This window comes from Blautia sp. Marseille-P2398 (genome assembly GCF_964240315.1).
Classification (GTDB): Bacteria; Bacillota; Clostridia; order Lachnospirales; family Lachnospiraceae; genus Blautia_A; species Blautia_A wexlerae.
The window spans coordinates 1-104,501 of the sequence record NZ_CAXSTD010000014.1 but is presented as its reverse complement, the minus strand read 5'-3'; the positions used below and the strand labels follow the sequence as shown (position 1 = coordinate 104,501).

Here is a 104,501-nt window from a genome sequence, read left to right as displayed (position 1 = left end):
GAAAGGGCAGTTAATGAAAAGTCTCCATACTGCTTTTTCGTTTGCACCACCTTCGATTCTTTCCTTAACGATTTGTTACTCACATGATATCATATTTTTTCTTCAATTACATCCACCTAATTTTAATACACTGCCATTCGGCTTTATTCATCATTTTTTCCTTTTGGTTTCCCCGCAGGGGACTTACCTGATTCGCTTAAAGTGTATTTAAAAGAGCCAACCACCAGCATAGAAAAATAATTTATTTCATGTGCATTTGCAGGATATTTAGATATTCTTAGCTGGTCAAAATCTGCGTTATGAGAAAAATGACACACTGTCTGAGCGAAGCGAGTTTGTGGCATTTTTCTCATGCCTTTAGCAGATTTTTAGCAGCTTAGAATATCTTAATGTCCGAAACCGCACATAAAATAAATTATTTTTCTATGCGTCCCTCCTTCAAATCTCTTCCTCAGATTCTTCCCACTATATCCTCCAAAAAACCATATCACAAGCAAAAAAAGACCGACAGTCTCCTCTCCCGGATCTCCTGTCAGTCTTTATCTTTAACACAATATCTTAATAACTCTTATTTTCTCAGCTCTTCACACTCAAACGCACCAACGCCCTCTGCAGTTTAGCCTCCACAATCTTATAATCATGATCACTCAAACCACCTTTGGCGATCATCTCCTCAGCTCTTTTCTTAGCTTCCTGCGCACGCTGCTCATCAATATCCTCTTTCCACTCCCAGGTAGTTGCAAGGACACGGCACTTTCCGTTCATAACAGAAAGCATTCCGCCAATACAGGCTGCGGTTCGTCTGCTACCGTCTTCCATTACCACACTGGCTTCACCCATTCCCAGGGCAGTACAGTAATTACAGTGTCTGGCAAGAATAGCCAGATCACCGCTGACAGTTCTGCAGATCACACGCTCCACATTGCCTTCAAAGAGCAGTCCGTCCGGTGTTCCGATTCTCAATGGGAAAGTACTCATAGGACATTTCCCCCTTTACTGATTCTTGGCTTTTTCAAACACTTCATCGATGGTTCCCACAAACAGGAAATAACTCTCAGGAATGTCATCACACTCACCGTTCAGGATCATCCTGAATCCTCTCAACGTTTCCTTCAGCGGAACATATTTACCAGGCATACCTGTGAACTGTTCTGCTACAGAGAAGCTCTGTGACAGGAATCTCTGAACCTTACGGGCACGACTTACAGTACGTTTGTCTTCCTCTGACAACTCATCCATACCCATGATGGCAATAATGTCCTGAAGCTCTTTGTAACGCTGAAGAACTCTCTGTACTGATCTGGCAATCTCATAATGCTCTGTTCCTACTATTTCAGGAGAAAGGATACGGCTTGTGGAATCCAGAGGATCAACAGCCGGATAAATACCCTGGCTGGAAATCTCACGGGAAAGTACAGTTGTTGCATCCAGATGTGAGAATGTAGTTGCAGGAGCCGGGTCAGTCAGGTCATCGGCAGGCACATATACAGCCTGTACAGATGTGATAGAGCCCTTTCTTGTAGAAGTAATTCGTTCCTGCAGGTTACCCATTTCAGTTGCCAGTGTAGGCTGATAACCTACAGCTGAAGGCATACGTCCCAGAAGAGCAGACACCTCGGAACCTGCCTGTGTAAAACGGAAAATATTGTCAATAAAGAGGAGCACATCCTGGTTCTTCTCATCACGGAAGTATTCCGCCATGGTAAGTCCGGAAAGTCCAACTCTCATACGTGCTCCGGGCGGCTCGTTCATCTGACCGTAAACCAGAGCAGTCTTGTCAATAACTCCACTTTCTTTCATTTCATTGTAAAGGTCATTTCCCTCACGTGTACGCTCTCCTACACCTGTAAATACGGAAAGTCCGCCGTGTGCAGTTGCTACGTTGTGAATCAGCTCCATGATAAGAACTGTTTTTCCTACACCTGCACCACCGAAAAGACCGATCTTACCACCCTTTGCATAAGGACAGATCAGGTCAACGACCTTGATTCCTGTCTCCAGGATCTCTGTTGCAGGCATCTGTTCTTCATAAGAAGGAGCCTGACGATGGATAGACCAGCGTTCCTTTGCCTTCGGTGCCGGAAGATTGTCTACCGGGTCACCCAGAAGGTTAAATACTCGTCCCAGGCATTCCTCACCTACAGGAACGGAAATTGGACCGCCTGTATCCAGAGCTTTGGCACCGCGCACCAGACCGTCAGTAGAATTCATGGCAATACATCTTACCACATCATCACCAACCTGCTGTGCAACCTCGGCAACCAGCTTTGCGCCATCATTATCAATCTCTATGGCATTGAGAAGAGGCGGCAGTGCATCGTGCGCAAAGCGGATATCCAGTACCGGACCGATAACCTGCACTACCTCGCCAATGTGTTTTTCACTCATGTTTATAATCTCCTATTTCTAAAGACCTTCCGCACCTGCAACAATCTCCGTGATCTCCTGCGTGATGCTGGCCTGACGTGCCCTGTTGTAATACAGATTGAGCTGATCGATCATCTCTTCCGCATTACTTGTGGCTGCATCCATAGCCATACGTCTGGCTGCCAGTTCACTTGCAGTACTTTCGCAGATACCGCCATAAACCAGGCCTGCCAGATATTCCGGAACAATGGCATCAAATACTGTCTCTCCGTCCGGTTCATAGAGGATCAGATTCTTCGTCTCTATCTTACCTCCGCTTTCCTCTCTGATATCAGTCATAGGAAGCATTGAAAATACCTCCGGCTGCTGGGAAAGCATGGAATTAAAGACAGTATAACATAATTCAATATGGCCAAAGGTTCCTTTGCGAAATTCTGTACAGAGCATATTTGCCATCTCAAAACAATCCGCTACAGAAATACTTCCTGCCTCTGCAAACTGTTCTGTCAGAGCTTCAATCTCTCTCTGGCGGAAATATTCTACTGCTTTCTTTCCAACCGGCAGAACCATGTAGTCCTTACCTTCAGCAGAAGCCTCCAGACATTTAAAAAGATTGGTGTTATATCCGCCTGCCAGTCCTCTGTCACCCGCGATCACTACATAGCAGGTTTTATTGTTGGAAGACTCTTTCGCATAAACGGATGAGAAATCTGTATTCTCCCTTGCAATCTCTTTCAATGTCTCATGAAGTTCTGTAAAGTACGGACGGCATACCTCTGCACGTTCCTTTGCCTTACGCAGTTTGGAGGATGCTACAAGCTCCATGGCCTTGGTAATCTGCATGGTACTCTGTACACTCTTGATACGCAGCTTTACCGCTTTCATATTCGAAGCCATACGATACCCTCCTAATCACTTTATTTCTCAGGTCTTGTATTCAGGAAGTTCTCTGTATACGCATCCAGTACGCTGCGAAGCTTCTGCTCTGTTTCCTGCTCCAGCTTACCTGTTGAGCGGATCTCCTGCATAACCTCTACGCCTGCTGCATCTGTATCCAGATAGGTATATAATCCTGATTCATATACATTTACGTCTTCAACTTTTACTGATTCCAGAACACCCTTTGTAACTGCATAAAGGATTGCAACCTGTTTCTCTACAGGAACCGGTGCATTCTGGTTCTGTTTCAGAACTTCCACAATACGTGCTCCCTGTTCCAGACGTGCCTTTGTATCAGCATCCAGATCAGAACCAAACTGTGCGAAGCTCTGCAGCTCACGGTACTGGGAATAAATCAGTTTCAGTGTTCCTGCTACCTTCTTCATTGCCTTGATCTGCGCATCACCACCAACTCGTGATACAGAGATACCCGGGTTTACAGCAGGCATGATTCCTGAATGGAATAACTCTGTCTCCAAGAAAATCTGTCCATCTGTAATAGAAATAACGTTAGTAGGAATATAGGCAGATACGTCACCTGCCTGTGTTTCAATGATCGGCAGTGCTGTCATGGAACCGCCGCCATGTTCATCGTCCAGCTTCGCTGCACGTTCCAGAAGTCTGGAATGCAGATAGAAAACATCACCCGGATATGCCTCACGTCCAGGCGGACGACGGATCAGCAGGGAAAGTGCACGGTATGCAACTGCATGCTTACTTAAATCATCATAGATGATCAGCACATCTTTTCCCTTATTCATAAAGTATTCACCCATTGCACATCCGGAATACGGTGCGATATACTGCAGCGGGCTTGACTCAGATGCTGTAGCTGCCACAACGATAGTATAATCCATTGCGCCGTTTCTGGTCAGGTTCTCTACTAATGTAGCTACTGTGGAACGCTTCTGTCCAATGGCTACATAGATACAGATCACATCTTTTCCCTTCTGGTTAATAATGGTATCTGTAGCAATTGTAGTTTTACCGGTCTGACGGTCACCAATGATCAGTTCTCGCTGTCCACGTCCGATAGGGATCATAGAGTCGATGGCTTTGATACCGGTCTGAAGAGGCTGATATACAGATCTTCTCTCACAGATTCCTGGTGCCTTGCTCTCGATTGGCCGGAATTCTTTTGTATCAATCGGGCCTGCTCCGTCAATTGGCTGTCCCAGTGCATTTACAACACGTCCAACCATGGCGTCGCCTACAGGTACAGACACGACCTTGCCTGTACGCTTTACGGTCTGACCCTCACCAATGTTCTCATCTGAACCAAAGATTACGATGGAGACACTGTTCTCCTCCAGGTTCTGTGCCATACCAAAGCTTCCGTCCTCAAATTCCAGAAGCTCTCCTGACATACAGTTTACCAGTCCGCTAGCTCTGGCAATACCGTCACCAACCATAAGGATCGTACCTGTCTCGTTCTGTTGAATGGCATTTTCGTAATATTTTATCTGGCTTCGGATGACCTTGGATATTTCCTCAGGTTTTAATTGCATGTTTCCATTCCATCCTTTTATATTCTATTATTTTGCGCTGTCTGAATTCAGAAATTTAAAGATTTTTCATATCCATATGTCAAATACCCATACAGTACGATTCTCAAATCCGGAATCCAGTTCCTTATACTACCAATTCATTCAGTTTCTTCGAAATACCGGAAATACGGCTCTGTACTGTACCGTCGAGCTGTACGCCCTCCAGTTCCACGCGAAGTCCGCCAAGAACGGATGCATCTGTTTTCTGAACCAGATACACTTTCTTTCCACTTAGCTTCTCAAGCTTCGCTTTCAGAGCTTCCATCTGAGTATCACTGAGCTTCACTGCACTGGTAACCACGGCTTCTGCAATTCCATGTGCACTGTTGTAGCGTCTGATAAACTCTTCGCAGCATCCGGCAAACTCTCTCAGAATCTTGCGTTCACACAATAATTTCAGGAAATTCACCAGATATCTCTCTGCCTGCCCTCCGAAAGCCTCTTCAATCATCTTAAGTCTCTCGTCTTCAGGAATCGCCGGTTCTCCCAGCAATTTCAAATATCCGGGATTTTCTCGAAAAATCTGTCTGACTGCGATCATCTGCTCCATAATCTGTCCATCGAGCTTTTCTTCAGCGGCAAGGTCATACAGACTTCCGCCGTAAACTCTGGCAGTTTTTGTCATGATGCCTCACCTACATTCTCAATAAACTCATCAATCAGTTTTGCATGATCCTCTTCACTAATTTCGCGCTCGATCACTTTTCCGGCAATCTCAACAGCCATACCGCCGATTTCTCCCTTGATCTCGTTGACTGCCTTACGTTTCTCCTGGGCAATGTCTTTCTCTGCCTTCTCTTTCATGGCAGTTACCTGACTGGAAGCCTCCTTAAGCATCTCTTCGCTCTGGATAGCAGCTGTTTTCTGAGCTGTCATCACAATGTCATTTGCCCTATTCTTGGCTTCCTGCATATTCTTTTCATATTCTGCCTTCATTGCCTGAGCTTCTTCCTTTGCCTTCACTGCATCCTGGATCTGGGCATCCGCTTTCGCTTTGCGCTTTTCCAGCATCTCATTGATGGGCTTGAAGAGGAAACGTTTGATCAGATATACCTGAATAAAAAGGTTGCAAATCGTCGCTATAAAATTCCACGGCACAATTCCAACTAATTCCTGTACCTGCATGTTTGTAACCTCCTGTCTGTATTTATGCGGATCATTCTCCGGCTGCTGCCGGAATTATCCACAGGTTCCATATCAGATGCCTCTTAATCTGTGATATTCGACATCTCAGCTGTTTTTATCAGCTCAGGAAGTTCATGAACATACCAGGTGCAACGAAGATAAGCAACAGACCGGTTACGAAACCGTAGATACCTGTTGTCTCTGCAATGGCACATCCAAGAAGCATGGTAGAAGTAACATCACCCTTGCACTCAGGCTGACGTCCGATTGCTTCCAATGCCTTTGCTACTGCGTTACCTTCACCAATACCAGGTCCGATACCTGCGATCAGCGCACATCCTGCTCCAATTGCACATCCTGCTAATGCGATACCTTTTGCCAATAACTGAAAATCCATATTAAAACCCTCCTGTTAAATAATAATCTGCAGCTTTTCCCCTTTGCTGCGGTATTAATTTTTCTGCTGTATTTCAGCATTCTTTGCGGTTACCACCGCTGCCGTTTTGCTCCGGCAAATCATGTTTCTGCTACTCTTCTGCTGCATTTGCAATATACATTACAGTCAGCATACAGAAGATAAACGCCTGCATAACTCCTGAGAACCAGTCAAAATAGACCGACGTTATCGCAGGTACACCGACATCAAGAATCGGTATCTTTGACAGTACATCTCCCAGTGCACCCGGGATCAGGCCCAGAAGCGCGGAACTTGCGACTGCCAGTGCCCCATAGATCAGGCCATTGATTACCACACCGGAAAGGATATTTCCGAAATGACGACACGCCATACTGACAGGTGTAGCCAGCTCGGAAAGAATATTAAACGGTGTCATAACTGCGATCGGAGTTGTAAATCCTTTCAGATAACCGCCAAATCCACTGGTCTTTATCTTCTGTGCTGTGATCATAATGAAAACCACAACTGCCCAGGCAGCCTCAGTAGAAAGGTCTGCTGTAGGGCTTCGAAGTCCGATCAGACTGATCAGGTTGGAAACCACACTGGTTGCAAAAAGTGCTGCAACAAACGGTATCAGGTATCTGAATTTCTCACCCATATTTCCGATTACAAAGCTGTTGGCCTTCTCTACAATGAGCTCTGCCACAGCCTGACGTTTGGAAATGTTCTCTTCTTTCAGATCATGTGTCAGCCAGATACACAAACCTGTTATGAGTATCATAACAATCCAGCTTACCACCATTGTCTCACTGATTCTTAATGGTCCGAGAACAGGCACATCAATGGGTAATGTAAAGAATATCCTTGCCCCGCTGATATCCAATTCCATACTCTTTATTCACCTCCTGTCTCTCCCGGTACTGTTCCGGTTTGATATAGAAATACCTATTTGTTAGTATGAAAAATTCCTGCAATTTTAATTCCTGTTCCGGGAAATAAAAGAGGAACGATTCCTGCCACAAAATGAAAACAGGGTGCCACGATTGCCAAGATCACCCACAACATCTGGATCAGCATTCTCTGGGAGTAACTTGCTTTGATCCTCATTCTCGCTGTGTCCTCATCTGTTGCTGCAGCTGCTTTCTGCACTGCAAGTCCCATAAAAAAGAAATTAAGGACTGCCACACATCCTCCCACTGCCCCTCCAAGAAACACCGTATAATCAAACGGTACCTTCTGTGGCATGAAAGCATGCAGCACTCCAAACACGATCCACATCAAAATCAGCCCGATTCCGGTGATGGCAGCTACCTTCCCGGTTTCCTTCTTTACGGCAGGCTGAACATTATCCATAATACTCATATAAATCTCCCTTTCGTTTCTGTATCATTACAGGTGTCTGTTAAACGATACTTTATTTTTCTTCTTTTTGTTCTCTTTCTTCTGCTGTCTGTTAATAGAAAGATAAAATTTATATGCCACTGTCCCGGAACCTCCAAGACCAAAGAAAAAACCGGGGATATATACCCATCCGCCAGCTCCGGTCTTAGAAACAATCAGCCAGCATACTGCCAGACATATCAGGACAGGGGTTATGAGAGACAGTCCAAGCTGCGACAACATGGTGACATTTCTGATGATCTCTGACCATTGTTTCATCCTCTTCTCCTTTTTGCCTAATTTTTTTATATATTTTCAAGAATTTATAGTCAAATTTTATCATATATTCTTTAAAATTACAATCTCATTAAATAATTTTATCAAATATTTTTCATCTATCCAATATTTTTTTGTTATTTTTATATCGTGTATGTGATTATATCATCAATATAAATCTTTTTATACAGTCAAAGCTTCTGATTTGTTTATATTTTTATTTCAAAGAAGAAGAGATATAAATAAAGAGCCTGCCCGGAGAGTTTTTTTGTGTCATAGAACATTACGGAGTAATATTCTATAACACAAAAAAAGCACGAAAACAACTCATCACTGTTTTCATGCTTCTTCTTTCGTATATAATCCTGCTTTATATATAAGTTCTGTATTACCGGTCTGTCCCAGCAGACACATTCCTCTTATAGAAAATCCTCTTAATTAATACATTTGAGACCCTGTACATCCTCCCGGAGCGTTTATCTTTAATTCTTATTCTGTATATAAATATCCACTGTAGTCCGGATCATCCAGACAGTCTGCATCGATCCATGCCGGATTGCTCAGTACATTTTTCTCGATCACAACAGATTTCTTCGGTGCCGTTGTTTCAACTGCTGCCCAGATTGTCTGGTATCCCATAGCATAAGGCTGCTGGGAAACACAGCCAATCTCTTCTCCATTACGGATTGCTTCCTGCTGCTTAGTAGTTGCATCAACCCCTACCAGAGCCGGTGCATCATGCTCATCACTCTTCTCCAGATTGAGATACATCTCTGTAATATCTGCATTGGTGCAGAATACACCATCCAGTGTGGGATATTTTTCCAGAACTTCCTTCATGGAAGCCTCCATATCATCTACCTGATCAGAATAAATGGTTTCCACAACTTCAATGTCTCCGTACTTCCCGATATTATTCATGAATCCTTCTACACGATCCTGAACACTCTTTGTCTTCTGCTGTGCGGAAAAAACCGCAACCTTTCCCATCTTTCCGAGTGCACTGCCAAGCTGATAAGCAGCCATCTTTCCTACCTGCACATTATCGGTTCCCCGATATGCCTTCACCAGTTTTTTCTCGGCTACATTAGAATCAAATGCTATAACTGGAATCCCATTCTCCTTTGCAGCTTCAAGCTGTGCCTCACAGGAATCCATATCACTTGCCGAAATACAAAGAACATCCGGATTCTCTGCAATAACAGCATCTATTGTATTAATCTGAGTCTCTACGTCCTCTTCATTATCAGGGCCTTCAAAAGTCATGGTAATCTGGTCATCTTTTTTATAACCATATGCTTTATTAATTTCCTTTACCGCATCTTCCATGCCTTTCTTAACCATCTTCCAGTATTCGCCCTTGACACATTTGCTTACCACTGCGATCCTTGAACCGGCATGGATTTTTATATCTGTATCAATCTCCGGAATCAGCGGACTCTCATCCTCTTCCTTCACTGCTTCTGCCTCTGAATCGGATTCTTCGATAGCGTCTGCCACCAACGGCTGGATTGTCTCTTCCACCTCCGCTCTGCTGCATCCTGTCAGCATTGCCAGTCCTGTCATTAAACTTATCGCTGCTGCCGCCGCTCTTTTCATTTTAATTTCCTCTTCCTTTCAGTACTATACTGCACATTACAGCAATTTCATAAAATAATGTATAATTTCTGTCAACTAAAAAATCGATATCTGCTCAGTACTCTCACAGAATAATTAACATCGAACAATTACCTGTAGCGATCCTCTTAAATGCATTATTTACGAGAATTGCTATAAACCTTATAACTGCATATTACTTTCTACATTATACACACTTTACGAAATTCGTCCAGAGATTTTACACATTTTTCACTTTTATACATCAAAAATTGCGCTATGTCAATGTCTTTTGAATGCCATACCTGCAGGCTGCACCTGAAACTCCAACTGTTTCTTTGTCACCGGATGCTGAAATCCCAGTTTTGCAGAACAGAGAGCCAGCGGTTCCTGACTATTCTGACCGGGATTATACTTTCTGTCACCAACCAAAGGCATTCCGGCATGCGCCATCTGCACACGAATCTGATGATGCCTGCCTGTATCCAGATCAATCCGAATCAGATTTCTTTCGCCACAATCCTGTGCATCTTCCTTATTTTTCCAGGTTTCCAGAACTTCATAAGACAAGATCGCCTTTTTTGCTCCGGAAGTTCCTCCCTCAACCACTGCAGAGCTGTTGGTCCTGCCATCCTTCTTCAGCCAGTCCACCAGTTTTGCACTCTTCACTTTCACTGTTCCTTCTGTAACTGCAAGATAAGTCTTCTTTATTTTTCCCGCTGTCATCTGTCTGCTGAGATCTGCTGCTGCCTTCGGATTCAGGGCAAACACAAGAACCCCCTCCACCGGCTGATCAAGGCGATGGATAATACCCAGATACGGCATCTTACCCGGCACCTTCTGAGCAATATAATTCTTCAAGAGGCTCTCCATATCCATACTGCCAACCCGCGCATTCTGAACTGCAAGCCCTGCCGGTTTGTGACAGACCAGAATATCTTTATCTTCATATAAAATATAATCTCTGATATCTTTTATCCACATAAAAAAACTCTCCTTTTCATGGAGAGTATATCCTAAAATTCCATTTCACGCAATAAACGAATATATATGAATACAATTTGAAAACGGTCATCACTTTTTACTTTTCCTGATTTCAAAAATGATGACCGCTTCAATGTTCTTCGTTATTCAATTTATTTTCCTCTTAGTATTCTTTCTATAATAAAATAATATGTTATTTACAAACTACTTTATAAGTTCACTATTAAATTTTTCTATGTTTATTTAAAATTCCTATTCTGTTTCCTGCTCATAATCCATATGTACTGTTTATAATCTGATTCATTCCTGCTTTTATGCTTTTATGATATCAGTTATTCAGTTCATCGGAACTTACTTAGAAAGTTTTATAGATTTTAAATTATAATTTCACGTATTATAATTTGTTTTCATTTATGAAATATCGGATACACTTTTTCATTATTTTTCGTGCTAAGCAATCATAAACCTAACTTCTTAAATTCACAACTGTTTAATTTCCTTATGTGCTTTTCATATTTATCGAACATTAATGGCAGATGTTCTGAATTATGTAAAGTATCACTGAAAAAGTACCTTAATATTTCTCTCAATATCCTGTAATTTTATATACCGGATATTCTTCTGATGCAGGATTTCAAACCATATACTTAAACTTCTATATGCCTCTCAAAACATCGTTCTTACCTTCAGTTTATCTGTTACCTGAACCTCTGCTTTCAGGCTAACTACTGAGATAAGGGTTATGCTCTTCCGGTAAATATTTCTTTACACATTTACCAAAATCCCTGTATCAGGTCTGCAACAGATATTCAATATAAGTTATCGCTTCTATAATACCTTTGATACATTCCTTCCTTATTAATCAGACTGTGCGTATGCTCTTATATTATATAAGGAAAATACTTTTTTATAATCTCCGTATCAGGTCTTTCTTGCAGGAAATGCGATACCCGTCACTCTTATATTGATGAAGTTATAAATTCTTTCCCAATGGAATCACCCGAACCTTTCTTTTATTTTCATCCTTTTCATTGGAACATTTATATATGCTATGAATTGAATGAATTTCTTTGATTGTTTAATTCGTTTCCTTGTTTCTTTTGATGGTGTTATAATAACACTCTTGTTATTATTTGTCAATACATTTTCGCATTTTATTTCAATATTTTCTATTTATCTTTGTCTTATTTGCACTAATTTTACAATATTTTTATTTATTTGATAATTTTCAGACTATTTCGCTTTCTTCGATGCAGTACGTTGCTGCCCGGGGCTCTATTATATCCACGAATCGCTCCGCTGCAAAGCAGTTCCCGCAATTCTCATAATTTCATAAACAATAAAGATGCAGCTACTCCCAACCTAAAGAGAGGATAGCTGCATCTTCATCACTTCCTATTTTCGATTATAATTAATCAGGCATCCCTTAAGGATAATCTCACGCTCATCATCCGTAAGCTCCCCAAGAGCCACTTCAAACTCCTTCAGTCCCTCAGCACCGACAACATATCCCCGGATCACATCATCCTTTTCTTCCACTGCCTTACGAATCTGTGGGAAGAACAGATAATCTCCGTTTGCAAACGGAAGCTCCCCTTCTTTAATCAGGAATGGAAGCATACCCCAGTTGATCAGATTGGAACGGTACCTCTTTGTCGCATACTCATTGGCGATATTTGCCCATCCGCCAAGCACTTTCTGACAGGAAGCAGCCTGCTCACGCGCAGAACCATCACCTGGTTTCACTGCAAAGATCGTACTTCCCACACCAAGATTTTCCTTGCTTACATTCGGATAATCCTTTTTGATCACATCCATTACAGGTTTCATCTCCGGTAATGCCTCAACCGGACATTTTCCTTCCTGAATAGCCTTCTGAGCTTTCTGAACTTCTTTCGCACGTCCTACATAAGCAGGATCTTTTCTGGAAAGTGTAAACTCAGCCAGTCCAAGTGGATTGGAACGATAAGAAGATGTCTCACCGGACGGGATCAGTTCATCTGTTGTAGTAACCGGATCATGGATCTCAGAAACAACCTTCACGATCAGATTCTCCGGAAGTGCAGCCATCTCCGGCCAGTCCTTAATATTCGGACCAAACTGGATCTCTACACCCGGATCAGCTATACCCTTGCTGTCAAATACACGATTGTCATAAATTGTCTTATCAAAGAAATATTTCTGCCCTGTATAACCACCCGTATAATCCTCTGCTGAAGTCAGAAAACCTTTGTTTGCTGCAGTTGCCGCAATAGAACGTGCGTCCATAAGTGCAACAGAAGAAATCTGGCCATTCTGGATTTTGGAACCTTCGCGGTTCGGGAAGTTTCTGGTCGTATGACGGATACTGAATGCATTATTTGCAGGAGTATCCCCTGCACCAAAGCAAGGTCCGCAAAAAGCAGTCTTCACAACAGCTCCCGTTTCAAGAAGTCCTGCCAGAACGCCATTCTTAGCCAGTTCCATATAAATCGGAGTACTTGCCGGATATACACTCAATGTGAAGGCATCTGCACCAATGCTCTTGCCTTTAAGGATATCAGCTGCTGCACAGATATTTTCAAATCCACCACCTGCACACCCTGCGATGATTCCCTGTTCTACATAAAGTTTACCATCAATTACTTTGTCTCTTAATGTATATGGAACTTTTCCATCAAGGCTGATCTGTGCTTTTTTCTCAACATCTGCCAGAATATCATCCAGATTTGCTTTCAGTTCATCAATTGTATATGTATTGCTTGGATGGAACGGCATGGCGATCATTGGTCTGATCTCACTCAGATCAATCTCTACACAGCCATCATAGTATGCTGTTTCACCTGGTTTCAGTTCTTTGTAATCTTCACTTCTGCCATGGATCTCATAGAATTCCTGAATCTTCTCATCTGTCTGCCAGATAGAGGAAAGGCAGGTGGTCTCTGTTGTCATTACATCTACGCCAATTCGGAAATCAGCACTTAAATTTGCAACACCGGGTCCTACAAATTCCATAACTTTATTCTTCACATATCCGTTTGCAAAAACCTTGCCGATAATCGCAAGCGCAACGTCCTGAGGACCTACGCCCGGACGAGGAGAACCGGTAAGATAAATGGCAACGACGCCTGGCATATTGATATCATAAGTCTGGGAAAGAAGCTGCTTTACAAGCTCCGGTCCGCCCTCACCCATTGCCATGGTTCCCAGTGCGCCATATCGTGTATGGCTGTCTGAACCGAGGATCATTTTACCGCCTGCTGCAAGCATTTCTCTTGCAAACTGATGGATAACCGCCTGATGGGGCGGTACATATACGCCGCCATATTTCTTGGCACAGGTAAGTCCAAACATATGATCATCTTCATTAATAGTTCCGCCTACTGCACAGAGTGAATTATGGCAGTTTGTCAGTACATATGGCACCGGAAATTTCTCAAGGCCTGAAGCACGTGCAGTCTGGATAATTCCGACAAAAGTGATATCATGAGAAGTCAGTTTATCAAATTTAATCTGAAGTTTCTCCATATTTCCGGAAGTATTGTGTGCTCTCAGAATTGAATAGGCAATTGTACTCTTTGCAGCTTCCTCTTTGGAAACAGGAAAATCTGCCTGATTCTCCGGAACAATCTTCTGACCATTCAGCAAATACACACCGGTATCGTATAATTTCATAATGTCTCCTCCATTCTGTTTTTTTGCATATCACAAATGCAGTTATGGAACTCACCTTATCCACACCAGTCTTCAAATTTCCAGATGAAAACTGATTTTCTCCTGAACCGGCACTTTGACACGCTAATTTATGGAAATTTAGGTTTTATTATAGAATATTCCACCGGAATAATCAAGCCTAAGACTATAAGTATTTTAGTGTTACTGTTCACACACCACTATTCCGCGAGGTGTTTTGGCATGAATATGCCAAAATCCCGAGACATACAAGCCAAAATTCCATTGCCGCAGGCAATCTGGAATGAATTTTGGCTATGTTACTGAGAACGGAGTGAACAGTAACATTTTAGTTACTACAAGCAGTAGCATTTTTTTACTTTCTTTACTTTCCCGCAAAAATCCGCTATACTGGGAATCACTTAGAAAATGAGATTTCTGCCGCCTGTGGCAGTTCTGACAGGGAGGTATTACCGATATGTTCCGTTTATGGGGAAAAATATGGAAAGATAATCATTTACTGAAAGACACTGTAATCTGCGACGACTCCGAAGATACGCGGACCCACAAGATTTTTCGTGGTCTGGAAAGTATCTGTTATGAAATGGATCTGGGAAACCCAATCTGGCTGGAATCTACAGTCAGACATTTTAAGAAACATGGAAAAGCCAGATTTTATCAGGATAATTTTATAGAGCAGATTGATTTTGATTATCTGGAGATCCAGGTAATTGAAGAGGATGACGAATAATAAATTATTCTGTCTTAAAATGTGTACAGGATCAGAAACTTTACATTGCCATATTGTTTCTGATCCTGTGTATCTCATTTGCAGTGAATTTTCATGTCTTTATTTCATAAATTCTCTTATGATTTCTCTCATAATCTCATCTTCCTCGGGTGTAAGCATTCCGCTGAAATGGCTTCCTGCTGCTGCAGTCTGGCGGATACTGTCCGCAATATGTTCAACGATTTCCTCTTTTACAGCTTCGTCAGCCTTCTCCGGCACCGGCACTTCTTCTACCCATGTGCGGGCATGTTCCACATAATCAGAAAAAGAATTCATCAGAAGTTCTTCTCTGTATGTAAAATCCAGCGCCTGTCTCAGCAAAAGCAATGCTGTCGGAATGATCGCAGCCACATAAAGATATGCCAGCGGCATTCCGTCCCATCGTGCATCTTTGGAATACAGAAAAAAAGCCAGTCCAAGAAAAGCGATACAGAAAAGTGACGGATACCAGACAAACCGGTTCATACGGTTCAACAGCCTGTCTCTTGTTTTCCAAAGATTTGTCCATTTCTCTTTGAGATTTGATTTAACCTCTGTATTTTTTCTGATCATTCTTCGGTAGGTAAGATGTGTGGTCAGCATCCCCAGTGCTCCCAGTCCGCCCATTAACATCATGGCATACAGCAGGAAATGCAGTTCCATAACTTTCTCCAGCATAACATCCTCCTCACTTGAACAGATAAGACTATCTGCTTCGCTGCCTGCTCATAAACTGACAGGATTATTATACTGCTGTTTCCGGTATCATGGAACTAAAATCGCTCATCAAATTCTCTCATAAAAAGACAAAAATGTCTCGAAGTGTTTACATATTTTCCAGTTTCGTAACTACCTCTTCAAACTTCATAAAATGGGAAGCTTTCACAAGAATAGTGTCACCATCCTGTACATAACCTTCCAGATGCTCCAGCAGACTTTCTCTGTCCGGCTCATAGATTACTTTCAGGTCCGGATTTGTCCGCTGTGCTCTCTCTGCCATATTTCTGCACAGTTTACCTGTACAGATAAGAACATCAATATCACATTTTCCGGCATGCTCTCCTACCTCCTCATGAAGCTGAACTTCATTCTCGCCAAGTTCACCCATATCGCCAAGGACTGCTATTCTGCGTCCTGCACCATCCTGCAGAACATCCAGAGAGGCTTTCATGGACATGGGATTTGCATTATAGCAGTCATCTACGATCAGAAATTTATCTGTTTCGATCATTCTGAAACGACCGCTGATCGGCTCCAGGCTCTCGATTCCGGCTTTGATCTGCTCAGTTGTAAGTCCATAAATATTTCCAACTGCAGCTGCTGCCAGCGCATTATATACCATATGGCGCCCCGGCATCGGGATATCAACTGTAAATGCAGTATCCCCCAGATGAATGGTGCAGGTCATTCCCTTTAAACCTCTGCTTACAATCTTATCACCGTAAACCTGACATTCATTACTCATTCCGAAAAATACAGGTTTTATCTTTTCATATTCTTTTACTGTGATAAGCTTGTCATCATCGCCATTTAATACAATATGTCCCTCCGGTCTGAGGAATTTAAAAATCTCTGTCTTTGCTTTCAGAACACCATTTCTGTCTCCCAGATTCTCCAGATGGCAGGTACCGATATTCGTGATCACGCAGGTGTCCGGTCTTGCAATCTGCGCAAGTCTGGTCATCTCACCGAAATCACTGATTCCCATTTCCAGAACTGCAATTTCATCTTCATCACGCAGACGAAAAACTGTGAGAGGCAGACCAAGTTCATTGTTAAAGTTGCCCTGTGTTTTCATAGTATGGTATTTCTGGTTCAGAACAGATGCGATCACTTCTTTTGTACTTGTCTTACCAACGCTTCCTGTAATTCCCACAACCGGGATCTGAAGCTGCTTTAAATAAAACTCTGCAATATCTTTCACTGCCTGAAGAGAAGATTCTACTGCGATATAAGGAAAATCAGCGTTATCAAGCACCCGTTCCGACAAGGTTGCCAGTGCCCCTGCTTCCATTACCTGTGGGATAAATTTATGGGCATCTACACGTTCCCCCACAATAGGTACAAACAGACATCCTTCTTCTGCTTTTCTGCTGTCTGTGATAACAGACATTACTTCTTCCTGTAATTTATCAGCCGGACCATAATAAGTACCGCCGCATACGCGGGCGATATTTTCAAGAGTTAAGTTTTTCATAATATTTTTTATATCTTCTTTCCTGTTATAGCAATTCTCTTAATAATGCATCTATAACAATTCTATAAATTACTGCAGACACGCTCTATAGTGTGAAATCCTGCGTCGGATATTTTTTCATGGAAACTTCAATCAGTTTCTCACATAAAGTCGGATAGTCGATTCCCAGAACTTTTGCCTCCTGCGGAATCAGACTGGTTGGTGTCATTCCGGGAAGAGTATTTGCTTCCAGACAATACATATCTCCATTCTCCTTCATCATGAAATCAAGACGGCAGTATCCTTCCATAAACAGAGCTTTGGCTCCTGCTTCCGCATAATGCTGCATTTTCTCTGTGAGTTCCGGTGAAATTTCGGCAGGACAGGTCTCAATCGTAGAGCCGGCCTGATATTTATTCTTATAATCATAGAATCCCTGAAGCGGAGCAATTTCGATGATCGGATAAGCTTTTCCGTCCACAACCGCTACTGAAAATTCACGTCCTTTTATATATTCTTCGACCACGACTTCATTTTCATAAGAATAAGCGTCTTTGAGAGCCTGCTCATATTCGGCCTGATCATTCACAATATAAACACCTACACTGGAACCGCCACAGCAGGTTTTTACAACTACAGGAAATTCCATTCCAAGTGCTTTCAGATCTGTGGTCATTTCTTCTTTTACCATAGACACTCCCCGCGGTGTTGGTACATTATTCATCAGGAACATCTGCTTGGTGATTCCCTTATCCATTGCCAGGGCACTGCTTAAATATCCGGTTCCTGTATATTTGATTCCCATCAGGTCAAATGTTGCCTGTACTTTTCCATCTTCTCCGTTCGCACCATGAAGTCCCAGGAAAACAATGTCAGCCGCCTCGCAGAGTTTCAGCACGTTTGGTCCGAAGAAGCTTCTTCTCTCTTTTTTCATCTGTTCAATCCTGTCGTTAAATGCTGACATATATTCTGATGCTGCGTCCACATCATACTCTGACGGAAACGGATTCTCCCGGTCCACATTCTCAATGCCGCAAAAAATATCCACAAGAATCGCCTGATGTCCTTTCTGTCGTAATGCCTTACATATTCCTGTTCCTGATGTAATGGAGACAGTACGTTCTGTACTTGTTCCCCCCGCTAATACTACAATCTTCATCATTTTTCTCCTTTATTCATAAATAACAATCGGTGTGTTCTTCTCAACATTGCTGAAAATGATCTGCACCTGATCGGATGGTGCACAGATGCTTCCATGTGTGCCTTCAAATTCATAAAGCTGTCCTCCGAAATCCATTCTCCATGGAGCATCACTGATCCCCAGATTTCCATCGAATGGGATCCAGTAATTTACAGCAGAAGGATAGTCCTCTCCGTTCACTGTACATCCGCTCTTCATTTCACCTGTTGTATAACATCCCACAGGAGTTGCACAGTTGGGCACGAATGGATTTCCGGATACGATCTGCGCATCCGCAGTCGGCGTTCCATCTTTATAGAATACCATTCTCTGGGCCGTCAGGTCAATCTCTATATACGTATATCCGATATCATTTGTTTTCCTGACCAGACCTTCATGGGAATAAACAGGTTCTCTGACCTGGGTTTCTCCGTTTTTTATCAGTTCTGTAAGTTCTTTCAGCTCCGCTTTCTGATCGATCTGCCAGCCATAATTCCCTCCGCTGACAGTAATCTCACGACCATCATATGTATTAAATGTTCTCTCTGTTCCAACCGTATCATATTTAGCCGCCAGTTCACTGATATATGCTTCTATCTGTTTTTTGTCAAGTGTATAAAGACCGTTTTCATCTGTTGTGAGCCAGTTTTTGATCATATCTCTGTCTACTGTCTCTGTGCAATCGTCAAAATCATAAGTTATCACTACATCCGTAAGTTTGTTTATCAGTTCACAATTCTTCGTCAGAGTTTCATCACTCTGATAAACTTTCGGTTCTTTGTAGCATCCATCTGCTTCCAGATCAACCGGCGTTCGTCCTGTGACAAGAGCATCTATAATATCCTGACTTGTTTTTTCTGGTTTCAATGCAGTTCCCTCCTGCTCAGGAACAATTACAAACTTATCGTCTTTCTCTTCTATATGAGCATCCGAAGGCTCTGTCATATTCTCCTGCTGCATACATTTCAGTTCGGAAATGGCGGCCTCTGTCTTCTGCTCATTATATTTAATGGAGGAGGACACCTCATAATTCCTGTGCTGGTTAAAAGCAAGAAACCATGTAAAACGATCCTGATTTCTGATCAGTTTATCAACACTTCCATCTGAGTCATAGGAAAGTCCCGCCTGTTTTGCTGTGATACTTTCCTGTCCGTTATTTCTGGTGTCAATAGTAAGAACATATGCTCCCACCTTCTGCGTAAGCAATTCTTCTGACTGGGATACTGTCATATAGGAACAGTTGAATCCGTTTACCATTGATCCCGGTAAGAAATGCTCTGTGAAATAGTATACACCATATCCATATACTCCGGCAGTCAGCAGGAGCAAGATTATGATCAGGGTGATCATGATTTTCTTTCTGCTGCTCACGACATCCTCTCCTTTCTTTTTTATAAACAGCAACCGCCCGGCAAGAAATTATGCCGGGCAGTTTTATTATCACATTATTTATCCAGAAAGTAAATACGATTATTCTCTTTTATGCGTTTTCCAGTAGTGTTACTGTTCACTCCGTTCACAGTAACACGCTTCGCGATGCACAGAATTTATGCTAATTGCATAAATTCGCGCGGTATGTCTCGGGTTTTCTGTGATCTTCGCTCACAAAAAACACCTCGCGGGATATTATCAGCGAACAGTAGCCAGTAGTTTCTCTACACTTGTAAGTTTAACACAGAGTACGAACACTTCTGCTGCTTTTCCAAGATCCTCAGGAGTCGGGAAGCTTGGCGCAATACGGATATTGGAGTCTTTCGGATCTTTTCCATATGGATAAGTTGCGCCTGCTCCTGTAAGTACAACACCTGCTTCTTTTGCCTTGGCAACAATAGCTTTTGCACATCCTTCCATTGAATCAAAGGAAATGAAGTATCCACCATGTGGTTTTGTCCACTCGCCGATTCCAAGACCGCCAAGTTCTCTGTCCAGTGTGTTAAGGACCATTTCAAATTTCGGACGGAGAATTGCCGCATGTTTTCTCATGTGTTCATGAAGACCGTCGATATTTTTGAAGAATTTTACATGACGTAACTGGTTTAATTTGTCATGTCCGATTGTCTGGATCTGCATGTAGCTGCGGAAATCTTCCAGGTTTGCTTTGGAAGCTGCAACTGCTGCAATACCGGAACCCGGGAAGCTGACTTTTGATGTTGATGTAAATTTATATACAAGATCAGGATTTCCTGCTTTTGCACATGCTTCAAGGATTTCTACAAGGAAGTCCTGATTGTCATCATAGAGATGATGAATGCTGTATGCGTTATCCCAGTAGATACGGAAATCAGGTGCTGCCGGTTTCAGATGCGCAAAGCGCTCTACTGTTTCTGCTGAATAAGTATATCCCTGTGGGTTGGAGTATTTCGGCACACACCAGATTCCTTTGATGGATGCGTCTTCACTGACAAGCTTCTCTACCATATCCATGTCCGGTCCCTGTGGTGTCATTGGCACGTTGATCATTTCGATTCCGAAAAATTCTGTGATCTTGAAATGGCGGTCATATCCCGGTACAGGACAGAGGAATTTTACCTTATCAAGTTTGCACCATGGGGTATTTCCCATTACACCCTGTGTCATAGAACGTGCAATGCTGTCAAACATAACGTTTAAGCTTGAGTTTCCATAGATGATGATGTGATCCGGATCTACTTCGGACATTTCTCCAAGGAGGCGTTTAGCTTCCGGGATTCCGTCGATAACACCGTAGTTACGGCAGTCTACTCCTGTTTCGCACTTGAGGTCTGAATCGCTGCTTAATACGTTCATTAATCCCATTGAGAGATCGAGCTGGTCTGCTGACGGTTTTCCACGTGACATATCGAGAGCTAAGCCCTTTGCTTTGATATCTGCGTATTCTTTATCCAGCTGTGCTTTGAGTGTAAGCAGTTCTTCTTTGCTCATGTCGCTGTATTTTTTCATAATATTCCTCCTTGTTCTGCCATGGAAGGATGTCCCTTTTTCCGTATAGGGCAATCATTTGTTTTTCCTACGGCAACAGTTTTTTTGCTTTTTACATTTTAGTATGGTAAAGTAGGGTTGTCAAGTGTTTTTATGGAATTGTTAATATTTTACCAAAACAATCGTTACTGTTCCCTCTGTTCTCAGTAACGTAACCCAAATTCATTCCGGATTGCCGTAACATCTTTCTCTGATACTTATAACAAGCCTCGTAAATAATTAGCCAAAAAGCAAGTCGAAATCCCTCGAAAGTTTCGGCTTGCTTTTTTGAGTGTGACAGCGTATATTTAAATCAGTTAACAGATCTTTTAACTGTCTTAATTGTTCTTGTCAGGTCATCCTGATATCTTTTTATTACTCCTTATACAACATCCATTTTTATCCAAGTCAGTGAATGAGACAAGTCAGGCGGATAAAATCATCTGCTTCGCTGCTCAGTTCATAACCGAATGACTGTGAAAGGAGGTCATCCATGTCTATGTTTATCCACGCAATTATCGTAATCCTGCTTGCTGTGCTGGCTATGGGGATCGGGCTGCTGATTCTTGTGTGCTGGGCTTTGGCAGCATGTGCAAGCAGACGGGATTCTTATCTGGAAAAGGATTATCGGGTGAAATAAAGGAAGTCTGCGCATGGACGCTGAGTATTGCCGATAAGTTTATTCATTACTTTTCCATTAAAGTACAGGGTTGCAGAACCGCCTCCATCCAGGTTGTAAGCATAAGTACAGCCGTAGGATTTGAAAATATTCACCATATCCCAGTGATTAAGACCATTATAGCTGCCGGTATCTGTTACAAGGAGTACATAATCGTTGGGCTTTACCATTCCTACCGCTGTACGTGGATAATATTTTTCTGTTTCAGCCCATGGAAGCTGGGCTTCGCCATCTTTAATAAGAACCGGACCAAAATTATATGTATCTTTTACACCGGCTGCAAGAAGATTTTTTCCCATAAGTCCCTGTGCCGGAGTATAGATGGTTCCGTCTTTCTTTACTGCCATGACTGAATAACTGGTCATGTAATCACCATAGATAATCCCGTTTTTGATGCACATGCCAAGGGGGGATGGTTTTCCTGTACCATAGTCGAAAGCACTGCCGTTTACTCCGATAATGCCTCCATTTGAGGATACTGCATCAGAGGTTGTCTGTCGGGATCCGCCATAAGTTCCGTTGGAGAGGGCGGATTTCAGCTGTTTGGCATTGGATGTCTTTATATGCGCTACCCAGTAGGAAATTCCATGGACTGATTTGCGTTCAAGTTTAATATTAAGAGTACTGCTTTTGTATTCGTAAGTATTGCCGCTTTGAGTAACTGTTGGTTTAGTATTTGTCGGTTTAGTATCTGAAGATTTTACACGCTGCCCTTTGCTGTTTACATAATATTTACCTATCCAGGTATTTTTTGCCATCACTCCTGTTTTCTTGCTGAAATAGTAATAATATTTTCCTATCTTCTTCCAGCCCTTTGCCATGGTGGAATTGCTGAGGAAATAGTATTTTTTTCCATCCTGAGTAAGCCACTGCCTGGCAATTGCCACGCCGGATTTATTAAAGTAATAGGTATATTTATCTCCTGTAGCCCAGCGATTGCGGAACATGGCACCATTTTTACGATTGTAATAGTATTTATTACCGGAACGCTTCATCCACCCGGTGAAACGTTTGCCGTTGGCAATACTGTAGTAATAATAACCTTTATACTTAAAAGAACCGCAGATCAGACGCCCCTTTGAATTATAAAAATAGTAATCTCCGTTTATTTTCTGCCATCCCGTTTTCTTCGATGTGATGCTGACGGAGGTTCTGTCCTGTTTCACATATGTAGCTGCATTTACGGTAACTGCACGCATACTGATGCCTGCTGTCAGAAATAATGCCAGTATCAGAAATACCGCCACTTTTCTGAATGGTAATTTTCTTTTCATGTCTTTCATCTGCCTTTCCATGATGTCTGATATGCCCATATAAGGGAATTGCTATAAATATATTACCGATATGTCCCATGCGATTTCTTTACCCGACAATTCGACAGACCGAGCGTTGTCAGATAATATTCCATGTCTCTCTCTGACATCAGACACTTTGGCCCTATAACGAGTTCTTTTATCAGCTGGTCAAGGCAATCTGAAAAATCAAAATCCACATAAGATATCAGCTGACTTTCTTTTACATAGTAGGAATAGTTATATAAACGTGCACCGAGAGAAAGTTCAACTTCTCTTCCCATCAGAAACTGTTTCGGCGAAAACTCGCACAATCGGATTTCGCTTTCCTCTCTGAAAAACGGATTTTTCATGTAAACAGATTCCTGAAATAATTTCAAAAACTTTTTCTCAAAACAGTTCATGACTTTATCCAGTACTTCTATTTCATAATCTTGCTTTTCCTCAATGCTTTCCCGACATTGTTCTTCTTTCTGTAATATCTTCTCGATTTCATCAACCAATTCATGCACTATCTGATGTACAACTTCTCTCTGCTCTGTTTCAGAATAACTGATCTTATGTAATGACACAATTGACGGCTTTGAAATCTCCGGAGAAACCGTTACAACTTCTTTTAATACATCCAGGTCAAATCCGATGGCAGCTCCGCGCCCGTCATCCGCATATCCCCGCCACTGACTAAGCAGATCATTCTGATACGAAAAACAGGTTACATAATATCTGAAGTCTGCATGATTTTCATTGAAAAATTCATCTGTAAACAGTTTCACATATCCCATCAATCTCTCTGATGAAATCTTTGATCTGAATAAATCTGAAGCATTTTCATAAGCTCTTTTAAATTCCGCGTCATAATACCTGCAGATCCAGCTGATCTCCATGGAATCATTGGATTTCAGAATATTTGTCAAACGGAGGGAACGATTTTTCAAAATAGAATTCAATGATTCTAAACTGCAATAGTGATATACGATCATATTTTTTTCTTCTCCTGTAAATAATTGTTCTTTTGTAACCATTCAAAATTCTGCCATCCCCCAAAAAATTCTATAGCAAAGTTCATCAGCAAAAGAACTTACGGAAAGTTTATATCAGTAAGTAACAGAATTATTATATCAGATACATCTTATGAATCTGTAAACTTATAGCAACCCTCGTAAATAATGCATATTGATTAAGAGGCTTGCTATAGAAAAACATTGCTTATACTTATAATATAATAACTGTTTTTTATAAAGAAATCCCCATCCACTGTTTATTATTTTGCAGCAGATAGGGATATGTTGAGGTTAATAGTTATATGCCCCCTCGTAAGCATTGCACCTGTCTAATTTCCGTGACTGATTCTGACAGGAACTGCATCTGTCGCAGAACTCCTGCTCATAACAGGTGGAACAGGCGCATGTCCTGCAGGCTTTGCGGTCATAGCCTGAGGTATTGCTGTGAGGAAGTGTGCTTTCTGCTGTATTACCCATATAAATCACCCTCCTTGTGTGCCGGTTACTGTTCATCCAATCTTAAGTAAAGTCCCGTGAACGAACAGAATTCCCTGTACCTTGTATTATACGCTCACAGAAAGGGAATACAAGTAATTAATAATCTGTTTTCTGGTAAAATCTTCCGTTTATGTAATCGGTTTTGATAATATTTACAAAAGCCTTCGGATCGATCTCATGTACCTTCTTTACCAGATATTTTGCTTCTTCTGTAGAGACTACAGAATAGATCATACTGGTCTTCTCGTCTGTGTAACATCCGGTACCTTCAAAACGTGTCGCCGTATGATTGGTAAGTTTGAAAATCTCCTCATAAATCTGATACGGCTCCTTCGTGATAATGAACAGCGTATGCTTCTTATATCTCTGATGCAGCATCTGAATCACCTGAGTAGAAGTAAACTGGAAGATAATAGAGTAAAGCGCTCTGTCCCATCCAAAGAGCAAACCTGCCACTGTCAGGATCACTGCATTTCCACACAGGATATAATTCCAGATATCCCTGCCATTTTTCTCGGAAAAATAAATCGCAATAAAGTCCGTTCCACCTGTACTGGTATTACCGATCAGACAGAGACTGATACAGAAGCCATTGATCAGACCGCCAAAGATACTGATCAGCAATGTATCATAAGTGATCGGCTGACTGGGAATAATATCTGTAAGCAGACCGGAAAGCACGATCACACAGACAGAACTTATCGTAAATTTCTTTCCGATAAATTTCAGACCAATAAATACAGGAATAGAGTTCAGCAGTACATTAATCAGCGTATACGGAACTGCAATCCCCATAAATGTCTGAAAAATGTTCTGGAGCAGCAGAGTAAGTCCTGTAAATCCTCCCGGAAAAAGACCGCCTGCACGAACAAATGTCTTAATATTCAACGCCATGATCGTTGCAGCCAGAACCGCACAGCCGTAACGCTTGGCTTCATGTTTTAAATTAAGTTCCTTCATAATCACGTTTCCTCCCATCTCGCCAAACAGTTCAAATTGAACTCATGTGAAATTGCTTTTCACAATCTCTGCAGGAGACTTAACTGATTCGGCTAAAAAGCAGTTTTCCGTCAATGACAAACAAAAGGAAACCTTTCTACGCCTCCCATCTTCCAGAAGCACCACATGGAAGAACCAGTCCGTTAGAGCTTACCGGAAGCCCGATCTCCTGAGAGTCCACATGCCCGCCGAACTTTTTCAATTCAGTAGACAACATATAAGTAAGAACTGCCGGTGCCAGACCTGTTGTATAAGAATTTATCAGGAAAAACAAAGGCTCATCGCTGAGAATCTTTGTACACAGCTTAATCAGGTCATGGATACAATCCTCAATCTTCCAGATCTCCCCCTTCGGTCCACGTCCATAAGAAGGCGGATCCATAATGATCGCATCATAATGATTCCCTCTGCGGATCTCACGCTCAACAAACTTCACACAGTCATCCACCAGCCAGCGGATCGGAGCATCTCCCAGACCGGAAGCAACCGCATTCTCCTTTGCCCAGGTAACCATACCCTTAGAAGCATCCACATGAGTAACAGAAGCTCCCGCTGCCGCTGCCGCCAGAGTCGCACCACCTGTATATGCAAAAAGATTCAACACCTTCACCGGACGTCCCGCATTGCGGATCTTATTGCCAAACCAGTCCCAATTCACCGCCTGCTCCGGAAAAAGCCCGGTATGCTTAAAACTAAAAGGTTTCAAATTAAAGGTAAGTCCCTTATAATGAATATCCCACTGCTCGGGCAGATCAAAAAACTCCCATTCACCGCCGCCCTTCTTACTTCTGTGATAATGCCCGTTCATATGCTTCCAGCCCTTATTCACCTTCGGCGTATCCCATATAACCTGCGGATCCGGCCTCACCAGAAGATAATCCCCCCAACGCTCCAGCTTCTCCCCACAGGAAGTATCGATAACCTCATAATCTTTCCATCCATCTGCAATCCACATTGTATCATAATCCTCCTAAAATAAACGCATAATAAGTTACGATTGTACTACACATTCAACCATTAGTAAAGCCACATTTCTCACATAATTTCAATAATATCAAGATCAAAATCCCCTTTAACCTTAACATCATTCATTGCTTAAAGTATAAAATAAAACTCCCCCCATGGCAAGCAAACCATCATAATTCACAGTTATAAACAAATAAAGCATTACTGTTCACTCCGTTCTCAATAACACGCTTCGCAGGATATTACTAGCGAACAATAATAATAAAGTATCGATACTCACGTTCAAGTTAATAACATCATCCTCTTCGCAACCTGCCCATACCCCAATATCTTCTCCACAGTTTATCAGAAATTTACTTGCTTCGCTCTAAATCGTTGCCAGTACCCAGCGCGAAACAGCATCTCTCTGTGGGTGAATCTGGAGGGGGCTTAGTAACTCTTAGGCGGAGAAAATCCGCGTTATGAAGAAAAACAGCAACCTGTCTGAGCGAAGTCGGAGGCGGAGCGAGTTTTGCGTTTTTCTTCATGCTTTTAGCGGATTTCCTCCACCTTAGAGTTACTTAGCCCCCGGAACTAAACCCACAGAGAGATGCTGTTTCGCGCGTTCCTCTACAAAAAAAACAAGCCAAGACTCCCAAAAGTCCCAGCTTGTCTCATAATACAACCATTTATTTCGCTTTCTTCTTCATAGAAGCCACAACAGACTGAATAACAATAAAGAAACAAAGCAACGCAGAAAGAATAATTCTTGTCCACCAGCTTGACAAAGTACCCTGAGTAGTAATCAAACTGGAAATCGTACCCTTAATCAACACACCAAACAAAGTACCAATCGGAGTACCAACACCACCTGAAAGAAGCGTACCACCAATAACCGCTGATGAAATTGCATCCATCTCAAGACCCTTTGCCTGCTCAACGAAACCTGCACAACTGTTCAAACAGAACAGGAAGCCACCAAGGCCTGCAAGAAAACCATCCAGAACATAAGCATTAAAAATAGTTTTCTTAACATTCAGACCCATCATTAATGCACTCTGACGGCTACCGCCGATCGCATAAAGCTTACGTCCAAACTTACGATATTTCAGAAGAACCGCGATCAGAATTACAACAATCAGAGCAATCACAACTGTCGGCGGAATATAAGCCGGAATAAATTTACCCTTCTTACTGGTTGAACCAAAAGGCATATAGAAACGGTAATTTGCCCATTTCAGGAATAACTCATTCTTGATAGAAATCATATCAGTACTGATGATAGCTGTCAGACCACGTCCGAAGAACATACCTGCCAGAGTAACGATGAATGGCTGGATATCCAGATAAGCTACCAGGAAGCCCTGAACAATACCAAAAGCAACACCAATAAGCAGTGCAACTAAAACTGCTGCATATGCGTTCACACCTTTGTTCTCCATAAGGTCTGCAAGAACCATACATACAAGTGCAGTAACAGAACCTACGGAAATATCAATACCACCGGTGATCATAACGATTGTAAGACCACACGCAATAACCAGAAGACCCGCATTAGATACAAACAGGTTCAGAAACATCTGAGGTTTTGCAAAACCTTTATCAGCAAAAACAATCATACCTGCAACATACATTACTACAAATAATGCGATTGTGATCAGAAGCAGGAAGCCATTTCCCGTTATTTTCTTTTTCTGTACATTTGCTTTCATTACTTCTGACCTCCTTCTGCTGCCACACTTCTTTTAGCCTTTAAGTTGGCAATATATTTCTTAAATACATCACTCTGCAGTGTAACGATGATAACAACTACGATTGCCTTATAAACAGGAAGCTGGTCTGCTTTTACGTTCATCGCATAGAGTGTTGTGGTCAGAGCCTGAATAGTGTAGGCACCGATTACGGAACCGATCAGGCTGAATTTACCACCACCAAGGAAGTTTCCGCCAAGCGCAACTGCAAGGATGGCATCCATTTCCAGGTTAAGACCAATGTTGTTTGCATCTGCAGAGTAGATACGGCTGGATGCCACAATACCGGCAATACCAGCCAGTACACCACAGATAACATAGGTAAGGAATTTAATCATCGTAGAATTTAATCCCACAAGACGAGCTGCCTTTCCATTGATACCAACACTTTCAATGTAAAGCCCAAGAGCAGTCTTCTTCAAAATCAGGTACACAATAACAACTGTAATGATCGCAAAGAAAATAGGTGTAGGAATCGGGCATTTTCCAATATATCCACCAGCCATCTTAAAGGAATCCACACGAATATAAGTAATCTGTCCGTTTGTGATCAGCTGAGCAATACCACGACCGGCTGTGTAAAGGATCAGAGTTGCAACCATTGGCTGAATATTCAGCTTGGAAACCAGAAATCCATTAAATGCACCACATAATGCAGATGCAAGAAGTGCTGCGATAACAGCCAGGATCACAGGATTCTGGTAATCATTTACAGAAACCTGTCCGCCGGAAAGAATCTGACAGCAGACAGCCGCTGCAACTGCCATGATCGCACCAACACTGATATCCTGTCCACCGGAAGCTGCTGTTACCAGTGTCATACCGATTGCAAGGATAACCAGCTCTGAAGCACGGTTAATAACATCAACAATGTAACCATAGAGTACACCGTTTCGGATTGATACATTAAAGAAATCCGGTGTTCTGATCACATTCAGCAAAAGTACTGCGATCAGACACACAATAGGAAGAAACAGACGTGCACTTGTTATTTTCTTTAATTTACTCTTATTCATTATTTATCGTCACCTCCGGCAATAGCTTTCATAACTCCGCTCTGGGAAAGTTCATCCTCTTCCAGCTCCCCTACCTTCTGGCCATCACGAAGAACTGCCATACGGGAGCAGGTGCGGAGCATTTCCTCAACCTCTGAGGAGATAAATGTAACTGCCATTCCCTGATCCGCAAGATCAAGAACCAGTTTCTGAATCTCTGTCTTAGTACCGATATCAATACCTCTGGTCGGCTCATCCAGAATCAGATAATCCGGATTAGTCAGAAGCCATCTTCCAAGGATAACCTTCTGCTGGTTACCACCGGACAGACTCTTAATCGGGGTTTCACGACTTGCTGTCTTAATCTGCAGTAATTTAATATACTTATCAGCAGCATCCTCCATTTCTTTCTTACTTAATGGATGGAACATACCGCGTTTAGCCTGGAGCGCTATAATAATATTTTCTCTTACAGAAAGATCTGCAATAATACCTTCTGCCTTTCTGTCTTCCGGAAGATATGCCATACCAAGTTTCATGGCATCCAGCGGAGTATTGATCTTTACTTCTTTTCCCTTTACTTTTAAAGTTCCTGTATCAGCTTTATCCGCCCCATAAATTGCACGAACCAATTCAGAACGTCCGGAACCCAGAAGTCCGGTAAGACCAATAACCTCACCTTTATTGATGGTAATATCAAACGGTTTGATCGTTCCCTTATGAGATAATCCTTTTGCCTCGATTACAGGTTCTGCATCTGTGATTCTCTTGTCTTTATGATCGCCTTTAATATCTGCAAGATCATCAAAATCCTTACCCATCATCTTGGCAACCAGCATTACTCTCGGAAGATCTTTCGTCTCATATTCCCCAACAAGTTCACCATTACGAAGAACTGTAATCCTGTCGCAGACTGCATATACCTGCTCAAGGAAATGCGTAACAAAGATAATACCTACACCTTCGTCACGAAGTCTTCTCATAAGTACAAACAGCTTTTCAACTTCATCATCATCCAGTGAAGATGTCGGTTCATCGAGAATCAGTACCTGGCACTTCATGTCCACTGCACGGGCAATTGCGATCATCTGCTGAATCGCAATGGAACATTCATCCAGCATCTGTGTTGGCGGCACATGAATGTCCAGGCTCTCAAGAAGTTTTCCTGAGCGCTCATTCATCTGCTTCCAATCAATCATTCCCATCTTTCTCGGTTCTCTGCCAATAAAAAGGTTCTCAGCTACAGTCAGGTTGGGACAAAGGTTTACCTCCTGATATACTGTACTGATACCATTTGCCTGCGCTTCCTGAGGCGAGTGGTTAATAATGGCATTACTGTTTCCAGCCATATGAATTGTTCCACTTTCAAATTCATGTACACCGGTCAGCACCTTAATCAGTGTTGATTTACCTGCACCATTCTCCCCCATCAGTGCGTGGATTTCGCCCTTTCGAAGGGTAAAGTCCACATGGGAAAGGGCACGGACTCCTGTAAAGTTTTTGCTGATATCACGCATTTCCAATACTACATTTTGTTCCATATTCTTTCCACCTGCTTTCTATACTGGTTTACCCCTCATTTACTGAAAAGCTTCAGCAAAGCGGGTATCTGTAAATCATTTCGGCATAAAGAGAGCGTGATTCATAAATCCGGGTTTCTCCGAATTATGAACCACGCTCCGGATTATTTATATTCCTTCTATTACACTTCTATTATTTGTTGTCAAAAATTAGTATGCACGTCCGTCAATAATTTCCTGTGTGATAGGTGTTACGTCATATTCGCCCTCTTCATCAAGACTGTTTACAGCTTTAACTTTATCAACTGTATCATCTGTAGCAAAGATTTCTTCATCTACATAGTTCAGTTTTTCAACTTCTTCACCAGCTTCAAGAGCTTTGATCAGTTCTTCTGCACGTGGTCCGTGTAATGGGTTACACTCAACATCGCATGCGATCTTGCCGGCTAATGTATCTGTTAAACCAGCATTTGTTGTATCAAAAGACATAACCATGATTTCACCGTTTGCGATATCAGATCCTACTGTTTTACCAGCTGCTTCGATAGCATCGATAGCACCGAATGCTTCGTTATCGTTCTCGCAGTATACAACATTAATATTGTCATACTGTTTCAGCATGGACTCCATAACTTCCTGTCCTTTAGCCTGTGTGAATTCACCGGACTGCTGAGCAAGTAAGTTCCATCCATAGTTGTCAACACCTTCTTCAAGGCCTTTAGAACGTCCAATCTGAGCTGTAGATCCGATTGTACCCTGGATATCAACGATGTTAACATCTTTTGCATCGATTCCCTTAGCTGTTGTGTATGCATTCAGCCATTCAGCTGCTTTTCTTCCTTCGAGTAAGGAGTCAGTTCCGATCCATGTTGTATATAAGCTGTCATCAGATACATCAACCATACGGTCTACGATGATTACAGGAATATCAGCATCTTTAGCTTCCTGGAGAACTGTATCCCAACCTGTCTCTGTTACAGGAGCTAAAAGAATGTAATCAACTTCCTGCTGGATGAAGTTACGGATTGCTGTTAACTGATTTTCCTGTTTCTGCTGTGCATCGTCAAAGATTAATTCATATCCGTTCTCTTCGCTGAATGTGGATTTCATGGATTCTGTATTAGCTGTACGCCAGTCAGATTCAGCACCTACCTGTGAGAAACCAACTGTGATTGTGTCGTCCGCTGCTGCTACACCCACTGCCGGAACAACGCTCATACCGCATACCATTGTTGCTGTTAATAAAGCTGACACTATTTTTTTCTTCATTTTGTAAATCCTCCCGATTCATTTAAGATGTCTTTATTATAGTAAAAATCCAGGAAAATTCCATAGAATATTTTCCGCAAAAAGTTTATTCTTCTATCATATTTTGTTCACAATTTATACAAGGTTTGTTTTTTTATTGTGGAAGTTGGATTTTTTATTGTGCATTATAAATATAGAAACAAATTATCATCTGTCTTTTATATTCACTTTGCACAATTCAGCATTAGTCGACATAATTCATACATTCCATTATTTGGCAGACCTTCGTAAGTCTCTATCAGCAGGCCATAAAACTGTTATTGGATATGAATAAACAATAAAATAATTGACTTTATCCACCTGAATACATAACAAAAGCTGCATATCTGTTAAGATTCTTAACTTCATGCAGCTTTTTCTTTGTTTATCTTGAATTGTTATCCCGGTTAATTTTTTTCGCCATATACACTTCCATAACCGTACCTTCTCCCTCTGTAGAAGAAATCTTCAGTCCATAACCCGGACCATAATAAAGTACAATTCTCTCTGACACCGCAGCAAGTCCGAACCCGGCACGTTCACCGGTGCGGATGGCTTCCTGTACTTCATAAAGACGTTCCGGTGTCATTCCCTGACCATTGTCAGTCACTCTCAGCATCATATCATCTCCCAGATTGAATCCTTCAATAAGAATCTTACCTTTTCCACGCTTATTCTTAATTCCATGATAAAGAGCATTCTCCGCTAACGGCTGCAAAGTAAGCTTCGGCACCATCACTTCATCCAGTTCCGGCGGAATATTAATCTCAAATTCCATAATATCCCTGTATCTTGACTGCTGAATCTCCAGATAACTCAATGTGTGGCGTTTCTCTTCCGACAGCGGAATGATATCCTTCCCCTTCGAAAGCGAAGTGCGGAAAAAAACAGACAGACTTGTGATCATATCCACTGCATCCTGCTGCATACCACCCTCCACCAGCCACACAATAGTGTCCAGTGTATTATACAGAAAATGCGGATTTACCTGTGCCTGGATCAGCTGCAGCTCCGTCATATGCTGTACCTCCTGCTCCTTACGCACATTCTCAAGAAGCCCTTCAATCCTTCCTGCCATCTTTCTGGTACCGGCATCAAGCTCCTGGATTTCAACACTGTCGGCAGATACTGCATTAATAGTTTTGTACTCTCCTTTTCCAACCTTCTTAATATTATGGAGAATTTCAGAAATCGGTTTGGTAATGCTGTATGTCAGACGGAAAGAACGCCGCAGCAGAATAGCCGTAGCAACCAAAATCGCCGCACACATAGTGATGATCGTCAGACGTACATTTCCAGCCAGCTGAGACTCTATCTGCACCAGTTCCGTCGCCTCCTGATAAATATAATTCTGCATTTCTTTCTCAAAGAGCGTGGTCAGGATTTCTGTATTATTTGCCACAAATTCCTGTCGTTCCTGATAATTCTTTATCTCAAGAAGCTGATTCATCCGTTTCTTAAGATTCTCCAGATAGTTAGTCAGATATTTCAGAGAACGCAGGCTTTCCTTCTTTGATGTGGTTTTCTTCAGACTCTCCACAGTACTGATTGCCTTGTCTACCTGCTCTGTCGGCAGCCCGTCCTTACCTTTTCGCCCGATAGTCACATAATAGATATCCATATCCACTTCATCTTTAAAGCTCATATCATTATTGGAATTTCTATAGTTTGCATTATATTCCGAACTCACCGCCAGATTATTAGACAACTGATTATATTCATTTGTATAATGCCAGAAAAAAACAAGAAGCACTATGATCAGAATTGTCATAGGGATCATAGTGCTCAGAAGCATCCACTTCATCTTTGTTTCCAGCTTCTCCTGTTTCTGCTTCATGAATCAGACTTCTCCTCTCGTCTTACGATACTCACTCGGAGTTATTCCCTGAGTTTTCTTAAAAAGATAGCTGAAGTAATGCGCATCCTTATATCCCACTTCCCCTGCAATCTCACTGGAACGTTTGGAAGTACAGCGAAGCAGCTCCTTTGCCTTGTCCATGCGAAGCGAAGTCAGATACTCAATAAATGTCTGTCCCATATTCTGACTGAAAAGCGCGCTGAAATGATTGGCACTCACATTCGCCGTATGCGCCACTCTATTCAGAGAAATCTCTTCATCCATATAATGTCCATCTATAAAATCTGTTGCCTGCTTCAACACACTTCTGTTCTGACTGCCTGCATTTTCATCACGGATTGCAATGGCCCGTTTCAGGACTTCCTCTGCATATGCAACAGAAGCTTCTGTAGACTGGCTTGTCTTCTTCACAACATCATCTGTCTCTTCTCTGGACAATTCCGTATCATCATATCCAATTTTCTTAAGAAATGACAGTACAGAAAAACGCACATTCAAAACCACATAATTACGGAACACCAGTGATTTCATCGGTTCCCTGCCAATAGCATGGAAATAATCATGGACAAAACTGTCTACTTCATCTTCCAGACCACTGCTTAAAAATTTCTGAAGGATTTCCGGATTCAGGGCATTGATATTCACATTCTTAAGCTGAACAGCTTCTGTTTTTGAAGTATCTGCTGAATTCTCCTTTACCTGCTCAAGCATATTGTAATAAAGAATATGCCCGTCATACAGATAACGGAATGCATAAGTTCTTGCCGCCGTGTGATAACTCTGCTTAATTTTGCTCAGACGGTCTGCCTCCTCGCCGACTGCCACAAACCAGTCCACATTTGCTCTGGTTTCTTCCATGATCTTCTGAATTGTTTCCACACATTCGCATGTATTCTTCTTTATCGTGTCTCGCTGCCCCTTGACCAGAATCGCATAACTGAACACCTGATGTCTGAAAAGCATCGCAACCGGATGACTGAGGAAATAATTCTCAATCTTCTTATGTACTTCTGCCTCCCAGTCTGAATATCCTTCCGACGAATTATAACTGCTGTCTGAAGCATCCGGTGTAAAAATCAGAATATTATAAGCCTCTGCCACAATATCAAGATTCAAACGATCTGCTCTCCGATAAATCTCTTCCAGATCAAAGTCCGCCCTCACCAGAGATTCAAAGAAATCACGGCTCGCATTCCTCTCATACTCCTGCATCTCCAGTTTGAATTTCTCATAATATTCCTTCTGCGTCTTCTCATGTTCATAACGATTATGAATCTCCTCCAGACGCTCAATAAATGCATTCTTAGTAATTGGTTTCAGCAGATAATCCTCCACACCAATATTGATCGCCTGCTTCGCATAGTTAAAGTCATCATAGCCACTAAGAATCACAATCTTAATGTCCGGCAACTCCTTCTTCACCAATTTACATAATGTCAGACCATCCATAAACGGCATCTTAATATCAGTGATCAGAAGATCCGGTTTGCTCTTTAATATCAACGGCAGTGCCATCTCCCCATCAGATGCTTCTCCTGCCAGTTCAAACCCATACTGCTCCCAGGGAATCATCTTCTTAATCATCTCTCTGATCACAACTTCATCCTCTACCAAAAAAGTTTTTAACATCCCTACTCACTCTCTCATACTAAAAAATCTACAGCAATCCTCTTAAATACATTATTTACGAGAACTTCTACATATCCATCATACAGGTTAACACCATAACTTTAATACATGTCGCACACTCAGGCAAGTTATTTTTTAAATGCTTCGCGCGTCCCCTTTCAAAGACGAGAAAGTTCCCCATCCGGACAGGGGATGACCGGACAGGGAACTTTCTCTGATAACTTTGGCTAAATTTTGAGTTAATATTTTTTCTTATTATTAAGTTACTTATTTTTTACAGGAAATAATTCCTCAGCTTTCGGTGCCCAATGCTCTGCATAAGCATCACACTTCGCACAGAGATGCTCCACAGACTCCGGAGATTGCAAATCTGTAGACTTCGCACCGGATTCTTCAACCATCTTACGAAGCTTCTGCGGATTCTCAAGCATCGGGCATGGACGAAGCATATTTTCATTAAACGGCTGACCGTCATGATATGCCATGAAGATCGGACTCTTCAATGCTTCCAGCAGAGTATTTTCATAAATATTTGCATTAGAATAATGGATAAATACACATGGGTCTACATCACCATTCGCATTGATATGAAGGTAACGTCTTCCTCCTGCAATACATCCTCCTACATACTGCGCATCATTCTGGAAATCCATTCCAAAAATAGCTTTTGTAGAACGGTACTCTCTGATCTTGTGATACATCTTCTCACGCTGCTGTGGATTCGGCATTAATTCTACTACAGCGTCATTACCTGTCGGCATATAATGGAAAAACCATACAAATAATGCACCACAGTCAATAATGTGATCAAAAAATTCCTCGCTGCTTACACTGTCCACATTTGCAGAAGTATAACAGGTAGATACACCAAACGGAAGTTTATGAGCTTTCAGAAGTTCCATTGCATGCATAACTTTCTGATATACACCTTCTCCACGACGTCCGTCGTTTGCTTCCTCAGAACCTTCCAGGCTGATTGCCGGAACAAAGTTCTTAACACGAAGCATTTCCTGGCAGAATTCTTCGTCGATCAGTGTACCATTTGTAAAGGAAAGGAACTCGCAGTCCGGATATTTCTCGCAGATACGCATCAGGTCTTTCTTACGTACCAGCGGTTCACCACCTGTATATATGTACATATAAGTTCCCATTTTTCTGCCCTGCTCTACAATAGAACAGATGGTGTCAAAATCAAGATTCAGTTTGTGACCATACTCTGCTGCCCAGCATCCTGTACAGTGCAGATTACAGGCACTTGTAGGATCAAGAAGGATTGCCCATGGAACATTACAGTTGTTCTCTTCTGCTGTTTCTTCCTGAAGTGCACTTCCCTTTAAGCTGGCATTGATAATAAAGTTTGTAAAGAATGCTTCACGTACTCCCGGATCCAGCTCATAAATCCTCAGGATCAGTTTATACCAGTTGCTGTCCTTATCCTGAATCGCATTACGGATTGCATTTCTCTGTGACTCATACCAGCCATCCGGTACAAATTTATCTACAAGTTCCATCAGTTTCGGTATATTTACTTCCGGGTCCTTCTCCAGATAACTCAGACCTGTTTTAACTGCTGCTGCAAGTGCAGCCTGTTTTGCTTTGTCCATTAACTTCATGTTATTGCTCCTCCTTGTTGTAATGTGATATATATAAACACCTGTGTATCAGGTATATTTTTATTATTTTATCAATATTCATCCATATCTATGATATCCTGTTTCTGGTTTTTAATAATTTTTACAGTGTAAATCGCCACACAAAGATTCAGAATTCCCTCAAACAGAACCGAAACACCAACCAGGATCATCATGATCTCTGCTGCCTCAAACGGCCTTATCAAAAGTAAAAATCCCAGAACACCTGTCAGAATCGCTACCAGGAGAATCCTCCACCAGAGATTCAGCCCGAATTTCTTTGCATCTATCGACATCTGAATTTTAAATAATGCATCCGCAAGGATCAGAAGTCCAAAGATTCCAAAGATCAGATTCACCACTACATTCCTGCGTACTATAATAATAATTCCTACTGCTGCCAGCAGCACTCCAAAGGCAAGATCAAACTGAAATGCCAGACAATAGATATCTCTGGAAAAATATCCCAGAATCTTTATCAATCCGTATACAATAAGCATAATCCCTACTGCTGTACAGAAAACTGCCATCGAACAATCCGGCCAGATAATCAGACAGGCACCCAGAACCATAAATAATACAGACATAATAATATAACCATTCTTGGCTAATTTTAACTGCTTCAGTGCATCCATCCTATTGCTCCTCCCTTCTGAAATATACCCGAACCTGTGACTGTCAGGCTCTTGTTTTCATCTCTTTATGGCTGCTATTATAGCTGTGATTTTTTTAACAATAAATAGACAAAAAAAAGCCCATGTCCAAAAAACAGACATAAGCTTAATTTTGTATAATATGAAAATTAAAGGAATTACCTATAACGCTTCTCTCAGATAATACATTTAAGAGAATTGCTATAATAAATATCAGGAACAACAGGTATTTTCACTCTATTCTGATCTGTTCAATACCGCATGTAGCTCCGGGTGCTTTTCAAAAAGCCGGGAAGCCTGACGCATTTCTTCTCCAAAATCAGATTTCAGATTATTATCCAGCCACTCCATCAGAAATCCCATAAACAGACACTTATAATATTGAATCAGAATCCGGATTTCTCCCTCATCAAGATCAAACTGATCTGCATTTTTCCGAAAATATTCCATAATAATATAGTTGGAAATCTCATTCATATAAAAAAGGAACGTATCTTTTTTCACTGATCTGTAAACATTAAACATAACCTTTCTGTTATTTCTCACCAGATCTGCCATTTCTTCCATACATTCCAGAATAGAGGCTCTGTCCTGTGGGTGTTCCAGAATCTCATCCCACTTCTTTTTCAAAATAAACTCCACTACATCCGGAATATCCTTAAAATGATAATAAAAAGTATTTCTGTTTACACCACATCGTTCCACGATATCCTTCACCGTAATCTTAGACATGGGCTTTTCATCCAGCAATTCTGTAAAAGTCTTTGCAATAATTTCCTTTGTAAAACCTGACATATTATCTTTTCCTCATCACTCTTAACACTGTTCTAATCATCAGTAACACTTTTCCTCTGAACAGCCCGCTCCGCATTAAAAAAGTCCACAGATAACCACTTTTATAAAGCAATTATCACTCATCTTTCGCAGGTTCTGAGTATTTTCATAATTATGCCATAAAGGATATAGTTTTGCAAGCGTTTCTAAAATTGGTCTTACCTATTCGGAGTCAGCACAATTTCTTTAATTTCAAGATTATCCGCACCATAATAAAATTTGATATAGTGATTATGACCAAATCCCATATTCAGGATGCGGCTTTCTTCTACCCATTTTCCATTGGTTCCCTGTACTGAAACAGTCATCTTATGAATATTATCCAAAAATACAGAAACCGGAAGCTGAGCCAGCTCACTAAGATCAGATTTCAAAGTAAACTTCATTGTGAAATCACCCATGAACTCGTTAGTCACAGCAATCACATCTGCCTTTCCCTTTGCAGGATGTAATAATGCACCGTCAATTACAATTTTCTGTGTCACCGAATCACTTTCAATACTTACCAGACTTCCGGCATCCACATCGTCCTCTTCCTTTGTATTTATAGCCTCCAGCTCTTCTTTACATATTCTGTCTGTCAACAATAAAACAGAAGGACTTTTTAACAGAAATCCCAGGATATTGGCTGCATTCCTCTGCAATTCTCCCACAGTAATTTTTCCTGCATGAAGCATTTCCTCCACATCGTCATTCTCCGGATTGGACTTCGCATCACTCACTACCATATAAATATCATTCTGGGCAGCTACCATAGGAGCTTTCGCAGTTACCTCTGCCTGATGACCCTCATAATTGGACTTCGCCCACCAGTCAGTCATGACAATACCCTGAAATCCCCACTCTTTTCTCAGAATGGTTGTACACAGATCATAGCTACCTGCAGTCCAGAGCCCATTTACACTTCCATAAGTAGTCATTACAGAACGTGCACCCCCCTCCTTTACTGCAATCTCAAATCCCTTCAGATAGATTTCTCTCAGACATCTCTCAGACATAACAGAATCAGAAGTACTTCGTCCCACTTCCTGATTATTTCCACAGAAATGCTTAATCGTACTTCCAATTCCGGATTTAGCCATTGCCTTCACCTGAGCCGCACAAATTCTTCCTGTGAGAAGCGGATCCTCAGAAATATATTCAAAATTTCGACCATTCAGTGGATTCCTGTGAATATTCATACCTGGTCCCAGCAGGGAATCAATCTTATTCAGTCGAAGTTCCCTCCCTGTCATTTCATACAGCTCACCCACAAGCTCCGTATTAAAAGTACAGCCCAGCAAAGTTCCATTTGGCAGAGAAAACGCTTTCGTACCGCAATCCATACGAATCCCTGACGGCCCATCCGCGCAGCATCCCACCGGGATTCCAAGAGCCTTCAAAGACTCTGTCACACCGCCAAATGCAGCTGCAGTTCCAGCAGTGACCTTTGGACTGCACATTCCTTCACCGCGGAACATGGCAATCAGATCCGCCTCACTGATCTGTGCCACAAACTCATCCATAGAAACTTTTTTATCCAGTACATCTGCCAGCTTATAGCCTTTATCTCCCGTATACTCCAGAGTCTTCGGCATTCTTTCCTCTCTGCGTTTATGTGGATCTGCTGTGCGGACAGGAACCTCTTCTGTTACTGCCTGATAAGTTCCATCCGCTCTCAGAACGGCTTTCATTCTCCGGAATTTCTCAATCGGTGCATATGCCTCCTGTAACTGTTCTATTACACGTAATTCTTCTTCGTAAATTCCTGCTGATTTCGCACTTCTTACATCACTGCCTGCAAAAATTTCATAAGTTCCCTCTTCCAGAACATAACAGGATTTGTGTCCTGTCACTCCACTGTCATCATAAGAGGCCATATCATATTTGGGAATGATGATAACAAGTTCTTCTTTTTCACCCGGTGCCAGTTCCCGGGTTTTTGCAAATCCGATCAGCTTTCTTGCCGGATTTCCAAGTTTACCCTGCGGTGCTTTTACATAAACCTGTACAATCTCTTTGCCCCTCACATCACCGATATTGGTAACCGTCGCAGCCACTGTGAGTTCATCCTCAGTATTCTTAAAAATCTCCGCCTTTGTCTCAAAATTCGTATAGGACAAACCATATCCAAACGGATACAGCACCTTATCCTTCGCAAATGTCTCAAAATAACGATAACCCACATAAATATCTTCCTTATAATAATTCTTATATGGATCACCAAAATTCTCCGTAGACGGATAATACTCAATCCTCTCAGCAATGGTATCTGTCAGCTTCCCACATGCACACACTTTACCGGTCAGCACATCAGCCACACCATTGCCACCTTCCTGACCACCCTGCCATGCATACAGCACAGCCTGAGGATGATATTTCTCCACCCAACTCATATCAATAATATTTCCAACATTCAGCACCACAACTGTGCACTTACTCACCTCACAGACCCGGCAGATCAAATCCTCCTCCGTCTCCGTCAGACAATAGCTTCCCAGATTCGTATTATTATCCTGATCTTCACCTGCAGTTCTTCCTATAATAACAAGCGAAACATCGTTGCTACGTGCGCAGTCCAGCATTTCCTCTGTAACTTCCATCTCTTTCTGAGACCACGGAACACGACCCCATCCCTGACCTTCATCATAAGGATTCTCTTTAATCCAGTTTGCATAAATACCCAGCAGTTTCTCATCCAGTTGAATCTCTTTACACTCCTTCAGCGCATCCAGAATTCCCACTACATATCTCGTATTCACCAGACCGCCGGAACCAAGTCCGCTTTTATAATAATGAAATGCCATGCGGCCAAAAACAGCCACACTCTCTCCCTCTCTCAAAGGAAGTGCCTGCTTCTCATTCTCCAGAAGTACACATCCCTCTGCGGCTGCCTGTCTCGCCAGTGTTGCATATTTCTCTAAATCCAATTTATAATCGTTCATGTTTTATCCTTTCTTTCTGAGAACAACATCTCTCAAGCGATGCAATGATCGTTCCGACCGTTTTTCCCCAATACTTTCTATTCCCCATCTTATCAGAAAAAATCTTTGCTGAAAACACTAAATATTTACAGGAAAATAATCCACCTTTCCTTCAAAACATCTTCAGCCTTTTACGGCACCAAGCGCGATACCTTTGGTAAAATATCTCTGTAAAAACGGATACAGGCATAAAATCGGTAGCATTGCAACAAACGCTATTGCCATTCTGACAGATGCAGATGGAATATCTGCAATTGCAACAGTTGACGCACCAGAAGCATTCTGTGTCAGTGCTGTCAAATCTGAAATCATCTTATTCAGAAGGTTCTGAATGCCATATAACTTCGTATCTCTAATATAGTACAGACCATTTGTCCAGTCATTCCAGTATCCTAATCCGGAAAGCAGACCCATGGCAATAAGAATGGGTTTACCCAGTGGCAATACAATTTTGAAAAAAATCTGGAATTGACTTGCACCGTCAATCTGAGCTGCTTCAAAAAGTGCATCCGGAATACTGGTTGCAAAGAATGTACGAATCAGCATAACATTCATAGCACTCATCAGAAGTCCCGGCACAATATATGCAAGCAGTGTGTTATTGATATGGAAAATTCCTGTATACATGAGATATGTAGGAACCAGTCCACCATTAAATAACATGGTAAAAAATATGTAGAAATTCAGGATTCTTTTTCCTGGAAGATTTTTCAGGGAAAGCGGATACGCCAACAATGCAGACATTGCCACATTAATACTGGTTCCTATTACAGTGACCAGTATTGTAATTCCATATGCCCTGAATACATTTGCAGCATTATCCCAGATAAACTTATAGGCATGAATACTGAACTCTTTTGGAAAAAAGGAATATCCATCTCTAACCAGAGCACTTTCAGAGGTAATAGATGACATAAATAACAAGATAAACGGCAATACAATACAGATTGTAACCAGTATCATGACCGTATGTGCCAATCGTTCAAATCTTTTTGCACTTTTGCTTCTAACCATTTTTTACCTCCTAGAACATTGCATTTTCAGGGCTTAATTTGCGCACAACCACATTTGCCAGCAGTACACAGGCAAATCCGACAATGGACTGATAAAAGCCTGCCGCTGAAGCCATTCCGATATTTCCGGACTGAAGCAGTGCCCTGTATACATAAGTATCGATTACATTGGTGGTATCATAAAGCTGACCGGAATTTTGTGTAACCTGATAGAATAATCCAAAATCAGAATAGAAAATTCTTCCAATGTTTAACAGTGTCAAAGTGATTACAGACGGCATGATCGATGGAAGTGTAATGTATCGGATCTGTTTCCACTTTGAAGCTCCATCCAGTTCTGCAGCCTCATAAAAAGAAGGATCAATTCCGGAAATACTGGAAATATAAATCAGGCATCCATATCCTACACCTTTCCATGTATTTACGATAACCAGGATCACAGGCCAATATTTGGATTCTGAATACCAATTAATTGCTTCTTTCCCGAAAAACGGAAGAATTGTCTTATTCAGCATTCCATTATCCCCACTGAAAAAGGCAAAAGTGATATAACTTACAATTACAATAGACATAAGAAACGGCAGTAAAATTGCACTTTGATAAATTGTTTTGCATGCCTTGCTCCGAATATCACAGATAAAGATGGCAAATGCAATTCCCAGAATCAGGTTGATGATAATAAATACAATATTATAAAGCAACGTATTTCTTGTAATCGTCCACGCATCATTAAACAGATAAGTAAAATTGCTGAGACCGGCCCATGGGCTGCCAAAGATTCCATCTACCACGTTGTAATTTTTGAAAGCAACCACAAGTCCTGCCATCGGCATATAATTATTGATAAAAAGATAAATCAGCCCCGGTGCCATCATCAGATAAAGCGGTACCCATCTTTTAAATTTTGCTTTTTTCATAAATTTTTCCTTTCAATTATCTGGAATATAACAGGGGATGCATAGCGGCATCCCCTGTCTGTGTTATTTATTCTCTTCCAGCCACTTGTCCAGCTGTTCCTGTTTGGTGCTGATCACTTTCTCAATTCCTGCTTTCTTCAGTTCCTCAATAAATTTCGGAAGTGTTTCTTCAGGATCTACTGTACCAGAACCAAGAGCAGCTGCATATTTTGCTTTTACATTACTCAGTGCAGCCAGTTCGTTTGCAACACTTGTAGAATCATAGGTAAATCCGAATGCTTTTGATTTGATTGCACTCTCATTCAGTGCCTTTGTTTCATCCCAGATATCTGGTGAATCACCCTCCCAGATATGCATTTTAAACTGGTCAAATAACTGCCATCCTTCTGCCAGATGATACGTGTTGCTGTCATCTTTTCCATCCGGATAGTTAATGATATTATTTTCAGCATCTACAACTTCGTAATCAACACCTTCTTCCCCCCAGTTCAACAGGTTCAGAATATCTGCATTTCCATATAAATAATCCAGACACTGCATTGTTTTATCTTTATCAGCAGAACTTGAACTGATGCCATAAGTCAGGTAAGAAATTTGTGCAGTACCAGCCCATGGTTCGGAAATCGGAGCAATCTCCATCTCTGTTCCGCAAAGTAAAGCGGCACGGGTATCATATCCTGGTTTGTTTGGTGCAAGGTAAGAAAAAGCGGCACCTGCTTTTACCTGATTCTCCGCACTCTCTGTTGTGGTTGCAGCATCTTTGGACAAATAACCTTTTTGCTGCCAGTCATACATTGTTTCTACAAACTCTTTATATTCATCTGTCTCATAATAATCTACAACTGTCGTATCCTGACCATGATCCATCAATACACCAAATCCATCAGTAAGTGTATCATTCATTTCATATTTGGTATCCGGTGTTGCACTGTTATTGCTTGCCATCATGACCATATCTGGATATTTTTCTTTCACAGTTGCATAAACGTCAGTCAAATCTTTATAATCTGTGATAGAAGATACATCAATTCCACACTCATCCAGAATATCTTTTCGCATAATAACAGATGACTGGCAGAACCATTCGCGTCCTGTTGTCACACCGTATACATAATTTCCGATATTTGCTGCTTTCGCAGTATCACCAAGCAGTTCTTTAATATTATTGCCATATTTGTCGATATATTCAGACATGTCAATAACCTGCTTCGCATTCACCATGGAATTAACCTGTTCCACCAGGATTGGTACAATGTCCATCTTTTCTCCACCGGATAGAATCAGCTTCATTGTTTCCGCATAGGCACCCCAGCTGATCGGTTCGATATCGAGTTCCATATTGATATCTTTCTTCATAATCTCATTGATTTTCTTCTCGATGCGATCTGTATCTTCCTCCTTATCTCCAATATAAGCCATTGTAACTGTATAAGTCTCATCAGAAGAATCTTTAGCCTCTTTTGAACCGGAATCGCCACAGGCAGTCAGCCCCATAGAAGCCAGTACCATAGCCATTCCCGCTGCAATCACTTTCTTATTCATCCTTTTACCTCAATTCTTTTCCTTTTTAATTTTTTTTGATGTATACATCTCTCTGTCTGATGTTTCTCATTATACAGATTTTCCAGTATTTTAATAGTAAAATAACGACCTCACACTTTCCGAAATCCGATTTCTTTTTTCATAGCTTGTCTCTTTTGTTGTATCAAAAGGTCGGAATATTATTATCTTTTTATCGGATTTTTGTTATAATTGTTTTCATCATAATGATTTTATAATATTTCAGGAGGTATTTATATGTATTCCAGACATCGTGTTGCCGGATACTCCATTGATCATGTCATAAAATTTTTGTTTTTTCTGCTGGTTCCGGTTGTAATCCTGGATATCATGATCAGCTGTTTTGTCATTTTTTCCATGCGTTCCCAAAGTATTCAGTCCCTGCAAGATACAACATCCCTTTATGCTTCGCAAATCGACACCGTACATATTTCCATCAATCGCTATTTAATCCGGCTCCTGACTGAAAATGACGATGCAGATACTCTGTTGGAAACACAGGACAAACTGGAATTCATTTCATCCGCAGAACGAGTTCATAATAATATTGATATTTTTCTGGAATCTTTTGAAAAAGGATATCAGATTTTTCTATATAATTCAGAGAATGAACGGATGTATCGTCCTACAGAAATTTTTCAGACACTTACTCAGAATCAGCTCGTACTGCTGAACAAGCATCTGATCCAAAAAATAACTGCGCCCAAAACAAGTTTCTACACGGATGCCTGGGAAGTACTAATGTTCGGAAAGAACGTATATTTTTACAAATCCTTTCATACAGGCTCCCACTACGCCTGCTGTTTTATTCCTGCTGACAATATCATTCAGCCACTAAAAAACATAATTAAAGAAAAAGACGGTTTCATTTCTCTTACCTCGCAAAACGGAACCGTACTTACTAATAAAGAACTGCTGAAGCAACACCATATTGAATTTTCAAGAAAAAGCAATTCCGATTCTTACGAGACTTATAATAAGGGAAATAATCTGATTATCAGCGGTGCTCTGATTATGGGTGCTTTTTATCCTCAGATTATTCTCAGCAAATTCAGGGCTTATGAAAAAATAATCCTGCTTCAGTTTATTCTTGTACTGGCAGTCCTTCTGGTCGCAGTTATCCTGTTTACTTCCATTTTCTATATGAAGAAACACGTTCTGACTCCGATCAAGCTCTTTTTAGAAAATCTGGCACATCTGGATGATTCTGCAGAAACCATCAGTTTAAAAGACACCAATCTTCTCGAACTTGAGCAGGCGAACTCCCAGTTCAAAAATCTGATGCGCCAGATCAAAAAACTGAAAATTGACATTTACGAAAAAGAACTGGAAAAACAAAAAACAATGATGAATTATCTTCAGCTACAGATCCGTCCTCACTTTTTTCTGAACTGTCTGAATACCATTTACAGTATGGCACAGACGCAGCTTTACGAAGAGATCATGAAAATGTCTATGATTACTTCCAACTATTTTCGATATATTTTCCAGAACACCCAGGATCTTGTTCCTGTAAAAAATGAACTGGAACATATAAAAAATTATATGGAAATCCAAAAGATGCGTTACGGAGATACGTTCTCCTATGAAATTCACGCAGAAGAAGGTACAGAAAACATACGAATCCCACCAATTCTGATCCAGACCTTTATAGAAAACGCCATCAAACACTCCAATACTTTTGATGACCCCATAATCATACGCACAGACATCGCCTGGATGACTGCCGGCGGAAATTCACATGAAAATATTCAGATTCAGGTCATGGACACTGGATGCGGATTCTCGGAAGACATCCTGCAATCCCTAAATTCTGCTATTCCTCTGGAACCTCAAAATGGTCACCGTATTGGAATTACCAATGCCATCCAACGTCTGAATCTGCTGTACGGTCAGGGAGAAGCGGTCATTACTTTCTCAAACCTCCCGTCTGGGGGTGCCTGCGTAACCATCCTTCTCCCTGCAATCTGATCCAATTCTCTGCCTAATTTATGAAAGGAAAGTTTTATGAACGCATTATTAGTTGATGATGACCGCTTTGTTGTAGCGGCCCTTGAGAAAAAAATAAACTGGGAGCAACTAACAATCACAGAAGTACTCACTGCTTTCAATATCCGTCAAGCTCAGAAAATCATAGAAAAAAACTCCATCGATATCTGTGTTTGCGATATCGAAATGCCCGGCGGTTCTGGTCTTGATCTTCTTTCCTGGGTCCGGGAATCAGGAAAAGAAATACAATTTATTTTCCTGACCAGCTATGCGGATTTTGATTACGCAAAAAAAGCTATCGAACTGTCCTCCCTCGATTACCAGCTAAAACCTATAGACTTTGATACTTTATTCCATATTCTGGAAAAAGCAGTTTCTAAAGTCAGAAAGAATGCTGCGCTCACCCAGACAAAAGCAGACAGTCAGAAATGGAAAGATAATTACCGCTATATTGTAGATTTATTCTGGAAAGAACTTTTTGCCACCACTCTGTTTCGTGAACCTTCTCTTCTTGAAACAGAATTAAGAAAAAAAGATCTTTCCTATACAGCAGATGACCTCTTCATTCCTGTTTTGTTCCGGCTTTATCCACTCTCCGGCCAGATAATGCCCATGGAGTCTTCCATGGTAGATTTTTCTTTCCAGAATATTACAGCCGAAACCTTTCAGAAATCCTGCATTCTCTATGAGTCTATAGTGATACTGAACACCTTTGAATACGTTGTCATACTTTCTGGATTGCAACTGGAACAAATCCGTCAGCCATTTACAGAAAATCTACTGACACTGTTCAAAAATCTTCAGAGTTTTCTGCACTGTGAAATTGCATGCGGCATTGCACCAGAGGTTTCCCTGACAGAACTGCCTGAAACTCTTACCAGACTACGTGAAATGAGAGAATCCAACCTTAACTCCGTAAATAAACCACTTTTTCTGCAAGATTTTGTTCCCAGCACAACTTCCTACATCCCTCCATCACTGGAAGTAATCAATACTTTTCTGGAACAAAAACAGGCAGACGCAGCTTTACAGAATATCGAAAATTACCTGTCCAAATACATTCAGGCCAGTGGTATCACCAAAAATTTTCTTCTGCATCTGAGACTTGATATCGAACAAATTGTTTTTTCCTATCTACATAAAAACGGAATCGAAGCACACACTCTATTTTCTTCAGAAGAAAGAGACGAACTGATCACAAAATCTCTGGACGCTGTACCATATATGTTTAATTATCTGCGCTATCTGATACAACGCGCCGTAGAATACAATAGCTTCATCAACGAAAAAGACTCCGTCGTTGATATTGTACTCAACTATATCCATCAGCACTACTCCGAAGATATCTCACGTACCATGCTGGCTGATATGGTTTATCTCAATCCAGATTATCTGGCACGACTTTTCAAAAAACAAACGCAGACCTCTATCATCAATTACATCACCACCTATCGGTTAGAAAAAGCAAAAGAGCTTCTGCTCAACCCTGACATCCCGGTTGGAACAGTTGCTTTGAAAGTCGGCTATGGAAATTATTCCTACTTTTCCAAACTGTTTAAAGATGTGGTCGGCTGCACCCCCAATGAATATCGAAAAAAATAAAAAGGTTCTTTCTACGGTATAATTTAGAGGGGCTGTCAAACTGACATCCCCTCTGTATCTATTCTATTTTATTCCTTATGCACTTTCAGAAATTTCATAGTAATTTCCGTTCCACTTCCTTCTTCACTTCTCAGCACAATACTTCCATTCAAAGTGCTGACCGCATGCTTCACAATAGAAAGTCCCAGTCCGGTACCTCCAATCTCTTTGGAATGACTTTTATCCACTCTGTAAAATCTCTCAAAAACTCTATCCTGATCTTCCTTTGGAATTCCCACACCTGTATCCTTGACTACAATCTGTATCTCATGTGCAGTCTGAGTCAGAAAAATGCTTACACTTCCATCATTTCGGTTATACTTAATGGCATTATCGCAGACATTATAAACTGCCTCTTCCAGAAGTGTCCGAACTGCTTCCATCTTCATACTGTCCCCACAGATATAAAGATGCACATTCATGCTCTGTGCTTTCTCCTTCAGACTTTCAAAGGCATTCTTACAAACCTGATAAACATCCACCAGTTCCCAGGTGTAGGATGTTTTTTCCTCGTCAAGCTGGGAAATCTGGATCACATCCTCAACCAGCTGAAGCAGTCTCTGGGATTCCTTATAAATACGCCCTGCAAACTTGGGAATATCCTCACATTTCACCAGACCGCCCTGCATGATCTCCGCAAATCCTGAAATAGAAGTCAGAGGAGTCTTCAGCTCATGAGAGACATTTGCCGAAAACTCTCTCCGCAGATTCTCCCTCTCAAGCTTCTCTGTCACATTCACAAGCAGGATCACAGCACCTTCTGTTTTTTGTCCACGTACCACAGGATTGGCAATCAACTGGATATCGCTTCCATTTAATTTCAATATCAGTTCCGCATGTTCTCCGCTGAGAACCTGCTCGATCGCATGTCTGAAATCTTCCGCACGATCCAGACAGTAAACACTTTCTCCCTGACATACTTTATCTACCCGGAACAGATTCCATGCACTGGAATTGGCAGAAAGAATCATGGTATACCTATCAATCACGATCAGACCTTCCTGCATATTTTCTGTAATAAGAGAGAATTCTTCCTGCTGCTGTTTTGCCAGTTCCAGCTGCTTCTGGATTTGCCGGTTCTGTTTATGGATTTTACCTAAAAGCGGAGAAAGCTCCTCGTAAATCTTATTCTCCTCCGGATGCTCCAGATCCAGCTCATTCACAGGTTTTACGATCCTTTTTGATATCACAGATGCCATGATTCCTGATAGAATCAGCATCAGAAATAAGAGTCCACATAAGGGAAGAAGAAGATTTTCAACCAGTGCCAGCACAGAATCCTGAGTGCCTGAAACTCTCAGCACAGTTCCATCCTTCAGACGCAGTGCATAATAAATTGTTTTCTCAGAAAGTGTATCCGAATACCTGGAACATTCTCCTGCACCATATTTCTCTGCTTTCTGAAATTCAGTTCTGTTCTTATGATTTTGCATTTCATCTGCATCAGCCTTATTATCAAAAAGCACAGTTCCATCCTTATTAATATAAGTAATCCTTGAGCTCTTATCCTTTACATTCTTCAGATAATCTGTTCCCTGTTGCTCCACACCATATGCCAGATAAGCAGCTTCCTTAGACAGCTCTTTGCGCATCTGTCCGTCAAAATTGCTGTAAAGGATTCCCATTACAGCAGCCAGTCCCACAGTCAGAACCAATGCACATACAAACATTATAGATTTAAAGATTTTTTTTGTCACTTCTCTTCACTTCCCCTTTTTATTTAATACCTCAGGCAGATATCGGTCTCCGATTGAGATATATAATAACTCAAATATCCGCAAACGGTTCCCGCCTGCGGATATAAAAAGCCCTGCTTCCAAATAATTATATTCAAAATCAGAGACTTTCTCTATTCAATTAATTATTCAGATAATCCTGATGCTCATTATTTCTGTGCTGTCCGGTAATAGAATATTCCACCCATTCAGCAATATTCACTGCGTGATCACCGATACGTTCAAAGTACTTTGCAGTCATAAGAAGATCCAGCCCTGTCTTGGCATCCAGATTTCCTCCGTAAATCATATCTGCAAGCTTCTCTTTGATCTCGTTAAACGCATCATCCACCACATCATCTCTGTCAATGACATTTCTGCACAGCTCCAGATCACTCTTTACAAAAGCATCCACGCTCTCAGTTACCATACGCACAGTATCTTCCGCCATCTGTGTGATAGTCTCCGGGATCGCAGTGGTATTCTTTGCAACATATAAAGACAGATCTGCAATATCTGCTGCCTGGTCACCGATACGTTCCATATCAGAAACCATCTTCAATGCTGCAGATATCTCTCTTAAATCTCTTGCAACCGGGTGCTGATGAAGCAGAAGACTCAGGCACAGATTCTCAATCTCTCTTTCTTTGGCATCAATATCTCTGTCCGTCTCAAAAACCTGGCGGGCAATCTCTTCATTCTGCACCTTCTGGATTGCTTTTGCAGAGAATGAAATTGCTTTCTCACAATAGCTTCCCAGTGTGATAAGCTGAACGTGCAGTTCCTCCAGCTGTCTTTCGAAATACTTTGACATAATCAACCAAACCTTCCTGTAATGTAATCCTCTGTACGCTTGTCAGAAGGCATAGAGAACAGTTTATCAGTATCATCAAATTCAACTACTTCTCCCAGAAGGAAGAAAGCTGTTTTATCAGAAATACGTGTAGCCTGCTGCATATTATGAGTTACCATAACAATGGTATAATCCTTCTTTAACTCCATCGCCAGCTCCTCGATCTTGGAAGTTGAGATAGGGTCAAGTGCGGATGTAGGCTCATCCATCAGAAGTACCTCCGGCTGAACTGCCAGTGCTCTGGCAATGCAAAGTCTCTGCTGCTGGCCGCCTGACATACCCAGTGCGCTTTTCTTTAATCTGTCTTTTACTTCATCCCAGATTGCCGCATCGCGGAGAGATTTTTCTACAATATCATCCAGTTTAGACTTGGAACGGATTCCATGGGTTCTCGGTCCATATGCAATGTTATCATAAATACTCATAGGGAAAGGATTAGGCTTCTGGAATACCATTCCCACTCTTTTTCTCAGAAGATTCACATCCATATCTCCGTAAATATCTTCACCGTCAAGCTGTACCTTACCGGTGATCACACATCCCTCAACAAGGTCATTCATACGGTTTAAAGATTTCAGAAGTGTAGATTTACCACAGCCACTCGGCCCGATAAAAGCTGTGATTTCTTTCTCCGGAATTGCCATGTTTATATTCCTCAGCGCATGAAACTTTCCGTAATGTAAGTTCATATTTTCAACTGTTATTTTTTCATTTCCACTCATTTTTCTTATCCTTTCGCAATTCGTTTGGCAACTGCTCCGGACAGGAAATTGATTACAAGAACAAATGCCAGAATAACAACTGCTGTTGCAGATGCCTGATTCATATGAAGGCCCTCACCTGACAGCACATACATATGAAGTGCCAGAGTACGTCCGGAACCCATCAAGTTCTTCGGTACCTCTGCAACTGTACCTGCTGTATAAATCAGGGCTGCTGTTTCGCCGATCACACGTCCGATGGCCAGGATCACACCTGCCAGAATACCAGGTACTGCTGATGGCAGAACAATGGTGAAGATGGTACGAAGTTTACCTGCTCCAAGTCCAAAGCTGGCTTCACGATAAGAATCAGGAACAGATTTCAGGGCTTCTTCCGCAGTACGCATGATCAGAGGAAGAATCATAATTACCAATGTGAAAGCACCGGACAGAAGAGAAAGTCCCCAATGCAGTGCTGTTACGAAAAACAGCATACCGAAAAGGCCATATACAATAGAAGGAATTCCTGAAAGTGTTTCTGCTGTAATACGGATCACATTTACAAGCTTACTTCCTTTTTTCGCATATTCTACCAGATAGATGGCTGCAAAGATTCCCAGCGGTGCTGCGATTACAAGTGAAACAACCGTCAGGATGAATGTGTTGATCAGAGAAGGAAGTAAGGAAAGATTCTCTGAATTATAAGTTAAACTGAACAAGTCTGTTGACAGATACGGTACGCCCTTGACCAGAATATATCCGATCAGAAAGAACAGTAATGCAAATGTCAGGACTGCACCTAAAAGGGTAAGCAATGCAAGAACACCTGATCCCGGATGCTTAATATATGCCTTCATCTGATCTGAGAAAGAAGACTCATTCTGCTTTTTTTCTTTGGACAAATCAATTGCCGCTGCTGTATCAATTTGCATGTTCTGCCCTCCTGTTCAGTAAAGAAAGACTCAGGTTAATGATAAGAATAAAGATAAATAACACAACTGCTGTTGCGATCAGAGCTTCTCTGTGAAGACCTGTTGCATAACCCATCTCAGTGACGATATTTGCAGTCATTGTACGGACACCTTTCAGGATTCCCTGTGGCATTCTCGGCTGGTTACCTGCAACCATTACAACTGCCATTGTCTCACCGATCGCACGACCGATTCCAAGTACTACTGCTGCCAGAATACCTGATTTTGCTGCCGGAAGCATGACAAAAAAGATGCTTCTCTCCTTGGTTGCTCCCAGTGCCAGTGAACCTTCGTAATAACTCTCAGGTACGCTGCGGATCGCAGATTCCGTAACTCCGATGATAGTCGGCAGGATCATCATTCCAAGCAGAACACAGGCTGCCAGCATACTGGTTCCTGTTCCGCCGAAAATCTGTCTGATCAGAGGAACAATGAGAATCAGGCCAAAAAAACCATATACAATAGAAGGTACACCTGCCATCAATTCAATTCCTGATTTCAATGGTCTGTAAATTTTCTTCGGGCAGTAACGTGCCATAAAAACAGAAGTAAAGAGTGCAATCGGCACACCCAGGAGAATGGCACCTGCAGTTACATAGATACTTGCTACGATCATTGGAAGGATTCCAAAAATATCATTTGACGGCTTCCACTTTGTTCCCAGCAGGAACTTCAGCGGACCGATTTTCCCGATAGCCGGGACACCATTTGCAAACAGAAATGCACAGATCAGAAACACTGCCAACACTGAAGTACAGGCTGCGATCAGAAATACACATTTCATTGCTTTTTCTTTAAAGTGGTTCATTCATTACACCTTTCTTTCCCTGTATCAAAAATCATAACCTGTCACTTTTACAGTGATTCTGAAAATATGATTTTCAACATGCAAACAGCCCGCCTGCTGTACTATTTCATTCACAGGCGAACTGCTCTGAAACTAAATCTGTTACATTATTTAGCAAGGTCTTCCCATGTAGTAGTCTCGCCTGTGTATACAGCCTTTACCTGATCGCTTGTAAGTTCATCAACATCATTGTCTTTGTTTACGATAACTGCGATACCATCTCTTGCGATAACTGTAGCTGTAAGACCAAGGTCTTTCTCTTCATCCTTCAGGTCACGGGATGCCATACCGATATCTACTGTTCCTTCTGCTGCCATGTTTACACCTGTTGTGGAATCACTCTGCTGAACTTCTACAGTTACGTCTTTGTTTACTGCTTCATAGCCTTCTGCAAGTTTCTCCATAACCGGTGTTACTGAAGAAGAACCTGCAACTACTACTTTACCGGAAACTCCGTCTGCTGCTTCATAAGCCTTAGCATCTGCTGCTTCTTTGATATAACCGTTGTCCTCTACGATCTTCTGTCCGTCAGAGCTCATAATGTAGTTTACAAAATCCTTTGCTGCATCGCTTTCTTTATCAGATGTAAGGATGTTGAATGGACGTGCGATCTTGTAAGAATCATTGGAAACATTATCTACAGTAGCTTCTACGCCGTCGATCTTAACTGCCTTTACTGTATCATCCAGAGAACCAAGTGAGATATAACCGATTGCATTTTCATCACCTGCAACAGTTGTCATCATAACAGATGTGCTGTTTGTTACACTTGCTTCATCTGTAGTCATATCTACTTTCTCACCGTCTTTTTCTTCTTCAATTCCAAACAGTTCTACGAATGCTCCACGTGTACCGGAACCATCCTCACGGGATACAACTGTGATGTCTCCGCTTGCTGCACTTACGATTGTTGTGAAAGCTGTTGCTCCGATAACTGCTGCTGTAAGGATTGTTGCGATTTTTTTCTTCATGATAATTTTCTCCTCTTCCCATGAGCCATGTTTTTAATATAAAGTGAAAGGCTCATTTCCTTTTTAATATCTTTATGTTTTATAACTTGTTGCCTCATTTACAAGTGCTATTATAGAAATCCAAAGTTAAATGTAAAACCACGCTAAAGTAAAATCTTTGTAAATTGAAAATTTTTGTGAAGGTTGTAAAAACAGGTTCAAGGTGCTATCATAAACTATATCTTCAAGTCCCCACCCACTGCTTATTACTTTTCGCAAGTCAAGCAGGGGACTTACTTGATTCGGTTAAAATTTATACACAGGAGGATTTTATATATGGAAAATTTAAGATGTGAAAAAGCAGTAGAAAAGAAACATAACGGCTATAACTGTGCACAGGCTGTGGCCTGTTCTTTCTGTAAAGAGGCATCTATGGATGAGGATACACTCAAAAAGATCACACAGGGATTCGGTGCAGGTCTTGGCACTATGGCCGGTACATGCGGAGCAATCTCCGGTGCTGCAGTTGTAGCTGGACTTATTAACCAGGACAAAGCAGGAACCTCTCAGACTGTCCGCTCTGTCATGAATCAGTTTAAACAGCAGAATGGAACTGTAATATGTAAAGACTTAAAGGGTGTGGAAACCGGAAAGGTAATCCGCTCCTGTGATGACTGTGTCAGAGATGCGGTGAAATTCCTGGAAGACGCATTAAAATCAGAAAATTGATTTCAGGCAGATATTCGCAATGCATAAATACCAACGCAAAAGAGGCTATACACTCATAACGTGCATAGCCTCTCTCAATTTCAAATTTTCTCAGTTCCCTATTAACTTTATATCAGTAAGTTTCTTTTACTACCTGTTCACAGTCATCTGCTGTTCCTGAACTTTTTTTATTTCCTCCAGAGACAGATTCAGCATCTCAGCAACCTCTTCCGGAGTTTTTCCACTCATAAGAGCTCCAAGAATCATTCCCTCATGGCGTCCTTGTTGTATTCCTTTTTGTTCTCCTGTACGCATTCCTTTTTCATAAATCCTATCTCCAAATCCTGTCATTTTGCTCGCCTCCTTCTGAAATGGTTCTGACCATTTTATATGTGAATATTTTTGTATCCTGTTTATATCACCGTCAAATATTCCGTTCAAATACTCAAATATTCCGTTTTCTTCTGGTTCTTTTCCCTGTCGGATCATAATTACCGTTAAGAGATCATATTCATCCTCTGGTTCATCTGCTATCCCTATGATATCCTTCTTCGAAAAAGAATATTCCGTCAACGTATTTTGCAGTTTCTTTGGCACATCCTCCGCACAGATCCATATGGAATAACATTTCTCCAATTTTGAATAATCCGTGGTCTGTGTAATCATACTTAGCTGGGAGGAAAGGTCTCTGGCTACATAATATACTGCACGTTTTAATATAGGATATGACGGATTACTTGGTCGGTAGCTTTTCTGTGCTTCCATATCAATATGTAAATTCACTCTTATCTTCTCTGTAGATAATTTAGGATTTATTATTTTAAACCGAATATCAAATCGTACCAGCTTCTCCACCAGAGACGACAATTCACTGTCTTCCTTTGTTAATCTCAAATCCCTTTCTATGTTTGGTATATCACTTACGAAATCATCTTTTGTAATAGAAGAAATATCTAAACACTGTAGAATTTCTTCCTGTGAGCACGTTTTAAACTCCGACACTGTCATCTGCAGGATAGGAACAATAATCTCTTTATTACTCATAAGCTGTTTCATTCCTGCATCATACTCTGCGCCAGTCACTCCAGACGTATATACGTCCATCTTCGTCTCATCACGCATGATTTCTCCTCTCCGGGGAACTGAGACTGTTTTTTCTTTTGTATATGGATATATTAACATGAAAACCTGAACCTTACAATTCTTCCATAACATTCTCTTGCAAAATCGCCCTTTCCAATTTATGATATATCTATCTGGAACAATAATGGAGGAAGTAATTACCTGTAAATAGTTACGATAAATCTATACGAGGAGAATGTCTATGAAAGTTTTAGTTTACCGCAAATGCAGTACCTGCATGAAAGCTCTGAAATGGCTGGATGAACACAATATCAGTTATGAAGAACGGGCTATTAAAGAAGAAAATCCTACTTACGAAGAACTGAAGAAATGGTACGCAAAAAGTGGTCTTCCACTGAAGAAATTCTTTAATACAGGCGGAATGATCTATAAGGAAATGGGATTGAAAGATAAGTTAAAGGATATGTCTGAAGATGAACAGCTGAGGCTTCTTGCCACAGACGGAATGCTGGTGAAACGACCGCTGGTGATCGGGGATGACTTTGTACTTACCGGATTCAGGGAGAAAGAATGGATTGAGGCTATGCACGTGTGATGTGCATAGCCTCTCCTTTCATTTTCTTCGTATCTGATAATAAAAGTTGCTTATATGGATATGATGTTCCTGGCACCAGCATTTATCAGAAAGGCCACTGGACCGGCATTCCTGGATCAGATCCAGCCATTCTTTATCTGTACGTCTTGGATTTCTTTTAGGCATAAAAATTCAACTCCTGTTTTTTATTTGGAGTGGGATTAGCACAGGTACCAGAAGAACTGAAGTGAAATGGTCCTAAGTGCAAAAAACTGGAAAGGTTATAGAGATACCACTCCTTAGAGGGATTATCTCATAAATTTAGGATACTGAAAAACCGGTGGATTATTCATCGCTTACCTTCAACACGACTGGTCACCCAAAAGCATTGGAGGCTCGCTACAAGGCTCACTGGCGATTACCTTGACCAGACTTTCACTGGCAAACTGATAACAGCTTGCAGAACACACGACTTTCACTCTTTAGGAACGTGCGCCGCCAGGCGCACATAGAAAATTTAAAAAGGCTACTGCACACTTTATAGTGCAATAGCCTTTTTACTCATTTTAATTAAATTACAAAATTTCTCAGATATTTTGTGCTAATTTTAACAGATTTTATCTTTTCATCCAGCGAAGCTTCAAAAGCACGGTCTTCTATTTCTATGCAACCATATCCATCAAACTGAATGTCTGTTAATGCTGAAACATATTTTGCCCAGTTTACATCCCCTAAGCCAGGGATCTTAGGTGTCATATAATCCAAAGGATATGCCATTACTCCGGCTTCCTTCAATTTATCCTCATAGACTTTTATATCTTTAAAATGTACATGAAAAATCTTATCTTTAAATTCATATAACGGCTTGATATAATCCATTTTTTGCCAGATAAAATGGGATGGGTCATAATTGATACCTAACATAGGACTGTCCAAAATTTCAAATACTTTTCGCCAGATCACAGGTGAGGTCATTAAATTTTGTCCACCTGGCCATTGATCTTGTCCAAATAACATCGGGCAGTTTTCAATTGCTATTTTTACATTTTCCTGTTCAGCTAATTTCAATATTGGCGGCCAAATTTCTCTCATAAGCAGCAAATTGTCTTCAACATTCTTACTTTGGTCACGTCCTATAAAAGTCGTTACCATATTGACACCTAATTTTGCTGACGCACAAATTACCTTTTTTAAATGTGATACTGCACGGTTTCTTTTCTCAATATCTCCATCCATAGTATTCGGGTAATAAGCCAAAGAAGAAGTTTCGATTTTTTTCTTCTTTGCATAATCTAGGATATGACAACAATATGCTTCATCTGTTAAGACTTTTTCGACATTTATGTGACTCACGCCAGCATATCTTCGCTCTGCTTTTTCCACAGGCCAACATGCAACTTCCACACATTCCAGTCCTGCATCTGCCACCAGATCAATTAATTTTTCATAATCGACATCGTCGTATATGGCACTTACTAATCCTAATTTCATTTTATTCCCTCATTCACTGTCTGATTTTCACTGTATGACCACATTCAGAAGCTTCTATACTTGCGAAAACTGCTCTCATTGCGGATAATACACTTTTTCCACTAATTACAGGTTCTTCATTTTTAACAATAGATTCTACAAATGCATCAATAATTCCAGATTTTGTCTGATTATCATTAGTCTGAATCTTATCAATATCATATAATACTTTTTCAGCATCTTTCGTAATGATTTCAATAGCAAATTGGGGATTGGAATATATTTTCATAATTCCCTCTGTTCCATAAAGTACCGTAGAATTATCTTCTTCTCCATAATAAGACCAACTTGCTGTCATCGTTCCTACAATTCCGTTGTTCATTGTATATATGCAGATTGCATTATCGTCCACCCCGATAAAGTTACCTACTGCATCTTTTTTATCTAGTGTTCCAACGAATGCTCTTGTCTCTGCTACTGTTGTATCCAACAAATACTGTATCAGATCAGTTTTATGAATTCCTAAATCAGCCATTGCTCCCATTGCAGCTCTTTTTTTATCAAAAAACCAACTGGATTTTCCAGGATCTATGCTCCATGTCTCAGGTCCGCAATGTCCAAAGGTTGTTTTAAATGTTCTGACTGTTCCAATTGCACCATCTGCAATTAATTGTTTTGCCTTCACATGTGCCTTTGCAAGTCTCTGATTCTGACCAATCATAAGAAACTTTCCATTTTCAGACGCTGCTTTTACCATTTTCTCACAGTCTTCCAATGTCGTTGCCATTGGTTTTTCGCAAAGAACATGTTTTCCACAATTTAATGCCTGAATAGAGATTTCCGCATGGGCATTATTTGCCACACAGATACTAACTGCATCAATTTGTTGATCTGCTAATAATTCTTCTACTGAAGAATATGCTGTTGCATCATATTGACTGGCAATTTCAGATGCTCTTTCAAAATTCAGATCATATACTCCGATAATCTTACAGTCTTTGTTTCCTGCATATTCAGGAAGATGTCTGGTCTGTGCAATTTTCCCACACCCTATTACGCCTATTCTTACCATATTTTCCCCCCTCCGGTTTTATCAGACACTTTTCTCCAGTGTCTTCATATAGTTGATTGCCTGTTCCGCATATTTATCCATCAAATGAGACTTTGTTTCAAGATCTCCGGACTCATATGGATTGGCTAATCTCGGCATAAATTCCATGGTCAATGGTCCTTTATAACCGATATCTCGGAGCACATAAAACATTTCCTTAAAATCTGTCTTTCCAAGTCCTGCTGCCTCACGTGTATTATCTGCAATATGTACATGAATCAGCCGATCTGCAATCATTCTCAGGCTTGCTCCAATATTATTTTCTTCCAAACTCATATGAAACATATCTGCCATAATCCAGACAGCCGGATGATTCATTTCACATACAAATTTGTATGCTTTTGTTAAAGTATTCAAAAAGTATGTTTCATATCGGTTGATGGCTTCTATTGCAAGTTTTACATTTTTAGATGCAGCATAATCTGCAGCAATTTTCAGATTCTTTTTTGCATTTTCCCACACTTCATCATATGTATAGCCTTCCAGAAGCGCAACTCTTCCCACAGGAGAAGGCACCACAATTATATAAGGAGCACCCACTTTGACAGCAAAATCAACGCTGTCTTTAATATATTGGATCGCTGTATTTGCACACTCCGGATCTCTGGATGTCAGATCTCTTTCTTCTGGAAAGATACCACACAACGATGTGCATTCCATTTCGTATTTTTTTAATAACGAAACCATTCTTTCCTGATCAATTGTATACGGCTCTGCTGCAAATTCTATTCCATCATAACCATTTTTTTTCAGTCTCTGAAAACTGTATTCTATATCTTCGTTTCCTACAATCCATTGTGTCATGCTATATTTATACATAACCTTTTCACCTCGACTTTGTGCTTTTAGTTCTCATCCGGATATAAGATAACCTCTAAACCAACACCTTTTCTCATAGCATCCAGTCCCTCTGCGAATTTAGACATCGGGAGCTTATGTGTGATTATCTTTTCAACAGGAATGATTCCTGCTTCCAGTGTCTTTACCGTTCTGGACATAATATAGTTTCCGATATAGTTACCAAAAATGCTCAATCCTTTTGACACAATATCGTTTTGGCAAATTGTTTCATTTACAGCTCCGTTCTGACCCATTAATACAATTCGTCCACCTTTACATGTATTTACAATTGCATCATTAATCAAAACACCCACTGCATCTACAGAAATGTCTACGCCGCGTCCACTTGTAATTTTAGCAATTTCTTCAGCAAGATTCTGTTTTGTTGGGTCAATAATAATGTCTGCTCCGCAATCCATTGCATATTTTGCTCTATATTCTGAAGGTTCTGAAACAATGATTTTTCCTGCACCATTTGCTTTCATCAGCATAATGAAATACAGTCCAATTGGACCACCGCCAAGAATTAATACCGTTTCTCCCGGGAGAACTCTAACCCAATCCATAGCTCCCATTACACATTTTACCGGCTCAGCAAAGATTGCCAGATCTTTATCCATATCATCTGGAATTTTCGTTAATGCTACTTCTGGAGCAACAAAATATTTTGCAAACACTCCATCACAGGTTACACCCATTACTTTTTCATTTTCACACATGTTTGCTTTTCCCTGTCGGCATGATTCACAGTATCCGCATGGAATATTCGGTACCAGAACTACTCTGTCTCCTACTTTCAGTCCTTCTACACCATCTCCGATTTCTCTTACAGTTCCTACACACTCATGTCCAAGGATACTTCCCTTTGTTCCAATAAATCCAGGAGGGTTTCCAAGTACATGCACATCTGTACCACAAATACTTGCTGCTTCTACTTCTACCAATACATCATTTACTTTTTTAATTTCAGGTACTGATCTTTCCTCATATGTCCAAGTTGCTAAATCTTTAAATACAATCGCTTTCATTTTTTTGTCACAGTAATTTCTACTGTATCCTCCTCTCTGTAAATAATCACAAATTAATTTGTAGCTGCATTGCGGTTATCCATAATAACTGCCGCAAGTATAATGATTCCCTTAATTACTTTTTGCCAATAGCTGGATACATTTATCATAGTAAGTCCATTTGTCAGTACTCCGATAATCAGCACACCCAGGACAACTCCCCAAAGTTTGCCTTTTCCTCCAGACATACTGGTTCCTCCCAGCACAACCGCTGTAATAACATCCATTTCTGACCCTTCGCCTGTTGCCGGTAATCCACCGCCAAGTCTTCCTGCCAGAATGATTGCCGCAAATCCATTTAAAAATCCGGCAATTACGTATACAGTAATGCGAATTTTGTCTACATTGATTCCTGACCATTTTGCAGCCTGTGCATTTCCTCCACATGAATAAATATATCTTCCAAATCGTGTATGTTTTACCAAAATCATTCCCAAAATTAAAACAATGATCATAAAAATAACTGGAAGCGGAATCAGATTAAACACATAGCCTGTACCTAAAAATGTAAATTTCGGGTTTGTTACACCTATTGGTGATCCTCCTGTAATAATATATGCAAATCCCCTGCATATACTCATTGTAGCTAATGTTGTAATAAATGCTGGTACACGAAATTTTGCTGTGAAAATTCCATTGAACAGTCCAATTGCAATTCCGAGTGCTAAGGCTACAATTAACGTTAAACATGTACTTTCTGTTGTTTTAAATACAATTGCACTAATAACGCCTATAAACGCATACATTGAACCTACTGACAGATCAATATCCCCTAAAAGAATGATCATGAACATACCTAGGGAAGATATTCCGGTAATGGAAACCTGTCTGAGCACATTAATCATATTTGAAGTAGTAAAAAAGTTTTGCGTCATAAAGGCAAAAATTATCAATTCTGCCGCTAATAGCAGCACAAGTGTCAGCTGTCGTATCATTTCAACTCTTATTGATACTCCGCTTTCTGTTTTTCTATTCGTTTTATTATTCATTTTTTCCCTCAACTTATCGCAGCATGCATTATTTTTTCCTGGTCATAATCCTTCGTCTGACCATCTAATGTTATCTTTCCATCGTGCATAACAATGACTCTGTGACTTACTCTTAAGATTTCCGGAAGATCTGATGAAATCATTATGATACTAACACCCTGATCTGCCAGTTTTCTCATAATATCATAGATTTCTGCCTTGGCTTTTACATCAACGCCTCTCGTTGGCTCATCCAGAATCAGCACATCCAAGTCTAATGACAGCCATTTTGAAATCACCACTTTTTGCTGATTTCCACCACTTAATCTTCCTACAATCTGTTGTCCTCCACGTGTCGCTATCGACAGCGCATTGATATAATGATCTGTGATTTGTGCTTCTTCTCGATCTGATTTCAGCAGCCAGGGCAAATCTTTTAATTTTACAACTGTCAAATTATCCTGCACATTATGCTTTAGAACCAGTCCCAGCTGTTTACGATCTTCTGGTACCATTCCTATTTTATTATTGATTGCATCTTTTGCTGACTTAAGATTTAATACTTTACCATCTTTTTTTATTGTTCCACATGGACTTCTGTCAATGCCAAACAAAACTCTTGCCAGTTCTGTCCTTCCGGCACCTACCAATCCAAATATACCAGTAATTTCACCTTTATATGCTTTGAAACTTATAGGGTCTTTATACTTTGAAGTGATCACATTTTCTGCTTCAAGTACAATTTCACGATTTTCATCTATTTTATATTCTGAATAATTTTCTTTAAATTCTCGCCCTATCATCAATTGAATCAGTTTTTGTTCAGTAGTATCTTTAATATTTAGAGTGTCGATTTTTTCACCGTCTCTAAATACTGTTACTCTGTCTCCGATTTCAAATATCTCTTCCATTCTATGAGAAATATAAATAATGCTGATACCTTCTTTTTTCAGTTTAGCGATCAGCTTAAAGAGCGTTCTTACTTCTCTTTCTGAAAGACTTGACGTAGGCTCATCCAATATAATGATTTTTGCATTATGTGACAGACATTTTGCAATTTCTACACATTGTTTCTGTGCTGTAGAAAGATTTTCAACAAGCTCTGTTGGTGGTGCATCAATCTCCACCATTTCCATCCATTTCAGAGCATCCTGATTCATTTTATTCCAATCAATAAGTCCTTTTTTCACCGGTTCATAGCCCATAAATATATTTTCGGCTATCGTCATATTTTCCATCAGGTTGAATTCCTGGAATACCATGCTTATTCCTTTTTCCAATGCCATTTTAGGATTTGAAAAAGCAATTTCTTCCAAATTTCCTTTTCCGTCATCCAGGTATATGTTTCCTTTATCCTGTTGGTAAACACCCGTTATAATCTTCATTAAAGTCGACTTTCCAGCTCCATTTTCTCCCATAAGAATATGTGTCTCTGCACTGTCTAATTCAAAATCGACATTTTTCAAAATTGGTACATGGGAAAATGATTTGGAGATTCCGGTAGCTTTTAATATTGTTTTTTTCACTTTTTCGTCCCTCAAGCTATATTTTGATAATCTGTGGTCAGATTCCAACTGCCCACAGATCATCTGTTATATATTTTGTTCTAAACAAGGAAGGAAACTTTTATTCTGAAGAATGTAGCATACCTTCTTTTATTTGTTCAGATATTCCTCATTTCTTTCAATAATTTCTGCGCAATTATCTGCAGTTACTAATTCACATTCAATTGCAATATCTTCCACCTTTTCTCCGTCAAGATATTTTACTGCATTCTCAAGAGCTTTATATCCCATTGTATATGGATCCTGAGAAACTGTAGCAACCAGGTTAGTTCCATTCTGGATAGCTTCCATAACTTCCCCATCTGTATCAACTGCAACTACATTAATATCTGAACGATTTAATGACTGTGTCGCTGCATATGCTCCCAGTGCCATTTCAGCGTTTGCGCCCCATACAAATTTGATATCACCATTTGCCTGAATGATACTTTCTGTTGCTGCCAGAGATGAACTTCTGTCTGCATTACAATCCTGTTCTGAAACAATTTTTATATTAGGATACTTTTCTTCCATTTTATCTTTGAATCCTTTTGCTCTGTCAGCAGTTGCAGATGCTGCCGGCCATGTCAGAATTGCAATCTCGCCTTCTCCATTCATTTCAGTTCCTATATAATCTGCTGCAATCTCTCCAATGCCGTAATTATCGGAGCTTACAAAACTTGCCACATCCACGCCTTCAATACCAATATCGCATGTTCCAACTGCAACACCTTTATCCTGTGCTTCTTCGATAACCGGAACAATTCCTTCTGAATTACATGGTCCTACAATGATGTAATTTGTTCCCATCTCAACAAAATTTTCTATATCTGCTACTTCCTGCTGCAGATCCCCATCTGCATATTTATAATTAAATTCAACTCCAAGATCTTTTGCTGCATCCTGCATTCCAATTGTTTTAATTTCCCAGTGTTCTACAGCACCGTATCCATGGGAAGCAGAAATAACATATCCATCTGATTCTGCTGATACTGTCATTGCTCCACATAATACCATTCCCATTGTTAACATTCCGATTACCATTTTTCTTTTCATTTTCAAGCTCTCCAATCTTTTAATTTATGAAAATAATTTTTTCAGATATGTAATAGACTCTTCTGTGTACTGATCATAGAATTCTTCCTGTACAATTCCGCTAAATGGATTTGCTGCTGCTGGTAAGAGTTCCATAGAAATCCATCCATTATAATCAATATCTTTTAATGCCTGTGCAATTTCTTCAAAATCAATATGACCTCTTCCAGGTGCTGCTCTGTTACTGTCTGCAATGTGGAGATAATACAATTTCTTTCCTACATTTCTAATTGCATCTCCCATGTTGCTTTCCTCAATGTTCATATGGAATGTGTCACCCATGACACCAACATTCTCCAGTCCTACTTCATTAACCATTTTGAGTGCCATATCAAGTTTTGTTATCAAATATGTTTCATATCGATTCCATGCTTCTAATGTAAGACGAATATTATTCTTTAAAGCATATTCTCCGGCTTCTTTCAGTCCTTCTACTGCCCATTTCCAAGCTGTTTCAAATGGTGCATCAGCGTCAATTTTCATATTCGCTGTCACCTGTGTACTAATTGATTTTGCTCCAATCGCAACAGAAAAATCCACGCACTTCTTCATATATTCTACTGCCTGTTTTCTGATTACTGGATCATCTGAAACAAAATCTCTTTCATTTGTAAAAATTGCACAGATAGAACTGGCTTCAATATTATTCTCTTTCAAAAGTCTGCAGATTTCAGCTGTATCAAATTGATCTGGTTCACCTACAAAATCTACACCATCATAGCCAAATTTTGCCAGTCGTCTGATTCCGTCTGCAATATTCTCACCGGCGTATACCAGTGTGTTGTAAGAAATTTTTACGTTCATTTTCTTCCTCCTTGTTACGTTTTTCATTTCTTTGTGTAACACCATGATATATTGTTTCACTGTTTAAGTCAATCAAAATCTCGTCTCATTGTTCATTTTCGTTGTTTTATACTTTTTTTAAACTGTTTTTTGTTTATTTTGCCGTATCATGGCACCTGTTTCATGTAACATTTTCATGTAGTTACATTTTTTATTTCATGTAGTTACATTTTTTTTATTTATTCCTTTTACATTTTGCAATTTTATGCTATAGTAGTATTATAACTTATCAATATACGGAGGAATGTATGCAATCTAAAAAAATTACAATCCGTGATGTTGCAAAAGAGGCTAATGTATCTATTGCAACTGTATCACGCGCATTAAATAATAACTGTCATGTTAAAAAAAATACTTTGGATTCTATTTTTCAGGCAATAGAAAAACTTGGCTATCAATATGGTGAAACAAAATTATCCGATAATACACCATCTGCTTATCCTACCGGCACGCTTCCTCTTACTCAATCAGATGAGCAGACTGATAAAATTCTCCTTATGAATATTCCGGATATGTCAAATCCCTTTTATTCAAAAATTATTGACGGTGTTTTATCATCTGCAAATATGCGCTCTATGTCTGTCGTTTTTACATCGTTTAAATTTAGCTCTGATAACGTAGACAAATTTATTCATATGATTCATCGTTTAAAAGCAAATGGCGTGATTACTTTAAATAGTATTTCTCCATCAGCATTAAAGCTAATTACTTCCCATGTTCCAGTCGTACAATGTTGTGAATATTTTGACAATCCGTATGCCTCCTACGTAGGAATTGATGATTTTGCATCTACCGAACTCGCATTAAACTATTTTCTTTCAATTGGGCGAAAAAAAATAAGTATTATAAATGGACCTATTGAATTTAATTATGCAAGAATACGTCTCGCTGCATATAAATCCATTATGGCTTCTGCTAATATTGATTATCCTTCTAACTGGATTATCCAGTTGCCAGAATTAAATCATGATCTTGCTTTTACATCAATTGTGCAGGTTCTGTCTTCACCAAACCCACCAGACTGCTTTTTCGCCATTTCAGATAATCTGGCTGCTGCTGCTATAAAGGCAGTACAATACTGTAATTTAAAAGTTCCTTCAGATGTTCTTGTCATTGGATTTGATAATACAAATATTTCTCAATTGTCAACTCCATCTATTACTACGATCAAACAGCCTTGTTCTCAACTTGGATATCTTGCTTCTGAACTTCTGATTGAAAAAATCAATAATCCAGATACCGAAATTAAGCAAGTTCAACTACCCACTGAATTAATTATTCGTGAATCTACATCACAGGAATAAATACAAAAAAGACAGTGATTTCGCGCAAACATGAAATCACTGTCTTTTCTTATACATATTTTCAGTCAAAGATTCTCATAATATCCTGATATCGATTCACTACTCGATAAATCTCTACACTGTGAGCACATCTTAAATTCCGGTACTGTCATCTGCAGAATTGGAATAATAATCTCCTTATTACTCATAAGCTGTTTCATTCCCGCATCATATTCTGCACCATTTACTCCAGACGTATATACGTCTATTATTGTCTCATCACGCATGATTTCTCCTCTCCAAAGGAACTGGAACTGTTATTCTTTTGTATATAAATATATTAACATGCAAGTCTTTCTCTTGCAATTCCTTCATAATACTTATTCTATCCAAATATAATTGAAAAAGATACTACTCTGTATCATCTAATACATTTTGCAGAGCTAAAACACATGAATAATGGCTTGCAAATATGCCACAACAAATAGTAACATTTTCTTGCAAAATCCTCTTCAGCAATTTATGATAGATGTATCTAAACTGTTTTACGAAAGGTATTGCTACTATGAAGCTTGCACTCGCCCAAATATCTATGGCCTCAAATATGCAGGAGAATCTGGAAAAATCTTTGTTATTTTGTGATCAGGCAAATGGAACTGATTTACTGTTTTTCCCAGAGATTCAGCTTTCTCCATTTTTTCCTCAGTATGAAAAAAGGAACGTTGACTGCTATTGTCTTCAGCCTGATTCTGTGAAAATCTCAAAATTAAAAGAAAAAGCAGCACAGCATCACTATTATCTGTCACCTAATGTCTACCTGGAGCGTCAGGGAAAAAGATATGATACTTCCCTGTGGATTACACCCGATGGACAGTTAGCAGATACTGCCCAGATGATTCATATCGCACAGGCAAAACAGTTCTATGAACAGGACTACTACACTCCTTCCGATACAGGATTTAAAGTATTTGACACACCCTTCGGAAAAATAGGAATCGTCATCTGCTATGACAGACATCTCCCGGAAAGTATCCGCACCTGCACGCTGAAAGGAGCCGATCTGATCATTATTCCCACTGCCAACACGAAAGCAGAGCCAATGGAAATGTTTGAATGGGAAATGCGTGTCCAAGCTATGCAGAATCAGGTGTTTATTGCCATGTGTAATCGCGTCGGAAGAGAAGACGCCATGGATTTCTCCGGTGAATCACTGGTTATTCATCCAAGTGGTGATATTCTTGCAAAAGCAGATGATTCCGAACAGCTTCTCACCTGTGAGATCAATCTCCAGGAAACATCCCAATTAAGAAATAAAATACCTTATCTGAAAACACGCAGACCTGAATGTTATTTATAAGGAGGGACCTCATCATAAATCATGTGGAAATGCCGTTAAGTCTGTAGGAGGATACCATGCACATGCAGCCTGTGCTCTGCTTGATTTTTCCAGATGTTCTCCTACATCTAAACCTGAAGCATTATCCAGTGCTGCCATACATGTAAGATAACCTCCTGCCGATTCTCCCATAACGCCAATCTTTTCCTCATCAATATTGAACCTTTCTGCATAAGCTCTCAGATAACGTATAGCCGCCTTTACATCCTGAATCTGCGTTGGATATTTTCCTTCATTAGATGTACGATATTCATCCAATCACTGCTACTTTTTACCCATTGTTTCATTTCCTCCTTGTGTTTGCTTTCTGTTTGTTTATGGGTATATTTTAGCAACAAAAAAAGAGAAACTCTCTCTAAAAACGGAAACGGCACATTTTAATGACCTTATTATAAACAAATTTCTTTTCTTTTTCTATCCAGGTCAAAAAAATTAATACTTTTTTTGACCTGGACAGAAGACAAACTCTTACTCTGCCAATAACACCTTACATCTTTTCTTATAACAGGCAATTCCATATTTTACAACATTCTCCATACCATCCCCAAGTAGTGCTGCCTCATAATGCTTTTCCTCAATCTGTTGGATTGCCTTATTGCAGGCAGAATCAAATGCTGCATCTTCTGCATATTTGATTTCCACTACAATACCAGTCCGGCTCTCTGGAACTTCAATGAGAATGTCACTGTATCCTTCTCCGGACTCTGCGTTAGATTTCACCAGCCAGTTTTCCTTATATCTGAGAAGTCCCAGAATCATTCCATGGTAAAAATTCTCCTTTTTCTCTCTGCCAGATGTGTCCCGAATACTGATAGTATTCCAGAGATATTCATTCAGAAGCTTTTCAATTTTCACAGCGTCTTTCTGTGGAAAAGCCTGACAGAAAGCTTCCAGTGTCCCTGTATCCTTCCTTGATGACTTACGGAACCATTCCCGAATCTGCGTTATAAATAATTCTCTGATTTCTCTGTTAGGAATTGCCAGACGATATTTCCTACCGTCTACTCTGCCTCTCTGAGTCAGATAACCGGTAGTAAATAATACGCTCCACAGATTTTCTATCGACTGATCCAGCTCACTATAGGTCAGTTCCTGATGAATCTCTTTTATAACCTCGTCACCTGCAATCAGGCTCTCAACCTCATTTTTCGTAACACTGTCTGCTTTGTCAATCAAACGACGTACAATGGCATTTCCGCTGGTATTAGACCAATAATTCTGAGGATATGCATCTTCATCTGCCCGCAGATCGTCACAGAAATTAATCACATCCCAAGGACAATATACATCCGTTTTTCCAAAACGATAACCGTCATACCATTCTTTCATTGTTTCATAATGTTCTTCCAGATCATAATATGCCAGCATTTCTTTAACTTCTTTGTCTGTAAAACCGAAATATTCGTCAAACTGTGCATTTGTAATTGTAAGTGTTTTCAGATTATTAAGTCCTGTAAAAATACTTTCTTTTGAAATCCTCAGACATCCCGTCAGCACTGCAAAGTACAGACTCGGATTCGTTTTTAAAGCATTTCCAAACATTACACGAAGAAGCGATACCATCTGATCATAGTACCCATACTGAAACGCTTTATCCAGAGGAACATCATATTCATCTATAAGAAGAATTACGTTTTTTCCATAATGCCTGCAAAGTAAGTCTGACAAAGTTTTCAGACTGGTACCCAATACATCATTTGTCATGGCAAAAAGACTGCCTGTACCTTTTCCTATTTCTGTAAGCTGCTGATAAATGTCTTTATCTTTATCAGATAGTCTGTCACTTTCCAGAAGAAATCCGAAGCGCAAAGCTTCCTGTCCTATAATATATTTCATTGCTGCCAAAGCTTCCTGAAATGTCTGTCCCTCTACGCCTTTAAGGCTAATAGAAATCACCGGAAACTGCCCCATATATTCCTGGCACAGTTCTTTTTCCTCTGAGATCTTCAGACCATCAAACAGTGTCTTATCACAACCAATTTCAAAAAATGTCTGCAGCATAGACATATTGAGACTTTTTCCAAATCGTCTCGGTCGGGTAAACAGATTTACTTCTGCCCAATTTTTCAAAAGCTCGACCAACAGACCTGTTTTATCTATATAGTAAAAGTCATGCTGAACCAGTTTGTTAAAAGAATCGACTCCTACCGGCAGTTTCTTTTTATTGCTCATCTGTTTACACTCCTCTCTGAAAATGGTACTGTTCACTCCATGCCCAGCAACCTAAAAATACATTTCTTCCATTCATTCTTTTCCTTATCTTAACATCCCCAAAAGACAATAGCAAGGATTCTATTTTAGTAGCTTCAACTACAAAAAAGAGATCGTTACTGTTCACTCCGTTCACGGTAACGTAGCCACTGGGACGGAAAGTCATTCATTCATAACCGATTTATGATTTATCTGGCAGGAAGTATAGATTTCCTTAATTTTCTCAGCTATCTGCTGTAATTTCTGGGCACGATGTCCGAAGATTCTCAATGCCAGATCACCCGTAGTCAGGCGGGTAACACCGCCGTCTACTTCTGAATCTTCATCCAGAATCTGCCAGATCTTTTCCTTCAGTTCTGATGTTCTATCCAGACCATCCGCGTCACCTCTGTCACATAGTTTAGACAGAAACAGGTTTGCCATATGTGTGAAACCCTCGTACAACCCGATTCCTTCCATCGGCATTTTGCCCGGTTCATATCTGGTGTTGTCTCTGTAGATCAGTTTTTCTCCCCGGTACAGCAATACCTTTGAGGAAAATCTGCGATACTGAAATCGTTCCTCATGTGCATTTCGACCACAGGAAATGATCTCCAGCAAAAACAATTTCGAAGTTTCATCTTCCAGATGAATCGTCATTTTGCTGTCAAAAGCAGACTGTGCAAAAGGGATTACAGGCTGAGGATAATAGTATAATGCAGCATTTTTATCTACCTGCACTTCTATGGTACGGCTGGCAGAGCCTTCATCCATCTTGTGAATCTTCTCGAAAGACTGGGACAGAATCTCCAGGTCTGCACCTTCTTTTACATGGTAGGAAAATTCCTGTGAATCTCCTGCCATGATTCCGGCAGATGCGCAGAGAGGCATGATCTGGATTCCTCCATTTTCCTTTTCAAAAGGTGTCATGATCTTGTATGGTGCTGTAAAAGACAGGTCTTCCAGAATGGTTTTTCCATCTTTCAGTGCGGCGCAGGCACTGATACGGGAAACTTTTCCAAATTTGTTATCCATAGGCTTTCTTTACATTCCTTCTAAGAGTACATTCTTCTTAATCCATTCCACTACTTTATCCACGTTCTCATCTCCGCGGATATTTGTGAACTGGAATGGTCTGTCACCGCGCATTTTTCTGGAGTCTCTTTCCATTACTTCGAGACTTGCACCTACATATGGAGCCAGGTCGATCTTGTTGATGACAAGGAGATCAGAGCGTGTGATTCCAGGACCGCCTTTACGTGGAATCTTATCTCCTTCTGCTACATCAATGACGAAGATGGTTGCATCTACCAGTTCCGGACTGAATGTTGCAGACAGATTATCTCCACCACTTTCGATGAAAAGAAGTTCAATATCAGGGAAACGCTCCATCATCTCATCTACTGCTTCCAGATTCATGGAAGCGTCTTCGCGGATCGCTGTATGAGGACAGCCGCCTGTTTCCACACCAATGATACGCTCTACCGGAAGAACACTGTTCTTTGCCAGAAACTGTGCGTCTTCCTTTGTATAAATATCGTTTGTGATGACGCCGATGCTGTAATCTTTTGCCATCTTTCTTGACAATGCTTCAATAAGTGCTGTTTTTCCGGAACCTACAGGTCCGGCAACTCCGATTTTTACATATGACATACCGATTTCCTCTTTTCTACTTTACTTGTTGATAGCTTCTTATAATCTGTTCGCTAATTTTCCACATATAAATTTTTAAGATTTCATATTATGCACATGATTCTATTTCTATTCACATTTTAGCCTGGAAAAACTAATGTCAGATTCAAACTACGACATATATAACCTGGAATAGAGTTTCTCATGCTGGATTCCTCTGATATCAAATCCCGGCGCAGAGAGACACATATCTTCTTCACTTCTTGTCATCACATCTTTTAATATCTCGTCAAATTCTCCATAACAGCCACTTAGCAGCTGCTGCCCGGATGTCTGACTCAATGGAATTGTTTTTACACAGTTTGTCACAATAGCTGAGGTCTGTGCATAGAGATAATGCGTTAAGGCTTTCTCCAGCGGAATCTGCATTTCTGCGCAGAAAACTCCGTAAATACAGCAATGATTTACTGCTTTTCCTTTTCGTGCATCCAGATATTCTCTGAAAATCCCGTTTTCACTGATGGATAATCCAAGTTTCTCAATGGTTTTTGCGAAACGGGAACCCATTTTTCTGGCTGCCTCTCTCTGCTCCATAGGAATTCTTGATGCTTCCAGAAGTTCTTCCAGATATAGAAGTTCTTTCAGGTCTTTTTTCTCAGCCGCTTCATAGGCTAGTCTGGCTGCCAGAAGCTCTGTGTATGCAAGATTCCATTTGATTTTGTGCGTAATATATTCTCTGGCTGTGTCTACATCGTGGACAATTCCCCGCTGGATATAAGTCTCCAGTCCCTGTGAATGAGAATAGCCTCCGATTGGAAATAACGCATCATTTACCTGCAGTAAATAAAATTGTTTTTCTGACATGAAGAACCTCCATAATAATTCATTTGCATATTGATTATCCAGATAAATTTAGTGATGATGATTATGAATACTTGCAGAAATTCTCCTGTCAAAGTCCAGCTTCAGCACTTCTTTCTCCGCCTGAACTCCATGGATTTTCTGAAGCATAACAAGCATTGGCTCGTTATAGATCGTGATAAACGTATCATTCTCTCCCCAGAAAAGCGGTGCATGTCTGTTTCCGATTTCGTAGCAGACTTTTGCAGACATTTTCTCATGTCCCGGAGTCAGAGAAACACGGATAACTTCGCATGGCGGTGTATTTACCACTACAAGCTTCTCATCATCTGCGTAGATCACATCATCCTGATACAGACCTCTGGCGAGAATGGAATCGTCCATTCGGATTCCCACTTCTGTTCCTTTGTCTGTTATTTTTTTATGTATTTTCTTAAATGCTTCGTGCCATTCAATATCTACATATTCTATGGTTTTTCCTGTAGTATCAAAATCATGAAGCTTTCCTAAAACCTGTTCACACAGCATTATTTTCGACCTCCTGAATCCGATAAAAATTTCTTATCAGATTTATTTTTTACCAAATCTGAAGTAACATCATAACTCCAGGAACCCATGCAGTTACGATTCCTTCAAATACCTGAAGATATGGAACGAATTTTCCCAGTTTTTTTCCGCAGATATCTTCTACGAAAGCAGTTCCCCAGAGAATTGCCCACAGATACCAGATTGCTGCCCAACGCAGATCCGGTGTGATTCCCAGTGCAGTGCTTCCTGTAAATCCCTCGATTGTACCGAAGATCACCGCATTGATGGCTACAAAAGTAGAAAACCATGCAAATGGGATCGGGCTTGCTTTCAGGAATTTACTCAGGGCTACGAAAAGATAGGTAAAGCAGAACAGTAATCCTGTTCCTGCTGCATAATAATTGCCCTGCACCAGATTGACAAAGTTAATAAATAAAGAAAGACCACCTGTAAAGATATTCATAATGGCGGTTGATTTTCCGTCTACATTGTATAAAGAACACATACCGTTGTTGATCAGTACGATTCCTACGAATAAAAGACAAACTCCTAACATAATATTCTCTCCTCTCCTGCTTCTTCAATATATTTTTCTGTTTATATTTCGTAAGTGGAAATACTTTTATTCAACACGCATAACAAGATGAATAAATCCAGCTTATTTTCATATAAAAATCAGAATTTTATACTGACAGGACTGTCATTATATCGTTTGGTAAGTTCTTATAAAAGTTCTCACAAAACTCCATAAATAACAGTCCTGCGAATATCATTTTTATGATCAGATAACCAGATTGTAACTATTCAGAGTTTTTAGAACAGACTGTAAAGCTGTGTCAGCGGAAGCTTCTCTGCCGGTTTGGAAGTGATCTCTTCGCCGTCAACAGTAACCTTATATGTCTCCGGATCTACAGTCAGTTCCGGTGTTCTGTCGTTAAATACCATATCTTTTTTGCTGATATTTCTGCATCCCTTTACAGGTACTACAGTTTTCTCAAGACCGTATTTCTCTTTTACATTCTCATCCATGGCAGCCTGGGATACAAAGGTCAGGCAGGCTTCGTTCTTAGCTTTTCCATGAGCTGCAAACATTGGCTGATAGAGAACCGGCTGTGTAGTCGGAATGGATGCATTTGCATCGCCCATCTTAGATGCAATGATCATACCGCCTTTGATGATAATATCCGGTTTTGCGCCAAAGAATACAGGATTCCAGAGAACGAGGTCTGCGAATTTACCTTCTTCCACAGAGCCCACATACTGGGAAATACCGTGTGTGATCGCCGGGTTGATGGTATATTTGGAGATATAACGTTTTACACGGAAGTTGTCATTGTCATGTCCTGCATCTTCCGGAAGTGCACCTCTCTCATCTTTCATCTTACTTGCTGTCTGCCAGGTACGTGTGATAACCTCACCTACACGTCCCATAGCCTGAGAGTCAGAGCTCATCATACTGAAGATACCCATATCATGAAGAACATCCTCTGCTGCGATTGTCTCAGGACGGATTCGGGAATCTGCAAATGCAACATCTTCCGGAATTCTCTTGTCAAGGTGATGGCAGACCATCAGCATATCCAGATGCTCATCCAGAGTGTTTACTGTATATGGCATTGTTGGGTTTGTGGAGGATGGCAGTACGTTCGGAGCTGCTGCTGCGCGGATGATATCCGGTGCATGTCCACCGCCTGCACCCTCTGTATGATAAGTGTGGATGGTTCTGCCACCGATGGCTGCAAGTGTATCTTCCACACATCCACCTTCATTTAATGTGTCTGTATGGATGGCAACCTGTACGTCATATTCATCTGCCACATTCAGACAGTGATTGATAACTGCAGGTGTTGCGCCCCAGTCCTCATGGATCTTCAGTCCCATAGCTCCAGCCTTAACCTGCTCAATGAGAGGAGCTTCGTCTGAGCAGTTACCTTTTCCAAGGAAACCTAAGTTCATCGGGTATTCCTCGGCTGCCTTTAACATCATTTTTAAGTTCCATGGTCCAGGTGTACAGGTAGTTGCGTTTGTACCGTCTGCAGGGCCTGTACCACCTCCGATCATAGTAGTTACACCACTGTATAATGCACAGTCGATCTGCTGCGGACTGATGAAATGGATATGGGTATCAATTCCACCTGCAGTTACGATCATTCCCTCTCCTGCAAGTGCTTCTGTAGATGCACCCACTGTCATTCCGGGTGTCACACCATCCATGATGTCCGGATTTCCGGCTTTACCGATTCCTGCGATTTTGCCGTCTTTGATACCGATATCTGCTTTTACGATTCCTGTAGAGTCTACGATCAATGCATTGGTAATTACCAGATCCAGATCTCCGTCTTTGCTGCAGGTTTTTACAGACTGTCCCATACCGTCACGGATTGTCTTGCCACCGCCGAACTTTACTTCGTCTCCATAGGTTGTATAATCTTTTTCTACCTCGATCACAAGGCTTGTATCTGCCAGACGTACCTTATCTCCTGTAGTCGGGCCATACATTGCCGCATATTTGCTTCCGGAAATTTTTGTACTCATTATTGTCCCTCCTTACAGAAATCCTTTTAATTTCGCAGTTTCCATGGATGCTGCTTTTGTATCATCAGTTGCCTGGGCGCGGGTAAGGTCATTCAGTCCGAATACTCTCTGTCTGCCGCCCATTTCTGTAAGCTGAACCTCTTTTTCTTCACCCGGCTCAAATCTTACAGATGTTCCTGAAGGAATGTCCAGATGATATCCATAGGCTTTTTCCCTGTCAAAAGAAAGGCATTTATTTACTTCAAAGAAATGAAAATGAGAACCGACCTGAACCGGTCTGTCGCCTTTGTTTGCCACTGTTACTGTCACTGTTTTCTTGCCTTCATTAAGTGTGATCTCACGATCTGCGGCCATAATTTCACCGATCTTCATGCTCATTCTCCTCCTTACTGAATTGGATTATGTACTGTCACAAGCTTGGTTCCATCCGGGAATGTTGCCTCTACCTGGACTTCACCGATCATATCAGCAACACCGTCCATTACGTCATCCTTTGTAAGAATCTTGGTTCCAAGCTGCATCAGCTCTACTACTGTTTTACCATCTCTTGCAAGCTCCAGGAGTTCAGAACTGATATACGCAAGTGCCTCCACGTAATTCAGTTTCAGACCTCTTTCCTTTCTCTCTTTTGCAAGATTTCCTGCCATATGAAGCATTAATTTTTCCTGTTCTTTGGGATTCAGCCTCATGATATTCCTCCTCTCGAATTGTGCGGATTATAATATGCAAAAATCTGTTACTGTTCACTCCGTTCTCAGTAACGTAGCCAAAATTCATTCCAGATTGCCTGCGGCAATGGAATTTTGGCTTGTATGTCTCGGGATTTTGGCGTATTCATGCCAAAACACCTCGCGGGATAGTGGTGTGTGAACAGTAATAAAAATCCTCGCAGTACACAAAAAAGAGCAGGCAATGGGATTCTTTCTCAGACCCCATTGTCTGCTCTTTGTACGAAAATTTTTATATAGGGGATTATAACTTGTGTTTCTTTGATGGTCAAGATGTTTTTTGTGAATTTTTTGTTTTTTACATTACACCAACCATAACACTATCTTCTTTTTGTAACTCGAATTTTATAAAACTTTCGCAAGAAATTCTTTCGTTCTCTTATGTTGTGGCTTTTCAAATACTTCTTCTGGAGAACCGTCTTCTAATATAGCTCCCTGATCAAAAAACAATACCCTGTCACTCACTTCTCTGGCAAATCCCATTTCATGGGTAACTATAAGCATTGTAATTCCCTCTCCTGCCAATTTCTTCATTACATCAAGTACTTCTCCTACCATTTCAGGATCTAATGCTGAAGTTGGTTCATCAAATAAAAGAATTTCAGGATTCATAGCCAGTGCTCTTATAATCGCAACCCTTTGTTTTTGACCTCCGGAAAGCTTTGATGGATAAGACAGTGCTTTCTTCTCCAACCCAATTCTTTTTAACAGTCCTATTGCTTTTTCATCCGCTTCTTCTTTTTTCCATTTTCCTAATCTTACAGGTGCAAGAGTTATATTTTTCAGCACTGTCATGTTTGGAAATAAATTGAAATGCTGAAATACCATTCCTACATTTTCTCGATATTTATCAATATCTTTCCTTTTTTCCAGAATGCGCTCCCCTTCTATAATAATTTCTCCTTCATCTGGTACCTCCAGAAGATTCAGGCATCTCAAAAAAGTAGATTTTCCAGATCCTGAAGGGCCAATAATACAGACACATTCACCTTTTCGTATTTCTATATTAATACCCTTGAGAACCTGCACATTTCCAAAAGATTTTTTCAGATTATGTACACTAATCACTTTGTCTCATTCTCCTTTCCATCTTTTCGAGAAATATAGAGAGTATTTTCACAATCAGATAATACATAATTCCAGCAGTTATCAATGGTATAAACATCTGATAGGTTCTTGATGAAACATAACTAGAAGCTTTGGTAAGATCCATAATACCTACATATCCCAAAATGGAAGTTTCCTTAATCAACTGTATAAATTCATTTCCCATTGCAGGCAGAATATTTTTTAAAGCCTGTGGAATAATAATAAATCTCATTGTATCTTTATATCCAAGTCCCAGAGATCTTCCGGCTTCCTGCTGTCCTTTATCAACTGCCATAATTCCGGCACGTATCACCTCAGACACGTAGGCACCACTGTTAATCCCGAAGCTCACAACTGCTGCCACATATCCCAACCGGCTATGAAAGACAGCAAAATACACGATCATCAATTGTAATACCGAAGGGGTTCCACGAATCACATCTACATATATATGGATAATCCTCGACAATACAGTTTCTTTTTTCTTACGATCGGCATTCAATTTTATCATTGCTGCCATTAATCCAATCACAGTTCCCAAAAGTACTGACATGATTGAAACCAGGAGCGTAACCTGTAGTCCATTCAGGTAATATTTCCAACGGTTATCCTGCAGAAAAATAAATTTGAAAGTTCCAATTATTCCTGTGTTATCTGCTATCTGAACTTGCGTTGTATCATTTTCTCCTGAGAAAAATTTTTCATAAATCTGGTCATATTCTCCATTATCTTTTAACTTTTTCAGTCCCTTATTTACTGTATTTAAAAGTTCTGTATTTCCTTTTTCAATACAATACACTGTATCCTCTTCCGTTCCATCCACTTTCTGATAAACAATATCATCATTCTGTCTGCAGTAAATCTCTGCCATAATAGTATCAATTAAGACAGCATTTACACCTCCGTTTTTCAGTTCCATTACTGCACTTGCAGCGTTTTTAAAGCGGACAACTGTTGCATTTTCAACAACACCATAGTCTGTATTCTCTCCGGATACAATGAAATCACTCTGGGATCCTTCCAAAACTGCTACTCTTTTCCCGGATAATCCAGCAAAATAATACAAAGGTGTTTTCTGACTGCTTACAATACTCTGGGATCCCGTATAATAAACATCCGAAAAATCTACACTTTTTTCCCTTTCTTTTGTTGGTCCTATCGCTGCCGCAATAATTTGAATATTTCCGGTTTCCATAGAACCAACCAAAGAATCAAAGGGCATATCTTTCCATTCCAATTCCAGATTTTCTTCTTGGGCAATTGCTTCCAGAAGTTCATAATCAAAACCCGTGAGATTTCCATCACTGTCCAGATATTCAAACGGTGCATATTCTGCATTCGTTCCGACAGTTATCTTTTCCTTAGCATAGACACTCTGCGTTCTACATGCACATAAGAAAAACAGAGTAAGCATGATGCATGAAAAAATTTTTATTCTCATTTTATCACTCATAGCTGGTCTCCTATAATGTGAGTTTTAGCGTATAAATGTTTCATATGCTTTCATATTCTGTTTATCTGCCCTAGCCGGATCTTTAAAATAGTCAAATTCTGTAATTTCCTGTCCCAGATATCCCTTATATCCATGACGATTGATTGCCTTCAGAAACTCCTCAAGATTATGCGTTCCATCCCCCCAAATCAGATGACCATAAGGATTTCCATCAATAAAATGCATGTGGATAATATCATCTCCAAGTATATCAAACCATTGATCAATTGTTTCACCGGCAACTCCCATTGCTGTGGTATCAATCATCGCTTTCAGATTTGGATGATTTACTTCATCCAGCATTCTTTTTACATCATATACCGTAGTAGCAAGGTTGGATTCCTGCGGACGAAGAGATTCCATTGCCAGTCGGATATTTTTTGTTTTGGCATATTCTGCCAGAACAGACAGCATTTCCCTTGAACGTTTCCAGGCTTCCTCCCTGTCTTCATTCCAATATCCCCATCCTGAATTGATTGCCATTGTTTCTACACCCAATTCTTCACCGGCATCCAGAGCTTTCTTAAAATATGCCATACTTTTTTCAAACTGCTCTTTTTCCTGTGCAGCGAACTGATATTGGTATGTACAATTTTCCGGTGTAATCACCTTCACAGTCAAATCTCTTTCATCAAGAAGTTTTCTGACATGTTTACAGTCAGAATATTCTATATAGCTTAAAAAGAAATGCGGTGTTCCAGGCCATAACTCAATTGTTTTAAATCCGGCTTCTTTTTGTGCATCAAGAAAATATTCCAATGAATAAAATAAATAATGAATATTCATACCTGCCAATTGTTCTCTGTTGATTAATTTCTCCATTTTATCCTCCATGCTTTCTTCTGTTACCTGTTCACAGCTCAATAATACCCATATAATTTCACTTTCCTATTTTTCCAGTTTACTACCCATATATCTATGAAAATCAGGATCTGACGGAATATTCAAATCTATCTTTCTTGCCCGTGATGTCATAACAAACAACATTTGTACAGGCAGAATATATTCCAGAATTGAAAACTCAGGATCGTCTGTAAATTTACAGTTCAGTATATATTTTATATTTTCATCTACCTGTTTGGAATTAATCCCAAATAAACAGTAACCCTGCTTTGTATAATAATCGAACAATTTTTCCATTCGATTTCTTTCATAACCATTAGGTGGAAAAATATATAAAAAGTTAGTTTTTGAAGTGACAGCATTATACATACCATGCATAAATTCTTCTGCCTCATATCCCCTCACCGGAAATCTGCAGGTCTCAGAAAATTTTAATATTCCCTCCAGTAGCAAACTCCTCATTTTATTACCGGAAATAAGTATCATATCTTCATTATCTTTTAGTTTCTCTGATATTTCTGAGCACCAGAGTTTGCTTATCTGCAGAATATTTTTCATATTCTTTATTACAACATCTATTCGCTTTTTATAGTTTTCAGCTTCTTTTTCTGTAATCCTTCCAATGCTTTCGGCAGTATCAATAATCCATATCATCAAAGTCAATACTGTTGCCGTAAAACCTTTGGTTGTTGCACCAGCATCTTCATAACCACATTCAATATATATGTTAGCATCTGCATGTCTGGTAATTTCCGTATCATATTCACCGGTCATTGAAATTGTGACAATGCCGCGCTCTCTAACATCATCCAGTGCCTTTATGACTGCTGCACTGGTTCCCTGTTGTGAAATTCCTGTTACCACTGCGCTTTTTGAAATAAGTTCATAATCCTCTATAAGCATTACTGGGTATACAGGTGTAACCCGTATACCCAGTAATTTCTTTGCAAAATCGGCTACAGCTACTGCTGCATTATAAGAAGATCCTGAACCTGTCAGGTAAATTTCTGATATTTTCTTATCTTTCAGCACTCTGTTGCTGTCCTCAAGAATTTCCTTCTTATTTTCCAATATGTATTGCAGGATATCAGGAGTCTCATATATGTAATCCATTGCATTTCCATGGTACAGCATATATTTTCTCCTCTTTGTCATTCACTCTATATATTATATTTCTAATCCTCGTATGGTTTTCCGTATCCAAAAGCACCATTGAGTGTACATACATGTGCTGCAAATTTAGAAGCTTCTTTTAAAGAAGTACGGATTGCTTCCTGTCTGTCAGTTCCTCTTTTCAGCTGATCAATATAACAATCCATAAAAGAGGTCAGAAAAGAATCTCCGGCACCCATTGTATCTACCACATTGTCAATAAGTGTTGCCGGCTGTGTATAAAACTGTTCACCATCATACATAATGCAGCCTTTAGAACCTCTGGTAAGAGATACCAACTCCGGTCCCAGGGAATGAATAAATTTCAGATGTTCTTTTGCTGCTTCATCATCTCCGTCAAAAGAACAAAATGCATATGTAATGTATGGTGCATATTTTTCATAATATTCTTTGGAAGAGTCATCAGAAAAATCGAAGGAAATTTTTATACCAGCCTCTTTCATAACTTTCAGCTGTGATTCTGTATAGCAATAATTTCCCGTATGCACAAAATCAAATTCTTTCATATATTCAAGGTCAAAACGGTCAAGAATATACGGAGTCTTTCCTCTTACTCCACCTTCATTATAATCCCCAAATATACGGTCTCCATCACGAAGTGTACATTTAGACCATCCGTTTTCTCCTACCAACTGTTTGCACTTTACAGTTTCAATTCCAAGTTCATTTAATACTGAAATTACAAATTCTGCAATGTCATCACTTCCAAAATATCCCATATATGCAGCTCTCTCTACACCAAACATTTTGGAATATGCACACAGATTTACACAGTTCCCGCCTGGATACATCATATGAGAATGTTCATACAGATCAACTACATTATCACCAAATCCCAGTACTTTTGTATTATACTTTACCATTTTTCTTCTCCTTTTTCATCTGGCAGATTCATATCTGCCAGACTTGTTACGAAAGAATATTAATATTCTACAACACCCATGTATCTTCTCATATCAAGAGGATGTCTTCTCTTGTCCTGTAAACCTGTACGATATGCTACTGACATTGCATAGAATACCATTGGGCAGAAGTATTCATTTACGCTTTCGTCAATTGCATCAATTCCAAGTTCCTTAGCATCAATTACTTCATATTTCTTTCCGTATTTTTTCAGGAAAGTAAGTGCTCGTTCATCCATAACTCTGGCTGCACCTGTTCCCATAAGAAGAATGTAGAGATGGTCTTCATCTGTGCATTCGAATGGCCCATGGAAATATTCACCGGAATGCAGATAGCAGCAATCCATCCACTGCATTTCCTGAAGAGAACAGATAGAGAAACCATATGCCTGTGAATAAGAAGCACCAGAGCCCATAATATAAAGGAACGGCTCTTCAAAATATTTCTCAGCAAATACCCATGTACGGTTCTGTACTTTCTTTACTGCTGCACGGACAATACCGTCAGCTTTTTCAAGTCCATCCAGTACAGCTTCATATTTTGTATAAGATGGCTCCTGTAACTTCATCAGTTCATTAAGAACACGCATTACAATTCCCTGCGGTCTTTCTTTTTCATTTGTATCATCTTCCCAGCTATATACGACTGGATTCATATCTTCCTGTGCACAGATAGAATTTGGATTATGTGTCATAGTAATCACTGCTGCACCACGTTCTTTGGCAAGTTTCGCTGCATTTACAGTTTCATTTGTATTACCACCATGAGAGCAAAGAATTACAAGTGCACCCTTTTTCAGAAATTTGGATGGGGATACAATCAACTCTTTTGCTGTAAGCCAATGAGAGTGCATAGTTTCTGATTCTGCATTGATAAAATAGAATCCCGGATAAAGATCCACTAAAGAACCTCCACATGCTGTAAAAAATACATCTTTAATCTGTCCCTGCTCTTCATAGATTTTTTTGATTAATTCTTCTGGTCTGTTCATTTTAATAATCTCCTTTTATTTATATTTTTTATTTTATAGTTTTCTATAATCCTGCTGAAATTGTACAGAATACAATTGCTATAACAGCCATGATCAAAAACATTTTCCAGATAGTTTTCCACCACTGTCCAAATGAAATCTTGCAGATTGCAAGCCCCGCTACTGTTGTTCCTGCTACTGGACTCATAAGGTTTGTCAACTGATTTCCATACTGTAAAGCTGTAACTGCCGCTTCCGGATTTACACCATGAAGGTCACATAAAGGTGCCATGATTGGCATAGATAATGCTGCCAGTCCTGAGGAGGACGGTACTAACAATGTCAGTAAAGACTGAACCACATACATCACTGCCGAGAAAACAACATTATTGGATTTTTCTACCAGTCCACTTAATGCATTTAAAATAGTATCAATAATCATTCCATCCTGCGCAATTACCATGATTCCACTGCAAAAACCAATTACCATAGCTGCAAATGCAATATCCTTTACGCCATTGATAAACTCTTCTGCTATTTCTGTTTCATTCATACCACCAAAGATTCCCATCAGGATTCCCATTCCCAGAAAACACATGGATAATTCATTCATATACCAGCCATTTTTTACAAGTCCTACTACCACTATAACCATTCCGATTACAAAAGTGAGGAGCACCAGCTTCTGACGAATTGTCATTTCCTGATTAAAATCAATATCCGTATTCATTTCTTTTTTCTTGAGCAAATCATCCTGATACGTAATAGACTTTTCAGGATTTTTCTTAATCTTAAATGCTCTCCAGGTTACAAAAGCAATAACCAAAGCCATCATAATCACAAACTGGAGCATTCTAAATACCAGCTGTGGATTTCCCTGAATCCCGGCAATGCCCTGTGCAATCAATACACAAAATGGATTTACTGTAGATGCAGCATAACCAACTGTTGCAGATAAGCAGACTGTCATAAAAGTAGTCATGGAATCATATCCCATTGCAAACATAATTGGCATGATCAATAAATAAAATGGAATCAACTCATCTGACATTCCAAAGGTACTTCCACCCAATCCAAAAAGAACCATTAGAATCGGTATGATCAGAATTTCTTTTGCTCCAAGTTTTTTCACAATCTTCTGAATTCCCATATTCAGTGCATTAGTCTTGGCCATAATCTGAAATACACCGCCGATAATAAAGACAAATGCAAGAACCTCTACCATCTGTTGAATTCCTTTTCCAGGTGCCATAAGTACCTGAGCAATTCCCTGTCTTAAATTTGTTCCATCTTCAAGAACTTTATCTACCGAATGATAAGTTCCTGCTACTGCTACACTTCTTTCTCCTGCAGAAGTTTCCATTACCTTTCGTTCAAACTCACCACTTGGAAGAATCCATGTAAGTATTGCCACTACAATTATCAGGAAAAAAATCAATGTGAGCACATGTGGCATATGAAGTTTGAATTTTTTCTTTTCTTCCATTTTACCTTCCCCTTTTCTTATTGTTTTCTGTCAGATCAGTTTTTTTCTGTCTGACTATTTTCTGTAAAAACGGTTCTTCCGTCCATGATTGTCATTACAACCCTTGCATCCCTGGCATCTACCGGATTAATTTCAAGTAAATTTCTGTCAAACACAGTAATATCTGCCAGTTTCCCTTCTTCTAACGTTCCAAGCACTTCTTCCATACCCAGATTTTTCTGTCCACCGATTGTCCATGCTTTCAGAAGTTCCGGTACAGTAAGAGTATTTTCTGATTGAAATGCTTCAGCACGTCCATCCATGTATCCTCCACAGGAATAATAGATAGATTCCGGTATACTGGTAAGCAGTAACGGTAAATCTGTGGCACCACTTAAATTCATTCCACTGTCTTGCATTTTACGGCGGTTCCAGTAATATTTTCCACGCTCTGTACCTATCGTCTGTTTAATATTATTAATCAGCACATCTGCCGGATCCAGTGACATAATCTGAAAATATAATTCTGCTGTTACCCCAATCCGACCAAGGATTTCCAAATCCTTTGGATCTGTAAACTCCATATCTGTAATTGCATGTCTGTTTTTCAGCTTTCCCTGAACCTTCTTGCATTTCTGATAAATTTCTGTAATTTTTCCTACTGCACCATCTCCCTGTGCATGTAAAGACCATCTGAAATCTTCTGCATCTGCTGCCAGAACGTCTTTTTCAATTTCTTCATATGGAACCGGATCTTTACAGCAGAAATCCTGATTTTCATATGGCTCTTTTAAATCACCCTTATAAGAAGCAATCGTACCATCAGTCATCCGGTTAAAACCACTGAAACGAATCTTATTTCCTGTAAACTGCTCTCTCATTCTGCGGGCATAAACAAGATTCATTCCTTCACCTACAGGCTGTGACATAAAGAAGGTTCTCAGATTAAGATCTTCAGAATCTTCCAGTTCTTTAAGATAATCTGTAAATCCATAGAAGTCATCAAATCCCATTTCCTTTACAGTAGTTACCCCTCTGGAATTCATCATTTTCATATAATCTGAAAATTCCTTTTTAATAAATTCCCGGTCATTCAGATATTCTCTCATGATGCGGTAATAGCTTTCCGGATAACATGTTTCTGCCGAAAACTGATAAATATTTCTGGCTTTCTGATTCATAATACAACAGGAACGATCTGCCGAAAAAATGATCACCGCTTTATTTGGAAATTTCTCTTCCAGCATTTCTTCTCCGTTCTGCCTGTCCCACATCTCCGGATTCCATCCATGCCCCAGTAATGCTCCCTCCGGATGTCTCTTCTGCTCATATTTTCTCAGAATACAGCATCCCTCTTCATTATCTGTCACTTTCGAAAAATCTGCTCCTACATGATAAATTGCATATCCGGTAAAAAATGTATGAGTATCTGTAATTCCCGGCATAACCAGTTCATCCCTGAAATTAAGAACTTCCTGTGCCTGATTCAAAATATCTTTTTCAGGTTTTCCTGCTTTTTTTTCGACAATATGATTTCCACTTAAACACAGATATCCTTCGTAATCTTTCTCATTTATACCGTCAAAAAGATGTTTTGCAATAATCACTTTTGAAAATCTTTTTTTCATTTATCACGTCCTCCTTTCTTGGTTTGTATTATATCATCATATAACGTCATAATACAATATGATCTTTTGGGCAAATCATAACTTTGTGAATTCTTGATATTTTATTCTTTATTTTTTTGTCTATAACACACAAAAAAAGGATTTCCGTTTCTCATTTTCAGAGTATATTTCTGTGCTGAAAACAAGATTTGAAATCCTTCTTTTTATTCAATATAACCTTTCGTGTTTAAACGGTTCTTCACCATCTATTAATATTACATTTTCGTTGTCTATATGGAAATTTTGTAACGTGAACCAGCAATAATTTCATAACTGATATATAAAGGTTCTTCTTTTTCATTATTAATATAGCTTGCCAGAATCATAACAGGTTCTCCTTCATTCATTCTAAGGTATCCTGCCACTGGTTGAGAAACTGTACTGACTTCTACTGTACTTCTCGCTTTTTCAGATTCTTTCATATGATATTCTTTATTGAGAAGACGTGTAAGAGATCCATTTTCCAGCTTTTCCACCTGAAAATCTGGAAGAAAATCGGTTGGAATATAAATATGTTCATAAATAATCGGCAAGTTATCGGCTGACAAAATTCGTTCTATGTGATATATCTTAGTATGTTCAGGTTTAAAAAAATCCTGCTGCCATTCCTGCATTTCCATAATATGACAGGAAATGATATGTGAAGACGGCTTTCTTCCATTTGAACGACACGCTTCAGAAAAACTCATGTTGTTATCATTTTCTATTTTACGATATATTTTGGGTATTTCCACAAAAGTTCCTTTTCCCTGTCTTTTTACAAGAAATCCCTGAGAGCATAACTCTTCAATTGTTCTGCGCACTGTAATCCTGCTGACCTGATAGGCAGCGGATAATTCTCCTTCTGTGGGAATCTGATCTCCCTCCTTATATGTTCCCTTTCGAATCTGATCTTTTATCTCTTTCATTAACTGAGCATATAATGGTAACTGTGATTTTTTATCCAAACTCATTGATGACTCCTTCCATATGCAAACATTATATAATGTTATATTATATCATATTTCTTAGAAAATCGCAAAAAACTGTCAGAAAAAAATCAGAATCCGACATTGTCAGTGAACACGGGAGTTTGACAGTTGAATATAAGAAAAAATGCTTGCAGTCCTTATGGTACCTGCTTTTTTATGTCAAATTTTTTGCTTTATTTTATAGTATTATATAGCATTATTTTCAGAAGTGTGTAGAGGGATTTTCCATGAAAGTAACTACATCAAAATCAAAAAATTCGGAATCCTTTTATATTGCCAAAAGCTATATTAACAATAAGGGAAATGCAAATAAACAAACTTCTTTAAAACCACAGTATGCAAGATATCAGAAATCCGTTTGAGATGCCCAGATAGAACGTGCTGAAAAAATGCTCAGCACCGGTACGATAAAGAAGGAACGTAGGAATCCGAATGATCCTGCTCGATTCATAGGGAAAGTCGCAGCAACTGAAGATGGAGAAACTGCAAAGATCCACAATTATCTGGACACAGAAAAGATCGAACAGGAAGCCTTATATGATGGGATGTATGCAGTAACTACAGACCTCTTAGACGATGACGTAAAAGATATCTTAAAAGTCAGCGAAGGTCGTTGGAATATTATGCCGATATTTTAGAAATGCCGATTTTTGACTTTCTGAAATATTGGATTTATAAGACTTTGTAAATATATCGGCATTTCTCACTATAGAGACGTAATCAGTCATTATTATAGTATTTCATTTGATGAGTATGAGACAATCTATGAGATAAGCGATGTTGATGATGAAGACACGGTATAAACTTAGCGATAGTGACAGTTCCATCTTTAAGGATGATGTGATGTTCAAGTATGCCAATGACGAAGATACTATCAAGCGGCTTTGTGGATTGAAATAAATGCCGATAGTTCATTACTTGTGCCTGACATTGGGTCAGGCATGGAATCTTATAGAAAATTTATCGGCATTTCTAAAATATCGACATATGGGAAATCGAGAAATGTTTCCGTATAATGAAAACTGATTTTGAAACAAAACCATTTTTTCTTCAAGACGATATACGCATAAAAGCCCATTTCCTTATCTGTTTCCTTGCATTAGTGATATATCGTTACCTTGAAAGAGACCTGGAAAATGCCATCAGCTACGAAACGATCTTGGATAAACTAAGAACGATGAAAAGGCCGGGAATAAAATACTATATTCCAAAACAACACAAAAAATCGCCGAACCTCAGTAAAATCAAGAGGTACAGCAATTTTTTTGTTTAGTAACTGTCAAAGACAGGATTATAACTTGTGTTTCTTTGATGGTCAAGATGTTTTTTGTGAACTTTTTGTTTCTTCTTCTATTTCCATTATTCTGCTACAAGTCTGACCAATTTCCCAGATATCTTTGTTTAATTCTCCCCTTGACGATAAGCGCCCCCAAAGGTGTATCATAGTTTTGTGTTAAAGGAGGTAAACTATTATGTTTGAGACATTAGGAGAAAAGGCTGAGGAAAAAGCAATGGTGCAATTCCTTGAACGCTTTACGGACTATCCATTTCTGGTAAAGTTCAAGAATTCCGAATATCCAATCGGAGAGGGAGAACCCACATTTACAGTAAATTTTAAGGAAACAATTCCTCTGGCCGAGCTGCTAAAAAGCACCTCCCTGGCATTAGGCGAGGCTTATATGCGGGGAGATCTGGATATTGAAGGAAATCTTTACGAGGCACTGGATCATTTTCTGGGACAGATGAGCAAATTTTCTACCAATGAATCTGCTCTGAAAAAGATCATGTTCAGTTCTACATCCAAAAAGAATCAGGAAAAGGAAGTCACCAGCCACTATGATATCGGAAATGATTTTTATAAATTATGGTTGGACGAAACCATGAGTTATTCCTGTGGCTACTTCATTCATGACGATGACTCTTTATATCAGGCACAGGTCAATAAAGTAGATTATATTCTGAAAAAATTGCATCTGGAAGAAGGTATGAGTCTTCTTGATATCGGCTGCGGATGGGGTTTTCTGCTGATTGAGGCTGCTAAAAAATACAAAGTACATGGTACAGGAATCACTTTAAGCCACGAACAATATACAGAATTCCAGAAGCGCATCAAAGATCAGGGTCTGGAAGATTATCTTACAGTGGAACTGATGGATTACCGTGATCTGCCGAAACATAACTATCAGTTTGACCGGGTAGTCAGTGTGGGAATGCTGGAACATGTTGGTCGTGACAATTATCAGCTCTTCCTTGACTGTGTAGAGAAAGTTCTGAAACCAGGCGGATTATTCCTGCTTCATTTTATCAGTGCACTGAAAGAACATCCGGGTGATCCATGGATCAAGAAATATATCTTTCCAGGCGGAACTGTTCCCAGTCTGAGAGAAATCCTGAATCATATGGCAGAGGACAATTTCCACACTCTGGACATTGAAAATCTGCGTCTGCATTACAATAAAACTCTGCTCCACTGGGAAAAGAATTTCCGTGAGAATATAGAAAAGGAAAAGACCATGTTTGATGAATCCTTCCTGCGTATGTGGGAACTTTACCTGTCAGCATGTGCTGCAACCTTCCATAACGGAATTATTGATCTGCACCAGATTCTGATGACTAAAGGAATCAATAATGATCTGCCAATGACACGCTGGTATTAAAATAACTGCCTGGATTTTTGTTTTTAAAATCCAGGCAGTATATATATGATATTCCAGTACAGACCAGTAATCCATAGCAAGGGTTCTGAGCTGAATTTCTACCAGTTCCTTCTGTCTGCTCCTCTTCCTTTTTCCTCGGAACCGGCTTCTCACTCTGCTTATCCTGTTTTTTATTCTTTGATTTCTTTTTATTCATGATAGCCTGCACTTTCTGAAAATATTTGTATTTTTTATAATATATCATCTGCAGAGTATTTACATCAAAATCTATGTAATATGCAGGTAAAAGTTACTGGTAAATAAAGCCCGGTATTTACTCACTATTTTAAGTTTTAAGTATCAAGATTTATTCTATTTACAGGATTTTTGCCAGAAATTCTTTCGTTCTCTTATTTTCGAATCCGACGTTTTCAGTGAACAGTAATGAATCATCACAAAATTCATACAAAATGACACAGGATTCCATTGTTTCGCTGCATATCTACATGCTACACTAGATTACATATCTTATGGGCATTTCGCCCGCAAACAGAAGGATTCAGGCCAGAAGGCCGGGAGGTTTTTATAATGATTATTTACGTTGATGCATCCGTGATCCAGACCGGAAACGGAACAAAAGAAAATCCATTCAAAACTATTCAGGAGGCCGCTGCAAAGGCACTTCCGGGAGATGAAGTCATCGTTGCACCGGGATTATACCGTGAAGCTGTTAATCCGATTCACGCTGGAACGGCAGACAAGCGTATCACCTACCGTTCTGCAATAAAAGGACAGGCGCACATTACAGGAAGTGAAGCTGTCAAAGACTGGGAAAATGTAGAAGGCACTGTATGGAAAGCAGTCATTCCGAACGGAATCTTCGGTGATTATAACCCATTTACTACCCTGGTATCCGGAGATTGGTTTATCGCTACATTTATTGCTCATACAGGAGATGTATACCTGAATGAAAAATCCATGTATGAAGTAACCACTCTGGATAAAGTTAAAAATCCACAAAAAAGTACTATCTCATGGGATCCTGATTTCTCTGTATATACATGGTACGCAGAACAGGATGAAGCCAATAATCAGACAATTATTTATGCAAACTTCCATGAAAAAGATCCCAATAAAGAAAATGTTGAGATCAGTGTAAGAAGAAACTGCTTCTATCCGGAAAGTGAAGGAATCGGATATATCACTCTCTCCGGTTTCCGCATCAGTCAGGCTGCTACTCAGTGGGCTCCCCCTACCGCTTATCAGGAGGGAATGGTCGGTCCTCACTGGTCCAAAGGATGGATCATCGAAGACTGTGAAATCTATGAATCCAAATGCAGCGGTATTTCTCTTGGTAAATATCTGCAGCCTGAAAATGATAACAAATGGTTAAAGTGGAAATACAAAGACGGAACTCAGACAGAACGCGACTGCATCTGCCAGGCTTCCTATGAAGGATGGGATAAAGAACACATCGGTTCCCATATTGTGCGCAGATGTGAAATCCATGACTGCGGTCAGACAGGTATTGTAGGACATCTTGGAGGCGTATTCTCTGTTATTGAAGACAACCATATCCACCACATTAATAACAAGCAGAATCTGGCAGGAGCAGAGATTGGCGGTATCAAAATGCATGCTGCTATCGATGTTATTTTCCGCCGCAACCATATCCACAACTGCACCCGTGGTCTGTGGCTTGACTGGCAGGCACAGGGAACCCGCGTTACAGGAAATCTCTTCCATGACAATGCTCTTCCTAATGACTTCGAGGCAGGGGATGACGCTGTCACAAGCGTAGGAGAAGATATCTTCGTTGAGGTTTCCCATGGTCCGACATTAATCGACCACAATATCCTGCTGTCTGACCGTGCACTGAAAATTGCAACCCAGGGTGTTGCCCTTGTACATAACCTGATCTGCGGCGGCTTCGTTTCTGTTGGTATCGGTACAGACAACGGTGCACCTGATATTCCATCTCCGAGATATACTCCATATCACACCAAACACGGAACTCAGGTTGCAGGATTTATGACCATCCTTCATGGAGATGACAGATTCTACAACAACATCTTCGTTCAGAAACCGATCCGTCCTTGTATGCAGGATCTGGCTGATCTTATGGGTAACAATGGAAATATGTGGGATGACTGCAATGTGATCACAGGAACTTTCAAATTTAACGGATATCCAACCTTTGATGAATGGAACAGACAGTTCGAAGGTTACTGCGGAATGGGTTCTGAGACAACAGGCAACTGCTATTATGATCATCTTCCTGTATGGGCATCCGGCAATCTCTATTTCAATGGAGCACGTGCATGGGAAAAAGAAACAGATGCAGTCACAGATACAGAACACACTGTAGATATCTCTGTTGAAGAGAAAGAAGATGGCTGGTATCTGAAGACCAACCTGTATGATATCATCAAAGAAGAAACCGACGGTATCATCTCAACTGAAACACTTGGTATGGCATTCGAACCGGAGCAGAAATACGAAAATCCTGACGGAAGCCCGATTATCTTTAATCAGGATTTCTTTGGAAATCACAGAGATGTCAAAACTGTCGCAGGACCATTTACGGATAAAAAAGCATCTGAGCAGAAGCTCTTTTAACCTGATATCCATATAGTCAATAGCTTTACCATATATAAACCATACATAAAAACAGCTATGAAGAGTACAGATATTTTTATCTGCAGCTCTTGCATAGCTGTTTTCTTATTTTGTCATACTTTTTTATAGCAGTCCTAATAAATAATGCATTTAAGACAGTTCAGCAGAGTGCGAAAGACAAGGAAGATATCTGACGCAGAATTTCACACTCTGATGGGCTGGATTATGATGCATTATTTACTCGGGCTGCTATAGATGCAAGCATTTTTGTAGACTTTCGGATGCACCACAGGCATGTCGGAAAAATATAGCAGGTTGCTGTGATCCAGGCCGTCTGGTCTGCGAAGCAGATGGCTGTGAAGCCAAAAGTTCCTACAAATCCAAGACAGACAACTGTTCTGGCGATCATTTCTGTTACGCCGGAGAAAACGGCTCTGCCTGAATATCCAAGTCCTTGAGTTACCATACGGGCGACATTGAGAATACCAAGACTCCAGTAGAAAAATCCCATACATCTGAGGTATTTGGCAGAGGCATCCAGAACTGCCACCGCACTCTTTCCAACAAACAGCATAGAAAGTGTATGCCCTGCAAAAATCAGTAAAATTCCTACTGCAATACCACAGCGCAGACCTTTTTTTATCCTGTCAGACTGTCCTGCGCCAAGATTCTGGCTACAGAATACAGATGCAGAGGTTGCGATAGCATCGAACGGACACATGGTAAACTGCTTGATCTTCATTGCTGCCGTAAATGCAGATACATAAGTGCTTCCAAGTCCATTATTGGCAGACTGCATGACCATACTTCCGATAGCTGTGATGGAGAACTGAAGTCCCGTAGGCATTCCCATTGCCAGAAGCTCCTTTACTGCATCCCCCCTTTATTGCCCTGTTTTCTTTCTTGAGCCACAGAAGTTTCATTTTGCGGATAATAAAAACAAGGCACAAAATCCCACTGATCGCCTGTGCAGAAATCGTTGCAATAGCAGCTCCGGCACATCCAAGTCTCAGCACTATAATACAGAATAAATCCAGAAAAATGTTCAGAACAGCAGATAACGCCAGAAATATAAACGGTGTCCTGCTGTCTCCCACTGATCGTAAAATACTGGACAGGTAGTTATATAAAATCGTAAAGGGAATCCCCAGGAAAATAATCAGCAGATAGCTGTATGCATTGTCATAAATGTCCTCTGGTACAGATAAAATATGCAAAATCTGAGGACATAAAACACTGCATAATGCTGTCAGGATCACTGCGATTCCTGCACATAATACAGCTCCAGTGACATGCTCCCGCCACTTAAATCTTACAGATTTTGAAATGGGGCTTCCTGCTCGATTGCCCTTCAGGGCAAAGCTAAAACAGGCTATCCCCGCGTGTCCCGCGGTTCTTTTTTATCCGGTTACGGATCTTTTCTGTGCTATTATGCACATTTTTTATATATTCTTTTTCCTTCTTCCAGAATATTGATCGCCGCATTCACATCCCGGTCCATCCGGTTTCCACATTCGCACAGGTATGTCCGTTCTGATAATGCCAGCTCTTTCTTTTTATGCCCGCATACACTGCATATCTTGCTGGATGCAAAATATCTGTCTACTTTTATCAGATATTTTCCACGTTCTTCCAGCTTATATCCAAGCATGGAAAGGAACTGACCGTATCCGTTATCCTGTATCCCTTTTCCGAAATGCAGGCCTCCGGCTATCCCCTTCAGGTTCAGATCCTCCACACATACCGCGTCATATTCTTCTGCAAGGCTGTGACTGAGCTTATGCTGGAAATCCTTCCTCTGGTTCTTTATCTTTTCATGATATAATGCAACCTTTTTCTTCTGTTTCTGATAGTTACGGCTGCCCTTTTCACATCTGGAAAGCTTTCTCTGTTCCCGGGCAAGTTTTTTCTCTGCATTCCGGTAAAACATGGGATATCCGGCCCTTTCACCGGTGGAAAATACACACATCCCATGCATGGCATAATCGATCCCCAGAAATTTTTCCGCCTGTCTTTTCTCCGCTGTTTGGTTTTCACAATCGAACAGCAGGCTGGCAAAATATTTCCCGGACGGTTCCCTGCTCACAGTCACTGATTTCAGCTTCCATCCCTCCGGGATCATACGGTGGAGTTTTATTTTTACCGGCTGCATCTTTGGCAGCTTCAGGAACCTGTCCTGCAGACAGATATTCCCATTTACCATATTCGTTGTATAGGATTTCCGCGAATGTTTTTTTGATTTATAATGCGGAAATCCCACTCCCGGTTCCCGGAAAAATTTCCGGAAAGCCCCTTCCAGATTTAACTGTACATTTGCCAGCGCAAGAGAATCCACTTCTTTCAGCCATGGATATTCTTTTTTATATCCGGCCGGCGTATTTTTCAGCATCTTTTTTTCTTCCTGATAATAACGGATCTTATCCGCAAGCATCCGGTTATAGAGAAAGCGGCTGCAGCCGATTGTTTTCTCTATCTGGGTTATCTGTTCTTTATTTGGATAGATCCTTATTTTTACTGCCCGATTTATCTTTCTCACCCTGACTCTCTATATACTGATGGATTGTTTCAACAGGTACTATATTTCAAGATTTCTTTTGCTCTCTCTGACATCTTATCGTCTAGCATCTTTCTGCTATATTTCATAACCATGATCAGCCAAAAACACTGAATGAAAATTAAAGAGCATATTGTTCTTCTTTTCTATTATAATATATTTATTGTATCAGAACAAGTGTTTTTGTGATTTTTTATGAATTTGAGCAGACATGCTCGAATGTGCAATTCATCCCCTCACCTATAGGACGCCACTGAAAAAGTCTTTATTTTGCATAAAGCAGTACAATATAAAGTGTTTTTATTTGTTTTAATCTACTATATAATGTGTATAAAAATAGTTTTTCAGTAGCGTCCCTATAGAGGTGAGGGAATTCTTGCTACGGTTGTTAAAGATATAATCCCGCATTTTTTCTATTTTCTCTGCGCCAAAATATTTAGCTACAGGAACACCAAACCCTGTACAGCTTCCCATGCAGAATCCCAGTACCAGAAACTGAATACTGCTGCTGGCTCCTACACTTGCCAGCGCTTTTGCGCCAAGGATCTGTCCTACGATCGCAGCGTCAATAATATTATAAGTCTGTTGCAGCAAATTTCCTAATAATAAAGGAAGCGCAAACTGCAGCATCAGTTTCAGCGGATTCCCTTTTATCATAGATGTGGTCATTTCTCTTTACTCCCATTCTCTATATTTCTATAACAATTCCAGCTGATAAAATTATCTGCTTTGCTATTGATTTGATTGAATCTCCATTGAAATACAAATATCAATTTCAACAGAATTCCTTCATTATCATAACATTCCTATTTTTAGTTTCAATAAGAAATTTTGACATATTTTATCTTAAAGCCAAGTGTTTTCATACGTCAGGCGAATATTCGCAATTACATCAGGAGACTACTTGATTCTCCGCCTGCGACGGGTCGCTTCAGCGACATAATTCTTCTAACATAAAAAAGCCCTACAAAACGCCATCCAGGCGCATTGTAGGGCTTTATATATTGACTTAGCCTTTAATACCGGAAGATGCAATACCTTCTACATAATATTTCTGCATGAAGATGAACATGATGATCATCGGGATTGCAGAGATTACCAGTGCTGCCATGATTGCACTATAATGTACAGGCTGTGTTCCGAAGAAGGACTGAACTGCGAGCTGGATCGTACGCTTGTCTTCACCGGTCATAACCAGGAATGGCCACATAAAGTCATTCCAGTGAGCGACGAAATCAAGGATAAATACAGTTGCATATACAGTCTTGGAAATCGGCATAACAATCTTGAAGAAAGTTCCTGCCGGACGACATCCATCAATTGCAGCCGCCTCGATCAGATCATCTGGAATATCACAGAAAAACTGACGGAACATATAGATGGAGAAACATTTTGCTACAAAAGGAATTACCAGTGCTGCAAGTGTATTTACCCAGCCAAGCTGTGACATTTCAATATATAACGGAAGCATGATTGCTTCCATCGGAAGTACCATCAGGGCTACTACCAGATTCATGATCGCGCCTTTTCCTTTGAACTCAAATTTTGCAAGCGCATAACCACACATGGAGTTTACAAGCAGATCAAGAACCAGGATGAGTGCAATGTAAAGCAAGGTGTTCTTAAATACCTGAGGAAGATTCATTCTGGTAAATACTTCTACATAGTTATTAAAAGAAGCCGATACCGGAAAGAATGTTTTCAGGGAGTTCATATTTGCAAAAATCTGAGATTCCGGTTTCAGAGACGCGGAAATCATCCAGATCAGAGGAGAAACAAAGATAATACCTATGACAATATTTCCAAAATAAAACATAAATTTGGAAAAAGCCGCAGAAAATTTCATTGATGATTTTTTCATTTTCCTGTCCTCCTTAATCAGTTGCAGTAGTTACTTTCTTCATTAACAGTGACATTGCCACAACAATAACGAAGAATACAGTTGCGATTGAGCAGGCATAACCAAAGTTACCTTTCTGGAAGCCCTGTGTATAAATGTAATATACCAGAGTTTTGGTGGAGTTCTTTGGTCCGCCCTGTGTCATGATATATGGCTGTGTGAACAGCTTCATTGCCTGGATCATAGTGATCATAATAACATATTTTATAGTTCCTTTCAGTCCCGGAAGTGTGATAAACAGGAACTGATTCCATTTGTTTGCACCATCTACAGATGCTGCCTCATACTGATCTTTCGGAATTCCCTGAAGACCTGCCAGGAAAATCATCATCTGATAACCTGCGCCCTGCCATGCAGACATGAAGATAATGGAGTTCATGGCTGTATGCTCATTGCTCAGGAAATTAATAGGATCCATTCCCAGTGATACCAGCAGAGAATTAATAAGACCAGTGTTTGGATTTGCATTGTAAAGTACTGACCACAGAACAGAGATAACAACCATGGAGGTTAACTGTGGACTAAAATACATTGTTCTGAATATTGCGACTCCGCGGAATTTCTTTGAAACCAGAAGCGCCAGTCCAAGTGCCAGTATACACTGTACAGGTACAACAACTACTGTGAAATATACAGTATTTTTCAGAGCCATCCAGAAGTTTTTATCCTGGAACAGTTTCTGATAGTTTTCAATACCAATCATCTTTATGGCATCCGGTCTCATAATCTGATATTTAAATCCGGAATAGTAAACGGTATAGATCATCGGTACAACCAGAAATGCGATCAGAAGGATAACTGCCGGAGCAGTAAATGCATATGCAGTGATTCTCTCGTCACGTTTTCTGCCTGTCAGCTTCGTCTTAGCCATAATCCTTTCCCCCTTTTAACAAACTTAAAACGGCCGCACCGCAAAAGCGATGCGGCCAGGTTTCTATCCTGATTATTCAGCGTAGTATGTTTCGTAATCTTCTGTGAATGTTTCTGCTACTGTATCAAGTTCAGACTGGATATAATCATCATCAACTTCTCCGTTTGTAGCTGCATCAGAGAGGATATTTGTCATTGCTTCAGCATATGCAGAAGAGAATGTTGCATAGGAAGGTGTTCTTGGACGCGGAACTGCTGTGTTGTTCAGCTGTTCAACCATAAGTGCACGTGCTCCTTCTTTGTAATCAGCCATTGCTTCTTCATCATAAGCAGAGTTACGTGTTGCAGGTTTTGCGATTGCATCTGCATAAGTTGCTACATTTTCGCTGTTCATCAGCCACTGAAGGAATTCGCCTGCTGCATCCGGATTCTCACAGTCCTTGCTTACTGCTGCTGCCCAGTCACCACAAGGAGAAACTGCTGTACCTGTTTCAGATACCGGATAGTATGTTACACCCCAGTCAAAATCTGCATTTGCTTCCAGAGTTGCAACTTCCCATGAACCACCAAGCATTGTTGCACATGCACCGTTTAAGAACTCATCTGTGATCGGCTCAATGTTTGCATATCCTTTTGCAATAAGATCTGCAAGGTAAGAAGTTGTTTTTACTGCTTCTTCGCTGTTTACATATCCGTCAGCTTCCTTACCATCCTCGCTGATGTAGTCTTTTCCTTCAGAGATATACATTGGCTCTAATGCATATGGAAGACCTTCACCATGATCCATGATAATGTGTGTTCCCACATAATTATCTGTTGTACACTTTTCAGCGATCTCTGCCATCTCATCCCATGTGATCGGGTTGTCTAATGTACGGGAATCAAGGTCATCTGTATCAACACCGCACTCTTTGAGGTAATCTTTATTGTAATAGAATGCTACGGAAGATTCTGTTGCTCCGATTGCATATAACTGTCCGTCATAGGTATTCTGGGCAATGGATGAAGGAACAAAATCAGAAAGATCATCCTCTGTAAAATAATCACTCAGCGGAATGCTGATTCCGTTTGCTGCATAGTAGGAAACCTGCGGTCCGTCTACATAGAAGATATCCGGAAGGTCATTGGATGTTACTGCTGTAGCAATCTTGTTATCATATGCGTAGGAATCGGAACGGTCGATTGCTTCACGTGAGACCTGGATATTCGGGTTTGCTTCATTCCACTCTGCAATCTTCTCTGTCCACCATGTCTCTACCTGTTCTCTGTCTGTCGGGCTCCAGATTGTAATGTTTACTACATCACCATCTTTTGCCATTGCCGGTACTGCACTGAACATTGTAGTTGCCGCCATTGTGAGTGCCAGAATTACGCTCATTCTTTTTTTCATGTTTCTTTCCTCCTGATAAAATGTATTGGTTGTTGATGTTACATCTCCTTAATCTCGTTCGGGAAATGTCGTTTTTATGAAACCCGTTCCATGTATTTCCTTTTTTAACCACAGCTATTTTGCTGTGGTTAAAAGCTTTATTGGTCCTTTTGTGGAACCCGTTTCATATGATGGTTTTATCATAATCTCTCTTGCCTTATTTGTCAATATATTTTAACTTAAAAATCCTGTTTTTGCATCAATTCGTATATTTTCACAATATAAGTTATCTGTTTTTATATATTTCTCACAATCATATCTGGGTTTTTTCTTTGCTATATTTATATTAAATTTCCTATATTCCGTTATTTTTTATATGTTTCCAAAAAAAGAGAGAGGGAAAATAGAATTCTCAATTTTCCCCCTCTTCTTTCTATTTATTTTTTCATTTTTATGGAACCGTTACCATTTTTTTACTGCCGGCAGATATATGGCACATTGCTTTAAGCAAATATCGTTACTGTTCACTCCGTTCTCAGTAACTTAGCCAAATATCTGTATTCTGCGGATTTATTTCCAGATGGATTTCATTTCACAGATTTTAACCTGCGCTTCTTTATCACTGTTCAGACAGAAGATTCCCTGGCTGCTGCTATTGTAAAACAGTCTGGTTCCTGCATCTTCTCCATCATTTAAATATACCTCAGTTGTTCTTCCGTCTACAAAAATTTCTGCATTTCTGCATTTCTCCACAGAAGAAACAAACTGTACCTTATCGCTCTTCACACCTGTCATTTTGAAGAATACTTTTCCCCCTTCTGCAGTCAGACTGATGGATTTATCCCCATCCTGACCAAGAAGAATGTTGAAATCTCCTGTTTCTTCAAATGATACAGATGCATAATATCTGTTATCTGAAATGGAGCCGACTTTAATCTCACTGCCTGTGCCTTCATATACTGTATCACCCAGAAGAGTATAAACTTCCTCTACAGGTTTTGTATATACATGTTCATTCTTCACATGGAGCTCTCTTGGCAGAGTCATGCTTCCATAAGCTCCCGGCTCTGTAGCAATATGCTCTCCATAGAAATCACTGATCCAACCGATCAGGATCCTACGGTCTTCATGCTGAAAGCTCTGCGCTGCATAGCAGTTGCTTCCAAAATCCACCCACTGCTGTGTATGGACATCTATTGCATCACCGTTCCAGTCTCCCACATAATATCTGCACTGCTGGAATCTTCCGTATTCATCATAATGGCTCATCCATGCGCCCATAGCTACATATTTATCATCCAATGGGAAAAAGTCCGGACACTCAATGGTTCTGATCTTTGTTTCCTCTGTAATCAGAGGACATCTGTATTTCCAGTTCTCTGCATCTTCAGATTCGTACAGAAGAAATGTTCCTTTTTCATCTATACATGCACCTAATACAATATAATACTTCTTACCGATCTTAATTGCTTTCGGATCGCGGAAATCATAGTTAGTACCTTCCGGTTTCTCCCTGATAATCTCTTTTTCCGGCTCAAAATGGATCATATCACTACTCTTTGTCATTGTCTGATACTGAACAGTGTCCCATCCGTCATCCTGAGGTCCGATATGTCTTGTGAGATAGAAGTATACCTCGTCTCCCATCGGAAGTGCGCTTCCGGAGAAAGCACCACCTTTGATTGCAAGATTATCCAGGATTTCTTCCTGAGGCTCTAACGCAACCGGAAGATGTGTCCAGTGCATCAGATCCTTGCTTGCTGCATGTCCCCAGTACATATTATTCCACTCCTGTCCAAAAGGATTCAGCTGATAGAAAAGGTGATAATAACCCTTAAACCAACAAAGTCCGTTCGGATCATTATTCCAGTTCACAACCGGTGAAAAATGATACTGTTCTCTGTATGGAGTATCTATAAAACGAAGGAACTCTTCTTTATTCATCTCTTTATAATTATCTGTAGTATCCAGCACACAGATTCCATTTTCCATAATGTTTTCACATTCACTTAAATAAGCAAATGTTATTGTGCAGTCCTGTGTTGAGATTTCATATTCTGTATTTCTGCTTACCGGAAATTTGATCCAGTTTCCATAGATATGTTTCAGTTCTTTTGTCTCTGTTGTGCTTTCTTTTACGTTTTTCAGGAGCACACTGCCTTTTTTGCCTTCATCCGGTTTTACAAATAATTCCAGACACTCATAATTTCCTGTGTACATACGTAAATCCCCTTTCTGATATTTGTCATATTTATAGTAATCCTCGTAAATAATAGATATGGTACCCGTTCCATATACATTAAAATAAAAAAGCCCCTGTCTGCAGAGCTTATCATGTATTATGAAGACTTTATGAAATACTATCCGAAACATAATAAAGCATAAGTTATTGATACTTTATATGTGGTACCCGTTCCATTTGTATAAAGTATATGATGTAAATTAGATTTTGTCAATATAGTATTGCTTTTTCCCTAAATTAGACAAAAAAAAGAAGAGATCTTTGTGTATTTTTATTGATACTCAAATCCCTTCTTTTTTATACAACACTCCATAAACGGTCAAATAATAGTCTATATGGCCGTATCTACAGGATAAGTTGTCTGTCCCTGATACAATTCTACAGGGATGATCTGCTTATTCGGTACAGGTCTTCGGTTTTCTATCAGATCAACTACAGAATTAGCACTGAGTTCTGCAAGCATCTTTATATTTTGCCTGATGCTGGTAGCTTCCGGATAAACCAGTCTGGATATATCCGTTCCATCATATGTTACGATTTTTAACTCTTCCGGTATCTTTATTCCTGCTTTCAGTGCCAGATGCATAATATTGAGCACAGGCTGATCAGTTCCAAACACACCATCGATTCCATCAAAAGTTTCCATTACCTTTCTGGCACTTTCCCAGTAATCCTCATGGCCAAACCTGTTCCACTCCAGAATCAGATCTACCACTTCAATTCCTTGTTTTTCCAGAGTTTTTTTCAGTACTGTATGTTTATCATTTGCCACAATATTTGGCGACACACCGAATATATTTAGTACTTTTTTACATTTATTCCGAATCAAAACCTCCGCTGCCAGTCTGCCGCCGGTTACATGATCCGACCCGATCATCGGGATTTCCGGTCCGAAATCTCTGTCAAAGGAGATGATAGCATGTTTTCTTTTCAGATATTTCTCTCCTTCCAGTGTATGAGAGCCGGCAATAATGCCATCTACCATATTTCGATCCAGCATATCCAGAAATTCTTCTTCTCTGTTGCTGACTCCTATAGTACTTGAAATCAGAGTCTTATACCCCACTTCATACAAAGCTGCCTCTGTCTGTCTCACATAACTTGAAAAAAACGGATGATCTACATCCGGCACCAGTATTCCTACAATTCCTGTTTTATTACGAAACAGATTTCTCGCCAATTCATTTGGTGTATACTCTAATTCTTCAATTGCTTTTTCAATTTTCTTTTTTGTATCAGCTGATACATACCCATTTCCGTTTATAACTCTGGAAACGGTTCCCACCCCTACGCCTGCTCTGCGCGCTACATCTCTTATACTCGCCATACTTACTTTTCCTGTTCTGTTATTACTTTTCACAGTCACATAATAGTTACTGTTCATACGCCTATCCTGCGGGGTATTTTGGCATACATACGCCAAAATACCATTACTGCAGGCAATCTGGAATAAATTTTAACAAGACAAGTATAGCACTGCGCATTTGTTCTTACAATTAATAAGTTGCCGAAAAGTGGCCCTTTCTTTCGTCAAACTGGAACATGTTCCAGTTATGTATCCAGGCAGTCCTGCGCAGACTGCCTGTTTTTTCTGACTTTTATGCCATACCATTTACGGTCTTATACTTGTACAACATCTCCGCATGATTCTGCTCCTCAATTTGGATATCAGCCAGCAGCTTACGCACTCCGCTGTCTTCAAACGCAAACACATCATCATTATATGTTCCTGACACTAGCTTCTCTGTACCAATACAGTCTGTTGCAAGAAACGCATCGTGTTGTTTATCTTCCGGTGAACTCATGGCTGTATAGACTGCTTTTGGCTGATAGTCTTTGCCTGATCTGTCATTACAGTTACATTCAGGCACACTTCCGGAAAGAATCATTGACAAAGACTCATAATGCTTCTGTTCTTCCTGCTGGATATTCCGGAAAAGATTTTTAAGCTCCGGGTCTCTGGCCTGTTCTGCGTATTTTCCATACTTTTCCACACAGCTTTTCTCTTGTGTCTGAAGATCTTCGATTACTGAACGTTCCTTTTCTTTTAAAATCATAGTCTGTTGTCTCCTTTTTTAAGAAATACTGTATTTTGTTACATGAAAATAGTATGGATAAAAAATGCTTTTTTATTCTCTGTATCATGACTTATGACAATTTCAGAGAATATTTTGTGTTACTGTTCACATGCCACTGTCCCGCGAGGTGTTTTGGCATGAATATGCCAAAATCCCGAGACATACAAGCCAAAATTCCATTGCCGCAG

94 protein-coding genes are annotated in these 104,501 nt (G+C 40.1%); 12 read left to right on the top strand and 82 right to left on the bottom strand.

The window, feature by feature from the left end; translation table 11 throughout:
* Positions 1–576: 576 nt before the first annotated feature.
* The 13 genes from atpC to ACESZG_RS15185 all read right to left on the bottom strand — a co-directional run bounded on the left by atpC (position 577) and on the right by ACESZG_RS15185 (position 14,265).
* Complete coding sequence (gene atpC / locus ACESZG_RS15245) at positions 577–978, bottom strand: ATP synthase F1 subunit epsilon (protein WP_008704958.1); 402 nt, start codon at positions 976–978, stop codon at positions 577–579.
* 15 nt (positions 979–993) lie between these two features.
* Entirely contained in the window at positions 994–2,388 is a 1,395-nt protein-coding gene (atpD, locus tag ACESZG_RS15240; protein ID WP_055057908.1) for a F0F1 ATP synthase subunit beta, read from the bottom strand.
* Positions 2,389–2,406: 18 nt separating this feature from the next.
* On the bottom strand, positions 2,407–3,264 hold the full coding sequence (gene atpG / locus ACESZG_RS15235; protein ID WP_008704960.1) for an ATP synthase F1 subunit gamma: 858 nt from the start codon (positions 3,262–3,264) through the stop codon (positions 2,407–2,409).
* Between the two features lie 20 nt (positions 3,265–3,284).
* Positions 3,285–4,814 (bottom strand): F0F1 ATP synthase subunit alpha, encoded by a 1,530-nt coding sequence (gene atpA / locus ACESZG_RS15230; RefSeq protein WP_008704965.1) that lies wholly within the window; start codon positions 4,812–4,814, stop codon positions 3,285–3,287.
* A gap of 124 nt (positions 4,815–4,938) precedes the next feature.
* Complete coding sequence (atpH, locus tag ACESZG_RS15225) at positions 4,939–5,478, bottom strand: ATP synthase F1 subunit delta (protein ID WP_055053787.1); 540 nt, start codon at positions 5,476–5,478, stop codon at positions 4,939–4,941.
* Positions 5,475–5,978, bottom strand: a complete 504-nt coding sequence (gene atpF / locus ACESZG_RS15220; RefSeq protein ID WP_008704967.1) for a F0F1 ATP synthase subunit B — start codon at positions 5,976–5,978, stop codon at positions 5,475–5,477. The genes atpH and atpF overlap by 4 nt, the downstream gene beginning before the upstream one ends.
* Before the next feature lie 118 nt (positions 5,979–6,096).
* Positions 6,097–6,375: an ATP synthase F0 subunit C gene (atpE, locus tag ACESZG_RS15215; RefSeq protein WP_008704968.1), complete on the bottom strand. Its 279-nt coding sequence runs from the start codon at positions 6,373–6,375 to the stop codon at positions 6,097–6,099.
* A gap of 130 nt (positions 6,376–6,505) precedes the next feature.
* Complete coding sequence (locus ACESZG_RS15210) at positions 6,506–7,264, bottom strand: F0F1 ATP synthase subunit A (protein ID WP_020993166.1); 759 nt, start codon at positions 7,262–7,264, stop codon at positions 6,506–6,508.
* Between the two features lie 56 nt (positions 7,265–7,320).
* On the bottom strand, positions 7,321–7,737 hold the full coding sequence (locus tag ACESZG_RS15205) for a hypothetical protein (protein ID WP_008704972.1): 417 nt from the start codon (positions 7,735–7,737) through the stop codon (positions 7,321–7,323).
* A gap of 27 nt (positions 7,738–7,764) precedes the next feature.
* The gene (locus tag ACESZG_RS15200; protein WP_022380878.1) at positions 7,765–8,034 is read right to left on the bottom strand and encodes an AtpZ/AtpI family protein; all 270 of its coding nucleotides are present in this window, start codon (positions 8,032–8,034) and stop codon (positions 7,765–7,767) included.
* Positions 8,035–8,520: 486 nt separating this feature from the next.
* Positions 8,521–9,630: a substrate-binding domain-containing protein gene (locus ACESZG_RS15195; RefSeq protein WP_008704974.1), complete on the bottom strand. Its 1,110-nt coding sequence runs from the start codon at positions 9,628–9,630 to the stop codon at positions 8,521–8,523.
* Positions 9,631–9,909: 279 nt separating this feature from the next.
* A complete protein-coding gene (locus tag ACESZG_RS15190; protein ID WP_008704977.1) occupies positions 9,910–10,611 on the bottom strand; it encodes an RluA family pseudouridine synthase in 702 nt (233 codons plus the stop codon).
* A 1,395-nt stretch (positions 10,612–12,006) separates the two neighbouring features.
* Entirely contained in the window at positions 12,007–14,265 is a 2,259-nt protein-coding gene (locus ACESZG_RS15185) for a hydratase (RefSeq protein WP_368199463.1), read from the bottom strand.
* Positions 14,266–14,740: 475 nt separating this feature from the next.
* On the opposite strand from ACESZG_RS15185, the gene ACESZG_RS15180 reads away from it, so the two are divergent.
* On the top strand, positions 14,741–15,013 hold the full coding sequence (locus ACESZG_RS15180) for a hypothetical protein (RefSeq protein WP_022380881.1): 273 nt from the start codon (positions 14,741–14,743) through the stop codon (positions 15,011–15,013).
* Positions 15,014–15,112: 99 nt separating this feature from the next.
* Here the strand turns inward: ACESZG_RS15180 and ACESZG_RS15175 are convergent, their stop codons facing one another.
* From ACESZG_RS15175 to ACESZG_RS15155, 5 genes are all read right to left on the bottom strand, one after another.
* Positions 15,113–15,709: a hypothetical protein gene (locus tag ACESZG_RS15175; protein WP_025577784.1), complete on the bottom strand. Its 597-nt coding sequence runs from the start codon at positions 15,707–15,709 to the stop codon at positions 15,113–15,115.
* A gap of 148 nt (positions 15,710–15,857) precedes the next feature.
* A complete protein-coding gene (gene murF / locus ACESZG_RS15170) occupies positions 15,858–17,228 on the bottom strand; it encodes a UDP-N-acetylmuramoyl-tripeptide--D-alanyl-D-alanine ligase (protein ID WP_118588119.1) in 1,371 nt (456 codons plus the stop codon).
* 85 nt (positions 17,229–17,313) lie between these two features.
* Complete coding sequence (locus ACESZG_RS15165; RefSeq protein ID WP_008705012.1) at positions 17,314–18,366, bottom strand: D-alanine--D-alanine ligase; 1,053 nt, start codon at positions 18,364–18,366, stop codon at positions 17,314–17,316.
* 12 nt (positions 18,367–18,378) lie between these two features.
* Entirely contained in the window at positions 18,379–19,758 is a 1,380-nt protein-coding gene (locus tag ACESZG_RS15160) for a peptidoglycan binding domain-containing protein (RefSeq protein ID WP_118588117.1), read from the bottom strand.
* A gap of 258 nt (positions 19,759–20,016) precedes the next feature.
* Positions 20,017–21,306: a hypothetical protein gene (locus ACESZG_RS15155; RefSeq protein ID WP_022380885.1), complete on the bottom strand. Its 1,290-nt coding sequence runs from the start codon at positions 21,304–21,306 to the stop codon at positions 20,017–20,019.
* A 511-nt stretch (positions 21,307–21,817) separates the two neighbouring features.
* Between ACESZG_RS15155 and ACESZG_RS15150 the strand changes: the two genes are divergently transcribed.
* Positions 21,818–21,964: a hypothetical protein gene (locus ACESZG_RS15150; RefSeq protein ID WP_008705017.1), complete on the top strand. Its 147-nt coding sequence runs from the start codon at positions 21,818–21,820 to the stop codon at positions 21,962–21,964.
* On the opposite strand, the gene ACESZG_RS15145 is transcribed toward ACESZG_RS15150, so the two are convergent.
* The 18 genes from ACESZG_RS15145 to ACESZG_RS15060 all read right to left on the bottom strand — a co-directional run bounded on the left by ACESZG_RS15145 (position 21,949) and on the right by ACESZG_RS15060 (position 45,331).
* Positions 21,949–23,277 carry a phosphodiester glycosidase family protein gene (locus tag ACESZG_RS15145; RefSeq protein WP_195990486.1) on the bottom strand — a complete coding sequence of 443 codons (1,329 nt, stop codon included), beginning with the start codon at positions 23,275–23,277 and terminating at the stop codon, positions 21,949–21,951. The genes ACESZG_RS15150 and ACESZG_RS15145 overlap by 16 nt on opposite strands.
* A gap of 62 nt (positions 23,278–23,339) precedes the next feature.
* Complete coding sequence (locus ACESZG_RS15140; RefSeq protein ID WP_373218673.1) at positions 23,340–24,317, bottom strand: DUF2971 domain-containing protein; 978 nt, start codon at positions 24,315–24,317, stop codon at positions 23,340–23,342.
* A 270-nt stretch (positions 24,318–24,587) separates the two neighbouring features.
* Positions 24,588–24,773 (bottom strand): hypothetical protein, encoded by a 186-nt coding sequence (locus ACESZG_RS15135; RefSeq protein WP_118338699.1) that lies wholly within the window; start codon positions 24,771–24,773, stop codon positions 24,588–24,590.
* Positions 24,774–24,890: 117 nt separating this feature from the next.
* Positions 24,891–25,754 (bottom strand): YitT family protein, encoded by an 864-nt coding sequence (locus ACESZG_RS15130; protein WP_081017093.1) that lies wholly within the window; start codon positions 25,752–25,754, stop codon positions 24,891–24,893.
* A 136-nt stretch (positions 25,755–25,890) separates the two neighbouring features.
* Complete coding sequence (locus ACESZG_RS15125) at positions 25,891–26,748, bottom strand: class I SAM-dependent methyltransferase (protein WP_008705027.1); 858 nt, start codon at positions 26,746–26,748, stop codon at positions 25,891–25,893.
* 679 nt (positions 26,749–27,427) lie between these two features.
* Positions 27,428–28,450, bottom strand: coding sequence for an ABC transporter permease (locus tag ACESZG_RS15120; protein WP_008705029.1), 1,023 nt, complete (start codon positions 28,448–28,450; stop codon positions 27,428–27,430).
* Entirely contained in the window at positions 28,450–29,505 is a 1,056-nt protein-coding gene (locus tag ACESZG_RS15115; protein WP_008705030.1) for an ABC transporter permease, read from the bottom strand. Before ACESZG_RS15115 ends, ACESZG_RS15120 begins: the two co-directional genes overlap by 1 nt.
* A complete protein-coding gene (locus ACESZG_RS15110; RefSeq protein ID WP_008705031.1) occupies positions 29,505–31,025 on the bottom strand; it encodes a sugar ABC transporter ATP-binding protein in 1,521 nt (506 codons plus the stop codon). The genes ACESZG_RS15115 and ACESZG_RS15110 overlap by 1 nt, the downstream gene beginning before the upstream one ends.
* A 189-nt stretch (positions 31,026–31,214) precedes the next feature.
* Positions 31,215–32,273 (bottom strand): ABC transporter substrate-binding protein, encoded by a 1,059-nt coding sequence (locus ACESZG_RS15105; protein WP_008705032.1) that lies wholly within the window; start codon positions 32,271–32,273, stop codon positions 31,215–31,217.
* Positions 32,274–32,676: 403 nt separating this feature from the next.
* Positions 32,677–34,128, bottom strand: coding sequence for a sensor histidine kinase (locus ACESZG_RS15100; protein ID WP_008705034.1), 1,452 nt, complete (start codon positions 34,126–34,128; stop codon positions 32,677–32,679).
* Positions 34,129–34,131: 3 nt separating this feature from the next.
* Positions 34,132–35,778, bottom strand: a complete 1,647-nt coding sequence (locus ACESZG_RS15095; RefSeq protein WP_373218669.1) for a response regulator — start codon at positions 35,776–35,778, stop codon at positions 34,132–34,134.
* 263 nt (positions 35,779–36,041) lie between these two features.
* Positions 36,042–37,391: a radical SAM protein gene (locus ACESZG_RS15090; protein WP_118331569.1), complete on the bottom strand. Its 1,350-nt coding sequence runs from the start codon at positions 37,389–37,391 to the stop codon at positions 36,042–36,044.
* 71 nt (positions 37,392–37,462) lie between these two features.
* Positions 37,463–38,044, bottom strand: a complete 582-nt coding sequence (locus ACESZG_RS15085; protein ID WP_008705039.1) for an HdeD family acid-resistance protein — start codon at positions 38,042–38,044, stop codon at positions 37,463–37,465.
* A 255-nt stretch (positions 38,045–38,299) separates the two neighbouring features.
* Positions 38,300–38,857 (bottom strand): TetR/AcrR family transcriptional regulator C-terminal domain-containing protein, encoded by a 558-nt coding sequence (locus tag ACESZG_RS15080; protein WP_022381285.1) that lies wholly within the window; start codon positions 38,855–38,857, stop codon positions 38,300–38,302.
* A gap of 197 nt (positions 38,858–39,054) precedes the next feature.
* Entirely contained in the window at positions 39,055–41,820 is a 2,766-nt protein-coding gene (locus ACESZG_RS15075; protein WP_373218666.1) for a glycoside hydrolase family 3 C-terminal domain-containing protein, read from the bottom strand.
* Between the two features lie 162 nt (positions 41,821–41,982).
* On the bottom strand, positions 41,983–42,873 hold the full coding sequence (locus ACESZG_RS15070) for a carbohydrate ABC transporter permease (RefSeq protein WP_008705044.1): 891 nt from the start codon (positions 42,871–42,873) through the stop codon (positions 41,983–41,985).
* Positions 42,874–42,883: 10 nt separating this feature from the next.
* Positions 42,884–43,789: a sugar ABC transporter permease gene (locus tag ACESZG_RS15065; RefSeq protein ID WP_008705047.1), complete on the bottom strand. Its 906-nt coding sequence runs from the start codon at positions 43,787–43,789 to the stop codon at positions 42,884–42,886.
* Positions 43,790–43,852: 63 nt separating this feature from the next.
* On the bottom strand, positions 43,853–45,331 hold the full coding sequence (locus ACESZG_RS15060) for an ABC transporter substrate-binding protein (protein ID WP_008705054.1): 1,479 nt from the start codon (positions 45,329–45,331) through the stop codon (positions 43,853–43,855).
* Between the two features lie 255 nt (positions 45,332–45,586).
* On the opposite strand from ACESZG_RS15060, the gene ACESZG_RS15055 reads away from it, so the two are divergent.
* Positions 45,587–47,320 carry a sensor histidine kinase gene (locus ACESZG_RS15055; protein ID WP_008705055.1) on the top strand — a complete coding sequence of 578 codons (1,734 nt, stop codon included), beginning with the start codon at positions 45,587–45,589 and terminating at the stop codon, positions 47,318–47,320.
* 36 nt (positions 47,321–47,356) lie between these two features.
* Positions 47,357–48,940 (top strand): helix-turn-helix domain-containing protein, encoded by a 1,584-nt coding sequence (locus ACESZG_RS15050; protein WP_008705057.1) that lies wholly within the window; start codon positions 47,357–47,359, stop codon positions 48,938–48,940.
* Positions 48,941–49,008: 68 nt separating this feature from the next.
* On the opposite strand, the gene ACESZG_RS15045 is transcribed toward ACESZG_RS15050, so the two are convergent.
* From ACESZG_RS15045 to ACESZG_RS15020, 6 genes are all read right to left on the bottom strand, one after another.
* Positions 49,009–50,676 (bottom strand): ATP-binding protein, encoded by a 1,668-nt coding sequence (locus tag ACESZG_RS15045; protein WP_025577749.1) that lies wholly within the window; start codon positions 50,674–50,676, stop codon positions 49,009–49,011.
* 160 nt (positions 50,677–50,836) lie between these two features.
* Positions 50,837–51,508 carry a phosphate signaling complex protein PhoU gene (gene phoU, locus ACESZG_RS15040; RefSeq protein WP_008705061.1) on the bottom strand — a complete coding sequence of 224 codons (672 nt, stop codon included), beginning with the start codon at positions 51,506–51,508 and terminating at the stop codon, positions 50,837–50,839.
* 2 nt (positions 51,509–51,510) lie between these two features.
* Complete coding sequence (pstB, locus tag ACESZG_RS15035; RefSeq protein WP_008705063.1) at positions 51,511–52,269, bottom strand: phosphate ABC transporter ATP-binding protein PstB; 759 nt, start codon at positions 52,267–52,269, stop codon at positions 51,511–51,513.
* 5 nt (positions 52,270–52,274) lie between these two features.
* Positions 52,275–53,180, bottom strand: coding sequence for a phosphate ABC transporter permease PstA (gene pstA / locus ACESZG_RS15030; protein WP_008705064.1), 906 nt, complete (start codon positions 53,178–53,180; stop codon positions 52,275–52,277).
* A complete protein-coding gene (pstC, locus tag ACESZG_RS15025) occupies positions 53,170–54,027 on the bottom strand; it encodes a phosphate ABC transporter permease subunit PstC (protein ID WP_008705066.1) in 858 nt (285 codons plus the stop codon). The genes pstA and pstC overlap by 11 nt, the downstream gene beginning before the upstream one ends.
* 146 nt (positions 54,028–54,173) lie before the next feature.
* The gene (locus tag ACESZG_RS15020; protein ID WP_022381179.1) at positions 54,174–55,037 is read right to left on the bottom strand and encodes a substrate-binding domain-containing protein; all 864 of its coding nucleotides are present in this window, start codon (positions 55,035–55,037) and stop codon (positions 54,174–54,176) included.
* 315 nt (positions 55,038–55,352) lie between these two features.
* On the opposite strand from ACESZG_RS15020, the gene ACESZG_RS15015 reads away from it, so the two are divergent.
* Positions 55,353–55,745 (top strand): C-GCAxxG-C-C family protein, encoded by a 393-nt coding sequence (locus ACESZG_RS15015; protein WP_055058579.1) that lies wholly within the window; start codon positions 55,353–55,355, stop codon positions 55,743–55,745.
* 129 nt (positions 55,746–55,874) lie between these two features.
* Here the strand turns inward: ACESZG_RS15015 and ACESZG_RS15010 are convergent, their stop codons facing one another.
* Positions 55,875–56,846: an Rpn family recombination-promoting nuclease/putative transposase gene (locus ACESZG_RS15010; RefSeq protein WP_227295567.1), complete on the bottom strand. Its 972-nt coding sequence runs from the start codon at positions 56,844–56,846 to the stop codon at positions 55,875–55,877.
* 196 nt (positions 56,847–57,042) lie between these two features.
* On the opposite strand from ACESZG_RS15010, the gene ACESZG_RS15005 reads away from it, so the two are divergent.
* Positions 57,043–57,402 carry an arsenate reductase family protein gene (locus tag ACESZG_RS15005; RefSeq protein ID WP_373218662.1) on the top strand — a complete coding sequence of 120 codons (360 nt, stop codon included), beginning with the start codon at positions 57,043–57,045 and terminating at the stop codon, positions 57,400–57,402.
* Positions 57,403–57,420: 18 nt separating this feature from the next.
* Here the strand turns inward: ACESZG_RS15005 and ACESZG_RS15000 are convergent, their stop codons facing one another.
* The 9 genes from ACESZG_RS15000 to ACESZG_RS14960 form a co-directional block, all read right to left on the bottom strand.
* On the bottom strand, positions 57,421–57,567 hold the full coding sequence (locus ACESZG_RS15000) for a hypothetical protein (RefSeq protein ID WP_173681315.1): 147 nt from the start codon (positions 57,565–57,567) through the stop codon (positions 57,421–57,423).
* A gap of 384 nt (positions 57,568–57,951) precedes the next feature.
* Positions 57,952–58,872 (bottom strand): sugar phosphate isomerase/epimerase family protein, encoded by a 921-nt coding sequence (locus tag ACESZG_RS14995; protein WP_373218660.1) that lies wholly within the window; start codon positions 58,870–58,872, stop codon positions 57,952–57,954.
* Between the two features lie 13 nt (positions 58,873–58,885).
* A complete protein-coding gene (locus ACESZG_RS14990; protein ID WP_287642841.1) occupies positions 58,886–59,923 on the bottom strand; it encodes a Gfo/Idh/MocA family protein in 1,038 nt (345 codons plus the stop codon).
* A 21-nt stretch (positions 59,924–59,944) separates the two neighbouring features.
* The gene (locus tag ACESZG_RS14985; RefSeq protein WP_287642842.1) at positions 59,945–60,781 is read right to left on the bottom strand and encodes a sugar phosphate isomerase/epimerase family protein; all 837 of its coding nucleotides are present in this window, start codon (positions 60,779–60,781) and stop codon (positions 59,945–59,947) included.
* 26 nt (positions 60,782–60,807) lie between these two features.
* The gene (locus ACESZG_RS14980) at positions 60,808–61,830 is read right to left on the bottom strand and encodes a zinc-binding dehydrogenase (RefSeq protein ID WP_173681312.1); all 1,023 of its coding nucleotides are present in this window, start codon (positions 61,828–61,830) and stop codon (positions 60,808–60,810) included.
* Positions 61,831–61,883: 53 nt separating this feature from the next.
* Positions 61,884–62,858, bottom strand: a complete 975-nt coding sequence (locus ACESZG_RS14975; RefSeq protein ID WP_118411244.1) for an ABC transporter permease — start codon at positions 62,856–62,858, stop codon at positions 61,884–61,886.
* Between the two features lie 8 nt (positions 62,859–62,866).
* Positions 62,867–64,363 (bottom strand): sugar ABC transporter ATP-binding protein, encoded by a 1,497-nt coding sequence (locus tag ACESZG_RS14970; protein WP_119243583.1) that lies wholly within the window; start codon positions 64,361–64,363, stop codon positions 62,867–62,869.
* Positions 64,364–64,492: 129 nt separating this feature from the next.
* Positions 64,493–65,437, bottom strand: a complete 945-nt coding sequence (locus ACESZG_RS14965) for a sugar ABC transporter substrate-binding protein (RefSeq protein WP_118411242.1) — start codon at positions 65,435–65,437, stop codon at positions 64,493–64,495.
* Positions 65,438–65,461: 24 nt separating this feature from the next.
* The gene (locus ACESZG_RS14960) at positions 65,462–66,280 is read right to left on the bottom strand and encodes a sugar phosphate isomerase/epimerase family protein (RefSeq protein ID WP_118411241.1); all 819 of its coding nucleotides are present in this window, start codon (positions 66,278–66,280) and stop codon (positions 65,462–65,464) included.
* Between the two features lie 287 nt (positions 66,281–66,567).
* Here ACESZG_RS14960 and ACESZG_RS14955 point away from each other — a divergent pair, with 287 nt between their 5' ends.
* Positions 66,568–67,623, top strand: coding sequence for a LacI family DNA-binding transcriptional regulator (locus ACESZG_RS14955; RefSeq protein ID WP_118411240.1), 1,056 nt, complete (start codon positions 66,568–66,570; stop codon positions 67,621–67,623).
* Positions 67,624–67,688: 65 nt separating this feature from the next.
* Here the strand turns inward: ACESZG_RS14955 and ACESZG_RS14950 are convergent, their stop codons facing one another.
* Complete coding sequence (locus ACESZG_RS14950) at positions 67,689–67,889, bottom strand: hypothetical protein (RefSeq protein ID WP_119243584.1); 201 nt, start codon at positions 67,887–67,889, stop codon at positions 67,689–67,691.
* A 242-nt stretch (positions 67,890–68,131) separates the two neighbouring features.
* Here ACESZG_RS14950 and ACESZG_RS14945 point away from each other — a divergent pair, with 242 nt between their 5' ends.
* Positions 68,132–68,959 carry a carbon-nitrogen hydrolase family protein gene (locus ACESZG_RS14945; RefSeq protein ID WP_373218655.1) on the top strand — a complete coding sequence of 276 codons (828 nt, stop codon included), beginning with the start codon at positions 68,132–68,134 and terminating at the stop codon, positions 68,957–68,959.
* Positions 68,960–68,971: 12 nt separating this feature from the next.
* On the opposite strand, the gene ACESZG_RS14940 is transcribed toward ACESZG_RS14945, so the two are convergent.
* The 19 genes from ACESZG_RS14940 to ACESZG_RS14850 all read right to left on the bottom strand — a co-directional run bounded on the left by ACESZG_RS14940 (position 68,972) and on the right by ACESZG_RS14850 (position 88,027).
* The gene (locus ACESZG_RS14940) at positions 68,972–69,256 is read right to left on the bottom strand and encodes an alpha/beta hydrolase (protein WP_118411238.1); all 285 of its coding nucleotides are present in this window, start codon (positions 69,254–69,256) and stop codon (positions 68,972–68,974) included.
* Positions 69,257–69,466: 210 nt separating this feature from the next.
* A complete protein-coding gene (locus ACESZG_RS14935) occupies positions 69,467–71,170 on the bottom strand; it encodes an AAA family ATPase (protein WP_118411237.1) in 1,704 nt (567 codons plus the stop codon).
* Positions 71,171–71,371: 201 nt separating this feature from the next.
* Complete coding sequence (locus ACESZG_RS14930) at positions 71,372–72,223, bottom strand: urease accessory protein UreD (protein WP_118411236.1); 852 nt, start codon at positions 72,221–72,223, stop codon at positions 71,372–71,374.
* A 9-nt stretch (positions 72,224–72,232) separates the two neighbouring features.
* The gene (gene ureG, locus ACESZG_RS14925; protein WP_021925795.1) at positions 72,233–72,841 is read right to left on the bottom strand and encodes an urease accessory protein UreG; all 609 of its coding nucleotides are present in this window, start codon (positions 72,839–72,841) and stop codon (positions 72,233–72,235) included.
* A 150-nt stretch (positions 72,842–72,991) separates the two neighbouring features.
* A complete protein-coding gene (locus ACESZG_RS14920) occupies positions 72,992–73,684 on the bottom strand; it encodes an urease accessory protein UreF (RefSeq protein WP_119243585.1) in 693 nt (230 codons plus the stop codon).
* Between the two features lie 48 nt (positions 73,685–73,732).
* Positions 73,733–74,209, bottom strand: coding sequence for an urease accessory protein UreE (locus ACESZG_RS14915; RefSeq protein WP_019163037.1), 477 nt, complete (start codon positions 74,207–74,209; stop codon positions 73,733–73,735).
* Positions 74,210–74,258: 49 nt separating this feature from the next.
* Positions 74,259–74,765: an AmiS/UreI family transporter gene (locus tag ACESZG_RS14910; RefSeq protein WP_008705095.1), complete on the bottom strand. Its 507-nt coding sequence runs from the start codon at positions 74,763–74,765 to the stop codon at positions 74,259–74,261.
* 257 nt (positions 74,766–75,022) lie between these two features.
* Positions 75,023–76,744, bottom strand: coding sequence for an urease subunit alpha (gene ureC, locus ACESZG_RS14905; RefSeq protein ID WP_008705097.1), 1,722 nt, complete (start codon positions 76,742–76,744; stop codon positions 75,023–75,025).
* Positions 76,745–76,756: 12 nt separating this feature from the next.
* Positions 76,757–77,116: an urease subunit beta gene (gene ureB, locus ACESZG_RS14900; RefSeq protein ID WP_019163039.1), complete on the bottom strand. Its 360-nt coding sequence runs from the start codon at positions 77,114–77,116 to the stop codon at positions 76,757–76,759.
* Between the two features lie 14 nt (positions 77,117–77,130).
* Positions 77,131–77,433 (bottom strand): urease subunit gamma, encoded by a 303-nt coding sequence (gene ureA, locus ACESZG_RS14895; protein ID WP_008705098.1) that lies wholly within the window; start codon positions 77,431–77,433, stop codon positions 77,131–77,133.
* 384 nt (positions 77,434–77,817) lie between these two features.
* A complete protein-coding gene (locus tag ACESZG_RS14890) occupies positions 77,818–78,540 on the bottom strand; it encodes an amino acid ABC transporter ATP-binding protein (protein ID WP_055058812.1) in 723 nt (240 codons plus the stop codon).
* Positions 78,533–80,014, bottom strand: coding sequence for an ABC transporter permease subunit (locus ACESZG_RS14885; RefSeq protein ID WP_373218651.1), 1,482 nt, complete (start codon positions 80,012–80,014; stop codon positions 78,533–78,535). The genes ACESZG_RS14890 and ACESZG_RS14885 overlap by 8 nt, the downstream gene beginning before the upstream one ends.
* 24 nt (positions 80,015–80,038) lie before the next feature.
* Positions 80,039–80,875, bottom strand: coding sequence for a sugar phosphate isomerase/epimerase (locus tag ACESZG_RS14880; RefSeq protein WP_055058823.1), 837 nt, complete (start codon positions 80,873–80,875; stop codon positions 80,039–80,041).
* 66 nt (positions 80,876–80,941) lie between these two features.
* A complete protein-coding gene (locus tag ACESZG_RS14875) occupies positions 80,942–82,030 on the bottom strand; it encodes an SIS domain-containing protein (protein ID WP_055058813.1) in 1,089 nt (362 codons plus the stop codon).
* Positions 82,031–82,071: 41 nt separating this feature from the next.
* Complete coding sequence (locus ACESZG_RS14870; protein WP_025577722.1) at positions 82,072–82,932, bottom strand: PfkB family carbohydrate kinase; 861 nt, start codon at positions 82,930–82,932, stop codon at positions 82,072–82,074.
* Between the two features lie 59 nt (positions 82,933–82,991).
* Positions 82,992–83,963, bottom strand: coding sequence for an SIS domain-containing protein (locus ACESZG_RS14865; RefSeq protein ID WP_055058814.1), 972 nt, complete (start codon positions 83,961–83,963; stop codon positions 82,992–82,994).
* A 43-nt stretch (positions 83,964–84,006) separates the two neighbouring features.
* The gene (locus ACESZG_RS14860) at positions 84,007–85,428 is read right to left on the bottom strand and encodes a YfcC family protein (protein WP_055058815.1); all 1,422 of its coding nucleotides are present in this window, start codon (positions 85,426–85,428) and stop codon (positions 84,007–84,009) included.
* Between the two features lie 35 nt (positions 85,429–85,463).
* Complete coding sequence (locus tag ACESZG_RS14855; protein ID WP_055058816.1) at positions 85,464–87,035, bottom strand: amidohydrolase family protein; 1,572 nt, start codon at positions 87,033–87,035, stop codon at positions 85,464–85,466.
* 269 nt (positions 87,036–87,304) lie between these two features.
* Positions 87,305–88,027: a GntR family transcriptional regulator gene (locus ACESZG_RS14850; RefSeq protein WP_055058817.1), complete on the bottom strand. Its 723-nt coding sequence runs from the start codon at positions 88,025–88,027 to the stop codon at positions 87,305–87,307.
* Between the two features lie 407 nt (positions 88,028–88,434).
* Between ACESZG_RS14850 and ACESZG_RS14845 the strand changes: the two genes are divergently transcribed.
* From ACESZG_RS14845 to ACESZG_RS14830, 4 genes are all read left to right on the top strand, one after another.
* Positions 88,435–88,683 carry a hypothetical protein gene (locus tag ACESZG_RS14845; RefSeq protein ID WP_049947354.1) on the top strand — a complete coding sequence of 83 codons (249 nt, stop codon included), beginning with the start codon at positions 88,435–88,437 and terminating at the stop codon, positions 88,681–88,683.
* A gap of 139 nt (positions 88,684–88,822) precedes the next feature.
* Positions 88,823–88,945, top strand: a complete 123-nt coding sequence (locus ACESZG_RS14840) for a hypothetical protein (RefSeq protein WP_259838393.1) — start codon at positions 88,823–88,825, stop codon at positions 88,943–88,945.
* A gap of 572 nt (positions 88,946–89,517) precedes the next feature.
* Positions 89,518–90,702, top strand: a complete 1,185-nt coding sequence (locus ACESZG_RS14835; protein ID WP_008705100.1) for a cyclopropane-fatty-acyl-phospholipid synthase family protein — start codon at positions 89,518–89,520, stop codon at positions 90,700–90,702.
* 567 nt (positions 90,703–91,269) lie between these two features.
* Positions 91,270–93,300, top strand: coding sequence for a right-handed parallel beta-helix repeat-containing protein (locus ACESZG_RS14830; protein WP_373218647.1), 2,031 nt, complete (start codon positions 91,270–91,272; stop codon positions 93,298–93,300).
* Positions 93,301–93,523: 223 nt separating this feature from the next.
* On the opposite strand, the gene ACESZG_RS14825 is transcribed toward ACESZG_RS14830, so the two are convergent.
* The 10 genes from ACESZG_RS14825 to ACESZG_RS14780 form a co-directional block, all read right to left on the bottom strand.
* Positions 93,524–94,153 carry an MATE family efflux transporter gene (locus tag ACESZG_RS14825; RefSeq protein WP_373218645.1) on the bottom strand — a complete coding sequence of 210 codons (630 nt, stop codon included), beginning with the start codon at positions 94,151–94,153 and terminating at the stop codon, positions 93,524–93,526.
* The gene (locus ACESZG_RS14820; RefSeq protein ID WP_242833536.1) at positions 94,083–94,559 is read right to left on the bottom strand and encodes a polysaccharide biosynthesis C-terminal domain-containing protein; all 477 of its coding nucleotides are present in this window, start codon (positions 94,557–94,559) and stop codon (positions 94,083–94,085) included. The genes ACESZG_RS14825 and ACESZG_RS14820 overlap by 71 nt, the downstream gene beginning before the upstream one ends.
* Before the next feature lie 170 nt (positions 94,560–94,729).
* On the bottom strand, positions 94,730–95,836 hold the full coding sequence (locus ACESZG_RS14815) for an RNA-guided endonuclease TnpB family protein (RefSeq protein WP_330671078.1): 1,107 nt from the start codon (positions 95,834–95,836) through the stop codon (positions 94,730–94,732).
* 327 nt (positions 95,837–96,163) lie between these two features.
* Entirely contained in the window at positions 96,164–96,523 is a 360-nt protein-coding gene (locus ACESZG_RS14810) for an MATE family efflux transporter (RefSeq protein ID WP_025581028.1), read from the bottom strand.
* A 340-nt stretch (positions 96,524–96,863) separates the two neighbouring features.
* A complete protein-coding gene (locus ACESZG_RS14805) occupies positions 96,864–97,715 on the bottom strand; it encodes a carbohydrate ABC transporter permease (RefSeq protein WP_025581029.1) in 852 nt (283 codons plus the stop codon).
* A 13-nt stretch (positions 97,716–97,728) separates the two neighbouring features.
* Positions 97,729–98,625 (bottom strand): carbohydrate ABC transporter permease, encoded by an 897-nt coding sequence (locus ACESZG_RS14800; protein ID WP_055154193.1) that lies wholly within the window; start codon positions 98,623–98,625, stop codon positions 97,729–97,731.
* A 72-nt stretch (positions 98,626–98,697) separates the two neighbouring features.
* Complete coding sequence (locus ACESZG_RS14795) at positions 98,698–100,014, bottom strand: sugar ABC transporter substrate-binding protein (RefSeq protein WP_227296142.1); 1,317 nt, start codon at positions 100,012–100,014, stop codon at positions 98,698–98,700.
* A gap of 549 nt (positions 100,015–100,563) precedes the next feature.
* Positions 100,564–102,213 (bottom strand): glycoside hydrolase family 32 protein, encoded by a 1,650-nt coding sequence (locus ACESZG_RS14790; protein ID WP_055153102.1) that lies wholly within the window; start codon positions 102,211–102,213, stop codon positions 100,564–100,566.
* 353 nt (positions 102,214–102,566) lie between these two features.
* The gene (locus ACESZG_RS14785) at positions 102,567–103,619 is read right to left on the bottom strand and encodes a LacI family DNA-binding transcriptional regulator (protein WP_243151992.1); all 1,053 of its coding nucleotides are present in this window, start codon (positions 103,617–103,619) and stop codon (positions 102,567–102,569) included.
* A 214-nt stretch (positions 103,620–103,833) separates the two neighbouring features.
* Entirely contained in the window at positions 103,834–104,292 is a 459-nt protein-coding gene (locus tag ACESZG_RS14780; RefSeq protein WP_373218641.1) for a ferritin-like domain-containing protein, read from the bottom strand.
* Positions 104,293–104,501 lie beyond the last annotated feature (209 nt).

Coding starts and splice junctions, on each gene's coding strand:
- atpC (WP_008704958.1), bottom strand. CDS start 978: ATGAGTACTTTCCCATTGAGAATCGGAACACCGGACGGACTGCTCTTT.
- atpD (WP_055057908.1), bottom strand. CDS start 2,388: ATGAGTGAAAAACACATTGGCGAGGTAGTGCAGGTTATCGGTCCGGTA.
- atpG (WP_008704960.1), bottom strand. CDS start 3,264: ATGGCTTCGAATATGAAAGCGGTAAAGCTGCGTATCAAGAGTGTACAG.
- atpA (WP_008704965.1), bottom strand. CDS start 4,814: ATGCAATTAAAACCTGAGGAAATATCCAAGGTCATCCGAAGCCAGATA.
- atpH (WP_055053787.1), bottom strand. CDS start 5,478: ATGACAAAAACTGCCAGAGTTTACGGCGGAAGTCTGTATGACCTTGCC.
- atpF (WP_008704967.1), bottom strand. CDS start 5,978: ATGCAGGTACAGGAATTAGTTGGAATTGTGCCGTGGAATTTTATAGCG.
- atpE (WP_008704968.1), bottom strand. CDS start 6,375: ATGGATTTTCAGTTATTGGCAAAAGGTATCGCATTAGCAGGATGTGCA.
- ACESZG_RS15210 (WP_020993166.1), bottom strand. CDS start 7,264: ATGGAATTGGATATCAGCGGGGCAAGGATATTCTTTACATTACCCATT.
- ACESZG_RS15205 (WP_008704972.1), bottom strand. CDS start 7,737: ATGAGTATTATGGATAATGTTCAGCCTGCCGTAAAGAAGGAAACCGGG.
- ACESZG_RS15200 (WP_022380878.1), bottom strand. CDS start 8,034: ATGAAACAATGGTCAGAGATCATCAGAAATGTCACCATGTTGTCGCAG.
- ACESZG_RS15195 (WP_008704974.1), bottom strand. CDS start 9,630: ATGAAAAGAGCGGCGGCAGCAGCGATAAGTTTAATGACAGGACTGGCA.
- ACESZG_RS15190 (WP_008704977.1), bottom strand. CDS start 10,611: ATGTGGATAAAAGATATCAGAGATTATATTTTATATGAAGATAAAGAT.
- ACESZG_RS15185 (WP_368199463.1), bottom strand. CDS start 14,265: ATGAAATTATACGATACCGGTGTGTATTTGCTGAATGGTCAGAAGATT.
- ACESZG_RS15180 (WP_022380881.1), top strand. CDS start 14,741: ATGTTCCGTTTATGGGGAAAAATATGGAAAGATAATCATTTACTGAAA.
- ACESZG_RS15175 (WP_025577784.1), bottom strand. CDS start 15,709: ATGCTGGAGAAAGTTATGGAACTGCATTTCCTGCTGTATGCCATGATG.
- murF (WP_118588119.1), bottom strand. CDS start 17,228: ATGAAAAACTTAACTCTTGAAAATATCGCCCGCGTATGCGGCGGTACT.
- ACESZG_RS15165 (WP_008705012.1), bottom strand. CDS start 18,366: ATGAAGATTGTAGTATTAGCGGGGGGAACAAGTACAGAACGTACTGTC.
- ACESZG_RS15155 (WP_022380885.1), bottom strand. CDS start 21,306: ATGAAAAAATACAGCGACATGAGCAAAGAAGAACTGCTTACACTCAAA.
- ACESZG_RS15150 (WP_008705017.1), top strand. CDS start 21,818: ATGTCTATGTTTATCCACGCAATTATCGTAATCCTGCTTGCTGTGCTG.
- ACESZG_RS15145 (WP_195990486.1), bottom strand. CDS start 23,277: ATGAAAAGAAAATTACCATTCAGAAAAGTGGCGGTATTTCTGATACTG.
- ACESZG_RS15140 (WP_373218673.1), bottom strand. CDS start 24,317: ATGGTTACAAAAGAACAATTATTTACAGGAGAAGAAAAAAATATGATC.
- ACESZG_RS15135 (WP_118338699.1), bottom strand. CDS start 24,773: ATGGGTAATACAGCAGAAAGCACACTTCCTCACAGCAATACCTCAGGC.
- ACESZG_RS15130 (WP_081017093.1), bottom strand. CDS start 25,754: ATGAAGGAACTTAATTTAAAACATGAAGCCAAGCGTTACGGCTGTGCG.
- ACESZG_RS15125 (WP_008705027.1), bottom strand. CDS start 26,748: ATGTGGATTGCAGATGGATGGAAAGATTATGAGGTTATCGATACTTCC.
- ACESZG_RS15120 (WP_008705029.1), bottom strand. CDS start 28,450: ATGAAAGCAAATGTACAGAAAAAGAAAATAACGGGAAATGGCTTCCTG.
- ACESZG_RS15115 (WP_008705030.1), bottom strand. CDS start 29,505: ATGAATAAGAGTAAATTAAAGAAAATAACAAGTGCACGTCTGTTTCTT.
- ACESZG_RS15110 (WP_008705031.1), bottom strand. CDS start 31,025: ATGGAACAAAATGTAGTATTGGAAATGCGTGATATCAGCAAAAACTTT.
- ACESZG_RS15105 (WP_008705032.1), bottom strand. CDS start 32,273: ATGAAGAAAAAAATAGTGTCAGCTTTATTAACAGCAACAATGGTATGC.
- ACESZG_RS15100 (WP_008705034.1), bottom strand. CDS start 34,128: ATGAAGCAGAAACAGGAGAAGCTGGAAACAAAGATGAAGTGGATGCTT.
- ACESZG_RS15095 (WP_373218669.1), bottom strand. CDS start 35,778: ATGTTAAAAACTTTTTTGGTAGAGGATGAAGTTGTGATCAGAGAGATG.
- ACESZG_RS15090 (WP_118331569.1), bottom strand. CDS start 37,391: ATGAAGTTAATGGACAAAGCAAAACAGGCTGCACTTGCAGCAGCAGTT.
- ACESZG_RS15085 (WP_008705039.1), bottom strand. CDS start 38,044: ATGGATGCACTGAAGCAGTTAAAATTAGCCAAGAATGGTTATATTATT.
- ACESZG_RS15080 (WP_022381285.1), bottom strand. CDS start 38,857: ATGTCAGGTTTTACAAAGGAAATTATTGCAAAGACTTTTACAGAATTG.
- ACESZG_RS15075 (WP_373218666.1), bottom strand. CDS start 41,820: ATGAACGATTATAAATTGGATTTAGAGAAATATGCAACACTGGCGAGA.
- ACESZG_RS15070 (WP_008705044.1), bottom strand. CDS start 42,873: ATGGTTAGAAGCAAAAGTGCAAAAAGATTTGAACGATTGGCACATACG.
- ACESZG_RS15065 (WP_008705047.1), bottom strand. CDS start 43,789: ATGAAAAAAGCAAAATTTAAAAGATGGGTACCGCTTTATCTGATGATG.
- ACESZG_RS15060 (WP_008705054.1), bottom strand. CDS start 45,331: ATGAATAAGAAAGTGATTGCAGCGGGAATGGCTATGGTACTGGCTTCT.
- ACESZG_RS15055 (WP_008705055.1), top strand. CDS start 45,587: ATGTATTCCAGACATCGTGTTGCCGGATACTCCATTGATCATGTCATA.
- ACESZG_RS15050 (WP_008705057.1), top strand. CDS start 47,357: ATGAACGCATTATTAGTTGATGATGACCGCTTTGTTGTAGCGGCCCTT.
- phoU (WP_008705061.1), bottom strand. CDS start 51,508: ATGTCAAAGTATTTCGAAAGACAGCTGGAGGAACTGCACGTTCAGCTT.
- pstB (WP_008705063.1), bottom strand. CDS start 52,269: ATGAGTGGAAATGAAAAAATAACAGTTGAAAATATGAACTTACATTAC.
- pstA (WP_008705064.1), bottom strand. CDS start 53,180: ATGCAAATTGATACAGCAGCGGCAATTGATTTGTCCAAAGAAAAAAAG.
- pstC (WP_008705066.1), bottom strand. CDS start 54,027: ATGAACCACTTTAAAGAAAAAGCAATGAAATGTGTATTTCTGATCGCA.
- ACESZG_RS15020 (WP_022381179.1), bottom strand. CDS start 55,037: ATGAAGAAAAAAATCGCAACAATCCTTACAGCAGCAGTTATCGGAGCA.
- ACESZG_RS15015 (WP_055058579.1), top strand. CDS start 55,353: ATGGAAAATTTAAGATGTGAAAAAGCAGTAGAAAAGAAACATAACGGC.
- ACESZG_RS15010 (WP_227295567.1), bottom strand. CDS start 56,846: ATGCGTGATGAGACGAAGATGGACGTATATACGTCTGGAGTGACTGGC.
- ACESZG_RS15005 (WP_373218662.1), top strand. CDS start 57,043: ATGTCTATGAAAGTTTTAGTTTACCGCAAATGCAGTACCTGCATGAAA.
- ACESZG_RS15000 (WP_173681315.1), bottom strand. CDS start 57,567: ATGCCTAAAAGAAATCCAAGACGTACAGATAAAGAATGGCTGGATCTG.
- ACESZG_RS14995 (WP_373218660.1), bottom strand. CDS start 58,872: ATGAAATTAGGATTAGTAAGTGCCATATACGACGATGTCGATTATGAA.
- ACESZG_RS14990 (WP_287642841.1), bottom strand. CDS start 59,923: ATGGTAAGAATAGGCGTAATAGGGTGTGGGAAAATTGCACAGACCAGA.
- ACESZG_RS14985 (WP_287642842.1), bottom strand. CDS start 60,781: ATGTATAAATATAGCATGACACAATGGATTGTAGGAAACGAAGATATA.
- ACESZG_RS14980 (WP_173681312.1), bottom strand. CDS start 61,830: ATGAAAGCGATTGTATTTAAAGATTTAGCAACTTGGACATATGAGGAA.
- ACESZG_RS14975 (WP_118411244.1), bottom strand. CDS start 62,858: ATGAATAATAAAACGAATAGAAAAACAGAAAGCGGAGTATCAATAAGA.
- ACESZG_RS14965 (WP_118411242.1), bottom strand. CDS start 65,437: ATGAAAAGAAAAATGGTAATCGGAATGTTAACAATGGGAATGGTATTA.
- ACESZG_RS14960 (WP_118411241.1), bottom strand. CDS start 66,280: ATGAACGTAAAAATTTCTTACAACACACTGGTATACGCCGGTGAGAAT.
- ACESZG_RS14955 (WP_118411240.1), top strand. CDS start 66,568: ATGCAATCTAAAAAAATTACAATCCGTGATGTTGCAAAAGAGGCTAAT.
- ACESZG_RS14950 (WP_119243584.1), bottom strand. CDS start 67,889: ATGCGTGATGAGACAATAATAGACGTATATACGTCTGGAGTAAATGGT.
- ACESZG_RS14945 (WP_373218655.1), top strand. CDS start 68,132: ATGTATCTAAACTGTTTTACGAAAGGTATTGCTACTATGAAGCTTGCA.
- ACESZG_RS14935 (WP_118411237.1), bottom strand. CDS start 71,170: ATGAGCAATAAAAAGAAACTGCCGGTAGGAGTCGATTCTTTTAACAAA.
- ACESZG_RS14930 (WP_118411236.1), bottom strand. CDS start 72,223: ATGGATAACAAATTTGGAAAAGTTTCCCGTATCAGTGCCTGCGCCGCA.
- ureG (WP_021925795.1), bottom strand. CDS start 72,841: ATGTCATATGTAAAAATCGGAGTTGCCGGACCTGTAGGTTCCGGAAAA.
- ACESZG_RS14920 (WP_119243585.1), bottom strand. CDS start 73,684: ATGTCAGAAAAACAATTTTATTTACTGCAGGTAAATGATGCGTTATTT.
- ACESZG_RS14915 (WP_019163037.1), bottom strand. CDS start 74,209: ATGCTGTGTGAACAGGTTTTAGGAAAGCTTCATGATTTTGATACTACA.
- ACESZG_RS14910 (WP_008705095.1), bottom strand. CDS start 74,765: ATGTTAGGAGTTTGTCTTTTATTCGTAGGAATCGTACTGATCAACAAC.
- ureC (WP_008705097.1), bottom strand. CDS start 76,744: ATGAGTACAAAAATTTCCGGAAGCAAATATGCGGCAATGTATGGCCCG.
- ureB (WP_019163039.1), bottom strand. CDS start 77,116: ATGAAGATCGGTGAAATTATGGCCGCAGATCGTGAGATCACACTTAAT.
- ureA (WP_008705098.1), bottom strand. CDS start 77,433: ATGAGGCTGAATCCCAAAGAACAGGAAAAATTAATGCTTCATATGGCA.
- ACESZG_RS14885 (WP_373218651.1), bottom strand. CDS start 80,014: ATGAGTGATAAAATGAGAATAAAAATTTTTTCATGCATCATGCTTACT.
- ACESZG_RS14880 (WP_055058823.1), bottom strand. CDS start 80,875: ATGGAGAAATTAATCAACAGAGAACAATTGGCAGGTATGAATATTCAT.
- ACESZG_RS14875 (WP_055058813.1), bottom strand. CDS start 82,030: ATGCTGTACCATGGAAATGCAATGGATTACATATATGAGACTCCTGAT.
- ACESZG_RS14870 (WP_025577722.1), bottom strand. CDS start 82,932: ATGGTAAAGTATAATACAAAAGTACTGGGATTTGGTGATAATGTAGTT.
- ACESZG_RS14865 (WP_055058814.1), bottom strand. CDS start 83,963: ATGAACAGACCAGAAGAATTAATCAAAAAAATCTATGAAGAGCAGGGA.
- ACESZG_RS14860 (WP_055058815.1), bottom strand. CDS start 85,428: ATGGAAGAAAAGAAAAAATTCAAACTTCATATGCCACATGTGCTCACA.
- ACESZG_RS14855 (WP_055058816.1), bottom strand. CDS start 87,035: ATGAAAAAAAGATTTTCAAAAGTGATTATTGCAAAACATCTTTTTGAC.
- ACESZG_RS14850 (WP_055058817.1), bottom strand. CDS start 88,027: ATGAGTTTGGATAAAAAATCACAGTTACCATTATATGCTCAGTTAATG.
- ACESZG_RS14845 (WP_049947354.1), top strand. CDS start 88,435: ATGCTCAGCACCGGTACGATAAAGAAGGAACGTAGGAATCCGAATGAT.
- ACESZG_RS14840 (WP_259838393.1), top strand. CDS start 88,823: ATGTTGATGATGAAGACACGGTATAAACTTAGCGATAGTGACAGTTCC.
- ACESZG_RS14835 (WP_008705100.1), top strand. CDS start 89,518: ATGTTTGAGACATTAGGAGAAAAGGCTGAGGAAAAAGCAATGGTGCAA.
- ACESZG_RS14830 (WP_373218647.1), top strand. CDS start 91,270: ATGATTATTTACGTTGATGCATCCGTGATCCAGACCGGAAACGGAACA.
- ACESZG_RS14825 (WP_373218645.1), bottom strand. CDS start 94,153: ATGGGAATGCCTACGGGACTTCAGTTCTCCATCACAGCTATCGGAAGT.
- ACESZG_RS14810 (WP_025581028.1), bottom strand. CDS start 96,523: ATGACCACATCTATGATAAAAGGGAATCCGCTGAAACTGATGCTGCAG.
- ACESZG_RS14805 (WP_025581029.1), bottom strand. CDS start 97,715: ATGAAAAAATCATCAATGAAATTTTCTGCGGCTTTTTCCAAATTTATG.
- ACESZG_RS14800 (WP_055154193.1), bottom strand. CDS start 98,625: ATGGCTAAGACGAAGCTGACAGGCAGAAAACGTGACGAGAGAATCACT.
- ACESZG_RS14795 (WP_227296142.1), bottom strand. CDS start 100,014: ATGAAAAAAAGAATGAGCGTAATTCTGGCACTCACAATGGCGGCAACT.
- ACESZG_RS14790 (WP_055153102.1), bottom strand. CDS start 102,213: ATGTACACAGGAAATTATGAGTGTCTGGAATTATTTGTAAAACCGGAT.
- ACESZG_RS14785 (WP_243151992.1), bottom strand. CDS start 103,619: ATGAACAGTAACTATTATGTGACTGTGAAAAGTAATAACAGAACAGGA.
- ACESZG_RS14780 (WP_373218641.1), bottom strand. CDS start 104,292: ATGATTTTAAAAGAAAAGGAACGTTCAGTAATCGAAGATCTTCAGACA.